This is a genomic window from Rahnella sp. ChDrAdgB13, assembly GCF_017655185.1.
GTDB classification, from domain to species: Bacteria; Pseudomonadota; Gammaproteobacteria; order Enterobacterales; family Enterobacteriaceae; genus Rahnella; species Rahnella contaminans.
Genome location: NZ_JAEMGT010000031.1, coordinates 56,450 through 171,792, shown reverse-complemented (window position 1 = coordinate 171,792; position 115,343 = coordinate 56,450). Strand labels below are relative to the sequence as shown.

108 protein-coding genes, 1 tRNA gene and 1 pseudogene (2 of these 110 running past the window's edge) are annotated in these 115,343 nt (G+C 53.9%); 29 read left to right on the top strand and 81 right to left on the bottom strand.

Translation table 11 applies throughout. From position 1 onward, the window contains the following. From nrdA to yfaE, 3 genes are all read left to right on the top strand, one after another. Positions 1–114, top strand: the final stretch of a protein-coding gene (gene nrdA, locus J8X26_RS11095) for a class 1a ribonucleoside-diphosphate reductase subunit alpha (RefSeq protein WP_165058269.1). The gene continues 2,169 nt to the left of window position 1, outside the view; the window shows 114 of its 2,283 coding nt (coding positions 2,170–2,283); its start codon lies off the left edge, out of view; it ends in the stop codon at positions 112–114. 71 nt (positions 115–185) lie between these two features. Next, complete coding sequence (nrdB, locus tag J8X26_RS11090) at positions 186–1,316, top strand: class Ia ribonucleoside-diphosphate reductase subunit beta (protein ID WP_013574613.1); 1,131 nt, start codon at positions 186–188, stop codon at positions 1,314–1,316. Beyond that, positions 1,317–1,577 (top strand): class I ribonucleotide reductase maintenance protein YfaE, encoded by a 261-nt coding sequence (gene yfaE / locus J8X26_RS11085; RefSeq protein ID WP_208950905.1) that lies wholly within the window; start codon positions 1,317–1,319, stop codon positions 1,575–1,577. A 586-nt stretch (positions 1,578–2,163) separates the two neighbouring features. Here yfaE and J8X26_RS11080 read toward each other — a convergent pair. Further along, the gene (locus J8X26_RS11080; RefSeq protein WP_208950904.1) at positions 2,164–3,369 is read right to left on the bottom strand and encodes a nicotinamide mononucleotide deamidase-related protein YfaY; all 1,206 of its coding nucleotides are present in this window, start codon (positions 3,367–3,369) and stop codon (positions 2,164–2,166) included. 156 nt (positions 3,370–3,525) lie between these two features. Then, entirely contained in the window at positions 3,526–4,071 is a 546-nt protein-coding gene (locus J8X26_RS11075) for a YfaZ family outer membrane protein (protein WP_152324353.1), read from the bottom strand. A 320-nt stretch (positions 4,072–4,391) separates the two neighbouring features. Between J8X26_RS11075 and J8X26_RS11070 the strand changes: the two genes are divergently transcribed. Next, complete coding sequence (locus J8X26_RS11070; protein ID WP_165058275.1) at positions 4,392–5,825, top strand: catalase; 1,434 nt, start codon at positions 4,392–4,394, stop codon at positions 5,823–5,825. 55 nt (positions 5,826–5,880) lie between these two features. Here J8X26_RS11070 and menE read toward each other — a convergent pair whose 3' ends face one another. The 22 genes from menE to lrhA all read right to left on the bottom strand — a co-directional run bounded on the left by menE (position 5,881) and on the right by lrhA (position 31,055). After that, positions 5,881–7,257: an o-succinylbenzoate--CoA ligase gene (gene menE / locus J8X26_RS11065; RefSeq protein ID WP_208950903.1), complete on the bottom strand. Its 1,377-nt coding sequence runs from the start codon at positions 7,255–7,257 to the stop codon at positions 5,881–5,883. Continuing rightward, positions 7,242–8,243, bottom strand: coding sequence for an o-succinylbenzoate synthase (gene menC, locus J8X26_RS11060; protein WP_152324356.1), 1,002 nt, complete (start codon positions 8,241–8,243; stop codon positions 7,242–7,244). Before menC ends, menE begins: the two co-directional genes overlap by 16 nt. Further along, entirely contained in the window at positions 8,243–9,100 is an 858-nt protein-coding gene (gene menB, locus J8X26_RS11055) for a 1,4-dihydroxy-2-naphthoyl-CoA synthase (RefSeq protein WP_152324357.1), read from the bottom strand. The genes menC and menB overlap by 1 nt, the downstream gene beginning before the upstream one ends. Then, the gene (menH, locus tag J8X26_RS11050; RefSeq protein ID WP_152324358.1) at positions 9,087–9,884 is read right to left on the bottom strand and encodes a 2-succinyl-6-hydroxy-2,4-cyclohexadiene-1-carboxylate synthase; all 798 of its coding nucleotides are present in this window, start codon (positions 9,882–9,884) and stop codon (positions 9,087–9,089) included. The genes menB and menH overlap by 14 nt, the downstream gene beginning before the upstream one ends. Further along, positions 9,881–11,554, bottom strand: coding sequence for a 2-succinyl-5-enolpyruvyl-6-hydroxy-3-cyclohexene-1-carboxylic-acid synthase (gene menD / locus J8X26_RS11045; protein WP_208950902.1), 1,674 nt, complete (start codon positions 11,552–11,554; stop codon positions 9,881–9,883). Before menD ends, menH begins: the two co-directional genes overlap by 4 nt. 23 nt (positions 11,555–11,577) lie before the next feature. Further along, positions 11,578–12,918, bottom strand: a complete 1,341-nt coding sequence (menF, locus tag J8X26_RS11040) for an isochorismate synthase MenF (protein WP_208950901.1) — start codon at positions 12,916–12,918, stop codon at positions 11,578–11,580. Positions 12,919–13,148: 230 nt separating this feature from the next. Then, positions 13,149–13,457: a DUF883 family protein gene (locus tag J8X26_RS11035; RefSeq protein WP_152324361.1), complete on the bottom strand. Its 309-nt coding sequence runs from the start codon at positions 13,455–13,457 to the stop codon at positions 13,149–13,151. Positions 13,458–13,560: 103 nt separating this feature from the next. Further along, entirely contained in the window at positions 13,561–14,076 is a 516-nt protein-coding gene (locus J8X26_RS11030; RefSeq protein WP_208950900.1) for a DUF1097 domain-containing protein, read from the bottom strand. Between the two features lie 204 nt (positions 14,077–14,280). Beyond that, the gene (nuoN, locus tag J8X26_RS11025; RefSeq protein WP_015696468.1) at positions 14,281–15,741 is read right to left on the bottom strand and encodes an NADH-quinone oxidoreductase subunit NuoN; all 1,461 of its coding nucleotides are present in this window, start codon (positions 15,739–15,741) and stop codon (positions 14,281–14,283) included. A gap of 6 nt (positions 15,742–15,747) precedes the next feature. Next, positions 15,748–17,277 carry an NADH-quinone oxidoreductase subunit M gene (gene nuoM, locus J8X26_RS11020; RefSeq protein ID WP_152324363.1) on the bottom strand — a complete coding sequence of 510 codons (1,530 nt, stop codon included), beginning with the start codon at positions 17,275–17,277 and terminating at the stop codon, positions 15,748–15,750. Between the two features lie 97 nt (positions 17,278–17,374). Beyond that, positions 17,375–19,222 (bottom strand): NADH-quinone oxidoreductase subunit L, encoded by a 1,848-nt coding sequence (nuoL, locus tag J8X26_RS11015; RefSeq protein WP_208950899.1) that lies wholly within the window; start codon positions 19,220–19,222, stop codon positions 17,375–17,377. Further along, on the bottom strand, positions 19,219–19,521 hold the full coding sequence (gene nuoK / locus J8X26_RS11010; protein ID WP_004936014.1) for an NADH-quinone oxidoreductase subunit NuoK: 303 nt from the start codon (positions 19,519–19,521) through the stop codon (positions 19,219–19,221). The genes nuoL and nuoK overlap by 4 nt, the downstream gene beginning before the upstream one ends. After that, positions 19,518–20,078: an NADH-quinone oxidoreductase subunit J gene (gene nuoJ, locus J8X26_RS11005; RefSeq protein WP_165058292.1), complete on the bottom strand. Its 561-nt coding sequence runs from the start codon at positions 20,076–20,078 to the stop codon at positions 19,518–19,520. Before nuoJ ends, nuoK begins: the two co-directional genes overlap by 4 nt. 12 nt (positions 20,079–20,090) lie before the next feature. Continuing rightward, entirely contained in the window at positions 20,091–20,633 is a 543-nt protein-coding gene (gene nuoI / locus J8X26_RS11000) for an NADH-quinone oxidoreductase subunit NuoI (RefSeq protein WP_112289933.1), read from the bottom strand. Between the two features lie 14 nt (positions 20,634–20,647). Further along, complete coding sequence (gene nuoH, locus J8X26_RS10995; protein ID WP_013574595.1) at positions 20,648–21,625, bottom strand: NADH-quinone oxidoreductase subunit NuoH; 978 nt, start codon at positions 21,623–21,625, stop codon at positions 20,648–20,650. Beyond that, the gene (gene nuoG, locus J8X26_RS10990; protein WP_208950898.1) at positions 21,622–24,348 is read right to left on the bottom strand and encodes an NADH-quinone oxidoreductase subunit NuoG; all 2,727 of its coding nucleotides are present in this window, start codon (positions 24,346–24,348) and stop codon (positions 21,622–21,624) included. The genes nuoH and nuoG overlap by 4 nt, the downstream gene beginning before the upstream one ends. A gap of 141 nt (positions 24,349–24,489) precedes the next feature. After that, positions 24,490–25,851 carry an NADH-quinone oxidoreductase subunit NuoF gene (nuoF, locus tag J8X26_RS10985; protein WP_152324367.1) on the bottom strand — a complete coding sequence of 454 codons (1,362 nt, stop codon included), beginning with the start codon at positions 25,849–25,851 and terminating at the stop codon, positions 24,490–24,492. Further along, positions 25,848–26,384 (bottom strand): NADH-quinone oxidoreductase subunit NuoE, encoded by a 537-nt coding sequence (nuoE, locus tag J8X26_RS10980; protein WP_226790007.1) that lies wholly within the window; start codon positions 26,382–26,384, stop codon positions 25,848–25,850. The genes nuoF and nuoE overlap by 4 nt, the downstream gene beginning before the upstream one ends. Before the next feature lie 2 nt (positions 26,385–26,386). Then, positions 26,387–28,186, bottom strand: coding sequence for an NADH-quinone oxidoreductase subunit C/D (gene nuoC, locus J8X26_RS10975; protein ID WP_208950897.1), 1,800 nt, complete (start codon positions 28,184–28,186; stop codon positions 26,387–26,389). An 81-nt stretch (positions 28,187–28,267) separates the two neighbouring features. Further along, positions 28,268–28,942 (bottom strand): NADH-quinone oxidoreductase subunit B family protein, encoded by a 675-nt coding sequence (locus tag J8X26_RS10970; protein ID WP_101076105.1) that lies wholly within the window; start codon positions 28,940–28,942, stop codon positions 28,268–28,270. 22 nt (positions 28,943–28,964) lie between these two features. Then, positions 28,965–29,408: an NADH-quinone oxidoreductase subunit A gene (locus J8X26_RS10965; RefSeq protein ID WP_104921271.1), complete on the bottom strand. Its 444-nt coding sequence runs from the start codon at positions 29,406–29,408 to the stop codon at positions 28,965–28,967. Positions 29,409–30,110: 702 nt separating this feature from the next. Further along, positions 30,111–31,055, bottom strand: a complete 945-nt coding sequence (gene lrhA, locus J8X26_RS10960; RefSeq protein WP_152324369.1) for a transcriptional regulator LrhA — start codon at positions 31,053–31,055, stop codon at positions 30,111–30,113. 985 nt (positions 31,056–32,040) lie between these two features. Between lrhA and J8X26_RS10955 the strand changes: the two genes are divergently transcribed. Together J8X26_RS10955 and yfbR are read left to right on the top strand one after the other, a co-directional pair. After that, a complete protein-coding gene (locus J8X26_RS10955) occupies positions 32,041–33,255 on the top strand; it encodes a pyridoxal phosphate-dependent aminotransferase (protein ID WP_165058296.1) in 1,215 nt (404 codons plus the stop codon). Positions 33,256–33,369: 114 nt separating this feature from the next. Next, positions 33,370–33,969 (top strand): 5'-deoxynucleotidase, encoded by a 600-nt coding sequence (yfbR, locus tag J8X26_RS10950; RefSeq protein ID WP_152324371.1) that lies wholly within the window; start codon positions 33,370–33,372, stop codon positions 33,967–33,969. A 14-nt stretch (positions 33,970–33,983) separates the two neighbouring features. Here yfbR and J8X26_RS10945 read toward each other — a convergent pair whose 3' ends face one another. The 4 genes from J8X26_RS10945 to yfbV all read right to left on the bottom strand — a co-directional run bounded on the left by J8X26_RS10945 (position 33,984) and on the right by yfbV (position 37,769). Beyond that, the gene (locus J8X26_RS10945) at positions 33,984–35,816 is read right to left on the bottom strand and encodes an SLC13 family permease (RefSeq protein WP_152324372.1); all 1,833 of its coding nucleotides are present in this window, start codon (positions 35,814–35,816) and stop codon (positions 33,984–33,986) included. A 143-nt stretch (positions 35,817–35,959) separates the two neighbouring features. Then, positions 35,960–36,613 carry a sugar phosphatase gene (locus J8X26_RS10940; protein ID WP_208950896.1) on the bottom strand — a complete coding sequence of 218 codons (654 nt, stop codon included), beginning with the start codon at positions 36,611–36,613 and terminating at the stop codon, positions 35,960–35,962. A 27-nt stretch (positions 36,614–36,640) separates the two neighbouring features. Further along, positions 36,641–37,135, bottom strand: coding sequence for a YfbU family protein (locus J8X26_RS10935; protein ID WP_165058299.1), 495 nt, complete (start codon positions 37,133–37,135; stop codon positions 36,641–36,643). Between the two features lie 178 nt (positions 37,136–37,313). After that, the gene (gene yfbV, locus J8X26_RS10930; RefSeq protein WP_104921265.1) at positions 37,314–37,769 is read right to left on the bottom strand and encodes a terminus macrodomain insulation protein YfbV; all 456 of its coding nucleotides are present in this window, start codon (positions 37,767–37,769) and stop codon (positions 37,314–37,316) included. 519 nt (positions 37,770–38,288) lie between these two features. On the opposite strand from yfbV, the gene ackA reads away from it, so the two are divergent. Both ackA and pta read left to right on the top strand, forming a co-directional pair. Continuing rightward, positions 38,289–39,491 carry an acetate kinase gene (ackA, locus tag J8X26_RS10925; protein WP_152324375.1) on the top strand — a complete coding sequence of 401 codons (1,203 nt, stop codon included), beginning with the start codon at positions 38,289–38,291 and terminating at the stop codon, positions 39,489–39,491. Between the two features lie 189 nt (positions 39,492–39,680). Next, the gene (gene pta / locus J8X26_RS10920; RefSeq protein WP_208950930.1) at positions 39,681–41,825 is read left to right on the top strand and encodes a phosphate acetyltransferase; all 2,145 of its coding nucleotides are present in this window, start codon (positions 39,681–39,683) and stop codon (positions 41,823–41,825) included. Between the two features lie 63 nt (positions 41,826–41,888). Here pta and J8X26_RS10915 read toward each other — a convergent pair whose 3' ends face one another. The 5 genes from J8X26_RS10915 to J8X26_RS10895 all read right to left on the bottom strand — a co-directional run bounded on the left by J8X26_RS10915 (position 41,889) and on the right by J8X26_RS10895 (position 46,064). Continuing rightward, positions 41,889–42,842: a transketolase family protein gene (locus tag J8X26_RS10915; RefSeq protein WP_165058303.1), complete on the bottom strand. Its 954-nt coding sequence runs from the start codon at positions 42,840–42,842 to the stop codon at positions 41,889–41,891. Then, positions 42,835–43,668, bottom strand: coding sequence for a transketolase (locus J8X26_RS10910; protein ID WP_208950895.1), 834 nt, complete (start codon positions 43,666–43,668; stop codon positions 42,835–42,837). Before J8X26_RS10910 ends, J8X26_RS10915 begins: the two co-directional genes overlap by 8 nt. Before the next feature lie 104 nt (positions 43,669–43,772). Then, positions 43,773–45,149 (bottom strand): PTS ascorbate transporter subunit IIC, encoded by a 1,377-nt coding sequence (locus J8X26_RS10905; RefSeq protein WP_165058307.1) that lies wholly within the window; start codon positions 45,147–45,149, stop codon positions 43,773–43,775. A 50-nt stretch (positions 45,150–45,199) separates the two neighbouring features. Then, entirely contained in the window at positions 45,200–45,481 is a 282-nt protein-coding gene (locus J8X26_RS10900; RefSeq protein WP_013574575.1) for a PTS sugar transporter subunit IIB, read from the bottom strand. Positions 45,482–45,620: 139 nt separating this feature from the next. Next, entirely contained in the window at positions 45,621–46,064 is a 444-nt protein-coding gene (locus tag J8X26_RS10895) for a PTS sugar transporter subunit IIA (protein ID WP_152324380.1), read from the bottom strand. Positions 46,065–46,415: 351 nt separating this feature from the next. Here J8X26_RS10895 and J8X26_RS10890 point away from each other — a divergent pair, with 351 nt between their 5' ends. After that, a complete protein-coding gene (locus J8X26_RS10890) occupies positions 46,416–47,432 on the top strand; it encodes a LacI family DNA-binding transcriptional regulator (RefSeq protein ID WP_208950894.1) in 1,017 nt (338 codons plus the stop codon). Positions 47,433–47,470: 38 nt separating this feature from the next. Here the strand turns inward: J8X26_RS10890 and yfcD are convergent, their stop codons facing one another. Further along, the gene (gene yfcD, locus J8X26_RS10885) at positions 47,471–48,088 is read right to left on the bottom strand and encodes an NUDIX hydrolase YfcD (protein ID WP_152324382.1); all 618 of its coding nucleotides are present in this window, start codon (positions 48,086–48,088) and stop codon (positions 47,471–47,473) included. 315 nt (positions 48,089–48,403) lie between these two features. Between yfcD and yfcG the strand changes: the two genes are divergently transcribed. Beyond that, a complete protein-coding gene (gene yfcG / locus J8X26_RS10880; RefSeq protein ID WP_152324383.1) occupies positions 48,404–49,033 on the top strand; it encodes a GSH-dependent disulfide bond oxidoreductase in 630 nt (209 codons plus the stop codon). A 150-nt stretch (positions 49,034–49,183) separates the two neighbouring features. Then, the gene (locus J8X26_RS10875) at positions 49,184–50,080 is read left to right on the top strand and encodes a TIGR01777 family oxidoreductase (protein ID WP_208950893.1); all 897 of its coding nucleotides are present in this window, start codon (positions 49,184–49,186) and stop codon (positions 50,078–50,080) included. A 92-nt stretch (positions 50,081–50,172) separates the two neighbouring features. Here J8X26_RS10875 and J8X26_RS10870 read toward each other — a convergent pair whose 3' ends face one another. Further along, complete coding sequence (locus J8X26_RS10870) at positions 50,173–51,768, bottom strand: ABC transporter substrate-binding protein (protein ID WP_152324385.1); 1,596 nt, start codon at positions 51,766–51,768, stop codon at positions 50,173–50,175. Positions 51,769–51,927: 159 nt separating this feature from the next. Here J8X26_RS10870 and pepT point away from each other — a divergent pair, with 159 nt between their 5' ends. Next, the gene (pepT, locus tag J8X26_RS10865; protein ID WP_208950892.1) at positions 51,928–53,160 is read left to right on the top strand and encodes a peptidase T; all 1,233 of its coding nucleotides are present in this window, start codon (positions 51,928–51,930) and stop codon (positions 53,158–53,160) included. A 72-nt stretch (positions 53,161–53,232) separates the two neighbouring features. Here pepT and hisP read toward each other — a convergent pair whose 3' ends face one another. The 15 genes from hisP to J8X26_RS10790 all read right to left on the bottom strand — a co-directional run bounded on the left by hisP (position 53,233) and on the right by J8X26_RS10790 (position 67,805). Beyond that, a complete protein-coding gene (hisP, locus tag J8X26_RS10860) occupies positions 53,233–54,006 on the bottom strand; it encodes a histidine ABC transporter ATP-binding protein HisP (protein WP_152324387.1) in 774 nt (257 codons plus the stop codon). Positions 54,007–54,035: 29 nt separating this feature from the next. After that, positions 54,036–54,752, bottom strand: coding sequence for an ABC transporter permease (locus tag J8X26_RS10855; protein ID WP_152324388.1), 717 nt, complete (start codon positions 54,750–54,752; stop codon positions 54,036–54,038). Further along, positions 54,749–55,435: a histidine ABC transporter permease HisQ gene (locus tag J8X26_RS10850; RefSeq protein ID WP_152324389.1), complete on the bottom strand. Its 687-nt coding sequence runs from the start codon at positions 55,433–55,435 to the stop codon at positions 54,749–54,751. Before J8X26_RS10850 ends, J8X26_RS10855 begins: the two co-directional genes overlap by 4 nt. 105 nt (positions 55,436–55,540) lie before the next feature. Next, complete coding sequence (gene argT / locus J8X26_RS10845) at positions 55,541–56,323, bottom strand: lysine/arginine/ornithine ABC transporter substrate-binding protein ArgT (protein WP_101076128.1); 783 nt, start codon at positions 56,321–56,323, stop codon at positions 55,541–55,543. 322 nt (positions 56,324–56,645) lie between these two features. Next, positions 56,646–57,218 carry a UbiX family flavin prenyltransferase gene (locus tag J8X26_RS10840; protein ID WP_152324390.1) on the bottom strand — a complete coding sequence of 191 codons (573 nt, stop codon included), beginning with the start codon at positions 57,216–57,218 and terminating at the stop codon, positions 56,646–56,648. Between the two features lie 129 nt (positions 57,219–57,347). Next, on the bottom strand, positions 57,348–58,865 hold the full coding sequence (purF, locus tag J8X26_RS10835; protein WP_152324391.1) for an amidophosphoribosyltransferase: 1,518 nt from the start codon (positions 58,863–58,865) through the stop codon (positions 57,348–57,350). 30 nt (positions 58,866–58,895) lie between these two features. Beyond that, on the bottom strand, positions 58,896–59,387 hold the full coding sequence (cvpA, locus tag J8X26_RS10830; protein WP_104921249.1) for a colicin V production protein: 492 nt from the start codon (positions 59,385–59,387) through the stop codon (positions 58,896–58,898). 271 nt (positions 59,388–59,658) lie between these two features. Further along, positions 59,659–60,465 (bottom strand): cell division protein DedD, encoded by an 807-nt coding sequence (dedD, locus tag J8X26_RS10825; RefSeq protein WP_208950891.1) that lies wholly within the window; start codon positions 60,463–60,465, stop codon positions 59,659–59,661. After that, positions 60,455–61,741 (bottom strand): bifunctional tetrahydrofolate synthase/dihydrofolate synthase, encoded by a 1,287-nt coding sequence (folC, locus tag J8X26_RS10820; RefSeq protein ID WP_208950890.1) that lies wholly within the window; start codon positions 61,739–61,741, stop codon positions 60,455–60,457. The genes dedD and folC overlap by 11 nt, the downstream gene beginning before the upstream one ends. Positions 61,742–61,912: 171 nt before the next feature. Beyond that, positions 61,913–62,830 (bottom strand): acetyl-CoA carboxylase, carboxyltransferase subunit beta, encoded by a 918-nt coding sequence (gene accD / locus J8X26_RS10815; RefSeq protein WP_152324394.1) that lies wholly within the window; start codon positions 62,828–62,830, stop codon positions 61,913–61,915. Positions 62,831–63,092: 262 nt separating this feature from the next. Next, the gene (locus J8X26_RS10810) at positions 63,093–63,761 is read right to left on the bottom strand and encodes a DedA family protein (protein ID WP_152324395.1); all 669 of its coding nucleotides are present in this window, start codon (positions 63,759–63,761) and stop codon (positions 63,093–63,095) included. 59 nt (positions 63,762–63,820) lie between these two features. Then, complete coding sequence (gene truA, locus J8X26_RS10805; RefSeq protein ID WP_208950889.1) at positions 63,821–64,651, bottom strand: tRNA pseudouridine(38-40) synthase TruA; 831 nt, start codon at positions 64,649–64,651, stop codon at positions 63,821–63,823. Positions 64,652–64,653: 2 nt separating this feature from the next. Continuing rightward, positions 64,654–65,664 (bottom strand): aspartate-semialdehyde dehydrogenase, encoded by a 1,011-nt coding sequence (locus J8X26_RS10800; protein WP_208950888.1) that lies wholly within the window; start codon positions 65,662–65,664, stop codon positions 64,654–64,656. Positions 65,665–65,781: 117 nt separating this feature from the next. Next, positions 65,782–66,909, bottom strand: a complete 1,128-nt coding sequence (gene pdxB / locus J8X26_RS10795) for a 4-phosphoerythronate dehydrogenase PdxB (protein ID WP_152324398.1) — start codon at positions 66,907–66,909, stop codon at positions 65,782–65,784. 89 nt (positions 66,910–66,998) lie between these two features. After that, a complete protein-coding gene (locus J8X26_RS10790) occupies positions 66,999–67,805 on the bottom strand; it encodes a helix-turn-helix domain-containing protein (protein ID WP_208950887.1) in 807 nt (268 codons plus the stop codon). Between the two features lie 128 nt (positions 67,806–67,933). Here J8X26_RS10790 and J8X26_RS10785 point away from each other — a divergent pair, with 128 nt between their 5' ends. Next, positions 67,934–68,839, top strand: a complete 906-nt coding sequence (locus J8X26_RS10785) for a DMT family transporter (RefSeq protein WP_208950886.1) — start codon at positions 67,934–67,936, stop codon at positions 68,837–68,839. A gap of 231 nt (positions 68,840–69,070) precedes the next feature. Continuing rightward, positions 69,071–70,120 carry a flagella biosynthesis regulator Flk gene (gene flk / locus J8X26_RS10780; RefSeq protein WP_165058323.1) on the top strand — a complete coding sequence of 350 codons (1,050 nt, stop codon included), beginning with the start codon at positions 69,071–69,073 and terminating at the stop codon, positions 70,118–70,120. A gap of 8 nt (positions 70,121–70,128) precedes the next feature. Here flk and J8X26_RS10775 read toward each other — a convergent pair whose 3' ends face one another. Next, positions 70,129–70,584, bottom strand: coding sequence for a rhodanese-like domain-containing protein (locus J8X26_RS10775; RefSeq protein ID WP_208950885.1), 456 nt, complete (start codon positions 70,582–70,584; stop codon positions 70,129–70,131). Between the two features lie 100 nt (positions 70,585–70,684). Between J8X26_RS10775 and J8X26_RS10770 the strand changes: the two genes are divergently transcribed. Then, positions 70,685–72,160, top strand: coding sequence for a PLP-dependent aminotransferase family protein (locus tag J8X26_RS10770; RefSeq protein WP_244370477.1), 1,476 nt, complete (start codon positions 70,685–70,687; stop codon positions 72,158–72,160). On the opposite strand, the gene J8X26_RS10765 is transcribed toward J8X26_RS10770, so the two are convergent. The 4 genes from J8X26_RS10765 to fabB form a co-directional block, all read right to left on the bottom strand. Next, positions 72,153–73,277, bottom strand: coding sequence for an SLC13 family permease (locus J8X26_RS10765; protein ID WP_152324404.1), 1,125 nt, complete (start codon positions 73,275–73,277; stop codon positions 72,153–72,155). The genes J8X26_RS10770 and J8X26_RS10765 overlap by 8 nt on opposite strands. A 164-nt stretch (positions 73,278–73,441) precedes the next feature. Next, a complete protein-coding gene (locus tag J8X26_RS10760; RefSeq protein WP_208950883.1) occupies positions 73,442–74,920 on the bottom strand; it encodes a PepSY domain-containing protein in 1,479 nt (492 codons plus the stop codon). Positions 74,921–75,008: 88 nt separating this feature from the next. Further along, positions 75,009–75,482: a DUF2946 domain-containing protein gene (locus tag J8X26_RS10755; protein WP_152324406.1), complete on the bottom strand. Its 474-nt coding sequence runs from the start codon at positions 75,480–75,482 to the stop codon at positions 75,009–75,011. Positions 75,483–75,613: 131 nt separating this feature from the next. Next, a complete protein-coding gene (gene fabB / locus J8X26_RS10750) occupies positions 75,614–76,834 on the bottom strand; it encodes a beta-ketoacyl-ACP synthase I (protein WP_101076146.1) in 1,221 nt (406 codons plus the stop codon). Positions 76,835–77,003: 169 nt separating this feature from the next. On the opposite strand from fabB, the gene mnmC reads away from it, so the two are divergent. After that, positions 77,004–79,034: a bifunctional tRNA (5-methylaminomethyl-2-thiouridine)(34)-methyltransferase MnmD/FAD-dependent 5-carboxymethylaminomethyl-2-thiouridine(34) oxidoreductase MnmC gene (mnmC, locus tag J8X26_RS10745; RefSeq protein WP_208950882.1), complete on the top strand. Its 2,031-nt coding sequence runs from the start codon at positions 77,004–77,006 to the stop codon at positions 79,032–79,034. 74 nt (positions 79,035–79,108) lie between these two features. Here mnmC and J8X26_RS10740 read toward each other — a convergent pair whose 3' ends face one another. The 6 genes from J8X26_RS10740 to prmB form a co-directional block, all read right to left on the bottom strand. Next, positions 79,109–79,387, bottom strand: a complete 279-nt coding sequence (locus J8X26_RS10740) for a YfcL family protein (RefSeq protein ID WP_152324408.1) — start codon at positions 79,385–79,387, stop codon at positions 79,109–79,111. A gap of 24 nt (positions 79,388–79,411) precedes the next feature. After that, positions 79,412–79,969 carry an elongation factor P hydroxylase gene (locus tag J8X26_RS10735; RefSeq protein WP_208950881.1) on the bottom strand — a complete coding sequence of 186 codons (558 nt, stop codon included), beginning with the start codon at positions 79,967–79,969 and terminating at the stop codon, positions 79,412–79,414. Between the two features lie 102 nt (positions 79,970–80,071). Then, positions 80,072–80,872, bottom strand: a complete 801-nt coding sequence (locus J8X26_RS10730; protein WP_152324410.1) for a sulfite exporter TauE/SafE family protein — start codon at positions 80,870–80,872, stop codon at positions 80,072–80,074. 47 nt (positions 80,873–80,919) lie between these two features. Then, a complete protein-coding gene (gene mepA / locus J8X26_RS10725; protein WP_101076466.1) occupies positions 80,920–81,693 on the bottom strand; it encodes a penicillin-insensitive murein endopeptidase in 774 nt (257 codons plus the stop codon). An 85-nt stretch (positions 81,694–81,778) separates the two neighbouring features. Then, positions 81,779–82,864, bottom strand: a complete 1,086-nt coding sequence (gene aroC, locus J8X26_RS10720; RefSeq protein WP_152324411.1) for a chorismate synthase — start codon at positions 82,862–82,864, stop codon at positions 81,779–81,781. A gap of 74 nt (positions 82,865–82,938) precedes the next feature. Then, positions 82,939–83,871, bottom strand: coding sequence for a 50S ribosomal protein L3 N(5)-glutamine methyltransferase (gene prmB / locus J8X26_RS10715; protein WP_152324412.1), 933 nt, complete (start codon positions 83,869–83,871; stop codon positions 82,939–82,941). 202 nt (positions 83,872–84,073) lie between these two features. On the opposite strand from prmB, the gene smrB reads away from it, so the two are divergent. Then, on the top strand, positions 84,074–84,613 hold the full coding sequence (gene smrB, locus J8X26_RS10710) for an endonuclease SmrB (RefSeq protein WP_104924666.1): 540 nt from the start codon (positions 84,074–84,076) through the stop codon (positions 84,611–84,613). An 84-nt stretch (positions 84,614–84,697) separates the two neighbouring features. Here the strand turns inward: smrB and sixA are convergent, their stop codons facing one another. The 4 genes from sixA to J8X26_RS10690 all read right to left on the bottom strand — a co-directional run bounded on the left by sixA (position 84,698) and on the right by J8X26_RS10690 (position 89,651). Then, complete coding sequence (sixA, locus tag J8X26_RS10705) at positions 84,698–85,186, bottom strand: phosphohistidine phosphatase SixA (RefSeq protein ID WP_152324413.1); 489 nt, start codon at positions 85,184–85,186, stop codon at positions 84,698–84,700. A gap of 415 nt (positions 85,187–85,601) precedes the next feature. Next, positions 85,602–87,803: a fatty acid oxidation complex subunit alpha FadJ gene (gene fadJ, locus J8X26_RS10700; RefSeq protein ID WP_208950880.1), complete on the bottom strand. Its 2,202-nt coding sequence runs from the start codon at positions 87,801–87,803 to the stop codon at positions 85,602–85,604. Then, complete coding sequence (fadI, locus tag J8X26_RS10695) at positions 87,800–89,113, bottom strand: acetyl-CoA C-acyltransferase FadI (protein WP_165058342.1); 1,314 nt, start codon at positions 89,111–89,113, stop codon at positions 87,800–87,802. The genes fadJ and fadI overlap by 4 nt, the downstream gene beginning before the upstream one ends. Positions 89,114–89,318: 205 nt before the next feature. Beyond that, a complete protein-coding gene (locus J8X26_RS10690) occupies positions 89,319–89,651 on the bottom strand; it encodes a YfcZ/YiiS family protein (protein WP_101076468.1) in 333 nt (110 codons plus the stop codon). Positions 89,652–90,068: 417 nt separating this feature from the next. Here J8X26_RS10690 and fadL point away from each other — a divergent pair, with 417 nt between their 5' ends. Next, complete coding sequence (fadL, locus tag J8X26_RS10685; protein ID WP_152324416.1) at positions 90,069–91,346, top strand: long-chain fatty acid transporter FadL; 1,278 nt, start codon at positions 90,069–90,071, stop codon at positions 91,344–91,346. A 92-nt stretch (positions 91,347–91,438) separates the two neighbouring features. Here the strand turns inward: fadL and mlaA are convergent, their stop codons facing one another. The 10 genes from mlaA to ccmA all read right to left on the bottom strand — a co-directional run bounded on the left by mlaA (position 91,439) and on the right by ccmA (position 99,473). Next, positions 91,439–92,206 (bottom strand): phospholipid-binding lipoprotein MlaA, encoded by a 768-nt coding sequence (mlaA, locus tag J8X26_RS10680; RefSeq protein WP_152324417.1) that lies wholly within the window; start codon positions 92,204–92,206, stop codon positions 91,439–91,441. Positions 92,207–92,240: 34 nt separating this feature from the next. Then, complete coding sequence (gene ccmI / locus J8X26_RS10675; protein ID WP_208950879.1) at positions 92,241–93,455, bottom strand: c-type cytochrome biogenesis protein CcmI; 1,215 nt, start codon at positions 93,453–93,455, stop codon at positions 92,241–92,243. Further along, entirely contained in the window at positions 93,452–93,937 is a 486-nt protein-coding gene (locus J8X26_RS10670; protein WP_152324419.1) for a cytochrome c-type biogenesis protein, read from the bottom strand. The genes ccmI and J8X26_RS10670 overlap by 4 nt, the downstream gene beginning before the upstream one ends. Next, on the bottom strand, positions 93,934–94,485 hold the full coding sequence (locus J8X26_RS10665; RefSeq protein ID WP_152324420.1) for a DsbE family thiol:disulfide interchange protein: 552 nt from the start codon (positions 94,483–94,485) through the stop codon (positions 93,934–93,936). Before J8X26_RS10665 ends, J8X26_RS10670 begins: the two co-directional genes overlap by 4 nt. After that, on the bottom strand, positions 94,482–96,452 hold the full coding sequence (locus tag J8X26_RS10660) for a heme lyase CcmF/NrfE family subunit (RefSeq protein ID WP_152324421.1): 1,971 nt from the start codon (positions 96,450–96,452) through the stop codon (positions 94,482–94,484). Before J8X26_RS10660 ends, J8X26_RS10665 begins: the two co-directional genes overlap by 4 nt. Continuing rightward, entirely contained in the window at positions 96,449–96,943 is a 495-nt protein-coding gene (gene ccmE, locus J8X26_RS10655) for a cytochrome c maturation protein CcmE (protein WP_101076162.1), read from the bottom strand. The genes J8X26_RS10660 and ccmE overlap by 4 nt, the downstream gene beginning before the upstream one ends. Continuing rightward, on the bottom strand, positions 96,940–97,200 hold the full coding sequence (gene ccmD, locus J8X26_RS10650; protein WP_208950878.1) for a heme exporter protein CcmD: 261 nt from the start codon (positions 97,198–97,200) through the stop codon (positions 96,940–96,942). Before ccmD ends, ccmE begins: the two co-directional genes overlap by 4 nt. Then, positions 97,197–97,934: a heme ABC transporter permease gene (locus tag J8X26_RS10645; RefSeq protein WP_152324423.1), complete on the bottom strand. Its 738-nt coding sequence runs from the start codon at positions 97,932–97,934 to the stop codon at positions 97,197–97,199. The genes ccmD and J8X26_RS10645 overlap by 4 nt, the downstream gene beginning before the upstream one ends. A 216-nt stretch (positions 97,935–98,150) precedes the next feature. Continuing rightward, positions 98,151–98,810, bottom strand: a complete 660-nt coding sequence (gene ccmB, locus J8X26_RS10640) for a heme exporter protein CcmB (protein ID WP_152324424.1) — start codon at positions 98,808–98,810, stop codon at positions 98,151–98,153. A gap of 21 nt (positions 98,811–98,831) precedes the next feature. After that, a complete protein-coding gene (gene ccmA, locus J8X26_RS10635) occupies positions 98,832–99,473 on the bottom strand; it encodes a cytochrome c biogenesis heme-transporting ATPase CcmA (RefSeq protein ID WP_152324425.1) in 642 nt (213 codons plus the stop codon). A 261-nt stretch (positions 99,474–99,734) separates the two neighbouring features. On the opposite strand from ccmA, the gene J8X26_RS10630 reads away from it, so the two are divergent. From J8X26_RS10630 to phoC, 3 genes are all read left to right on the top strand, one after another. Beyond that, positions 99,735–100,652 (top strand): formate/nitrite transporter family protein, encoded by a 918-nt coding sequence (locus J8X26_RS10630; RefSeq protein WP_152324426.1) that lies wholly within the window; start codon positions 99,735–99,737, stop codon positions 100,650–100,652. A 110-nt stretch (positions 100,653–100,762) separates the two neighbouring features. Continuing rightward, positions 100,763–100,837 (top strand) — tRNA-Arg (locus tag J8X26_RS10625). 184 nt (positions 100,838–101,021) lie between these two features. Beyond that, positions 101,022–101,762: an acid phosphatase PhoC gene (gene phoC, locus J8X26_RS10620; protein WP_208950877.1), complete on the top strand. Its 741-nt coding sequence runs from the start codon at positions 101,022–101,024 to the stop codon at positions 101,760–101,762. Between the two features lie 91 nt (positions 101,763–101,853). Here phoC and nlpA read toward each other — a convergent pair whose 3' ends face one another. Further along, positions 101,854–102,672 (bottom strand): lipoprotein NlpA, encoded by an 819-nt coding sequence (gene nlpA, locus J8X26_RS10615; protein WP_152324439.1) that lies wholly within the window; start codon positions 102,670–102,672, stop codon positions 101,854–101,856. Positions 102,673–102,867: 195 nt separating this feature from the next. Between nlpA and J8X26_RS10610 the strand changes: the two genes are divergently transcribed. Beyond that, positions 102,868–103,386, top strand: a complete 519-nt coding sequence (locus J8X26_RS10610) for a GNAT family N-acetyltransferase (RefSeq protein ID WP_152324440.1) — start codon at positions 102,868–102,870, stop codon at positions 103,384–103,386. A gap of 6 nt (positions 103,387–103,392) precedes the next feature. Here J8X26_RS10610 and J8X26_RS10605 read toward each other — a convergent pair whose 3' ends face one another. From J8X26_RS10605 to J8X26_RS10590, 4 genes are read right to left on the bottom strand one after another with little or no spacing between them, the layout of a single operon-like run. Then, the gene (locus J8X26_RS10605) at positions 103,393–104,952 is read right to left on the bottom strand and encodes an MFS transporter (RefSeq protein ID WP_208950876.1); all 1,560 of its coding nucleotides are present in this window, start codon (positions 104,950–104,952) and stop codon (positions 103,393–103,395) included. A 40-nt stretch (positions 104,953–104,992) separates the two neighbouring features. Then, on the bottom strand, positions 104,993–106,033 hold the full coding sequence (locus tag J8X26_RS10600) for a Gfo/Idh/MocA family protein (RefSeq protein WP_208950929.1): 1,041 nt from the start codon (positions 106,031–106,033) through the stop codon (positions 104,993–104,995). A 13-nt stretch (positions 106,034–106,046) separates the two neighbouring features. After that, complete coding sequence (locus J8X26_RS10595) at positions 106,047–107,114, bottom strand: Gfo/Idh/MocA family protein (protein WP_208950875.1); 1,068 nt, start codon at positions 107,112–107,114, stop codon at positions 106,047–106,049. Between the two features lie 2 nt (positions 107,115–107,116). Next, the gene (locus tag J8X26_RS10590) at positions 107,117–108,292 is read right to left on the bottom strand and encodes a Gfo/Idh/MocA family protein (RefSeq protein WP_165058357.1); all 1,176 of its coding nucleotides are present in this window, start codon (positions 108,290–108,292) and stop codon (positions 107,117–107,119) included. A 259-nt stretch (positions 108,293–108,551) separates the two neighbouring features. Here J8X26_RS10590 and J8X26_RS10585 point away from each other — a divergent pair, with 259 nt between their 5' ends. Beyond that, on the top strand, positions 108,552–109,619 hold the full coding sequence (locus J8X26_RS10585) for a LacI family DNA-binding transcriptional regulator (protein ID WP_152324444.1): 1,068 nt from the start codon (positions 108,552–108,554) through the stop codon (positions 109,617–109,619). Between the two features lie 14 nt (positions 109,620–109,633). Here J8X26_RS10585 and J8X26_RS10580 read toward each other — a convergent pair. Continuing rightward, a pseudogene (locus tag J8X26_RS10580) lies at positions 109,634–110,396 on the bottom strand (SDR family NAD(P)-dependent oxidoreductase). Positions 110,397–110,585: 189 nt separating this feature from the next. On the opposite strand from J8X26_RS10580, the gene J8X26_RS10575 reads away from it, so the two are divergent. From J8X26_RS10575 to J8X26_RS10550, 6 genes are all read left to right on the top strand, one after another. Beyond that, positions 110,586–111,488: a LysR substrate-binding domain-containing protein gene (locus J8X26_RS10575; RefSeq protein WP_208950874.1), complete on the top strand. Its 903-nt coding sequence runs from the start codon at positions 110,586–110,588 to the stop codon at positions 111,486–111,488. Between the two features lie 53 nt (positions 111,489–111,541). After that, positions 111,542–112,273: a FadR/GntR family transcriptional regulator gene (locus J8X26_RS10570; protein ID WP_152324446.1), complete on the top strand. Its 732-nt coding sequence runs from the start codon at positions 111,542–111,544 to the stop codon at positions 112,271–112,273. Positions 112,274–112,381: 108 nt separating this feature from the next. Continuing rightward, positions 112,382–113,287 (top strand): 2-dehydro-3-deoxygalactonokinase, encoded by a 906-nt coding sequence (locus tag J8X26_RS10565; protein ID WP_208950873.1) that lies wholly within the window; start codon positions 112,382–112,384, stop codon positions 113,285–113,287. Continuing rightward, the gene (locus J8X26_RS10560) at positions 113,284–113,934 is read left to right on the top strand and encodes a 2-dehydro-3-deoxy-6-phosphogalactonate aldolase (RefSeq protein WP_208950872.1); all 651 of its coding nucleotides are present in this window, start codon (positions 113,284–113,286) and stop codon (positions 113,932–113,934) included. Before J8X26_RS10565 ends, J8X26_RS10560 begins: the two co-directional genes overlap by 4 nt. Continuing rightward, positions 113,931–114,818 carry an SMP-30/gluconolactonase/LRE family protein gene (locus J8X26_RS10555; RefSeq protein ID WP_208950871.1) on the top strand — a complete coding sequence of 296 codons (888 nt, stop codon included), beginning with the start codon at positions 113,931–113,933 and terminating at the stop codon, positions 114,816–114,818. Before J8X26_RS10560 ends, J8X26_RS10555 begins: the two co-directional genes overlap by 4 nt. A 36-nt stretch (positions 114,819–114,854) precedes the next feature. Next, positions 114,855–115,343, top strand: partial view of a sugar porter family MFS transporter gene (locus J8X26_RS10550; RefSeq protein ID WP_165058364.1) — the 5' end (the start) only. It continues 912 nt past the right edge of the window; 489 of the gene's 1,401 nt are visible here — the first part of the coding sequence; the start codon lies at positions 114,855–114,857; its stop codon lies off the right edge, out of view.

Below are 115,343 nucleotides of genomic sequence, written 5' to 3'. Positions count from 1 at the left end.
TTTGGCGTGAAAACGCTGTACTATCAGAACACTCGCGACGGTGCTGACGATGTGCAGGAAGACATGAAAGCTGAAGTGGCTGATGACTGCGAAAGCGGCGCCTGCAAAATCTAATCGTCTGTTTTAACTCAATTATTATTCAAAACCCCCGTCAGGGGGTTTTTGCCGAGAATTTCGAGGAAGTTATGGCCTACAGTACTTTTTCCCAGAATAAAAACGATCAGCTTCTTGAGCCAATGTTCTTTGGCCAGTCGGTTAACGTTGCCCGTTTCGACCAGCAGAAGCATGAAATCTTTGAAAAACTGATCGAAAAGCAGCTGTCCTTCTTCTGGCGTCCGGAAGAGATTGATGTTTCCCGTGACCGTATCGATTTCCAGGCACTGCCGGATCACGAAAAGCACATCTTCCTCAGCAACCTGAAATACCAGACGCTGCTCGATTCCATTCAGGGCCGCAGCCCGAACGTCGCGCTGTTGCCGCTGATTTCTATCCCGGAGCTGGAAACCTGGGTCGAAACCTGGGCGTTCTCAGAAACTATTCACTCGCGTTCTTACACGCACATTATCCGCAACATCGTTAACGATCCGGCGATTGTGTTTGACGATATCGTGACCAACGAAGAAATCCTCAAGCGCGCGAAAGATATCTCCGGCTATTACGATACGCTGATTGAGATGACCAGCTACTACCACCTGCTGGGCGAAGGCACGCATCAGGTTAACGGCAAAACTGTCGTGGTAAACCTGCGTGAACTGAAGAAAAAACTCTACATCTGTCTGATGAGTGTCAACGCCCTGGAAGCCGTGCGTTTCTACGTCAGCTTCGCCTGTTCGTTTGCGTTCGCAGAACGTGAACTGATGGAAGGCAACGCGAAAATCATCAAGATGATCGCCCGTGACGAAGCCCTGCATCTGACCGGCACGCAGCACGCGCTGAACCTGCTTCGCTCAGGTCAGGACGATCCGGAAATGGCTGAGATCGCGCTGGAATGTCAGCAGGAATGCCATGATTTGTTCGTGCTCGCCGCGCAGCAGGAAAAAGACTGGGCTGAATATCTGTTCAAAGACGGCTCGATGATCGGCCTGAACAAAGACATTCTGTGCCAGTACGTCGAGTACATCACCAACATCCGTATGCAGGCTGTGGGTCTGGATGCGCCCTTTAAAACCCGCTCTAACCCAATTCCGTGGATCAACGCCTGGCTGGTGTCCGACAACGTGCAGGTTGCACCGCAGGAAGTGGAAGTCAGCTCCTATCTGGTCGGTCAGATTGACTCTGAAGTGCATGCGGATGATCTTAGTGATTTCGAGCTGTAAATGACGGACAGAACCATCACACTTTCAGCAAACGGCCAGCAACTGGTCTGTAACGCAGAGCACCGGAACTTGCTGGAAGTGTTTGAACATCATCAGGTTGAAGTGGAATACCAGTGCCGGGAAGGTTATTGCGGTTCATGTCGCATAAAGCTCGTTCGCGGGACGGTTGAGTACAGTGAGAAACCTCTGGCGTTTGTGGCAGAAGGAGATGTCCTTCCATGCTGCTGCCTGCCGGTGGGGGATATTGAAGTTGAATTTTAGCGGGCTGCTGCCCGTGCCCGCTGTTGAGATTGGCTTCCGGTTTAAATTCTAAATCAAAATCAAAATCAAGGTCGTGGGCGTCGGCCCACACCGACTTGGGGGACGGCTTATCGCCGCCGCCCCCCAAGACCCCCCGGGCTCTTTCACTGCGCGCTATCGCGGGCACGACGGACATGTTTCTGACGCAATTGTGAGTGGCGCAAAATGCCATCGCTGCGCGATTCCCGAATTTCAGGTGTCGAGCCTCAGGTCTCGAACCATTCATTCGGTGCCATTTTTGAGCACGCCAATCAACTTATCTAAAGATGAAAAATAGTCTGTCTTTGAATTTAAGATCGTGCGGGCGATTCAGGAATCTTGCTGAACGGAGCGGCTTCGAGACCTATGGCTCGAAGACCGAGAGAAGGCACCGCGCAGCGGCAAGATTTCGCGCCACACGCCGATGTACCAGAACATGTCCATCGGCCCAGCGATAGCGCGCAGTGAAAAAACGCGGGAGTCCAGAGGGAGAAGGTTTATTCTCCCTCTGGTCGGTGTGGGCCGACGCCCACGACCTTGAACTTAAAGTTTCACTAGCTTTACAAAGCTAAACCTTCGCCACCCGATCCAACCACGGATAATCCGCCACCGGATCCCATCCGTTCAGATACCTGCGCAGCATATCCATTGCCACCATCGCCATCGTCTCCTGCCGTAACGTAAGACCGTGTCGCGTCGCGGTGTAACGAATCGTTAATCCGCTGGTGCCGGACGGCGTATGCAGTGCCAGACTCAGGTGTTCGCCGGACAGTGCGCCGACAGCCAGTGCGAGTTGTGCGCCGGTTTTTTCCGCCAGCCCCTGAGCCCGCGCCAGCAGGCATTCGAGGGATTTTTCCGGTGACGCTTCTTCGCTGTGCGCCAGCAGCTCTCCTCCTGCCAGCGGAACACCTGCGCTTTGCAGCCGCCAGTTCAGCAGACCACCGGTGAAACTTTCACTCACCGCAAGACGCAGATTTTGTGCCAGCAGACGCTCAGCCAGACGATCTGGCAGACTGCCCAGCCCTTCGAAAATCGTGCTCTCCCCCGCCACTTCCCGTACACGCTCAAACGCTTTGTGCATCGCGGCTTCCTGCGAACGCGGGCCGGTGACTTTCAGCTCGATAATCGGCGATGACGAACGGTAACCCATCACCACACCTTCCGGCAGTTCAAGTTTATCCAGTTCGGTGGCGAGATCGCTTTCGCCGCGTCCGAACGTGGTCAGACGCAGACACAACGGCGCTTCAAGTGCGGGAAATTGTTTGTGAAGTCGCGGAACGATTTGCTGCTCCACCATCACTTTAAATTCAGAAGGTACGCCCGGCGTGAAGAAGATTTGACAGCGGTTGAGCCTGACGCTAAACCCGCAGGCGGTGCCGACCGGGTTATCCAGCAGTTCGGCATTGGCCGGAATTTGTGCCTGTTTACGGTTAGATTCGGCCATCGGACGGCCACGTTCATTAAAGAATGCCTGCATGGTTTCAATCCAGCCGGCATTCTCCACCAGTTCTACGCCGCAGGCTTTAGCCGCGGCCAGCGCACTTAAATCATCCGTTGTTGGCCCTAAACCGCCGTTTACAATCAGCACATCCGCGATATGGCTGCGTTCTTCGAGAACGGCCACCAGCGCGTCGAGACTGTCACCCACGGTTTCGCGGCTGGTCATCGGTAAACCCTGTTCGAACAGATAATTCGCCAGCCACGCAGAATTGGTATCCACAATCTGGCCGTGCAGCACTTCGTCACCCGTACTCAGCATCTCAACCCTAAGCATCCCGTTCTCCTTCTGTTTTTGTCACTCCACTGTAGAAAGGCTCGGGCCGAAACACAATTGCAAAAGCACAAAGTGAGAGTGCGGAAGTGAACATTCAGGCGAAAAAAAAGCCTGCTAAGCAGGCTTATCAGGAGATTTCCCGAAAGAGGACGGGGATCAGAAGTTGATGGCGCCGCCGAGGTATGCGCCATCAGCCACGATGTTGTCACGGTTGCCATCTTTGCCGTCCAGCGCCATGTACCGGTAACCCACGCTCACGGTCACTAACGGAATCGCGGTCAGACGCACGCCTGCATTAGCTTCTTTATAGTTGCCAATGCCGCTGGACAGTGAATCCGGGGAATAATAGTAATCACCGTACAGGGTGAACAGTTTAGCGATTGGCAATTGCAGGCCGCCACCAACTGCTGCCGCGTAACCTTCGTCGCCGTCTTTCGGGTTGGTGTAAAGCCCTTTACCGCCGACGGTGGCCATGAACGGACCCAGCGGGATGTTGTAGCCCAGACCCAGACCGGCAACATCGCCGTCGTCATCGTTATGTGTCCAGTCACCGCTTAAAGCCAGACCCGGAGAAGTGGTGCCGAAGCCCACGCCTAAGTGAGTGTAATGCTCGCCAACTTCACCATTCACGCTGATTGCATTTGCAGAAGCAGCCGCGAACATCAGGCTGGCAGCAACACCAGCGACAAGAAACTTTTTCATTATTTATCCTAAATAATTGCTAAACGACAATGATTCTTCCGCGTGAAGTCTAAAGCAATTCACTCTGTTGTAACAACTTTTTGGAACTTTAAAACATTCGCGAAAAGGCGGTAAATTGTAAGAAACATCGATTTCATTGATGAAACGACGATTTCTAATCGGAATGATAACTCCAGCCTATTTGCCCCTGATCAATATAGGGTTTATTACTTGTGGGTAGAGTGAATTTTGCTTAGGAAAGCAACCCTCAGACAAGGAATGTAAAAAGGCTTCCACAGCCCCTTTTACCCCACACCCGTTTCAAACTGAAAGGAATTGTCATGACGAAGAAAGGATTAACAACAGCCTCTGGCGCACCCGTCGTCGATAATAACAATGTCATCACCGCTGGCCGCCGTGGCCCGCTGCTTCTGCAGGATGTCTGGTTTCTTGAGAAATTAGCGCACTTCGACCGCGAAGTGATCCCTGAGCGTCGAATGCACGCGAAAGGTTCCGGCGCGCACGGTACCTTCACCGTGACGCACGATATTACGCAGTACACCCGCGCGAAGATCTTCTCTGAAATCGGCAAGCAAACCGACATGTTTATCCGTTTCTCTACCGTGGCCGGTGAGCGCGGCGCGGCGGATGCAGAACGTGATATCCGCGGCTTCTCCATGAAGTTTTACACCGAAGAAGGCAACTGGGATTTGGTCGGTAATAACACGCCGGTATTTTACCTGCGTGACCCGCTGAAGTTCCCGGATCTGAACCACGTCGTGAAACGCGACCCGCGCACTAACCTGCGTAACCCGGCGTATAAATGGGATTTCTTCTCGCATCTGCCGGAAGCGTTGCATCAGCTGACCATCGACGTCAGTGACCGTGGCCTGCCAACGTCTTACCGCCACATTCACGGTTTCGGCAGCCACACCTTTAGCTTTATCAACGCAGAAAATGAGCGTTTCTGGGTGAAATTCCATTTCCGCTGCCAGCAGGGTATTGAAAACCTGATGGACGATGAAGCCGAAAAACTGGTCGGCACCGACCGCGAAAGTTCACAGCGCGACCTGTATGACGCCATCGAACGCGGCGATTTCCCGCGCTGGAAACTGTTCGTGCAAATCATGCCGGAAGCGGAAGCCTCCCAACTGCCGTACAACCCGTTTGACCTGACCAAAGTCTGGTTGCACAGCGATTATCCGCTGATTGAGGTCGGTGAATTCGAGCTGAACCGTAATCCGGAAAACTACTTTGCCGAAGTTGAGCAGGTGGCGATGAGCCCGGCGAACGTGGTGCCGGGCATCGGCTTCTCCCCGGACAAAATGTTGCAGGGGCGCCTGTTCTCTTACGGCGACGCGCACCGTTACCGTCTGGGCGTGAACCATCATCAGATCCCGGTGAACGCACCAAAATGCCCGTTCCATAATTATCACCGCGACGGCGCGATGCGCGTTGACGGCAACAGCGGTAACGGCGTGACGTACGAGCCGAACAGCGCAGGTTTATTCCAGGAACAGCCCGATTTCAGCGAACCGCCGCTGAGCATTGAGGGCGCAGCCGATCACTGGAATCATCGTGAAGATGATGATTATTTCACTCAGCCGCGTTTGCTGTTTAACCTGCTGTCTGAAGCCGAACATCAGCGTATGTTTGCGCGCATTGCCGGTGAACTGAAGCATGCGTCACCTGAAACGCAACTACGCCAGCTCGACCTGTTCTACAAAGTCGATCCGGCGTATGGCGCGGGCGTAGAAGAAGCACTGAAAGCCTGATCAGGTTTACACCGTAAGCAATGATAAGGGCCGCGCAATGCGGCCCTTTTTTCGTCTACGCGGTCAGCGTTTCAATCCACTGCCGGATGCGCAGCCGGGAGATTTTGATACCGCCCTGCGCCAGCGTTTCGGGCAACGCGTGATACGCCACCGGCAACTGGAAATGCGGTAATTTCCGGCTAAGCCAGAGATTCAGTTCCGCATAAACCAGCCCGGCCTGTGCGTCGAGCACCGCCACCGGACGATGTCCGAACTGTTCATCAGCAACGGGAACCACAAAAGCCTGCGAAACCTGAGGATGGCTGACCAGCACTTTTTCGATATCTTCCGGCTGAATGCCTTCGCCGCCGCTGAAAAACAGATTATCCAGACGCCCGGCGATAAACAGTTCTCCTGCATGCCACCCGCCGCGATCGCGGGTATGCAACCAGCCATCGGCATCCGTCAGCGGCATCAGACTACCGTTTTTCCAGTAACCGGCCGCCAGACTGTCGGCACGGATCAGGATTTCTTCGTCAGAAATACGGACGTCTTTTCCGGCCAGCGGCATGCCCACACCCGCCGACGCATCAGCGCGTTTGGCCGTCACCGTGGACGCCGTTTCCGTCATCCCGTAACCGCACCAGCACTGCACACCAGCCTTTTCGGCCTGCGTGGTCAGCTCCAGCGGGATCTGCGCACCGCCGAGCAGAACGTGTCGCAGGGACGCCGGGAATGCCGTTTGTTGCAACAAACGCCAGAGCTGCGTCGGCACCAGCGACGCATGGCTGCATTCCGCCAGCGCGGTCTCGATATTTTTATCCCCAGCCAGCACCAGCGTGGCACCGGCGGTAAGCCATCGCCAGATAATCCCCTGCCCCGATACATGAAACTGCGGCAGCGAAAGCAGCCAGCTGTCGTTGTGTGTAAACGGAATCAAACCCAGAACGCCGCGCGCACTGGCAAGATGAGCGGAAAGGGTATGCGCTGCGGCTTTCGGCAACCCGCTGGAGCCGGAAGTGAGCGTCATTGTTGCAATACGCTCCGGCTGCCATGAAACGCAGCTGACGGAAAACGCGTTACGCAAATGCAGCGGCGTCTGGCTCAGGGACAGCGGCTGTCCGGTCAGATCCAGCACAAAACTGATGTCCAGCTGGGGTAATAATTTTTCGCAAAGACCTTGCGGCAACTGCGGATTCAGCGGCAGTAAACGCGCGCCAGTCTGCAACAGCGCCAGATAACTGAGCAGCGCATCCAGACTGTTTTTACTGCGCAGCACAACACCCGCGCCTTTACTGACGCCCTGCTGAATAAATCCGGCGGCCAGTGAATCAACACGATGTTGCAAATCACGCCAGCACCAGGTGATATCCCCGGCTTTCAGCGCCATGGCAAACGGCGAACGGTTCGCCCGTTCACGCCACGGCCAGTCATTGATCATTTGCTCTGCCATACCTTTTCCAGTTGAGAAACATCCGTCAGCGGGAGTGTGGAACCCGGCCATTGCCGGATCAACTGCGCCTGCATCAGATCCAGTGTATCGAGCCCCGGCACGGCGTCGGGCGTCAGCCATTGCGCGATACGCGCCAGCTGCGTCAGCCCGAGGCTGGATTCAATCGATGAACTGATGACTGCTTCCAGCCCCGCCGCGTGGGCCTGCGCAATCAGCTGGCGGCAGCGTAACAGGCTTCCCGTCAGCGTAGGTTTGATGATGATTGCCGCCAGACCCGGCTCGGCCTGAACGGTAAAACCGGGCTCGCGCACGCTTTCGTCCCAGGCAATCTTAATGCCGGTGGTACGGGAAAAATCGCGGGATTGTTCACGCGTCAGGCAGGGTTCTTCGATAAAAGCGATGCGGGAACGCAGCTCAGGGGCGACGTGACGGGCAAACCCCTCGGCTTTGACCGGCGTCCAGCTGCGGTTAGCGTCGAGGCGTAAACGCAGCTCCGGCAACGCCTCCAGCAACATGCTGACATTCAGCCCGTCGCCTACCGATTCGTACAAACCGACTTTCACTTTGGCGACTTTCTGGCCAAATAAATCACCCGGCAATTCACCCAGACGCGCATACAGTTCGTTCGGATCGCCATGACACAGCGGCGCACAGCGCAAACTCATGACTTCAGGCAATTCGCCGCGCAATTCCGCATCGGCACAACTGAGGCCGAACGCCACAGAAGGCAAACTGCTGAACGCCGACGCAACCGCCGTCAGCGATGCGCCCTGCACCCACTGGCTCAGCCCGTGCTGAACGGCATCCTGCGCCTGCGGCAACGCCTCCTGACTAAAACCGGGCAGCGGCGCAATTTCGCCCCAGCCGGTTTTATCGTCCTGCCACAGTGATACCAGCAAACCGTCACGCGTTTTCAGACGCTGATTGCGCAGCACCACGCCCGCCTCCATCGGCAGGCTATACCGGTACACCGTGGCGCGGCGCATTACGGATTACGCTTAAATTTGCTGAAGTCCGGCTGGCGTTTTTCGTTAAACGCGTTGCGCCCTTCCTGACCTTCGTCGGTCATGTAGAACAGCATCGTGGCGTTACCCGCCAGTTCCTGCAACCCGGCCTGACCGTCGCAGTCAGCATTGAGTGCAGCTTTCAGGCAACGCAGCGCCATCGGGCTGTTTTCCAGCATTTCGCGGCACCAGCGCACCGTTTCCTTTTCCAGATCGGCCAGCGGAACTACAGTGTTAACCAGGCCCATTTCCAGCGCGGCTTTCGCGTCGTACTGACGGCACAAGAACCAGATTTCGCGGGCTTTTTTCTGGCCGACGATGCGCGCCATATAAGAAGCGCCCCAGCCGCCGTCGAAGGAACCGACTTTCGGGCCGGTCTGGCCAAAGATGGCGTTATCCGCGGCAATCGTCAGGTCGCACATCATATGCAGAACGTGTCCGCCGCCGATGGAGAAACCGGCTACCATCGCCACAACAGGTTTCGGGCAGGTACGGATCTGACGCTGAAAATCCAGCACGTTCAGGTGGTGCACGCCGCTGGCGTCCTGATAGCCGCCGTAATCGCCGCGGACTTTCTGATCACCGCCGGCGCAGAAGGCTTTTTCGCCTTCGCCGGTCAGCACGATCACGCCAATACCTTCGTCGTTACGGGCATCGTCGAGCGCACGGATCATTTCTTTGACGGTCAGCGGGCGAAACGCATTACGCACCTGCGGACGGTTGATGGTGATTTTAGCGATGCCATCTGCAGATTTGTGATAACGGATATCTTCGAATTCGCCGGTGCAATCACGCCATTCAACCGGCGCATACAGTTCTTTTTCATCAGGATAAATCATGCTCAACTTCCTTTAAGACAGGTGAATTAATGAACGCCAGCGCCTGACGGGCAAATTCCGCCGGATTGTCACGATGGGCGTTATGCCCGGCATTGGCGACGGTACGCAGTTCGAAACCGGACTGCTGTGCAAGATGGATAAATTTGGTGTCGGCACTGCCACACAGCCACGCCAGTGGACGTGAAAGCAGACGCAGTTCAGGCCGCAAATCCGGCTGCACCGACAGCGACGTGGAGGCCAGCATCGCGGCAACGGCGCGGGGATTATTGCCCTCACGCAATAAAACCAGCCCGGCGCGCTGTTCGTCCGTCAGGCTGGAAAACACCGGCTGCTGATACCAGCTGGCGAGTGTCTGCGGCCAGGATGCTTGCGTGAAACGCGCAGCCCATTGCTGATCGTGATGACGGCGCTGCGCGCGTTCCGCCGGACAGGTCAGCCCGGGATGTGCACCTTCCACCAGCACACCCTGCAAGCCGGACGTGTCGCCGTGACAGGCGTGATACAGGCTGATGCGCCCGCCCAGCGAATAACCGATCAGCCAGTAAGAAGTTATGCCCTGCCCGTTCAGCGTGTCGGTCAGCAACTGACTGACGTCGGCAAAACCAGCGGCGGTAATCGCGGTGGAACGCCCGTGCCCCGGCAAATCCACCCGTAAGCACGGCCATCCGGTCAGCGAAGGCAAAAGCGGCTGCCAGTCTTCCGCACTGCCCAGCAAACCGTGGAGAAAGACCAGCCACGGACGCCCTTCGGCGTCGCCACTGAGCCGCGTGCAGGCCAGCGTCATGATGCGCTGACCTCTCTGACTAAATCACGCAGACACTCAGCGCCTTCCGTTTCACTGACTTTCAGCTCGATAAGTTTTACGCCGCCGTGCTGCCAGCACTGGCTGACGGCGTCGCGTAACGTGCTCATGGAATCCGGGCAGGCGTAATCCAGACCAAACATCGCTGCCGCATGGCTGAATTCAACGTTTTGCGGCATGCAGTAAAAACGCTGACGCTCAGCCTCCGGCGTCGGTAACAAAGAGAAAATCTGCCCGCCGTTATTGTTCACCACGATGATGACCGTCGGGGCGGAACACTGGCGCATCAGCGCCAACGCGTTTAAATCGTAAAGTGCGGAGATATCGCCGAGAAGCACCAGTGTGGGTTTGCAGGTTGCGCGCTGAACACCGGCGGCTGTTGAAAGCAGGCCGTCAATTCCGCTGGCGCCGCGGTTGGCGAAAACCGGATAACCTGCAGGCAACTGCGCGAAAGCATCCACGAGCCGGACAATCAGGCTGTTGCCAAGAAAAAGCTGACCGTGCTCCGGCAATAAAGCGGGAAGACAGCACGCCACCGCGGCCTCGCCAAAGGTGCCTTCAAGACGATTTTCCACGGCGTTTAGCGCGCGTTGGGAACACTGTTCCAGCTCTTCTGCCCAGTCCGGCTGAGGCTGCGCAGGGTGCGCCAGAAGCCACTCAGCGACATCGGCCTGAATACGGTGGCCACGATGCTGCGCCGGATCCTGCCTGCCCGGTAAGGTGTCGATCAGCCAGTATTCCTCCGGCTGGCACGCGGCCTGCCATTGCAGCAAACGCTTACCGGTTAAACCGCCGCCAAACTGAATGACCAGCTGAGTTTTCGACAGCACAGCCTGCGCCTGCGGGGAGGCAAGCCATAAATCGGCACAGGGAAGCGGATTACCGGTTGATGCCTGAACGTCGGTTATCAGCGGCCAGCCAAGCAGTTCTGCCCAGCGGGCGACCAGCTCACTTTCCTGCGCTGAAATACGACCGGCGATAATCACGCCGCGCTTTTGCCGCCATGAAAACCAGTCAGACGGTGCCACCGGATGCTGCACCGGCGAATAAGACAGCCACGGCTGATCTCCCTGCCACCAGTCGCCCAGCGTTTGCAGCCAGACCTGATGTTCACCGTTATCTTCACCATAAAGCGGCTCAGCAAACGGGCAATTTATATGTACCGCGCCATGCGTCTGCTGCGCCAGCGCGTTATCGAGCGCCGACACCAGCCAGCGGGCACTGATTTCCGGCGTCGGACGCGGCAAATCCAGCGTCTGAACCGGATGGCTGGCAAAAATACCGGTCTGGCGGATGGCCTGATTGGCGCCACAGTCAATGAGTTCCGGCGGGCGATCGGCGGTGAGCAGCACCAGTTTTTCGCCGGTCAGCCCGGCTTCGATCAGTGCCGGATAAAGATTGGCGACCGCCGTGCCGGAAGTGACAATGACAGCCACGCGCTGCCCGCTGGCTTTTGCCAGCCCGAGCGCCAGATGGCCGAGGCCGCGTTCGTCAAAATGGGTGTGACAGATCAGATACGGATGTGCCGCGGCTGCAAGGGTCAGCGGCGTGGAACGGGAACCGGGAGCAATACAGACATGCTGCACATTATGGCGGGTCAGTGCTTCAAGGATCAGCGTCGCCCAGCGACGGTTAAAGACGGCAACAGACATGATGAACTCACTCCGGCAAAGGATTATCCGGCCTGAACGGCAGGCGTGTAGTGCTCTTCCAGCAAAGTACGCAAACCGGCGGCTTTGTTTTCGATTTCCTGCCATTCCTGTGCAGCGTCAGAACCGGCGACAATCCCCGCCCCGGCGTAAAGTTCCAGCTGTTGCCCTTTTACCGCCGCAGAGCGCAATGCCACGGTAAATTCACTTTGTTCGGAACTGAGATACCCGGCAGAACCGGCGTACCACTGGCGGTCAAATGGCTCATAACGGGCGATAAATTCACGCGCGGCCTGACGCGGTAATCCGGCCACCGCCGCCGTCGGTTGCAGACGTTGCAGGCATCCGGCGTCATCGGCCTCGGCGAGCTCGCCGTGGATGCTGCGGCGCAGATGCTGCACTTTGCGTAACCGCAGAATCTCAGCGGGCATCACGTCCAGAGAATGCGCCCCGCCCTGCAAACGCTGGCAAATATCATCAACCACCAGCAAATTTTCGCGCTGGTTTTTGCCGTCATTCAGCAGCCATTCACCCAGCATTTGTGCTTCATCATCATCAGGATGATTAGCGACAGTGCCCGCCAGCGCTTCGGTGAATAACTCAGTATGGTCGCGCAGGAACAGACGTTCCGGGCTGGATCCCAGAAAAGCCTGTTGCGGCGTGAACGCCAGCATAAAGTGATAACAGCGATGATTGACTTCGCGGCTGGCGGCGAGGAAAGCGCAGGCGTTCAGCGGCTGGCTGAGCGTTAGGGTAGTTTTACGGGCGAGAACGACTTTGTCGAATTGCTGCTGTTCGATACAGGTCAGCGCCTGTGAAATCAGTTCGTTCCACTGCGGCTGAGCGGGCAAATGCTGGTGCTGGATAACGCGGGAAGTGATCGGCGGCAAATCCCGGCTGGCGACCAGCGAACGCAGGAACAACCGGGTCCGGCGCGCTTCATCACATAACGAAAGGGTGCTGAAAACGGTACAGCGCAGCCAATAAGTGGTGCCTTTGCGGCAGAGTTCAATGCGTGGCAGGAAGAGAGCGTTGGCAGCAAATGCGGCGTCATCGTTGTCCGCATTAAAGGCGTTCAGGCCCCAGATATGCAGATCGGAAATGTCCTGGTACTCGCGGATAAAATCCTGCGCCTGCGACAGGTTGCCAAACGCATAGGCATCGCCACACACGGCGGCTTCTTCATCGCCATCGCGCTGCTGCCAGTAGAATTTTGGATAGCAAGGTTGTGCGGATAACCATTCAAGCAGGCCGGTGTCAGGCTGTTTTTGCAGAGAATAACTGAACTGTCGGATACCCGCGGTATCAGGCCATTCGCCTGCCAGGGCTGTATCAAGCTGTTCAATGATTGCTGATATTTGTTTCACCGCTACCTCGGGCCATACCGGATGTTTTGTGACGGGCAGAAATACCCTTCTGGATCAAAAAACGGGTTGGATCAATTACGGATGAATTATGCGGCGATACGAAAAATGAAAATATGCGACAGATCAAGCTGAAGTGAGTGACGTTAGCTAAGAAGGAGTATAGGAGGAGAGAAAGGAGTAATCAAACGTGAGGTAGCAGGAGCAGCGAAAACCGCTCCTGCTCAGCGGGATTAGCGACGCAGAAGGAGGCCAACCACCAGACCGACGGCCGCGCCTACACCAACGCCGTGCCATGGGTTTTCGCGCACATAGCTGTCAGTTTGTTCTGCAACTTTGCGGGCTTTTTTGCAGTAAGAGCGAGCCTGCGGATCAATGCGCGATTTGATATCTTTCAGTGCATTTTCCGCACGCGCTTTGATTTGGACATACTTCTCATCGGCTTTATCACCGGAAGATTTCAGCACTTCTTCCAGAGTTTCAGTCAGCATACGCAAATCGTCATCTAACGAGTTCTGCTGTGTCTCAAATTGGTCAGCCATATTTATCTCCTTATGATGTGAAAGTTCACACTGCCTATAACCCTAGCGCAGAACGGGAGTAAATGCCCGCCGGATCCCATAAACTGCCGTAAATTCGGGAGTTTTAAGAACCTTCTGACCCTTTGGTTTTCACAAAAACGGCGGATTTTTCCAGCTGCGCACGCGGTTTTTCACGCTGTTTCGCCAGCCATAATCCGCTGTTTTTCATCGCGTAACCGAATACCAGTCCGACCAGCAATGACACCACCACCTGACGCCAGTCGCCCTGCGCGGCAAAAGTCGCACAGGCACCGATAAATGTTCCCGGCACAAAAGCCAGCCACTGTTGCCGGGCCTGAATGCACATCAGGAAAGCGACTACGCCGGTCAGCATGTAACCGAGAATGCTCCATTCGGGGCGCATGGCGCTGCCCGCGATAATGACGACCGCCCAAAAGACACCGCTCATGCAGGTCAGCGTACTGATCAGTAATCCGCGTAGTCCACCCTGCGGACAGGCGAAATATGCCGTGCATCCGAGGAATCCCGCCCAGCTTATCAGCCCAAGGCTGATGGCCACCCAGCCCCAGACACCGGAGAGGATGCCGGTGGTTATGGCAATCATCACTAAAACATTCATGGTGTAAATCCATACGAATCTGAACAAGCGCGCAGTGTACGCATTGGCGGGAATAATGGAATGGGCAAGATCACAAAACGAATGTAATTTTTGAATGAACGTACATATAAATGTGATTTATATCACAAAAATGCATCGATAGGATTAAAAAAGCCGCTCATGAGAGCGGCTTTGTCAGCTTTCAGACTGCGTGTACAGGCTTTATCAGAGCAGCGGTTGCGCCATCTGCACCAGCGAGATCAGCGGTTGCGGGAAGATACCCAGCAGCAGCACCAGAATCGCGGAAATCAGTACAACCACCCCGCCTGCCGTGAGCGCCCAGTTATTAGGCGTATCACGAACCAGCGTTTCAGGCGCGCTCAGATACAGGCTCACCGTTACGCGCAGATAGTAGTAAAGACCAATCGCAGAACCGACAACCACAGCACCGGTCAGCCACCACAGATGCGCGGTCACACCGGTCGCAATCACGTAGAACTTACCGATAAAGCCCAGCGTCATCGGAATGCCGGCGAGTGACAGCATCATCACGGTCATTACAGCAGACAGGATTGGCTTATGCCAGAACAGACCACGGTAGGAGAACAGCGATTCCGCGTCCGGACCTTTGTACGGGCTGGACATCAGGCTGACCACACCGAAAGCACCGAGGCTGCTGAACAGATAACCGGCCAGGTAAACGCCGACAGTTTCCATCGACAACTGATGCGTTTGTACCGCAATCAGCGCCACCAGCAGATAACCAAGGTGAGCGATGGAGGAGTAACCCAGCAGACGTTTGATATTGCTCTGGCTGATTGCCATCAGGTTACCGACCAGAATTGAGCAGAACGCAATAATGCTCAGCACAATCCGGATCGATTCGCTGTCAGCCACCGGCGCGTAGAGGAACAAACGCATCACTACCGCGAAGATTGCGATTTTGCTGGCGGTTGCCAGGAAAGTCGAAACCGGTGCAGGTGCGCCCTGATAAACGTCTGGCGTCCACAGGTGGAACGGAACCAGCGACAGTTTGAACCCGAGACCGACAATCATCATGCCCAGACCGGCCATCAGCAGTGGCTGATGCAGCATCACGCCGTCACCCAGATTTTTGCCCAGAGATGCGAAGGACAAATCACCGGACTGTGCGTACAGCAGTGCCATACCGAACAGCAGGAAAGAAGACGCAGCAGCCGACAGCAGCATGTATTTGATAGCCGCTTCCAGAGAACGTTTCTGGCGGTAGGCGTAACCAATCAGGCCGAACAATGGCAGGGAAATCAGTTCGATCCCGAGGAACATTGACGCCAGATGGTTTGAACATGCCAGCAGAATGCCGCCCATGGCCGCGATGAGAACTAACAGGTAGAACTCTTCACGGTTGTCCGGATAACCGGCCAGCCACGGGTAAGCAAACGTACTGGTGGCCAGACTCGCCAGCAGCACCAGCCCGATGTAGAACATCGAGTAGCCGTCAACGCGCAGCAACGGTGTGACGTCCTGCGGCCCGACCTGTCCGACGTAGTAAAGGGAAAGTAAGGCAACGTTCAGCCCGATGACTGTCAGAGTGGCATTAAGAAAATGGTCGCGTCGCCACGCAATGGACAGCATCACCACCACCACCGTCAATCCGACGATCATCAGCGGTAATAGTGCGATCAGATTTTGAAGTGTAAATGTCATGGCGAATTACGGCCTTGTCGTTGAAATAGTGGAAACTGAAGACCCGAACCAGTGCTGAATGTTGCTCATCGCGGCGCTTGAAGTATCCAGAATTGGCTGCGGGTAGAAGCCCAGCGCCACCAGCAATACAACAAGTAACAGGATGATCGACAGTTCGCGTGAGGTCATGCCCGGCAGCGGTTCGTCAGATTTTGCTTTGCCATAGTAAGCGCGCTGCATCATCACCAGTGAGTAAACCGAAGCGAACACCAGACCAAAGGTTGAGATGACAGTGATCACCGGCACAACCGGGTAGCTGCCGAACAGGATCTGGAATTCACCGACGAAGTTACCGGTACCCGGCATCCCCAAGGTGGCGACGGCGAAGAACAGCGACAACGCTGGCAGGTATTTAATCCGGCCCCACAATCCGCCCATCTGGCGCATATCACGGGTATGCAGACGTTCGTAAAGCTGACCACAGATGATGAACATACCGGCTGCGGACAGGCCGTGTGCAATCATCTGAATCACTGCGCCCTGGTACGCCAGCTGGCTGCCCGTGTAGATGGCAATCAGTACGAAGCCCATATGCGATACGGAGGTGTATGCAATCAGACGTTTAATGTCGGTCTGACAGAACGCCATCCACGCGCCGTAGAAGATACCAATCACACCCAGCCACATGGCAATCGGGGCAAACTGGTGAGACGCTTCCGGGAACAGCGGCAGACAGAAACGCAACATCCCGTAGGCTGCGGTTTTCAGCAAGATACCGGCTAAGTCGACGGAACCGGCGGTCGGTGCCTGACTGTGTGCATCGGGTAACCAGCCGTGCAATGGCACAACCGGCATTTTCACCGCGAACGCGATGAAGAAACCGAGCATCAGCAGATATTCTACACCGTGCGACATTGGCGTTTTCAGCAGGTCAGCGTAATTGAACGTCCATACACCGGTGGCGTTGTAATGCACAAACACCAGACCGAGTATGGCAATCAACATCACCAGACCGCTGGACTGCGTATAGATGAAGAATTTGGTTGCTGCGCTGATACGCGTTTTACCGTCTGACGCTTTGTGTCCCCACAAGGCAATCAGGAAGTACATCGGCACCAGCATCATTTCCCAGAAGAAGAAGAACAGGAACATGTCGATGGCGAGGAACACGCCGATTACGCCGCCGAGGATCCACAGTAAGTTCAGGTGGAAGAAGCCCTGATACTTCTGGATTTCACGCCACGAACAGAGGATCGCCAGAACACCCAGCAGACCGGTCAGAACCACCATCAGCAGGGACAAACCGTCCAGCGCCAGATGGAAGCTGATGCCAAAACGAGGGATCCACGGCACCGAAAATTCGGATTGCCACTGTGGAATACCCGCAGGCGTCGTTAATGAATATCCTCCCTGCAACCACAATTGCACGGAAAGAGCCAGCGTCAGCCCCATCGCAATCAACGCGATCCAGCGCGGTACTTTGCTCCCAAAGCGCTCAGTCTGCCAGCACAGCAGCCCGCCGATAAAGGGGATAAATATTAGCCAAGGTAATAGCATGGCGTGTCGTTCCCTTCTTTTATGCCCGAAGGCTATTTCACTTGCCGGTCAGTTACACCAACAGACCGGCATTGATAACTACACCCGTAATGCAGGCTTAAATCACCAGCAGCAGCGCCAGAACGACGACCGCACCGAGCCCCATTGACGCGACGTACCAACGTACCTGACCGTTTTCGCTCAGAGTCAGACCACGGTTACCCAGACGGGCAAACAGCGCAGGCAGATTCATCATCGAGTTCAGCGGATCACGTTGCAGGAGTTTCGCGACCAGCAGATAAGGTTTCACGAAAATCATGTCGTACAGCCAGTCGAAGCCCCAGGCATGGAACCACCAGGTCGTGAAGAAACGACCCGGTGCGCTTTTCGCAATGCTGTTGACCAGCGAGCGTTTACCCAGATACAGGGCCGCCGCCAGCAGAATGCCAGCAATTGCAATCACGCCTGATGTGATTTCCAGCGTCAGCACGCTGCCATGCGCCAGCTCAGTGGTATCCGGCAGTACGCCTTTCAGTGGCGGAACAATCATCGCGCCAATGAAGGTGGACAGAACCAGTAACACCAGCAGCGGCAGGTGGTGAGTGATGCCTTTACCCGCATGCGCTTTGATTTTCTCTTCGCCATGGAACACGATGAAGATCATGCGGAAGGTGTACAGCGAGGTCATAAACGCACCGACCAGACCGGCAACCATCAGATTCAGGTGTCCGTTAGCCAGCGCACCCGCGAGGATTTCATCTTTACTGAAGAAGCCCGCAGTGATGATTGGCAAGGCCGACAGCGCCGCACCACCGACCAGGAAGCAGAGATAGACAAGAGGAATGGATTTACGTAATCCACCCATTTTGAAAATGTTCTGTTCGTGGTGGCAGGCCAAAATGACCGAACCGGAAGAAAGGAACAACAGTGCTTTGAAGAATGCGTGCGTCATCAGGTGGAAGATAGCGGCATCCCACGCCTGAACGCCCAGCGCCAGGAACATGTAACCAATCTGGCTCATGGTCGAGTACGCAAGAACGCGTTTGATGTCGGTCTGTACCAGCGCAGCAAAACCTGCCAGAACCAGCGTTACCGCACCAATAATGCCCACCAGATGTAGGATCTCCGGCGCCATCAGGAACAGGCCATGAGTACGTGCAATCAGATAAACACCGGCGGTTACCATGGTCGCGGCGTGGATCAGCGCAGAAACCGGCGTCGGACCAGCCATCGCATCTGCCAGCCAGGTCTGCAAAGGAAGCTGCGCGGATTTACCCACGGCGCCACCCAGTAACATCAGGGTTGCCCAGGTGATTGCCGTGTCGCCCACTGCCAGTTTTTGCGGTGCCAGGATCATCAGTTCGCGGAAGTTCAGCGTACCCAGTTCGCGGTAAAGAATGAACAACGCGAAAGCCAGGAACACGTCACCAACACGGGTCACGATAAAGGCTTTCATCGCCGCCGCACCGTTGGCCGGATGGGTGTAGTAGAAACCGATCAGCAGGTAGCTGCACAGACCCACGCCTTCCCAGCCGAGGTACATCAGCAGCAAGTTGTCAGCCAGTACCAGAACCACCATGCTGGCGATAAACAGGTTGGTGTACGCAAAGAAGCGTGAGTAGCCTTCTTCACCGCGCATGTACCAGGAAGCGAACATGTGGATGAAGAAACCGACGCCAGTGACCACAGACAGCATGGTCATTGACAAACCATCGAGCGTCAGTGTGACTGGAATATTGAAGTCACCCACCTGCATCCAGTTCCACAGATGCTGGTTGAAGACTTCAACGCCCGCCGCTTTCTGGCTGAAGAAGTTGATGCCCACATAAACGGTGGTCAGTGCTGCCAGACCAATGGAACCCACGCCAATGGTAGCGGAGGTATTTTCAGACCAGCGACCGCGAGAAAAGGCCAGTAACAGGAAGCCAATCAGCGGGAACAGAATAGTTAAATAGAGTAAGTTCATCCGCGCATCTCACTGACAGTATCAATATTGAGAGTGTGGCGACGGCGATACAGTTGCAACAGCAACGCCAGACCAATACTGGCCTCCGCCGCAGCCAGGCTGATGGCCAGAATGTACATCACCTGCCCGTCTGCTTGACCCCAGTAGCTTCCCGCCACAATAAACGCCAGCGCTGCCGCGTTAATCATCACTTCAAGACTGATTAGCATAAACAACAGATTACGACGAACCAGCAGCCCGGTAAGCCCCAAAACAAAGAGGATCGCGGCCAGAATAAGACCATGTTGTAGAGGGATCATGCTCTCTCCTCCGGTTTTCTTTTTGTAGCCATTTCGGTCGTGGCCGGTGCGTCACCGAAGACTTCACCCGGTTTGTGTTCACGACCAACATGGAATGCCACGACCAGACCGGCCAGCAGCAACATTGACGCCAGCTCAACCGCCAGAACGTAAGGCCCGAACAGCGCGATACCCACCGCTTTCGCGTCAATCATGTCGCCTTTGATGCCATGGTCATGCACACCGAGAATAGACAGGATCATCACCACCAGCAGGATGACTGACAAAACTGAAGGCCCGATCCAGGTGGCAGGTTTGAGCCAGGCACGTTCCTGTTCTTCGACATTGCCGAGGTTGAGCATCATCACGACGAAGACGAAGAGCACCATAATGGCGCCCGCGTAAACGATGATCTCCAGTGCACCGGCGAAGTACGCGCCGAGCGAGAAGAAGACCGCAGCAATCGCCAGTAAAGAGACGATCAGATACAGCAGTGCATGCACCGGGTTGGTGTGCGTGATAACACGCAATGTCGCCAACACGGCCACCAGGGCTGCAATATAAAATGCAAATTCCATGCTTGCGGCTCCTTAAGGCAACAGACCTTTGACGTTGATCGGTTTGGCTTCGTTTTCAGCTTCGCCTTTCGACTTGCCGTCAATCGCCATACCGGCCATCCGGTAGAAATTGTATTCCGGATATTTACCCGGCCCAGAAATCAACAGATCTTCTTTTTCGTACACCAGATCCTGGCGTTTGAATTCGCCCAGCTCGAAGTCCGGCGTCAGCTGAATCGCTGTTGTCGGGCAGGCTTCTTCACACAAACCGCAGAAAATGCAGCGTGAGAAGTTGATGCGGAAGAACTCCGGATACCAGCGGCCATCTTTCATTTCTGCTTTTTGCAGAGAAATACAGCCTACCGGACAGGCTACTGCACACAGGTTACAGGCAACGCAGCGCTCTTCGCCGTCCGGGTCGCGCGTCAGCACGATACGGCCACGGTAGCGCGGAGGCGGATTGACCGGAACTTCAGGGTACATCTGGGTTTCGCGCTTGGCGAAGGCGTGCATGCCTATCATCCACAAGCTGCGAACCTGGGTACCGAACCCGACCACTATGTCTTTCAATGTCATGGTTTCATTACCCCTTATTGCGCGTTGTACAAGATGACCGCAGCGGTCGCCAGCAGATTAAGCAAGGTCAGTGGCAGGCAAACTTTCCAGCCAAATGACATCACCTGGTCGTAGCGGGGACGCGGCAAAGCAGCACGGATCAAAATGAACATCACCATGAAGAAAGCGGTTTTCAGCGCAAACCAGATAAACGGCGGCAGGAACGGCCCCTGCCAGCCACCGAAGAACAAGGTGACGATCAGCGCAGAGACAGTCACGATACCGATGTATTCCCCGACAAAGAACAGACCGAATTTCATACCGGAATATTCAATGTGGTAACCGTCGGCCAGTTCCTGCTCGGCTTCCGGCTGGTCAAACGGGTGGCGGTGACACACAGCCACACCGGCAATCGCAAAGGTCACGAAGCCAAAGAACTGCGGGATGATGTTCCACACATGTGCCTGAGAATTGACGATGTCTTGCAGATTGAAAGAACCCGCCTGCGCCACGACGCCCATCAGCGATAAGCCGAGGAACACTTCGTAGCTCAGCGTCTGAGCGGATGCACGCATCGCCCCCAGCAGCGAGTATTTGTTGTTACTGGACCAGCCAGCAAACAACACCGCATAGACGGTCAGACCGGCCATCATCAGGAAGAACAAAATACCGATGTTCAGGTCTGCGGCGAACCAGGTCGGGCTGACCGGAACAATCGCAAAGGAGATCAACAGGGATGTAAACGCAATCATCGGCGCCAGCGTAAAGATGGCTTTGTCGGTGAATTTAGGTACCCAGTCTTCCTTGAAGAACATTTTGATCATGTCAGCGACCAGTTGCAGGGAACCGCCCCAGCCGACACGGTTTGGTCCGTATCGGTTCTGGAACAGGCCCAGCAAACGGCGCTCGCCGAAGCTCATGAAGGCCCCGCAGGTCACAACAACCAGCAGGATCACCACCGCCTTCAGAATGGCGATCAACGAATCGATGACTACAGGTGTAAACCAGCTCATTGTGCTGCCTCCCGCAGATTTTCAACCGTTGCGCCAACCAGCACCGGAGGAATGCCCGGCAAGCCCAGCGGCAGGCCAACCTGGCCCTGACTCAATGTTTCACTCAGACGAACGGGCAATCTGAGGGTCTGACCGGCACAGGTGAATTCCACCTGAGAACCTGCATTCACCCCTAACTGCGCGGCATCTGCCGGGTTAACCATCACGTAGGCTTCTGGCATACGTTGCTGGATAACTTTCGAGCGCTGTGTCATTTCTTCACTGCCGAACAGGTGATAATAAGGCGCTACACGCCAGTTATCGCTCTGCGCAGTAAAGGCCGCCGGAATCGTGGTGAAGTAATCGAGTGTTCCCTCACCGGCTTCAATCAGACGCACACCCGGATCACCGTGGCGCAGACTGCCGCCCACTTCACTCTGGAATTTGTTCCAGGCTTGCGGTGAGTTCCAGCCCGGCGCCCAGGCGAATGGCACCTGGTTGCGGTTGGCTGTCGGGCTGTTGTTCCCTTCCATCGAGAAGGCAAACATGGTGTCTTTATCTTGTGGCTGACGCGGTTCATGAACGCTGATGTTCGCGCGCATAGCGGTACGACCACTTGAACGTGCCGGAGAACGCGCCAGCTTCTGACCACGAATACGGAAGCTGGCGTTTGGCGCCGCTTCTACCATGCCTTTCAGCTGTGGCAGAGCTTCAACACAGGCTTCAATCACGTGATCAAGCTGAGTCCAGTCAACATGACGGCTGTTGATAGTGGAATGCAGCGAGTGCATCCAGCGCCAGCTTTCGAGCATGGCAACCGTTGTGTCGTAGTAAGCCGGGTCATAAACCTGGAAGAAGCGCTGTGCGCGACCTTCCTGATTTACCAGCGTACCGTCGCTTTCGGCAAAACTCGCCGCAGGCAGGATCAGGCTGGCTTTATCCATGATGCGGGTACGCTGATGGTCAACGACCAGCAGGTTCTGCACATTAGCTAATGCTGCATCGACTTTCGCCTCAGGCGCCTGACGGTAAAGGTCATTTTCCATCACAATCGCGCTGTCTGCTTCGCCACGGGTCAGCAACTCAAGTGCTTCATCGAGTGTGCCACCGCCAATCATCGAAAGACCGATACTGTTAGCCGCAGAAGCCACGAACGTAATGCCGACATCACTGCCCGCAATTTTCAGCGCTTTGGCGATATTGGCCGCTGCTTCGATAATGGCGTCAGAGCCGGCGTTAGAACCGGTGATGATCAATGGCTTGCGGGCACCGGTCAGCGCCTGCACGATCACGTCGATTTTCTTGCTCAGGCCATCAGCCAGATCGGTGACCGCTGGCGCAGAATTATCCAGTGCATGAGCGATAGCAAAGCCGAAACGCGCCTGCTCATCGACCGGTGCACGGTAATTGTAGGCCGCGATATCGTCGAGTTTGGTGTTGTCTACGTTGGTCATAAACAGCGGGTGTTTGGCGTGCTGACCGATGTTCTGAACAGCGGCGATTTGCCAGTCGGCAACGCGCTGAGCCGCAGCCATCGCGCGGGCTTTACCTTTAACAGCCTGACGCACAGACAATGCGATACGCGCACCGGTCTGGGTTAAATCTTCGCCCAGCACCAGAACGGCATCGTAATCTTCAATTTCACGCAGCGCCGGTGTGTGAACACCGCTGTTGCGCAGAATGTTCAGCATCAGTTGCAGACGCCCCTGCTCTGCCGCGTTAATTCCGGTATAAAAGTTTTCAGCACCGACCAGTTCACGCAACGCAAAGTTGCTTTCCAGGCTGGCACGCGGAGAACCGATACCGATGGTTTTCTTCGCCTGACGGATAATGTCTGCCGCGCCCTGCATCGCCTGTTCTGCGTTAAGTTCGATCCAGTCATTACCACGCAGCTGCAAAGGTTTCTTCGGACGATCTTTCAGGTTCACATAGCCATAACCGAAACGACCACGGTCGCATAGGAAGTAGTGGTTTACGGTACCGTTATAACGGTTTTCGATACGACGCAGTTCGCCGTAACGCTCACCCGGGCTGGTATTGCAGCCAACAGAACATTGCTGACAGATGCTTGGTGCAAACTGCATGTCCCATTTACGGTTATAGCGTTCGGAGTGCGTTTTATCGGTGAATACGCCGGTCGGACACACTTCTACCAGGTTACCGGAGAACTCGCTTTCCAGCGGGCCATCTTCCGGGCGGCCGAAATAGACGTTGTCGTGTGCGCCATAAACGCCCAGATCAGTGCCGTCCGCGTAATCCTTGTAGTAACGGACACAGCGATAACAGGCGATACAGCGGTTCATTTCATGAGAGATGAACGGACCGAGATCCTGGTTGTTATGCGTACGTTTGGTGAAGCGGTAACGGCGCATACTGTGGCCGGTCATCACTGTCATATCCTGCAGGTGACAGTTACCGCCTTCCTCACACACCGGACAATCGTGCGGGTGGTTGGTCATCAGCCATTCCACGACGCTTTCACGGAATTCTTTCGCTTCAGAGTCGTCGATGGAAATGAAGGTGCCATCAGACGCTGGTGTCATACATGACATCACCAGACGACCGCGCGTGTCTTCCGCATTTTGGTATTGCTTAACCGCACATTGGCGGCAAGCGCCGACGCTTCCCAGCGCCGGATGCCAGCAAAAATAAGGAATATCGAGGCCGAGAGAGAGGCAAGCCTGTAACAGGTTGTCCGCTCCGTCTACATCGTATTCTTTGCCGTCTACATGAATCGTAGCCATAGTCAGCATGCTTCCACGTGGCCCGCCTGAGCGGGCGTTAATCAAAAATTCTTGCCGGGTTGGCGTATATCATTCGACAGCGCGTCCCTTGTTCCGGAAATTCGCGCACAGCGGGCTCACGTCCGCTGCCTGTTGCCTTCACTACCAGCGCTCTTTCAGCAGATTGTTTGGCTGAATGCCCGCAATCGCATGTGCGTTGTTGTAATGCTGTTTGGCGATACCCGCCTCAAATTCTTCCCGGAAATATTTAATCGCACTCTGCAATGGCTCCACGGCACCCGGCGCGTGTGCGCAGAAGGTTTTGCCCGGGCCAAGCTGGCGGCAAAGTTGCAGGAGAGTTTCGATATCCCCCGGCTGACCTTCACCCCGTTCCAGCGCACGAAGAATTTTCACACTCCACGGCAGGCCATCGCGGCACGGTGTACACCAGCCACAAGATTCGCGGGCGAAGAACTCTTCCAGGTTGCGTACCAGCGGAACCATGCCGATTTCGTGATCCACGGCCATCGCCAGCGCAGTCCCCAGACGGCTGCCGGCTTTACCAATGCTGGCAAAGTCCATCGGCAGGTCCAGATGATCGGCGGTCAGGAAGTCAGTCCCTGCCCCGCCCGGCTGCCAGGCTTTGAATTTCAGACCATCGCGCATGCCACCGGCATAGTCTTCAAGAATTTCACGTGCGGTAGTCCCAAACGGCAGCTCCCAGACGCCCGGATTTTTAACCCGGCCGGAGAAACCCATCAGTTTGGTGCCGGCATCTTCACTTTTGCCCGCAGACATACCTTTGTACCAGTCCACGCCGTGCTCAAGGATCGCTGGCACGTTGCACAGGGTTTCGACGTTATTAACGCAGGTCGGTTTACCCCATGCACCGGCAGATGCCGGGAACGGTGGCTTGGAACGCGGGTTAGCACGACGGCCTTCCAGCGAGTTAATCAGCGCAGTTTCTTCACCGCAGATGTAACGCCCTGCGCCGGTGTGAACAATCAGTTCAAAATCAAAACCGGTGCCGAGGATGTTTTTACCCAGCAGGCCCGCTTCGGTAGCTTCGGCAATCGCACGACGTAAGTTAACAGCCGCTTCAATGTATTCGCCGCGCAGGAAGATATAACCACGGTAAGATTTCAGCGCGAATGCCGAGATCAACATGCCTTCCACCAGCAGGTGCGGCATTTGCTCCATCAGCATGCGGTCTTTATACGTACCCGGCTCCATCTCATCGGCGTTACACAGCAGATAGCGGATGTTCATGCTTTCGTCTTTCGGCATCAGACTCCACTTCAGACCGGTGGAGAAACCTGCGCCGCCGCGCCCTTTCAGGCCCGCGTCTTTAACCAGATTGACGATTTCTTCCTGAGCCATGCCTTTGAGGGCTTTTTCTGCACCGACGTAACCGTTTTTGCTGCGGTATTCGTCGAACCAGACAGGCTGTTTATCCTCACGCATACGCCAGGTCAGCGGATGCATCTCCGGTGTGCGTTCGATATGTCTTGGAATGTAGGTCATGCGTAGCGCTCCAGTAGCGAGCCGATCGCTTCCGGCGTCAGGTGGCTGTGCGTGTCCTCGTCAATCATCATTGACGGGCCTTTGTCACAGTTACCGAGGCAGCAGGTCGGCAGCAGGGTAAAGCGTCCGTCTTCGGTCGTTTCGCCCGGCTTGATGTGCAACTGTTGTTCCAGAGCAGCCTGGATCCCCTGATAACCGGTGATGTGGCACACCACGCTGTCACAGTAACGGATCACATGGCGCCCCACCGGCTGACGGAAGATCTGGCTGTAGAATGTCGCCACACCTTCGACGTCGCTGGCAGGAATGCCCAGAACATCGGAGATCGCGTAGATAGCGCCATCAGGCACCCAGCCACGCGCCTTTTGCACGATCTTCAGCGCTTCGATAGAGGCCGCGCGGGCATCTTCGTAGTGATGTTTTTCGTGCTCAATCGCTTCACGTTCAGCGTCGCTCAGCACAAACACCGGCGGCGCGACGGGCTCGCTGACGTTGATGTACTGAACTTCTGAGTCTTTATTGATATCTGTCATCGTTAGCGGTCCACATCTGACATTACAAAATCGATACTGCCCAGATACACGATCAGGTCGGATACCAGGCTGCCACGGATTACGGACGGGATCTGCTGCAAATGCGGGAAGCTTGGCGTACGGACACGGGTGCGGTAGCTCATGGTGCTGCCGTCACTGGTCAGGTAGTAGCTGTTGATCCCTTTGGTTGCTTCAACCATCTGGAAAGATTCTTGCGCAGGCATGACCGGCCCCCACGACACTTGCAGGAAGTGGGTGATCAGGGTTTCGATGTGTTGCAGCGTGCGCTCTTTCGGTGGCGGCGTGGTCAGCGGGTGATCCGCCTTGAACGGGCCTTCCGGCATGTTTTTGTAGCACTGTTCCAGAATGCGCAGACTCTGACGCAGTTCTTCTACTTTGAGCATGACGCGGGAATAGCAGTCACTGACGCCATCACCTGTCGGAACTTCAAAGTCAAAGTTTTCATAGCCAGAATAGGGACGCCATTTACGCACGTCGAACGGGATACCCGTTGCGCGCAGGCCAGCACCGGTGGTGCCCCAGGCCAGAGCGTCATCTGCGTTATACGCAGCCACGCCTTTGGAACGGCCAATCAGAATGGTGTTTTTCAGCGCCGCTTTGACGTAGGAATCCAGACGCGCTGGCATCCAGTCAAGGAACTCACGCAGCAGGCGATCCCAGCCTTTCGGCAGGTCATGTGCAACGCCACCAATACGGAACCAGGCCGGGTGCATACGGAAACCGGTGATCGCTTCCACCAGATCGTAGATTTTCTGACGATCGGTGAAGGCAAAGAACACCGGCGTCATCGCGCCCACATCCTGAATAAACGTAGAGATGTACAGCAGATGGCTGTTGATACGGAACAGTTCAGACAGCATCACGCGGATGGTGTTAACGCGATCCGGCGTTACGATACCGGCCAGTTTTTCAACCGCCAGCACGTAAGGCATTTCGTTAACACAACCGCCAAGATATTCGATACGGTCGGTATACGGGATGTAGCTATGCCAGGACTGACGTTCGCCCATTTTTTCAGCACCACGGTGGTGGTAACCGACGTCCGGAACGCAGTCGACAATTTCTTCGCCATCAAGCTGCAATACGATACGGAACGCACCGTGCGCGGACGGATGGTTTGGCCCGAGGTTGAGGAACATGAAGTCCTCGTTGTCGGTACCGCGCTTCATGCCCCAGTCCTCCGGCTTGAAGGTCAGCGATTCCATCTCAAGTTCTTCTTTTTGCTTAGTCAGCTCATAAGGGTCGAACTCGGTGGCGCGCGCCGGATAATCTTTACGTAGCGGGTGACCTTCCCAGGTCTGCGGCATCATGATGCGCGTCAGGTGCGGGTGACCATCAAAGGTAATACCGAACATTTCCCAGGTTTCGCGCTCGTACCAGTTGGCGTTCGGGAAAACCTTGGTAACGGTCGGAACATAGAGATCGTTTTCTGACAACGCCACCTTGATCATGATGTCGCGGTTACGCTCGACCGAGATCAGGTGGTAGAAAACGGAAAAATCCGCAGCCGGTAAACCGTCGCGGTGAGTACGTAAACGCTCATCAAAGCCATGCAAATCGAAAAGCATGACATAAGGTTTTGGCTGTTTTCGTAAAAAGGTAATCGCTTCCAGTACCTGTTCGCGCTTGAACCATACCACGGGAATTCCGGTACGGGTTGCCTGAACAGTAAAGGCCTCTGGCCCAAAACGGTTACGCAATTCGCCAATAACCGGATCATCGAGATGATCACGGGTATGCCATGCTGGCAGGGCGGAATCTTGCGTCGTCAAATCTGTCATATTTTTTTCACCACACTAAATGGTCATTTATGCCGTAAGGGGGACACCTCACCCCTCAGGGTTGACTCTCAGACCGCAGTGTTAAATCTCGTCCGGCGAACGCAGATTTGTCACGGCAATACGCTCAGCACGTTTACGCTCTTTTTCAGACTGCATATTCGCGCGGTAAACACCCTGATCGCCGACAACCCATGACAATGGGCGACGTTCTTTACCGATAGACTCCTGCAGCAGCAGTAATGCCTGCATATACGCTTCCGGACGCGGCGGGCAACCCGGGATATACACGTCGACAGGCAGGAATTTATCCACACCCTGCACAACTGAGTAAATATCGTACATGCCGCCGGAATTCGCACAGGCGCCCATCGAAATCACCCATTTTGGTTCCAGCATCTGGTCGTACAGGCGCTGAATAACCGGGGCCATTTTGGTGAAGCAGGTACCTGCAACCACCATGAAGTCAGCCTGACGGGGTGATGCACGCAGAACTTCTGCCCCAAAACGCGCAACGTCATGCACCGCAGTGAATGACGTCACCATTTCGACGTAGCAGCAGGAAAGGCCGAAGTTGTAGGGCCAGAGGGAGTTTTTGCGTCCCCAGTTCACCATGCCGTGCAATGATTCCTGGAGATTCCCCATGAAAACGCTGCGCTTAACCTGCTCCTGAAGAGGATCGCCGACGACCTCCTGGTTTTGCAGGGGGTAACGGTCGTTCTCACCGTCCGGGTCTATGCGGGTGAGCGTATAGTCCATCTTAATGCCTCGCTATGACTGCTTACTGAGGGTGATTGTTGGTATTAATTGCCGGGCTCGGTTTAACAGGTCCTTTCGAACGTGTTGGGGTCCAGTCGAGTGCGCCAATTCGCACCAGATAGAACAAACCGGCCAGCAGTACCAAAATGAAAATGGTGGCTTCAACGAATCCCGTCCAGCCGCTTTCGCGGATTGACGTCGACCATGCATAGAGATACAGGGCTTCAACGTCGAAAATGACGAAAAACATTGCAACCAGATAGAACTTTGCGGAAAGGCGCAGACGGGCAGTGCCCACCGAGGCGATACCTGATTCAAAAGGCGTGTTTTTGTAGCGTGCTCTGGCTCTCCCGCCAAGGAACGCGGCGCCCAGTAACATCAGGCAGCACAGCCCAACGGCAACGATAAGAAAAACGGCGAACGCCCAATGTTGAGCGATGACTTCAGTGGCTGTTGACATACTCATTGCTTACTCATCAAAAGTGGCACTTTGGCATCTGCTCTTAGGGCCGGCAGTTTGCGTACCACATCGATTCAAGGGAAGGATTAATAACCACACAGTTCACGGCTCAACAAGGCATTAAGCCAGTGATTTGTTGTGGGCTTTTTACCCTTTTCTATAACCTTTTGTCAACTTTGACAAAAGTATCTCCACATTAGTTTACATGCTTAGCATTTAATTAACATATCATGCGACGGAACTTAAGCTAAATCGTGTCAGTTAAATACCGTGATAAAGCATGGGCCTGGGATGGGAGTTATTACATCTTTCGGGCTTTCCTATTGTCGCAGGAATAGTCGGCTCTTCCACTCTCTTAATAGGGGTATTTTTTTGATCCATGTCAGAGTTCTGTCAATTTTGAGACAGAAATGGCCACACATTTAACAAGTTTTATTGATTTTCAAAAAATGACAAGCGAATTACGGAGAAATTTGATGCATTCTTTTAACCTAAAAAAGTTCAGGATTTTGCGTCGTTTAGTGAAGTGATAGTCAACGGGAATGACAGTCGTAGCGGGAAAGAAACGGGGTTAATGCAGAAAAAGTCAGGTTTGAGTGGAGTTATTAAATTAAACCGCTAAAAATACAACTTTTGCACCTCTAAAGAGGTAGGAACCTTTACCCCCGCCCCGCGGATCGGAGGCGGAAGGTAAAGCCGGGTTTATTTTTAACTTTGAGAGTCTGCCAGGAACTCATGATCGTCATCCACAACCGGACGCGGACCATAGGCACTGAGAGAATAAGGATCATTCCCTTGCTCAACAGCGTTGAAAATCGCCATCGCCAGTTCATTTTCGCAACGGGCATTTTTGTACAGCACGTACTGAGTGTCCGGCAAGCGTGGCAGACCATCCTGCTCACCCAAAACACGCAGTTCCGGGCTCATCATTTCAATCGGCCGCGCAGTCACGCCCAAACCGGCACGAACCGCAGCACGAATGGCAGACAATGTTGATGCCACATACGCAATGCGCCACGGGATCCCCGCCTGGTTGAGATGCTCTATCGCCATCATGCGATACGGGCTGGGTTCATCCAGCACCACCAGCGGCACACTGTCTCCTGACGGATAGGCAAAATCAGCCGAGCAATACCATAATGTTGGCGAAGTCCGCAGGACGATATGCGGATGATCGGTGTTGGTCATCGTCGTGATGGCCAAATCGACTTCCTCACTTTCCAGCATCGACAACATAAACGGGCTGCGTTTCACGCGAACATCAATAGACAATTTTGGATATACCGAAGTCACGCGGCTGAGCAGGAAAGGTAAGATGGTGTCAGCCGTATCGTCTGACGCACCAATCGTTATCCCGCCCTGGACGTTGCTGTACATCAAAGAGGTGCACGCTTCGTCGTTAAAACGAAGAATTTTCCGTGCGTACCCCAATAACTGAATACCATGTTCAGTTAATAATTTATTGCGTCCATGTCTGGCAAACAGTTCTTTTCCAACGAGTTGTTCTAGACGTTGCATCTGTTGGCTGACCGCCGACTGAGTACGACACACGGCAGCAGCTGCCGCAGCGAACGTATTTAAATCGGCAACAGCGACAAATGTCCTCAACAGGTCAAGGTCGAGATTGAGGATTGGACGATTTGCTATTGTCATAGTTTTTCTTCACTTTATAGAATCTAATAACAAGCTACCCTGATGGTGCGTCAAAGTACCCGCAAAAAGCAGAATACCAGATATGGCAGATACTCACTCATTTGATAAGTGAAATTGAGAAATATTTGTGCACGAAAGTTTTCCACTTTGTGAGCATCGAACCTTTTAAAGCACGCACAGTAATTCCGCACAAAGCAGGAATGATTAGAGCGTCTTAATTAATATAGTCCGTCCCGTGAAACCCTTCCACATACCTACATACCGGCCTGCGGCTGACAAAACCCTGACAATCGTTAATCATCTGGAGAAAAAACATAAGTTAAATTAACGAATAAAAGTAAGATATGGAAATATAACCTATTAAATTCATCGGCTCAAACGAATAACCATTTAATGCCACTGGTCATTAGTTAAATGATCATTAAGATTTTTCTTGTTTTATCAAATTTTGTTTATAGCGATTTTTATTATATATATGCCAGTAAAGCATTCACTTATTCAAAAAAGAATAGGTTTCAGATATTGCCCCGACATGATCATTCATCCAGCATTTACTATTAATCATTAGATAAATAAAACTAATTCTCATCAGACATTTTTCCTTGTTAATCATCCGCACCCGATTTTTTTTCAGAATTTGTCGAGCTTTGGTAAGTTTTCATGATGTTCTGCCCAAAAAGATCACAGCCGCTAAGCCGGAACGAAGATCGTAGTGCAGCAAAAACAGTGGAATTACCGGTTATAGAATCAGCTATTGCAAAATAAAAAATTACACAAACACAAATTATAAGAATTAAAAACCATTCACCGTCATGCAAGCCATGGGAAAGAACCACCTCCGGTCGCATTACTGCTGTTTTTCACCAAAACGGTGCACAGCCCTTCTCACACCCGCTTCGGGGGAGTAAATTGACCCCTTCGCACTGTTCTACGGTCGCCTGGCGCCAGGGAAGAACAGGCTTTACTGCAAAAGGCTCCTATTTACATGTCCCCGATTGAAAAATCCCACAAACTGGACAACGTCTGCTATGACATTCGCGGCCCGGTGCTCAAAGAAGCAAAACGTCTTGAAGAAGAAGGCAACAAAGTCCTCAAACTGAACATCGGCAACCCTGCCCCGTTCGGTTTCGACGCGCCTGATGAAATCCTGATCGACGTAATCCGCAATTTGCCGACGTCACAGGGTTACTGTGATTCAAAAGGCCTGTTTTCTGCACGTAAAGCGATCATGCAGCACTATCAGGCGCGCGATATGCGCGACATCACGGTTGAAGACATTTACATCGGTAACGGTGTTTCTGAGCTGATTGTTCAGTCAATGCAGGCATTGCTGAACACGGGCGATGAAATGCTGGTGCCTGCGCCCGATTATCCGTTGTGGACCGCCGCAGTTTCCCTGTCTGGCGGTAACGCGGTGCATTACCTGTGTGATGAGGGCGCTGACTGGTTCCCGGATATCGCCGATATTCGTGACAAAATCACGCCGCGTACCCGTGGCATTGTGATCATCAACCCGAACAACCCGACCGGCGCGGTGTACAGCAAGGAATTGCTGATGCAGATCGTCGAGATTGCGCGTGAACACAATCTGATCATTTTTGCCGATGAAATCTACGACAAGATCCTGTACGACGACGCTCAGCACATTTCCATTGCGTCGCTGGCGCCGGATCTTCTGACCGTAACCTTCAATGGTCTGTCAAAAACTTACCGCGTTGCCGGTTTCCGTCAGGGCTGGATGGTACTGAACGGCCCGAAAAAGCACGCCAAAGGCTATATTGAAGGTCTGGAAATGCTGGCCTCGATGCGTTTGTGTGCCAACGTTCCGATGCAGCACGCCATTCAGACGGCGCTGGGCGGTTACCAGAGTATCAGCGAATTCATTCAGCCGGGCGGGCGCCTGGTCGAACAGCGTGACCGCGCGTGGGAACTGATTAATCAGATCCCGGGTGTGTCCTGCGTGAAGCCGAAAGGCGCGCTGTATATGTTCCCGCGAATTGATGCCAAGCGTTTCAATATTCAGGATGACCAGAAAATGGTGCTCGATTTGCTGTTACAGCAAAAAGTCCTGCTGGTTCAGGGTTCCGCCTTTAACTGGCCTTATCCGGACCACGTTCGAATCGTGACGCTTCCGCGCGTAGACGAACTGGAAATGGCAGTGAACAAGTTCGGTCGTTTCCTCGAAACTTACCGTCAGTAATGATCAGGGCGCAGGCATCTGCGCCCTTTTTTCTTTCTGCGCATTTCCACATTTGCATAACGGTTTCGCACTGCTCACAATGGACTCTCATTCACCGTTGTTATTGAGAGTGCTATGAGTCAGAGCCATTTTTTCGCCCACCTTTCCCGTCTAAAACTGATCAGCCGCTGGCCGCTGATGCGCAACGTCCGCACCGAGAATGTGTCCGAACACAGTCTCCAGGTCGCCTTTGTGGCTCATGCTTTAGCCGTGATTAAAAACCGCAAATTTAACGGCAATCTGAGCGCCGAACGCGTTGCCCTTCTGGCGATGTATCATGACGCCAGTGAAGTACTGACCGGCGATATGCCCACACCAATTAAGTATTACAATCCGCAAATTGCTCATGAATACAAAAAGATCGAGAAAATTGCTCAGCAAAAACTGATCGAAATGCTGCCGAAAGAACTGCAGGAAGATTTCCGTCCGCTGATTGACGAGCATTACTATACGGAAGATGAAAAACTGACAGTAAAACAGGCGGATGCCTTATGCGCATACCTGAAATGCCTGGAAGAATTGTCTGCGGGGAATAACGAGTTTACGCTGGCAAAAGCGCGTCTGGAGAAGACGCTGGCCGACAGAAAAAGCCCGGAAATGGACTACTTCATGGAAGTCTTTATCCCGAGCTTCAGTCTGTCACTGGATGAAATCAGCCTCGATTCTCCGCTCTGATCGCCTCCCGCGCGTCAGAACGGGAAAAGTACCGGCACCAGAAAAATGCTGACGACCATCACCAGCAGCGTAAAAGGCACGCCGATACGGATGAAATCGCCGAACTTGTAGTTACCGGGCACCATCACCAGCGTATTCACCGGTGATGAAACCGGCGTCATAAACGCCGCTGAGGCCGCAATCGCGATAATCATGGTAAACGGGTAAGGCGAAACACCCATCTGATGCGCCGCCGCAATGGCGATCGGCGCCATCAGTACAGCCGTTGCAGTATTGGAAATAAATAACCCGATACCGGCGCAGAGCACAAACAAACTCAGCAGCATCATATACGGACCGTATCCCCCGCTCACTTCCATCAGGCCTTTCACAATCAGCGCCACGCCGCCGGTTTTTTGCAGCGCCAGCGCGAAAGGCATCATCCCGACGATCAGCAGCAGACTCGGCCAGTGAATGGCTTTATATGCGCCTTCCATCGTGATGCAGCGGAACTTGCCCATCAGCATGCAGGCAATAATGGCCGCGATGGCATTCGGCACGTCGTCGGTAAGCATTAACGCGACCATCAGCGCCAGGCAAAACAGCGCATGGGGTGCCTGGCTGAGCGCAGGCGCGACTTCATCCACTTCTGCGGGCAGATTCAGCACAATGAAATCATGCATTTGCTGTTGTAGCTGGCGGATGAGTTTCCAGTCGCCAATCACCAGCAACATATCGCCCAGCTGTAAAACCTCATCAACCAGTTTGCCGTCGAGCGCTTCGCCCTGCCGGCGAATGCCGACCACGTTCAGACCGTAAGTTGAGCGGAAAGCCACGTCGCGCAGCGTTTTACCCAGTAACTCGGAGTCGGGGATCAGAGACACTTCCGCCATTCCGACATCCCGTGACTGCTCGGAAAAATACTCACCGCGTAAAACCATTGGCTCAAGCATTTCATCGGTACAAAACTGGCGGACAGAAACGTCAGGATCAGCCATATCCAGCAGCAGCACATCGCGGGCACACAGCTCGGTGCTCCCGGTTGCACTGACCATCACGCGACGAAATTTGCGCCAGCGTTCAATCCCCACCACGTTTGCGCCATAGCGGGAACGCAGATGCACGTCGTCCAGCGTACGGCCGACCAGCGGAGATCCGGGACGTACCGTCATCCGCCGCGCACGACCGGTCAGATGGTAATCGCGGATAAGATCACGAAAAGTACGACGCTTCCAGCGCTGTTTATCCTGTAAGGCGTCATCGGAAGACAGCCAGCGGCGGGCAAGCAGCATATATCCTACGCCCATTACCAGCACGACCAGCCCCACCGGTGTCACGCCGAAGAAACCAAAACCATCAAATCCTTCACGCAGTAACTCGCTGTTAACCACCATATTGGGCGGGGTCGCGACCAGTGTCATCATGCCGCTGATAAGCCCCGCAAAACTCAGCGGCATCATCAGGCGGGCGGGAGACGTTTTCATGCGGGCAGAGACACTGATAACAACGGGAATGAAAATCGCGACTACGCCGGTCGAACTCATGAACGCGCCCAGCCCGGCGACGGTCAGCATCAGTAAAACCAGCATACGGGTTTCGCTGTTACCCGCGACTTTCATCAGCCAGTCGCCCACCTGATAAGCCACGCCGGTCCTGACCAGCCCGTGCCCGACAACAAAAAGCGCCGCAATCAGAATCACGTTCGGGTCGCTGAATCCGGCCAGCGCTTCATTGATGGTCAGCGTTCCGCTCAGCACGAAAGCAATGATGACGAGTAACGCAACGATATCCATCCGCAGCGTATTGCGCGCGAACAGCACCATGGCGATCACAAGCAGTATCACTACCCAGATTAATTCACCGGTCAAAACAAACTCCTTTTGCGTTGAGATGGCAGAAATAAGCTCAATGAGGTTATTTGAAGAATAACGGGGTTCAGGATGGCATAAAAAAACCCCGTGGCTGCGGGGTTTATATCAATTAAAAGGCGTTAATTGTACTTTTTATGCGCTTATCGCAGACTGACGGTCACGCCGTTATCGGAAGGATTAAGCAGTAAATCTTTCAGCGAGGAAAGGTCGAAATCTACGTCTTCGATTCCCGGAGTGTCAGACGGCGCGTTAACCGCAATCACTTTACAACCGGCAGCAAGACCGGCCATTACGCCCGCCGCAGCATCTTCCACCACGACACAATCTTCCGGCGCCAGGCCCAGACGTTCTGCACCCAGCAGATACGCATCTGGCTTAGGCTTGCCATGTTTAACCTGTTCTGCCGTGATGAACACTTCCGGCTCAGGCAAATTCGCGGCTTTATGACGCGCACTGGCCACCGGCATAGAACCCGAGGTCACAATCGCCCACGGAATATTCATACGGCTGAGTTCACTCAGAATAAGATGAGCGCCCGGCAGCGCCGTAACCCCTTCAGTATCAGTGGCTTCGATCTTTTCCAGTTTATCGAACTCTTCCTGAATCTTTTCTTCGCTTGCGCCTGCCATGAAATGACGTAAAGAAGTGATTGCCTGTTTGCCATGAATAAAGGCCAGAACATCCTGCGGGTTGGCCCCCCAGCTGAGTGCCCAGTTAATCCATGAGCGTTCTACGGCGGGCAGTGAATCCACTAACGTTCCATCAAGGTCGAACAAAAAACCTTTGCACTCCACAGGCAATTCCTCTTTAGTTATCTCAATTTAGGCATTAATGATTTGCGCTATCTCGACGGCGCTCAAATGGTACTGACGAGGACAAGATTGCCAGACGGCCAGCATGCGCTGGTATTTATCCCACATTTTGGTCTGTGCGTTAAAGCCGTGCGTCCCCGCATCAAAATCAGTGTAACGTCCTTCGGTGTTCACCATAAAGCGGACATAGCTTAAATAGCGGGATTCTGTTGCAGCATCAAAACCGAGGAAATCAATACGGCGGCGATCCAAATCCTGGGTGTCTTTCAGATTGGTCCATGAAACCTGCATCGCATGATGCATCTCCATAATGTTAATTACGGTGCGGCAGGTTTCTTCCGGCAATTCGCCAAAGTCCCTGTCCAGCTCGCGCATTTGCAAACCAAAACCACGTTCGATCACCGTTTGTAACCGGCGATAACGCTCCGCGTTATCAGGGTCCAGCATGGTCATCATTTTATATTGATTCGACAAAATCAGGCGTTGAGCGTTCGTCATTTCCATCGTGAAAATCCTCATGTCTGCATAATGAGCAAAGCATGGCATAGCGCAAAGTTCTGCGAAATCGCAAGCACACCATTCTTTGATTTGGGTCTGGATCTCATCTGAAATAATCACCGGAGGAGACGTTCCTCCGGTCAAAATGCGGCGTAAAACGATGTTAATGACGGGACGGGCAGAATTACAGATCGTCTAAAAAGGTTTTATCAAGCTGCTTGAAAGCCCGCTTCAGGACATCGGCCAGCGACTGATATGTCGGCGTGCCTTCAATCGGGGCTAATGCCTGCCCGGCTTCGACGAGTTTATTGCGCACATCGTGGAACCAGCTCATCAGCGTCGGCGGCAGCGGCGTCAGGGAACGACGGCCAAGCCACCACAACCCTTGCATCGGCAGGCTACAGGCAAAAATAGCGGTCGCCACGGCCGGGCCCAGTTGTCCGCCCATGGCAATTTGCCAGCTCAGCGTGAAAACGGCCACGGCGGGCATAACGCGTACGGCAAATCGGGTGGCACTGGAAATCCGGTTCTCAGGGAATACCGGAGCCAGACGCTTATCTGACGGCCATGTCTTCATGTAGTGCTGCCCGCGCTGGAAAACCTGGAACCAGCCTACGGAGCCTGTTGGCTTACTCGTCATAGATGCACCTCAACTTCACGTATAAAATTTAAAAAATATTTGTAAAACACAAACTGGAGTTTACCACGATAAAATATATTTTGTTTTTGCTGGCACCTGTCGGTATTCTATCGCAGCCTTGCATACCTCTCAGCCGACAAGGTTAATATAAAGTTGGGGCGGAAACGCGAAATTGCAATGTTTTCTCCCTACATTAAGCATAGTGCCTTGCGTCGGGTGGTTTTGTAATTAGTTATTGTATTTTTTGTTAGTGTTTTTACTTATTAGCAACATTCTGAAGAGGCATAACAGGAACGTTTTCGTCTGCAGGACGGACGTTTCACCGTTATCCGGGAGATTAAAAAATCTGCTCCCAACGATTCTTCAGCTTTTTCATCGTCATGCCTGTTATGGCTCTCTGGCATGATGTTAATCATAATTGTCGCCGCCATTATGCGCTACGCTTGATGTCAGACTGACGATTTATTAACCACGTGTATTGTTTTTTTTAAACAGCACCAACAATAAATAGGTACTTCCATGTCGAGTAAGCTTGTACTGGTTCTTAACTGTGGTAGTTCTTCCCTTAAGTTTGCCATCATTGATGCTGCAAACGGTGAAGAACACATTTCAGGTTTAGCCGAATGTTTCCATCTGCCAGAAGCACGCATTAAATGGAAAATGGACGGTGGCAAAGAAGAAGCCGCTTTAGGTGCGGGTGCCGCACACAGCGAAGCGCTGAAATTCATCGTTAACAATATTCTGAGCAAAAAACCTGAACTGTCTGCTGAGCTGGTAGCAATCGGCCACCGCATCGTTCATGGCGGCGAGAAGCTGACTAAATCCATGCTGATCAACGACGCTGTAATCGAGGGTATCAAAGAATCTATCCCGTTTGCACCGCTGCATAACCCGGCCCACCTGATCGGTATTGATGAAGCACTGAAATCTTTCCCTAAACTGGCTGACAAAAACGTTGCTGTCTTCGACACCGCGTTCCATCAGACCATGCCTGAAGAATCTTACCTCTACGCGCTGCCGTACAGCCTGTATAAAGATCACCACATCCGTCGTTACGGCGCACACGGCACCAGCCACTTTTATGTGACTCAGGAAGCCGCGAAAATGCTGAACAAACCAGTGGAAGAAGTGAACCTGATCACTTGCCACCTGGGTAACGGCGGTTCTGTCAGCGCAATCCGTAACGGTAAATGCGTTGATACTTCTATGGGTCTGACCCCGCTGGAAGGTCTGGTCATGGGTACCCGCAGCGGTGACATCGACCCGGCAATCATCTTCCACCTGCATGATTCTCTTGGCATGAGCGTTGATCAAATCAACAAAATGCTGACCAAAGAATCCGGCCTGCTGGGCCTGACTGAAGTCACCAGCGACTGCCGTTATGTTGAAGACAACTACGCCACCAAAGCTGATGCTAAACGTGCAATGGACGTGTTCTGCCACCGTCTGGCGAAATACATCGGTGCATATACTTCACTGATGGAAGGCCGTCTGGACGCTGTCGTGTTCACTGGTGGTATCGGCGAAAACGCGGCAATGGTCCGCGAACTGTCTCTGGACAAACTGGCTCTGCTGGGCTTTGAAGTTGACCACGAGCGTAACCTTGCTGCACGTTTTGGCAAATCCGGTGCTATCAACAAAGAGGGCACCCGTACCGCGCTGGTTATTCCAACCAATGAAGAGCTGGTCATTGCACAAGACGCCGCGCGCCTGACCGCATAAAACGACCCTAAACTGCCAGCGAAAGCTGGCAGTCATTTTTCTATTATCATTAAAGGCAAACGCCGCCCGTTTGGACGCACCGCGCAGGATAATCGTCGCGCTTATGCTGATCATTATCCCCTCTGCACAAACCTGCGAATGTTCTTGCCTGGCAACCGTTAAAGAGGTTTAGCCGTGTCCCGTACAATTATGTTGATCCCCACAGGCACCAGCGTAGGTCTGACCAGCGTCAGCCTGGGTGTGATCCGTGCCATGGAACAAAAAGGCGTCAGCCTGAGCATCTTCAAGCCTATCGCGCAACCGCGCACCGGCGGTGATGCTCCGGACCAGACCACCACCATCATTCGTGCTAACTCCACCGTGACCGCAGCGGAACCGCTGAAAATGAGCCACGTTGAAACCTTGCTGAGTTCAAACCAGCAAGACGTGCTGATGGAAGAAATCATCGCGCGTTACCACGAAAACACCAAAGACGCTGAAGTCGTTCTGGTTGAAGGCCTGGTTCCTACGCGTAAGCACCAGTTCGCGAACGCCCTGAACTATGAAATCGCCAAAACCCTGAACGCAGAAATCGTCTTCGTTCTGGCGCTGGGTAACGATTCTCCGGCACAGCTGAAAGAGCGCATCGAACTGGCGCGCAGCAGCTTCGGCGGCAGCAAAAACAAAAACATCACCGGCGTTATCATCAACAAACTGAACGCACCGGTTGACGATCAGGGTCGTACACGTCCTGACCTGTCTGAAATCTTCGATGATTCCACCAAAGCCAGCGTTGCCAACATTGATCCGACTCAGCTGTTTGCCAACAGCCCGCTGCCGGTTCTGGGTTGCATTCCTTGGAGCTTCGAGCTGATTGCCACCCGCGCAATCGACATGGCGAAACACCTGAATGCCCGCATCATCAACGAAGGTGATGTCAAAACCCGCCGCGTGAAGTCCGTGACGTTCTGCGCACGCAGCATTCCTCATATGCTGGAACATTTCCGTCCGGGTTCCCTGCTGGTGACGTCCGCAGACCGTCCTGACGTGCTGGTTTCCGCGTGTCTGGCCGCAATGAACGGCGTTGAGATCGGCGCAATCCTGCTGACCGGCGGTTATGAAATTGATGACCGTATCAACCAGTTGTGCGAACGTGCCTTCCAGACTGGCCTGCCGGTCTTCATGGTAGATACCAACACCTGGCAGACTTCCCTGAGCCTCCAAAGCTTCAATCTGGAAGTGCCTGCGGACGACCATCAGCGCGTTGAGAAACTGCAACAATACGTGGCTTCTCACATCAACGCTGACTGGATTAACTCCCTGAGCGCGCACTCCGAGCGTTCACGTCGTCTGTCTCCTCCGGCCTTCCGTTATCAGCTGACCGAACTGGCCCGCAAAGCCGGCAAACGTATCGTTCTGCCAGAAGGCGACGAGCCGCGTACCGTGAAAGCCGCAGCGCTGTGTGCTGAACGTGGTATCGCGGAATGCGTTTTGTTGGGTAACCCTGACGAAATCAAACGCGTTGCAGCCGCTCAGGGCGTAACGCTGGGTAAAGGCATCGAAATCGTTGATCCGGTTGCTGTGCGTGAAGAATACGTTGCCCGTCTGGTTGAGCTGCGTAAAAGCAAAGGGATGACCGAAGTGGTTGCCCGCGAACAGCTGGAAGACAACGTGGTTCTGGGCACACTGATGCTCGAACAGGGTAACGTTGACGGCCTGGTTTCCGGAGCTGTTCACACTACCGCAAACACCATCCGTCCTCCGTTGCAGCTGATCAAAACCGCACCGGGCAGCTCACTGGTTTCTTCCGTGTTCTTCATGCTGTTGCCTGACCAGGTTCTGGTTTACGGTGACTGCGCGATCAACCCGGACCCAACGGCTGAACAGCTGTCAGAAATCGCAATCCAGTCTGCGGATTCCGCGGCTGCATTCGGTATCGAACCGCGCGTTGCGATGATCTCCTACTCTACCGGCAACTCCGGTGCAGGCAGCGACGTTGAGAAAGTGCGTGAAGCGACCCGTCTGGCGCAGGAAAAACGTCCTGACCTGATCATCGATGGTCCGCTGCAATACGACGCCGCGATTATGGCTGACGTAGCGAAATCCAAAGCACCAAACTCACCGGTTGCAGGTAAAGCTACCGTGTTCATCTTCCCTGACCTGAACACCGGTAACACCACGTATAAAGCGGTACAGCGTTCTGCGGATCTGGTCTCTATCGGGCCGATGTTGCAGGGCATGCGCAAACCGGTTAACGACCTGTCCCGTGGCGCACTGGTTGACGATATCGTCTACACCGTAGCCCTGACTGCGATTCAGTCTGCTCAGGCAGAAGCGGCGGTTCCGGCTAAATAAGCTGACCCCTCTGAACGCAAAACGCCGGTCTTGATGACCGGCGTTTTTTTGGCGCAAAGGAAATTACAGCAACGCTTTTGCGGCTTCCAGAATATGCTCTGCCGTCAGGCCATACTCCTGCTGTAAAAATTCCTGTGTTCCCACCTGACCGTAACGCTCTTTCACACCGACACGGCGCATCGGTACAGGGTGATTCTCTACCAGCACTTCAGCTACCGCCGATCCCAGACCGTTATGAATACTGTGGTTCTCACAGGTCACGATTTTGCCCGTTTTCGCGGCGTACTTAATGATGATGTCTTTATCGATAGGTTTGAGTGTAAACATGTCGATCACGGCGGCGCTGACGCCTTCACGCTCCAGCATTTCTGCCGCCTTCAGCGCTTCCGCCACCATAATACCGTTGGCAATCAGCGTCACATCGCTGCCGTCGCGCAGCAGATTCGCCTTGCCGATGGTGAACGTCGAACCTTCCTTATAAACCTGCGTGGCCTGTTTGCGGATAGTCCGCACCCAGTAAAACCCTTTCAGATCCATCAGCTGCAACAGGATATTGCGGAACATCACCGCGTCGGTCACTTCCATCACCACCGAGCTTGCCAGCCCGCGCACAATGCCCATATCTTCAAAAGACATGTGAGTCCCGCCATTGTGGCAGGCGCTGACGCCCGCATCCGAGGCAATGATTTTGACGTTATTCTTCTGGTAATCCAGCGACATAAAAAGCTGGTCGAAACAGCGGCGGCTGGCAAAAGCGGTAAACGTATGCACAAACGGCACGCGTCCGGTCAGCGATAAACCGGCCGCCACGCCAATCACGTTGGCTTCCATGATGCCGCAGTTAATCACGTGATCCGGGTGGTCTTTATGCACGCCGTCCATTGCCATTGAGCTCATCAGATCCGCTTCCAGCGCGATAATCGGCGTGTTCTCGACAATCTTCTCGCGAACGGTATTGGCATAGACTTTACGCATCTCAACCGCATCTTTCTGCAATTCCAGCGTGACTTCAAACATGGGCGGCCTCCAGCTCAGCAATAGCGTTTTCAATTTCCAGTTTTACATCCGGCGTTAAGCGCAGGTGATGGGAGTTCGCCAGTTGTTCGAGATACTTCACGCCCTGCCCTTTTATGCTGTCGAGGATCACCACCAGCGGACGCTGCTCTGCATGACGAACCGGCGTAACGGCTTCACTGATAGCCACCACGTCATCGCCTTTAATGGTCTGAACATCAAACCCGAACGCACTGAATTTTCCTGCCAGATCAAACGGCTTAATCACTTCGTCCAGCGTGCCGTCGAGTTGCTGTTTGTTGTAATCGATGAACAGCGTCAGGTTGTGCAGATTGTGGTGAGCGATGAACTGGAAGGCTTCCCAGCACTGGCCTTCGTTGAGTTCGCCATCGCCAAGGATGCAGAAAACGCGGTTGGAACGGCCTGCCAGTTTATGGGAAAGCGCCATGCCCGCCGCGATGGAAACGCCCTGCCCAAGTGATCCGGTTGTGGCATCCACACCCGTGGTGCGCAGACGATCCGGATGGCTCGGCAAACGGGTGCCGTTTTGGTTCAGCGTTTGCAACTCACTGACCGGGAAATAACCTTTCAGCGCCAGTGTGGCGTAAAGCGCCGGGCCCGCGTGGCCTTTGGAAAGCACGAAATAATCGCGCTCCGGCCAGTCCGGTTTATTCGGGTCGATACGCATCACATCACCGTACAAAACAGCCAGCGTTTCCACCACTGACATACTGCCGCCGTAGTGCCCGAACCCCAGACCGGTCAGCATTTTCAGCGTCTCGATGCGGATATGGCGGGCCAGTTCACGAACCTCCTGGACATCTTTCATCTTGATGGGTCCTTATTTTAGTGAGCACTAATCCTGGCCTGTTATTGCTAACAGGCAGGACAGTGTTTCCCGGATGGATTTAAGAAACGTATTGATGCTGGGAATTACTTCTCAGTGACTTCTTTATCAGCCACTGGTTTTTTGCCGAGATAGTTCCAGGCAACCAGTACCGCGAAGATGCCGACAATCAGCGCCATGATGCCTTCCTTCGACATGAAACGGGCCAGATTACCCAGCAGGATGCCGATGACGCCGAAGTCCGCATCTGAGAATGTCGCGTTGGCAAAGCCCAGCGCGCCAAGCACCGGCAACAGCAGAACCGGCAGGAAGGTAATCAGCACGCCGTTGGCAAAAGCACCGACCATCGCGCCGCGGCGACCACCGGTTGCGTTACCAAACACGCCCGCCGTTGCTCCGGTGAAGAAGTGCGGTACAACACCCGGCAGGATCAGCACCAGATGCATCTGGCCTAGCAGGAACAGTCCGACCAGCCCCCCAAGGAAACTGAACAGGAAACCAATCAGCACAGCATTTGGCGCGTACGGATACACAACCGGACAATCCAGCGCCGGGCGGGCATTCGGCACCAGTTTTTCGGAGAAGCCGACGAACGCCGGAACGATTTCAGCCAGAATCAGACGCACACCTTGCAAGATGATGAACACACCGGCCGCAAAGGTAATCGCCATGATGATGGAGTACACCAGATAGTTCTGGCCAGCGCTGTAGGTTTGCTCGACGAAAATCTGCCCGGCAAACACCGCCATAATCAGGTAAATGATGATCATGGTCAGCGAGATGGAGATTGAGCTGTCACGCAGGAAACTGAGGTTTTTAGGCAAGTTCATTTCTTCGGTTGAGCGTGAGCCCTTGCCGACTTTGCTGCCGATCCAGCCCGATAAAACATAACCGATGGTGCCGAAATGGCCGAATGCCACATCGTCGCTGCCGGTGATTTTACGCATATAACGTTGCGCGAGTGCCGGGAAGAACGCCATGATCAGGCCCAGCGTCAGGGAACCGGTGAAAACCAGTGCAACCCCTTCAAAACCGGCAACGGTCAGGATAACGCTGATCATACAGGCCATATAAAACGTGTGATGTCCGGTCAGAAACACATATTTTAGACGGGTAAAGCGCGCCACAACCAGGTTTGCCACCATACCGAACGCCATAATTAATGCCGTCGGTGCACCAAACTTCTCAAGTGCGATGGAAACAATGGCTTCGTTGTTTGGAATAATACCCTGGATATTAAAAGCATGTTCAAACATGCCGCCGAGTGGATTTAATGCGCCCACTAATACGGTGGCACCGCCAGCCAATACTAAAAAGCCCAGTATTGTTTTAACGGTTCCCTTGACGACATCTGAAAAGTTTTTCTTTTGCGCAACCAGGCCAATTAATGCAATAAGCCCGACCAGTACAGAAGGCACTTTTAATATATCAACCACAAACTTGAGCGTTTCCTGGATAAACATATCCACCTCGTTTGTCTATTCGTTTTATTTGTAGGGTTATTCAGTGCCGGTCAGGACACTGGGTGTTTTTCAAAATGCGCAATCAGTTTGGTTTCAAGTTCATTAATATCAATTATATTCGTAATGACTACCAGCTGGTTTTCCGGAATACTGGCACTGGCGGCAATGTCCTTCGCCATGACAAAGAGATCCGCTTCACCCGGGATAGCTGATGACAAATCGGAGTGCTGAACATCGGCCTGAATGTTTAATTTCTTCAGGACTTTCTTGATATTCATTTCTACCATAAAGCTGCTGCCTAAACCGGAACCGCAAATCGCCATAATCTTCATAAATTCACCTGATTTTTATCTGTTTTGAAAGGCGTAGGGTACACGTATCCGCTACGCAGGATAATGCATATGAAAAACACTATTTTTCTGAGAGTGAAATCGTCGGCCTGTTAATAATTAAAACAACTCTTAACCTAAATTAATAACGGGCGATGACTTCCTGTATTTCATGTAAGGCTTTGGCATGGAATATTTTCTGCATATCTTCTTCACTGGAGAACAATTCCGCCAGTTCGGAAATAAGCTCAATATGGCTGTGCTTATCGGGTGCAGATAACATCACGACCGTATACACCGGGTCGTTATCTGCCGAATTAAACTTCACCCCGTGCGGCAATGTCAGTAAAGACAATCCTAATCCGTTAGCGCCCTCTTCCGGCCTGGCATGTGGCATCGCAATGCCGGGTGCCAGAACAAAATACGGTCCCAGTTTTTCACGCTGAGCAAAAATTGCCGTCAGATAGTCGGGCGTAATCGTCCCTTCTTTCAGCAACGGTTCAGCGCTCACTTCCACAGCCTGACGCCAGTCAGTGATATCTGTTCTGATCTGAATCCTCTCAGAAGTCAGCCAATCATTCAGCATAGTTATGGCTCCGGTTTATTTTTTTAAGATGGCGGGTCGAATTTCCCCCAGACACCACCAACGATCCAGACTCTACTTCAGCGGTAGCGTTAACATCTGTGATACAACTCACAAAGATAGCGCTACCAAACTTCTATCATTGAGATCTGTGATAGCGCTATCAAAAATAGTCCCATTGCGGAACCATCAGCCCGCTGGCCGCACAAATAACGGTATACTTTGTCTGGAAATTGCCGATAATTTACCGAATTCTGCCGTGGTTGCTGTTCGATACCGGTCCTGCTGCGGCCTGTTTTTTTCGCTATGCCTGCGGGTATAATTTGTGCGCAAGATGCGCAGCCAGGATCGTGAATGTCCATTAACAAAAAAAGACGCAGTACCGGAAGAGTGACGCTGGCCGATGTCGCGCAGCTTGCGGGCGTGGGAAGCATGACCGTTTCCCGCGCACTGCGAACGCCGGAACAGGTCTCCGATAAGCTGCGGGAAAAGATTGAAGAAGCGGTCAGTCAGCTGGGATATCTGCCCAATCAGGCCGCGAGTTCGCTGGCCTCAGCGTCCTCCAATACTATTGCGATGATTGTGCCGAGCCTTTCTGAATCCGGTTGCGCCGAGATGTTCGCCGGTCTGCAAAAAGTGCTGCAACCCGCCGGATATCAGATCATGCTCGCCGAGTCCCAGCACCGGATCGAGCGTGAAGAAAAGCTGCTGGAAACCCTGCTCTCTTATAATCTGGCTGCCGCTATTTTGTTGTCGGTCGAACACTCCGCTAGCGTGCGTCAGTGGCTGGATAATCTGACCATTCCGGTTCTTGAAATTGGTGCGCTGACTGACTCCCCGATAGACATGAATATTGGGATTGATTACGTTGAAGCCATGTTTCAGCTCACGCAAACCGTGGTGGCAAAGGGTTATCAGAACATCGGTATGCTGTGTGCCAATCAGGAACAGTGGATTTTCCAGCAACACCTGCAAGGCTGGCGCAAGGCGATGCTCAAGGCGCACATGTCACCGCATCGCGTGATTAACGCCGCTGAACCGGCCTGCTTCTCAACTGGTGCACAGCAGTTACCGGAATTCCTGCTCGCCTGGCCGGAAATTGACGCACTGGTGTGTGTTTCTGACGATCTGGCCTGCGGCGCACTGTACGAATGTCAGCGACGTCGCATCAAAGTGCCGGACGATCTGGCCGTTGTCGGGTTTGGTAACGCAGATGTGAGCAAAGTCTGCCAGCCGCCGCTGACGACGATAGCGATCCCGCATAAAGAAATTGGAATACGCGCCGCGCAGGCACTGCTGGCGAGGATTAACGACGAAGAATGGGAAGAAGTGACGATCGCCTCGTCATTGTGTAAGCGGGACAGTTGCTAGAAAAGCGGCGGACAACTTTACATCGTCCGCCGGCGGCCTTACTCCGCGTCACCTTCAGAGCGCGCGCTGTCTTCATCCTGCACGCTTTCCGGGGCTAACACAGACGGTTCGCGCGTCAGCGGTTTACCGTGTTCTTTTTCGTTGTTGCGCGTCATCCACAGGGACAATGCCTTCAGGGAATCCGGGGTGAATTCGTCACAACGTGCCGTAATTTCTTCCGGCGTCATCCAGCGGACGGCATCAATCTCTTCTTCCTGCAAAGCGAAAGGCCCGTGTGAAACGCAGCTAAATAGTGCGCCCCAGACGCGGCATTTATTCTCTTCCTCGAAGTAGAACTGCCCGTGTTCAGCAAACGGAACACCGGCAATGCCCAGCTCTTCTTCCGCTTCACGGCGGGCAGAATCAAGGATATTTTCACCGCTTTGTACCACTCCTCCGGCCGTGGCATCGAGCCAGCCCGGGTAGAAGTCTTTAATTTCAGTTCGGCGCTGAACCAAAATATTGCCCATGCCGTCATGAACCACAATATAGCTGGCACGGTGACGCAGGACCTGAGCGCGCATTTGTTGTCGGCTGGCCTGGGCAATGACCTCGTTTTCTTCGTTGACGATATCTACCCATTCATCCGTACTGATGTTTTGCTCTTGTTCTGACATCCGATGAACCTTCTCTTTTAAGCGCTGGTCTGTGCGCAATAAGTCTGTGCGCAGTGATTTTGCAACACGTCGATAATGTTCGGAGATTCTATCTGGGTCTGCGGGGTTGCTTCAATAGCCATGGATGCATTGGTGCATGGTAAAAGCTAAGTTATGGCGCAAAGTTCGCCATCAGACAACTCTGACATAGACTCCTATTTACCCACGTTATGTTACCCTATTAAATCTGATAATAAGCTTGTGATTAGCAGTAACACATAGGCGCATTTCGCCCCGCAAATCGCCAAGAGTGATTAAAACAACGCAGGAGGCAATATGATCGATCTTTATTATGCACCAACACCTAATGGCCATAAAATTTCTCTTTTTCTTGAAGAGAGTGGCCTGCAATACCGGCTCCACCGCATTGATATCAGCGCCGGAGACCAGTTCAAACCTGAATTCCTCGCCCTATCCCCGAACAACAAAATCCCGGCCATTGTCGACAGCCAGCCTGTTGACGGCGGCGCGCCCGTCAGCGTTTTTGAATCCGGCGCCATTTTGCAGTATCTGGCAGAAAAAACCGGGAAATTCCTGAGCAAAGAGCTGCGCGAGCGCACATCCACGCTGGAATGGCTCTACTGGCAGGTGGCCGGATTTGGTCCGATGCTTGGCCAGAACCATCACTTCACGCATTACGCCCCGCAGCCGGTGCCTTACGCCATCGAACGTTTCCTTCAGGAAACCCGACGTCTGTACGGCGTTCTGAACCGCCAGCTGGAAAAAAACGCCTATATCGCCGGTGACCATTACAGCATTGCGGATATCGCCACGTATCCGTGGGTGGTGGCGCACGAGCGTCAGCGCGTTGATCTGGCTGAATACCCGGCCGTCCGCAACTGGTTTGAACGAGTTAAAGCGCGTCCGGCCACCCAAAAAGCCTACGCGCTGGCCTCTGTGCAATAAGCCCTCCCGCCTCCGGTATCTGCCGGAGGCGTTCTGATTTCCGCTGAATAAATAATTCCTAATTGTGCTCCATATCGCGCGTTAATGGTGATGACTCATCTATGATTAGAGACAGTTCATCCGCGTATTCAGACAGTTAAGGATCACGATATGAAGATCTTGATTACCGGCGCTACCGGGCTTATTGGCCGTAAACTCACGGAACGGCTTCTCGGGCAATCTCATCAGATTACTGCGCTAAGCCGTGCACCTGAACGTGCGGCAAAACTGCTGGGGCCACAGGTTCAGATCTGGGAAACCCTCGACGGCAAAACATCGCTGGACGGTTTTGACGCGGTAATTAATCTGGCGGGCGAGCCGATCGCCGACAAACGCTGGACGAAAGAGCATAAAGCCTTGCTGTGCGAAAGCCGCTGGCAGTTAACGGAAAAGCTGGCGACGCTGATCAACGCCAGCCAGACGCCGCCTTCGGTCTTCATTTCCGGCTCCGCCGTGGGTTATTACGGCGATCAGGGTCAGGCGCTGGTGCCGGAGGATGAACCGCCGAATAAGCAATTTACCTGGCAACTGTGCGCCCGCTGGGAAGCGCTCGCGCTGACTGCCGAAAGCCCGCGAACCCGCGTTTGTCTGCTGCGTACGGGTATCGTTCTGGCTGAAAAAGGCGGCGCGCTGGCCAAAATGGTGCTGCCTTTCCGCGCCGGTCTGGGCGGTCCGCTGGGCGATGGCCAGCAATATATGCCGTGGATCCATATCGATGACATGATTGATGGCATCATTTTCCTGCTGACGCACGAAACGCTCTCCGGCCCGTTCAATATGGCTTCGCCTTATCCTGCCCGCAATGAACAGTTCAGCGCCCTGCTCGGTGAAGTCCTGCACCGCCCGGCGTTTATGCGCGCGCCTGCGCCGGTAGTGCGCCTGCTGATGGGGGAATCCGCCGTACTGGTGCTGGGAGGCCAGCGGGCCGTGCCGCGCAGGCTGGAAGCAGCTGGATTTGTGTTTAAGCATCAGGAATTGAAAGAAGCCCTGGAGGATTTGCTGGGGTGATTGGGCAAGTCTTGCTCATGCATGTGAAGAAAAACCGTTTTGGCGTTGCTCCTCCCCCTGCAAAGGGGGAGGAGCAGACTACACGGATCGTTTTACTCCTTCACATCCACCTGATAAAAAACATGTTTCCCAAACGGGTCAATCTCATACCCACTCACTTCTTTCCTCACAGGTTCGAAAATCGTCGAGTGCGCGATCATCACCGCAGGAGCCTGATCATGCATCATCTGCTGAGCCTGCTCGTAGAGCGCGACACGCTTCGCATGGTCGGTGGTTTCCTTGGCTTCGGTAATCAGCTGGTCGAACGGCGGATAACACCATTTCGCGGAGTTTGAACCGCCTTTTGCTGCATTACAGGTAAACAGCGGGCCGAAGAAGTTATCCGGGTCGCCGTTGGCCGTTGTCCAGCCCATCAGCGCAGCCATATGTTCGCCGTTACGGATACGGGTCTGATATTCGCCCCACTCATAGCTGATGATGTGCGCTTTCACGCCAATCTTCGCCCAGTCAGCCTGAATCATCTCCGCCATGCGGCGCGCGTTCGGGTTGTACGGACGCTGAACCGGCATCGCCCACAGATCGATATCAAAACCGTTCGGCATCCCGGCTTCTGCCAGCAAGGCTTTGGCTTTCTCCGGCGAATAATCGTAATCCACCAGCTTATCGTTATAACTCCAGACACCCGTTGGCAGCAGCGTTTTGGCGACAGTTCCGGTGCCGTGGAAAACAGCGTCGATGATTTGCGGCTTATTGATCGCCATGCTCAGCGCCTGACGCACTTTCACATTATCAAGCGGTGGCTTCTGGGTGTTGAACGACAGGAAACCGGTGTTCAGGCCGGATTTGCTCATCAGATTAATATCTTTGTTGGCACGCAGACGATCAAGATCGGCCGGATTCGGGAACGGCATCACCTGACATTCGTTTTTCTCAAGCTTGGCCATGCGCATCGAGGCGTCCGGCGTGATGGTGTACACCAGACGATCGATTTTAGATTTGCCCTGCCAGTAATCCGGGAACGCTTTGTACAGCAGGCGCGTGTCTTTCTGATACTGCACCAGCTCAAACGGACCGGTGCCGATCGGGTTCTGATCCACCTTCTCCGGCGTACCGGCTTTCAGCATCTGATCGGCATATTCTGCCGAGAGGATAGACGCAAAATACCAGGCCAGATCGGCGACAAATGGCGCTTCCGGGCGGGTCAGATTGAAGCGCACGGTGTAATCATCCACCCTGTCAATACTGCCAATCAGATCACCCAATTTCAGGCTGTCGAAGTTCAGATACGTGCCGCCGGAGATTTTATGGTAAGGATTATTTTCGTCTTTCTGACGCATGAACGAGAAGATAACATCGTCAGCATTAAAGTCGCGGGTCGGCGTGAACAGTTTGCTGCTCTGGAATTTCACGCCTTTGCGCAGATGGAACGTGTAGGTTTTGCCGTCCGGGCTGACATCCCAGCTTTCCGCCAGGCTTGGCACCAGCTCCGTCGTGCCGGTTTTGAAATCCACCAGACGGTTGTAAATCGGCACGGCGCTGGCATCCACCGAGGTGCCCGAGGTGTAAAGTTGCGGGTTGAATTGCTCCGGCGAACCCTCAGAGCAGTAAACCAGCGTTTTCGCCGAAGCGCCGCCGGTGAGGGCTAATGCCAGTAAACCTGTGCTTATTTTTAAGATGTTGTGTTTCATTCTTTTCCCTATTTTCCCTGTCCGGAGAGTGTTTAGATCTTCTTCATCGTGGAACATAAAGCAAAAACAGATTAACATCTGGATAACACCTAGTAATGCTTTGTTATATATGAAAATCTTATAACAACACACCTTATTGGCGATCATTCAGAGGTCAAGATGTCGACACAAATCGCAAAACAGCTTACCGAACGTTTCTACCGCTATCTCTCCGTGACGTCACAAAGTGATGCCAGTGCGACTACGCTGCCGAGTACGCCGGGGCAGCATGATATGGCGCGTTTACTGGCCGATGAGCTGCACCAGCTCGGTCTGGAAAACATTCAGATTGACGAACACGCGACCGTTACTGCCGTTAAACCGGGCACGAAAAAAGGTGGCCCGCGCATCGGTTTCATTACGCATATTGATACCGTGGATGTCGGCCTGCGCCCTGACATTCACCCGCAAACGCTGCGTTTCACCGGCGATGATTTGTGTCTCAATAAAGAACAGGATATCTGGCTGCGACCTGCGGAAAGGCCTGAGATTTTACCGTATCTGGGCGAGGAGATTATTTTCAGTGATGGCACCAGCGTACTCGGCGCGGACAATAAAGCGGCCGTCACCGTGGTGATGACGCTGCTGGAAAACCTCGGCGCAGAGCAGGAATACGGCGATATCGTGGTAGCGTTTGTCCCTGATGAAGAGATCGGCCTGCGCGGCGCAAAAGCGCTGGATCTCGCCCGTTTTGACGTGGATTTCGCTTACACCATAGACTGCTGCGAGCTTGGCGAAGTGGTATACGAAAACTTCAACGCTGCTGCTGCTGAAATTACCTTTACCGGCGTCACCGCGCATCCGATGTCCGCCAAAGGCGTGCTGGTGAATCCGCTGCTGATGGCACAGGACTTCATCAGTCATTTCGACCGCGCTGAGACGCCGGAAAACACCGAAGGCCGCGAAGGTTATGTGTGGTTTAACGGCATGAGCGCCTCGCAGCAAGGGGCTAAGCTGAACGCGTCAATCCGCGACTTTGACAGCGCCAGTTTTGCTGCACGTAAGCAGAAAATTCACGACGTCGCGAAAGACATTGCCGCGCAATATCCGGCGGCAAAAGTGTCAGTTGAAATCAGCGATACCTACAGCAATATCAGCAGCGCCATCGGCGAAGACCGTCGTGCGATTGATTTGATTTTTGCGGGTCTTAAAGAGATTGGCGTTGAGCCGAAAGTGATCCCGATGCGCGGCGGTACCGACGGCGCAGCGCTGTCAGCGAAAGGTTTGCTGACGCCAAACTACTTCACCGGCGCGCATAATTTCCACTCGAAATATGAGTTCCTGCCGGTGAATTCGTTTGTGAAATCCTATGAACTGACCGTACAGCTTTGCCTGCTGGCTGCGAAAGGCTGATCCTGCTTTAGTTGAGAAAAACCCACACGCCATCCCAGCCTTCCCCTCGTAAGAGGGGAAGGAGCACGGATATCACTTCAATGCACCTGAAAGGAACTGTTGCAGACGGGCACTTTTCGGGTTGCCAAAGACTTCATCAGGATCACCCTGCTCTTCGATAACGCCCTGATGCAGGAAAATCACATGGCTGGAAACGTGACGGGCAAATTCCATTTCGTGTGTGACCACCACCATGGTTTTCCCCTCTTCCGCCAGTTTTTGCATGATGCGCAAGACTTCGCCTACCAGTTCAGGGTCAAGTGCTGACGTCGGTTCATCGAACAGCAGCACTTCCGGTTCCATCGCCAGTGCACGCGCGATAGACACGCGCTGTTGCTGTCCGCCTGACAGGTTTACCGGATATTTCCCCTGCGCACGGGCATCGATGCCCACTTTATCGAGGTATTTCACCGCACGTTCGCGCGCTTCGGCTTTGCTTAATCCCAGCACCTGAACCGGCGCTTCCATCACGTTTTCCAGCACCGTCATGTGGCTCCACAGGTTGAAATGCTGGAAGACCATCGTCAGTTTAGTACGCAGCAGTTGCAGCTGTTTTTTGTCGAAAACTTTCAGTTGCCCGTCGGTGTCGCGCACCATACGGATATCCTGATTATTGACGCTGATCGAACCTTCGCTCGGTTTTTCCAGGAAGTTAATGCAGCGCAAAAAGGTACTTTTCCCGGAACCGGACGAACCGATAATGCTGATGACATCGCCCGCATTCGCAGACAAAGACACGCCTTTCAGCACTTCGTGGTCACCGTAGCGTTTGTGTAAGTCGAGAACCGCTAATTTGTTTTCTGGCATAATATTTATATCCGCAATGGTTATTTTTATCAGTGGCTTGACTGAGGCTTCACGTGCGCCAGCCAGCGTTTTTCCGCCTTGCGGAACAGACCAATCAGGACAAAAGAAACACAAAGATAAATCACCGCCGCAATCCCGAATGCGTAAAAAGGCTGATAGGTCGCGGAGTTAATATCACGGGCGATTTTCAGCACATCCGGCACCGTGGCGGTAAAGGCCAGCGCGGTGGAATGCAGCATCAGAATCACTTCGTTACTGTACGCAGGCAGCGCGGTGCGCAGAGCCGACGGCAAAATAATGCAGGTATACAGTTTAAAGCGTGAGAAACCGTAAGCATTAGCCGCTTCAATTTCACCGTGCGGAACGGAGCGGATCGCGCCGGCAAAAATCTCGGTGGTGTACGCGCAGGTATTGAGCGTCAGCGCCAAAATCGTACAGTTCAGCCCGCTGCGGAAGAAAGCATTGAGGAAGTCTGTGCCACGCACAATTTCCAGGCTGTACATGCCGGAGTAAAACACCAGCAGCTGCACGTAAAGCGGTGTACCGCGAAAAACGTAGGTATAAAGCCAGATTGGATAGCGCAGGAATTTGTTGGAGGAAACGCGGCCAACCGCCATCGGCACCGCCAGTAATCCGCCCATCACGACGGAGCTTATTAACAGCCACAGCGTGATCGCCAGTCCGGTAAAACGGTAACCGTCGCTGTACAGCAAGGACATGCCGTATTGTTGTAAAATTTCGATCATAGGTCCGCCCTCTTCACACCCAGCGAATAACGGCGATCAAGCCAGACCAGCACGCCGTTCGACAGCGTGGTGAAAATCAGATAAACCACACCCGCGACAATCGCGAAGTAGAAAGGCTGATACGTGCCTTTGCCTGCCAGCTGCGTCGCTTTCACCACGTCATTCAGGCCAAGCAGGGACACCAGCGCGGTGGCTTTCAAAATAACCTGCCAGTTGTTGGCAATGCCGGGCAGCGCAAAACGCATCATGGCCGGGAATAAAATACGACGAAAAATCTGCGAGCCGCTGAAACCAAACGCCGTCGCGGCTTCAATCTGACCGCGGGGAACCGCCATAAAAGCACCGCGGAACGTCTCGGTAAAATAAGCGCCGTAAATAAAACCCAGGGTAATAATACCCGCGCTCATAGGATCGATATCAATCTGAGAAAAACCTAAGGATTCAGTCAGGCTGTTAAGCGCAATCTGCAATCCGTAGAAAATAAGCAACATTAAAACCAGGTCAGGGACGCCGCGAATAAGCGTGGTGTAACAACCAAAAATACCCGAAATAACCCGGCTTTTTGACAGTTTCCCGCCCGCCCCGATAAGCCCGATCACCAACGCTAAAATCACTGACGAAATCGCCAGCTCCAGTGTCACCAATGTGCCCTGGATAATTACCTGGGAATACCCATACAGCATGTATTTGTCCTGTCTTCAGTGGATCCCGGCGCAGGTTACGCTAACCCTGCGTCAGAACCGCAGGGAGCGGCGAACCGCTCCCTTTGGCACATCTCACAGCGCAAATCAGCCGCCGTAAACGTCAAAATCGAAGTATTTTTTGGCCAGTTTGTCGTAAGTGCCGTCTTTACGCATGCTGTCGAATGCTTTGTTTAGCGCAGCCTGCAAATCGGTTTCGTTCTTACGCAGACCCATGCCTGTGCCCACACCGAAGAATTTATCGTCTTTCACGGAAGGACCCGCGAACGCGTAATCTTTACCGGCAGCCTGTTTCAGGAAGCCTTCGCTGCCTGCCACTTCATCCTGGAAAGCCACATCCAGACGACCTGAGGCCAGATCAGCGTAGATCAGATCCTGGTTCTGGTAAGCCACCACGTTGATGCCTTTTGGCTGCCACATTGCGTTGGCATAGGCTTCCTGAGTAGAACCTTGCAGAACACCGACGTTTTTGCCTTTCAGCGCGTCCAGCGTTGGCAGAATTTTAGAACCTTTTGGCGCGATCAGACGGGCGTTAGCCGCGTACAGTTTTTCCGTGAAATCAATTTCCTGCTGACGTTTTTCAGTGATCGACAGGGAAGAGATAATCGCATCAATTTTCTTCGCTTTCAGAGAAGGGATCAGCGCATCAAAGTCACTTTCAACGTAAGTACATTTGATGGCTGCGCGTTTACACATCTCGTTAGCCAGGTCGATATCAAAACCTACCAGCTTGCCGCTGGAGTCTTTTGATTCAAATGGGGCGTAAGTCGGATCAGTACCGATATTAATTGCTTTAGGCGCGGCAGCAAATGCACTACCTGCACTGGCTAAGACCAGAACCAGCGGAAGAACCTTGAACAACTTTTTCATACATTAGCCTCAGTGATTATTCATCTGTTGTGGTTGTGTGTGCGTGAATGAACGTCTTTTTATAGTTTGCTGAACGGCGCAAATGGCTTTTTGCCAGGTTTTCTCATGCACGTTCCGTGCCGTTTCTCCGTAAGGTCATTTTCATCTCATGAAGAACGAAAACCGTTCAAAAAAGCATCGGGATAATGAAAGTTTTCAAAGGTCTGAAGGAAGAATAGCTGAAGCGCCCGTGAACACTGCACCTTAATGAATCAAATTGTGATCATTGTTGGTGCAATGTAACGGTATTGCGCAAAAGAGGTGCGTAACGCGGTGAGAAAGTTTAGTGACTGCCCTGCCATCGAACAAATAAGTCTTGCGGAAGCTCGATATCAAACTGGTCGATCACCCGGTTGACGGTCTGATCGATAATATCTTCCACGGTTGCCGGCCGGTGATAAAACGCCGGAACCGGCGGCATAATAATCGCGCCCAGCTCGGCGGCCTGCGTCATCAGCCGTAAATGCCCCAGATGCAGCGGGGTTTCACGCACGCAAAGTACAAGGCGTCGCCTTTCCTTGAGCACAACATCCGCCGCGCGCGTCAGTAAACCGTCGGTATAACTGTTCACAATGCCGGAAAGGGTTTTGACCGAACAAGGCAAAATCACCATGCCCGTGGTTTTAAATGAGCCGGAGGAGATACTGGCGGCGATATCGCGGGAATCATGCACGACGTCGGCCAGCGCCTGAACATCGCGCAGTGTCAGATCCGTTTCCAGCGTCAGCGTCTGGCGGGCGGCATTGCTCATCACCAGATGGGTTTCAATATCCGGTACGCTCTGCAAAACCTGCAAAAGCCTGACACCATAAATTGCGCCGCTGGCGCCGGAAATACCGACAATAAGTCGTTTCATGAACACTGCCTTAGAAAATGTTACCGGACCTGATGCCGCCAATACTGACATAAATTCAGACATAAAAAAACGCGCCCGCCCGGAGTTCACCGGAGGAGCGCGTTTAAGCGGATGTCAGCAACCGGCTAATCAGCCTTCGTTGTGCATCTCAAGGTTTTCCGCTTCCTGCTGACCACGCAACGCCTGAGCGTCGTCGTTGCGCAGCGCTTCGAGGTATTCCAGATAGTTCTGGTCAACGTCTTTGGTGACGTATACACCGTCGAACACGGAACATTCGAATTTCTCGATGTCGGTATTGTCTTCTTTCACTGCGGCGATAAGGTCGCTCAGGTCCTGGAAGATTAACGCATCGGCACCAATGATCTGGTTGATTTCGCTGACTTCGCGACCATGAGCAATCAGTTCATTTGCGCTTGGCATATCGATGCCGTAAACGTTCGGGAAACGAATTTCCGGCGCCGCAGAGGCCAGATAAACACGTCGTGCACCGGCTTCACGCGCCATCTCAACAATTTGCTGAGAGGTAGTGCCGCGCACGATGGAGTCATCGACCAGCAGCACATTTTTATCACGGAACTCAGCGCGGTTAGCGTTCAGTTTACGACGTACAGATTTACGGCGTTCCTGCTGGCCCGGCATGATAAAGGTACGGCCTACATAGCGGTTTTTCACAAAACCCTGACGGTACGGTTTATCCAGAATACGCGCGATTTCCAGCGCGATATCGCAGGAGGTTTCCGGGATCGGAATGACCACATCGATATCCAGATCTTCCCATTCACGGGCAATTTTTGCGCCCAGCTTTTCACCCATACGGACACGGGCGCTGTAGACGGAAATTTTGTCGATGAAGGAGTCCGGACGCGCGAAATACACATACTCGAACAGGCACGGATTGTACTGAGGATTCTCAGCACACATGCGGGTAAACAGCTGGCCTTTCTCGGTGATGTACACCGCTTCGCCCGGCGCGACGTCACGCAGGAACTCGAAGCCCAGCGTATCAAGCGCTACGCTTTCAGATGCGACCATATACTCGTTGCGGCCATCTTCCAGCGTACGTTTACCGATAACCAGCGGACGGATACCGTGCGGGTCGCGGAACGCCAGCATACCATGGCCGATGATCATCGCCACGCAGGCATAAGCACCACGAATTTTCAGGTTCACGGCAGCCACAGCGGCGAAAATGTTGTCGGCTTCCAGCGGGTAATGCTGGAAACGGTCCAGTTCACTCGCCAGGATATTGAGCAAGATTTCAGAATCGGAAGTCGTGTTCACATGACGGCGCTGGCCTTCGAACAGGTTGCTTCTTAATTCGTGAGCATTGGTCAGGTTACCGTTGTGGGCGAGTGTGATGCCGAACGGAGAGTTGACGTAAAAAGGTTGAGCTTCTGAGGCACTGGAACTGCCAGCCGTTGGATAGCGAACATGGCCGATACCCATGTTGCCTTGTAAGCGTTGCATATGGCGGGCTTCAAAAACATCTTTCACCAGGCCATTGGCTTTCCGTAAACGGAAATTGTTATTGGCATCGATGGTGGTGATGCCAGCAGCATCCTGCCCACGGTGTTGTAGCACCGTTAACGCGTCATAAATCGACTGGTTTACCGGCATGAAACCGGCGATACCGACAATACCGCACATGTTGTCTTTTCCTCTTCAGCGCTGCCAGAACTAAATATGTTTTGGCAAGAAACTCGACGTGCTCTGCAGGTAGTCAAAGAACCACCTGATGATATAACTGAACTGTGGGATCAACTGGGATTGTTTCCAGTCGTCACTTTGCGAAAAACTGGTGAAGGTATCCAGGAAGAACAGCATCGCGGAGACGATAAGTACGCCGCGCAGTGCGCCGAAGCACACACCTAACACCCTGTCAGTGCCGGACAACCCGGTTTTTTCAACCAGTGAACTGATCACATAGTTGACAATTGCACCTACGATCAACGTCGCGATGAACAAGATGGCAATTGCGATCCCGTTTCGAACTAACTCATCTTCGAAACGCGTGAAGTAGATGGCGAGATACGGGTAATAATGACTGGCTACAAAGAAGGCGCAAGCCCAGGTAACCAGTGATAAAGCCTCGCGAACAAAGCCACGGATTAAACTGACTAAAGCAGAAAATCCGATAACCGCAATGATGACGTAATCAATCCAGACCATTAACAATTCCAGTGTCTAATCCAGTCGCGTCTACCCCGGCATCCAAATCGCTGCGAATTCTAACAGAAAAAGAAAACGTTTGCGTAGCGGAAATCAGCCGGTCAGACAAATTAATAATAGCGATTAAAAAAACCTCAACCGCAGCATAAACCTATAAAATCCCAACCCGGCGATCTTATAGAAAAAGGGCACAAATCGCTTGTGCCCTCCCTGGTATTTTTTGTGTTTTTAGTGCCTTCCGGCCTCCCCGCTCTCACGGGGAACCGCAAGATTAGTGCGCCGAATAAGCGCGCACCTGTCCGCCTAACCCGCTGAGCTGTTGCAGCTGAGGGAGTGAAGCTTCCAGTTTTTGTTTTGACGCATCCGGGCCCACATAAAGCCGCGTGATTTGTCCCTGCACCGGCGTCGCCGGAACAGAATAAGCACGGAACCCGGAAAGCCGCAGAGTCGCAACAATCTCGGTCGCTTTCGCCGCATTTTTCAATGCGCCGAGCTGCACAACATAAGACTGACCCGCCGGCGCTTTTTCTTCCGGCGCAGGCTTAGGCTGTTCCACGGCTTTCGGTTGTTCAACCGGTTTCGGCTGTTCAGCGACGACCTTCGGTTGCTCGACCGGCTTCGGCTGTTCGACCGGTTTTGGTTTCACCACCGGTTTGGCTTCCGCCAGCGGTTTAGGTTCAATCGTTTTTGGCTTCTGCTGAACAGGTTTTGCTGGCGCCGTTTGCACCGGTTTCTTCTGCTCAGGCAGCGTCGTGACCGGCGGTGCTTCGACCGTCGTATTCCCCGGCGCTACGTTGCCATGATTTGCGGCATTGGTATTGGTTGCCGCACTGTCGATGTCCTGCGCACCGTTCATAGCCTGATTTGCGCCTTCCGGCGGCTGAGCGGGCAATGACTGCGTGACAGGCGGTACAGAATCCTGTTCCTCAACATCACCCGGTTTTGGCACCAATGGAATAGACGCAAATTCGTCTTCATAATGCTTTTTCTTGCCGTCGAGTAAACCGGGCAAAATGATAACGCCCAGCGCCACCAGAATGACCGTCCCGACCAGACGATTTTGAAACTTACTTGCCACTGTTTTTCCCCGTGTCGATAGCATCCATTACGTGAGCTACGGTGTGGAACGAACCGCAGACAATCACAATATCCTGAGGAGCCGCCTCCTGCATAGCCTGTCTCCAGGCAGACTCCACATCATCAAACCGGCGCGCCTGATTCAGGTGCGAGGCCAGTTCTTCAACGCTGGCGCCACGTGGCCCTTCCAGCGGTGCGCAATACCATTCATCCACCTGAGGCGAAAGACAAGCCAGCGTACCGGCAATATCTTTGTCTTTCAACATTCCCACCACCGCACGCACTTTCCCGCCATGGCGCGGCTGTTCAGCCAGGCGTCCGGCCAGATAAGCCGCGGCGTGCGGGTTGTGCGCGACGTCAAGGATCAGGCGTGGCGATTCACTGACCGTCTGGAAACGCCCCGGCAGCGCAGCACGCTGTAAGCCGCTGCGTAACGCCTCTTCAGGAATATCCAGCGCCGAATAATGCAACGCGGCCAGTGCCGTCGCGGCATTCGGCAGCGGAACATTCGGCAGCGGCAATCCGTCCAGTATGGTGACTTCTTCGCCATCCTGCAAAGCCGCCCAGCGCCAGTTTCCGGCGTTTGCCGCGAAATTCCAGCTCTCACCCCGGCGGTATAAATCTGCATGTTTCTCTTTTGCCACATTGGCAATAGATAGCGGCATATCCGGCTCACCGACTACGGCTGGTTTGCCTGAACGGAAAATACCGGCTTTCTCGCGGCCAATGCTCTCGCGATCTGAGCCGAGCCAGTCAGTATGATCCAGCGCGATGCTGGTGACGACCGATACGTCCGCATCAACGATATTGGTCGCATCCAGACGCCCGCCCAGCCCGACTTCGAGGATAACAATATCCAGCTTCGCCTGTTTGAACAGCTGTAACGCCGACAGCGTGCCGTACTCGAAATAGGTCAGGGAAATATCGCCCCGCCCGGCTTCCAGCAGCGCAAAAGAGGCACAGTGCGCAGACTCAGGCAACTCTGCGCCCTGAATACGGACGCGCTCGGTATAGCGGACAAGGTGCGGGGAACTGTAAACGCCCACACGGTAACCCGCGGCCATCAGAATGGCTTCCAGCGTCGCACAGGTGGTGCCTTTGCCGTTGGTTCCTGCGACGGTAAAGACGCGTGGCGCAGGTGTCAGCAAATCAAGTTTTGTCGCCACCGCTTTGACCCGGTCAAGGCCAAGCTCGATAGCCTGAGAATGGAGGTTTTCAAGATAATAAAGCCACGTGGCCAAAGGCGACGTGGCTTGAGGGATAAGTTGATTTTGCATGAGTCCCGTTCAACCTGAGTTAGGTTCACTTCGACACTACATCACCAGACTGTGATAGCAGGCAATGCCCTCTTTGTCAGAACTGACGAAGAGTAAAAGCACAGCCAGGAGGTGCCGGGCGGCATAAAACAGGTTACCGCCCGAAAACTGACCGGCTTTTACCTCGTCCGATCAGGCATCCTGATGATGGTCAGCGGCAGAACCGTTGACAGGAACATGGACGTCAACCACATTCGGCTCCGGGTGCCCGGTCAGTTTCGCCAGAACGCTGCCGAGTTTGGCGCGCATGTCCGGACGACGCACGATCATATCAATCGCGCCTTTCTCAATCAGGAATTCACTGCGCTGGAAGCCCGGCGGCAGCTTTTCACGAACTGTTTGCTCGATAACACGTGGACCGGCGAAACCGATCAGCGCTTTCGGCTCAGCGACGTTGATGTCGCCCAGCATTGCCAGGCTGGCAGAAACGCCACCCATGGTCGGGTCAGTCAGTACAGAAATGTACGGCAGACCGCGTTCCTGCAATTTCGCCAATGCGGCGCTGGTTTTCGCCATCTGCATCAGCGACATCAGCGCTTCCTGCATACGCGCACCGCCACTGGCAGAGAAGCATACCAGCGGGCAGTTATCTTCCATCGCCTGTTCAACGGCACGCACAAAGCGAGCCCCCACCACCGACGCCATTGAACCGCCCATGAAGGCAAATTCAAAAGAAGCTACCACGATTGGCATACCGAACAGCGTGCCTTTCATGACGATCAGGGCGTCTTTTTCGTTGGTTTCTTTCTGTGCAGCAACCAGACGATCTTTGTATTTTTTGGAATCTTTAAACTTCAGAACATCTTTAGGCTCAAGCTCGCTGCCTAATTCAACCTCACTACCCTCGTCCATGAAAGTGGACAGACGCATACGCGCGGTAAGACGCATATGGTGGTCACACTTAGGGCAAACCATGAGGTTGCGCTCAAGCTCGGCGCGGTAAAGAACCTGCCCGCAGCTGTCACATTTAGTCCAGACGCCCTCAGGAATACTTGCCTTACGGGTTTGCGAGTCAGTGCTCTTACTAAGAATTCGTTCAATCCAGCTCATCGATAACCTTTCTGTTTGAACCCGGCCGAAGCCAGTCCGCTGTTCATGCTGTAACAAGTCCCCTGAAACCTACCCAAATACGCCTGCGCACGGAGTGTCAAAAAACCTCACACACCGCATTGCAGAAGGGTTGTTCGCAGGAACAGACCATAAATTGTCGCTCATTAAACCATAACGGCCAGACACTGTGGATAAAAAACTGGTCCACCCTCTGGTTTAATGTCTTAAATTTTAAAGCGCTTGCGCAAAAAATCGCCGCAGATTAATCCTGCTGACGCTTTTCTTTCGCCGCTGCGCGTTTGTGCCGCCAGACTTCTACCACACCCGGCAGAATAGAAACCACGATGATGGCAACAATCAGTAATTTCAGATTTTCCTGAACAATTGGCAGATCGCCAAACAGGTAGCCCGCGTAGGTAAACAGCAGCACCCAAATCAGCGCACCAATCACGTTATAGGCCGCAAAGTGTCGGTAGGACATATGCCCCATACCCGCTACAAACGGCGCAAAAGTCCGGACGATTGGCACGAAGCGCGCAAGAATAATCGTTTTGCCGCCATGTTTCTCGTAAAACTTGTGCGTTTTGTCTAAATAACTGCGACGGAAAATTTTCGAATCCGGATTGCTGAACAGCCGCTCACCAAACACCCGTCCGATAGTGTAGTTCACCGCATCGCCGAGGATCGCCGCAATTGCCATCAGCAACACCATCACATGTACGTTAATGTCATTACCCGGCAATGCCGCCAGCGCGCCAGCCACAAACAGCAGCGAGTCGCCCGGTAAAAACGGCGTCACCACCAGACCCGTTTCACAAAACAGGATCAGGAACAAAATCCCGTAAACCCAGATGCCATACTGCGCAACCAGCTCCGCTAAATGCACATCAATATGAAGAATAAAATCAATAATAAAGTGGATAAAACTCATTTGATTTACCGTCCCATGTATTCTTAAAAACGTGGCGTAAAAATCACGTGTACTGTTCCCTAATCTTCCAGGAACAAGGGGCCCATATTGACCTGAGGTAATGCAAATTTCTCAGGATAATCAACAGATACCAGATACAACCCTTCCGGTTTTCCGGTCGCCGCAGCCAGATTGCGATCTTTCGCTGCCAGCAATTCTGCCATCCAGCCTACCGGCTGATTTCCTGCACCGATTTCGACCAGGCTGCCAACAATATTTCTCACCATATGATGTACAAAGGCGTTCGCCTTGATATCGACCACCACATAATTACCGTGGCGGCTGACATTCAGATGCATCACATAACGCCAGGGCGTGCGCGACTGGCACTGGGACGCACGGAACGACGTAAAATCGTTTTCCCCGAGCAATGCCTGCCCGGCGAGTTGCATTTTTTCCACATCAAGCGGCATGTGGACGTGCGTCACACCGGTATGCAAAATCGCCGAACGGTAGCGATTATTGTAAATTACGTAGCGATAACGGCGTGCCGTGGCGCTGAAGCGTGCATGAAAATCTTCAGGAACACTGGCACACCAGCGCACGGCAATATCTTTCGGCAGATGGGTATTGACGCCCATCGTCCATGCGGCATCTTTGCGCAAAACCGGCGTATCGAAATGCACCACCTGCCCGGTGGCACTGACACCCGCGTCGGTACGCCCGGCGCAGAGCACCACAATTGACGCATCCGCCACGCGGCTCAGGGCTTTTTCCAGACATTCCTGGACGCTCGCCGCGCCCTGCTGTCTCTGCCAGCCATAATATTCACTGCCGTTGTACTCAATGCCTAACGCTACGCGACCCGCAACAACCGGAGCCGCGACGTCAGCAATTACATCATCGGACATTATCAGTACCAGTATTCGTTAATCAGTTTTTCTGCGGTCTCAACCGCCATCAGGGCACCGCCGAAACGCACGTTGTCAGCCACTGACCAGAATTGCAGTAATTCAGGCACGCCGTAGTCATTGCGGATACAACCGATGCTCAGATTCGCGTTACCGGAAGCGTCGCTGACCTGTGTCGGGAAATCATCTTCTTCGCTGAGGCTGATATCATCGATACGTTCGAGTTCAGTACGCGCCTCGTCCGCAGACAGCGGACGCAAACCTTCAAGATGCACAACCTGCGCATGGCCATAAAATACCGGTGACTGCACACAGCTGACGGAAATTGGCAGACCGTCATTTTGCAGAACTTTGCGAACCTGATCGACCAGACGACGTTCCTGAAGAACGCTGCCCTCTTCGTCACTCACCAGCGGCAACAGGTTAAACGCCAGCTGCTTAGTGAAAATACCTTCTTCTGCCGGGATACCGTTGAGCAGACGGGCGCTTTGCCCGGCCAGTTCGTCCACGGCGGCTTTGCCCAGCGCGGAAACAGAGAGCAGAGAAGTGACGTGCAGGCGGGCAAGACCGGCCTGTTCGGTCAGCGGCTTGATCGCCGTCAGAAGCTGGCTGGTCAGGCTGTCAGCAACCGCCACGATATTACGGTTACGATAATGGGACAGCGCGTCCGGGTTCACGCCCGGCACCACCAGCGGAATATCGTTTTCGAGTGAGAACAGACCGCTGCTGTCAATCACCAGACACCCCTGATTGGCGGCTTCTTCGGCATACAACGTCGAGGCTTCGGTACCGGCAACAAAGAACGCCAGCTGAACCTGGGACCAGTCAAACCCGGATGCCAGCTGCACGCGCAGGCTTTTGCCATTAAAGCGCACGGTCTGACCCGCACTGCGGTCGCTGGCCAGCGGGAAGAGCTCACCAACCGGGAACTGACGATCAGCCAATAATTCCAGTAACGCATCACCGACTGCACCCGTCGCGCCAAGCAGCGCAATATTCCAGCCATCAGACATGTTGGTATTCTCCAGAAATAAAAGTACAAAATACAAGGGGCGATGAATAATCACCGCCCTGCTTTCAAATAGTTATCGCGTCACTGTAGGCTAAAAAGCTTAAGGGCGCGTTAAGGCTTAGCCCGTAACGCTGTTAAAACCCAGTTTTTTCAGCACATCAGCAGTTGCTGCATCGTCGCAAATCACCCGCAAAGATGACCACTCGCGACGTTCTTCATAGAACTTGCGCAGCTTATCGAATTCGCCCGGTTTCCCGGCCACACGGCGCAAAGGCCGGTCATCGCGGCGCACATCATACACTAAGTGGATAAGCCGCAGCAGTTTGGCTTCGCTGAGCGCGCCACTGAGCATCACTTCGGCAAATTCCGGAGCAGGAAGTAAGGATTCCAGCGGCACGGTTTGCGGTTGTCCGATGAACTGGCTGAACGCTTCGAAAACCTGCGTGGTGCCACGTGCTTTGCCTTCCAGACTGTAACCGGCAATGTGCGCCGTCCCGATGGCGACTTTATCCAGCAGCGCCAGCGATAAATCAGGTTCCGGTTCCCAGACATCCAGCACGGCGGTCAGTTTTTTGCTGCCGTTAAGTGCTTCAAGCAGCGCGGCGTTGTCGACAACTTCACCACGGCAGGCGTTAATCAGAATACGGTCACCCGGCAGACGCGCCAGTAAATCCGCGTCGACCAGATGATGCGTGGCATAAGGGCCTGACATGTTCAGCGGAGTATGGAACGTCAGAATATCGGCTTCGGCGACCAGTTTTTCCAGCGGCCAGAATTCACCGGCATCGCCACGATCGGCGCGCGGCGGATCGCAAAGCAGCGTACGGACACCCAGCGCTTCCAGACGGGCGTTCAGGCGCGAACCCACATTACCGACGCCTATGATCCCGACCGTTTTGTCGCGCAGCTGAAAACCATCGCGCTGCGCAAGGATCAGGAGCGAAGAAAAGACATATTCCACTACCGCAATCGCATTGCAACCCGGCGCCGCCGAGAAGCCAATACCCTGCGTGGCAAGCCATGCGTCATCAACGTGATCGGTACCCGCTGTTGCGGTACCTACAAATTTCACCGGTTTTCCCGCCAGCAAACTTTCGTTCACTTTCGTCACGGACCGCACCATCAGCGCGTCAGCATCATTGAGCGCATCTTGTGGAATTGGGCGGCCAGGCACGGCCTGCACGTTCCCCAGCCGGCTAAAAAGCTCGACGGCATACGGCATATTTTCATCAACCAGGATTTTCACGTTTGTCTCCGGCAGCAAGGCCTAAGAAAGAATAGAAAATAAAGAGGACACTGATTTTGCCACGATATGAAATGAGATCCCAACCGGGTTTACCTGTCGTTACGAAAACGTTGTGGCGTGGTGCCGGAAATGTGCTGGAACATGGCAATAAACGCCGACGCCGAGCTATATCCTACATCCAGCGCAATCTCATGTACGGTTTTACCCTGCTCTAACAACGAGATGGCATGCAGAAAGCGCAACCGCTGACGCCACTGCGCAAATCCCATGCCTAACTCCTGCTGGCAGCGGCGCGAAAGCGTCCGTTCGGTGGTATAAACCTGCGTCGCCCATTGCGCCAGCGGCGTATTATCCGCCGGATTTTTTTCCAGCGCACTCAGCACCGGCGAGAGCAATTTATCTTCGGAAGTGGGCAGATAGGTATTCTGACGCGGTGCCAGACTGATTTGATCCAGCAGCACGCGACACATGCGCAGGTCCGCTTCAGTGACCGGCTCCGACATATTGCGCGAAAAGCAGTCATCAGCGATTGCATTGAAAATGGCCGTCGGCGTCAGCAAACACGGCGTGGAAGGCAGATCTTGATTCAGCGCCGGAGCGATATCAATCGCACAAAATCGCGTCGTTTTGCGGTTATAACTGGAATGCTCCACGCCGGCGGGCACCCAGATCGCAAACTCGCGTGGTGCCAGATAGCGCTTCCCCCCGACCAGCATCGCCAGAACGCCGGACTTCACGCAGATAATCTGGCTCCACGGATGTGAATGCTGAACATACTCGGAATTCCCTTCAACAATCTCGCCGCGAAACAACAGTGTCACCGGCACTTTTTCCGGCAACGGCGGATAATAGCGGGGAGACGACGGATGCTGAGATGAAGCACGTGGAGTTGGCATAAAACCCTATTGTCTGTGAGCGATACTGCAATTGTCTTAATTGCTTGAACAGTTGTCTGATTATCGTTATCTCTAACAAATAAGACAATCGTACACTTGCGTTACGATTTACTCAGAGACAATTTCCAATGAATGTACTTTTTCCGCTGCTGGCCGTGCTGATCTGGTCACTGAATGCGGTCGTCAGCAAGGCAGCCTCAGGTACGATAGACCCGGCTGCTATCTCTTTCTACCGCTGGCTTCTGGCGCTAGTGACGCTAACGCCTTTTGTCCTGCCCGGCGTTCTGCGTAACCTGCAAGCCGTCAGACAATACTGGTGGAAACTGCTGATCCTTGGCCTGCTTGGAATGGTGCTTTATCAGAGCCTGGCGTATTACGCCGCGCACAGCGTCAGCGCCCTGTTTATGGGGATCCTTAACTCCCTGATCCCGCTGCTGACCGTTCTGATTAGCTTGTTTATGTTGAGCGTGGTACCGACGGTCGGTGTGGCCGTGGGCAGCATTGTTTCTCTCAGCGGATTAATCTGGCTGGTCAGTGCGGGGGATCCGGCGCAGTTGCTGCAACACGGTATCGGCACCGGTGAGCTGATGATGTTTGCCGCATCGGCGTCCTACGCGCTGTATGGCGTCCTGACCAAACGATGGGCGATCCCGCTGCCGAACTGGCAGTCGTTGTATGTGCAGATAATTTTCGGCGTCTTACTGTTGCTGCCTAACTTCCTGATGGCGAAAGATGTCAGCCTGACCGTACACAATATTCCGCTGGTGGTTTTCGCGGGGATCCCCGCATCAATCATTGCGCCTTTTTTATGGATACAGGGCGTTATCCGCCTCGGCGCGAACAAAGCCTCTATTTTCATGAACCTGTCACCCATTTTCACAGCAATAATTGCGGTGTTGTTCCTGCATGAACACCTGCAAAGCTACCATCTGATCGGCGGCGGCATCACGCTGGTCGGGGTTATCCTTGCACAGCGTCTGCGTAAGCCTTTGTTTGGCCGCACATCCGGCGAACGGCACAAAGAAACGCGTTAAACCTCTCTGCCATCCCCCGTTCAGGGGGATGGCACCTTCCCCTTTTACGCTTTTGCGTACAGTAAGATGTTTTTACCCGCCGTTTTCAGAAACAATATCCTCATGAATGTTCACCGGGCTGCTATTCACGGTGTCGGTTAAAACACTTTGCAGGTATGATGAGGCGCTTCTGCGCTTTGCGCCGCGCTTACTCATCAAGCGACGTTTAAATTTCCAGCGAAGGACGGTGATATGCAACCTTTGAGCGGCCCGGGCATGCCGGTTGGCGACAACAGAACACAGCCCCAGGGTCAGACCGTTCCGGTTAAACCGGGAGGCGAATTACCGCTCACACCGGCACAGCGCACCACGCTGGAAAAGCTGATTGTGAAACTGATGGCGCTGACTCCCATAAAATCTGCTGAGATCTGGGCCAACCTGCGCCACGATCTTTCGCTGCCTCATGGTGCGGAAATCACCTCATCACAATTTCCTCAGGCGCAGACGTTGTTGCAGGGGAAACTGACTCAGGCGCAGGACAGCCACGCGACCCGCCAGCTGATGTTGCAGCTGACCGAGCTGTTGCCGCAGGGCAATAATCGTCAGGCCGTCAGTGATTTTATTCGCCAGAACTTTGGTCATACTGTTCTGAGCCAGCTGACGCATCCGCAGCTTCAGCAAGTGCTGGATCTGATCCAGACACGCCAGATGAATATTCCACAACCTCAGCAGACGCCGGTCACCGATCGCCCCCTGCTGCCTGCGGAACATAACAGCCTGCAACAACTGGTCACACGTCTCAGCGCGGCTACCGGTGAAGCGCCGGTCAAAGTCTGGCAGGAACTGTTCAATCTGGTGGGCGTAAAAGTCGGCGATTCGATCCCGGCTAAGCATTTTCAGCTGTTAAGCCAGTTCATGCAGGTAAAAGCGTCACTCAGCCAGCAAACCACTGCGCCGACGCTGACAACACTGCTGAGCGTACTGAAACAACCGGCCAGCACGCATGAAATACGTCAGCTCACCGAGTATGTCGAAAACCGTTTCAGCGCGACGTTATCCACGCCGCTGACGCCGGTTCAGGTCAGTGACCTGATTGGCGTATTGTTCAGCCAGCGCGTTGACCGCTCCCCGCACGCGGAAGACATCGATGACAGCTTTACCACCGTCTCACGTACCGATCCGCAGCCGATCATGAATCCTTTCGTGGCCATGTTGCCGCCTTCCATGCAAGCGCTCGGCGGCAAACCGTTAGTGTTTATCGCTTTTGTGGTCGTCGTATTGCTACTGTGGGCGGTCTTTTAAGGCGCTGCTCACGCACAGCCGCAATCTTCAGGGGCGGAGTCCGCCGGATAAACTCCGCGCGCTTCGCCCTTCTCGACCGGATGCCGGTCACGAGTCCAGAAATCCAGCCCGCCGATCATTTCTTTCACGCGAAACCCCAGCTTCGCCAGTTTGTACGCGCCCTGCGTAGAACCGTTACAGCCAATCCCGTCGCAATACGTCACATACACGACGTCTTTATTTAGGCCGAGGGTGCTTTCTGCCGTCATATTTTTATGCGGAAAACTGACCGCACCGGGCACATGACCGCGCGCATAATGTTCAGCAGAACGGGTATCAATAACCACAATGCCGGTCACGCCATTTTGTAAATCGGCTGCCACATCCACGGCATCGGTATAAAAGCTCAGTTTTGACTGTAAATAGGCCGCGCTGACTTCGGGAGAAGGCGGTTCGTAAGCCAGAACATAAGACGTCTGTGACATAAAATTTTCCTCTGCAATTTACTGTGTTGAAAACAGGTCCATCATCTCTTGTTTTGGCCTTATGATTAATACCAATTTACGTGCATCAATAAGACCCATTATGACTATCCTGCCTCAACCGTCAGCACTGATTACTCTTTTTGAAAACGCGGGCGAAATGCCCGGTCTGCGCGACCGGCTTTGCACGGTTCTGCGGCAGGCCATTAATACCGGTGCGCTGGCTGTCGGGCAGCGGCTTCCTTCTTCACGAATGCTGGCTGCCGATTTAAAACTCTCACGCATTACAGTGGAAGCAGCCTATGCGCAGATTGAGGCCGAAGGGTATTTGCAGCGCCAGACCGGAAAAGGCACGTTCGTCAGCCAGTCGCTTCCCCGCCCTTCCGCACCGCGTGCGAACGGCAGCGCACCAGCGAAATTTTCCACGCTTTCAGCACGTGGCCGGAATATTGTGGCAACCGGCGGCTGCAACGACCCGCTGTTCCCCAAGGCTTTTGCAGCGGGCTCCCCGGATTTACGCGCGTTTCCCCTGAAAGTCTGGAAGCAAATCACCGCTAAACAGCTGCGCACGCACGGCGAACGTTTGCTGGGTTATGGCGATCCGCAGGGATATTCGCCCCTTCGCCAGGCGATTGCCGGTTATCTGCAACAGTCACGCGGTGTGCTGTGTTCCGCTGATCACATCATGATCACCACCAGTTCCCAGCAGGCGCTGCAACTGCTGTCGATGTTGCTGATTGATCCCAACGATACGGTCTGGCTTGAGGAACCCGGTTATCCGGGAGCGCGTAATGCGTTTACCAGCGCCGGCGCGCGACTTTGTGCAATACCGGTGGATGAACAGGGCATCAATCCTGCTGCCGACTCTCCTTCGCCGCGCCTGATCTATCTCACGCCTTCTCACCATTACCCCACGGGTGTGAGCCTGAGTCTGCCCCGCCGCCTGCATTTGCTGGACTACGCCAGACGTCACGAAAGCTGGATCATCGAGGATGATTACGACAGCGAACTGCATTACGACGGACGCCCGCTTCCGGCCATGCAGGGGCTGGATAAGCATCAGCAGGTTATTTATCTGGGCACCTTCTCGAAGGTTTTATTCCCGTCGCTGCGTCTGGCTTATATCGTGCTGCCTCCCTCACTTGTCGCACCGATGGTGACGCTGCGCACCGTCAGTGACGGCCATTCTTCACAACTCATGCAGGCGGTGACGGCTGAATTTATGCAAAGCGGCCATTTCGCCTCGCACCTGCGTCTTTCCCGTCAGCTTTATCACAGCCGCCGCGATCATCTGCTGGAGCAAATCCGGCAAAAAATTGACTGGCTGACCCCGCAGGTTGCAGCCGGAGGCTTACAGCTTGCGGCGCATTTGCCCGCAGGACAAGAGCAGCGCCTCAGCGCACTGGCCGCAAAAGCGGGGGTTGAAACACCGCGGCTTTCACCGCTGTTTCTCAATCAGAGCGAACCGCACGCGCTGCATCGTGATGGCTGGCTTCTGGGCTTTTCTGCCCTCACTCCCGCTGAAATCACCTTCGCCGTTAACCGGCTGGCCGCTCTCGATACCGGCGCGATCAGCTGACTAACGGAAGCAGGAACCAGCCGGTAAGACCGCTGAAGAGCAGAAACGGGAAAGAGTAAAAGTGAAATTTCAGCCAGATTTTTCGGTCATTCGCCATGCGCAGCGCAATCAGATTAGCCAGCGATCCCATCGCCAGACCAAAGCCACCGGCGTTCACAGCGTAAGCGAGTAACGGGCCGGAAGGCAGATAGTTGATCATCAGGATTGTCGCCGGAACGTTGCTGATCACCTGAGATAAACCGATGCTCAGCAGATAATGTCCGTAATCCGGCAGCCCGTTAATTCGCGCGAAGACCGGCTGTAAAACGTCTAATCCGACAATCAGGCGTACATCGATAAACATCACGATAAACACCAGGATCAGCGGCCAGTCGATCCGCAGCAGGACTTTTCGCGCCAGCAGCAGAAAACACAAAATCACCGCCAGTAAGCCGTACAGCGCCAGCCCCAGATCCACGCAGGCAATAAACACGACATACAGCACGCCGCAGCTGGCTAAAAGGCGTTTCTGAAACGGATAGCCCTGATTGTTCGCCGTTTTTTTAAGGCTGCGCGACGGGAAACAAAAGCCGGTGACAATCAGCAATGCAACCAGCGTTACCAGCGCCAGTGGAGCCATTTGCCCGATAAAATGCAGGAATGACTGGCCGGATTTATTCCATAAGAGGATATTTTGCGGATTGCCAATCGGCGTGAGTAAGGATCCGGCATTCACCGCCAGCGCTTCAAAGATAATCAGCCGCGTAACCGGCAGCGACGTCAGTTTTTTCAACGTAATCGTCAGCGGGATCACGATAAACAGTGCCACATCGTTGGTCATAAACGTGGAAAGCACCGCCGCCGCCATCACCAGAAACAGTGCCAGCCGGCGTTCATTGTCGATGGCATTGATCATCTTGCGGCCAACAAAATCAAAGTAGCCGCTGACTTCCACGCCTTTGGTCAGCATCAGCAGGCCGAGCAAGGTGATGATGGTGTCCCAGTCCACGAACAGCGGAAACTGCATGATTTTCTCAGTCTGGAACAGCGTCAGGGCGACGCCCAGCAACACCAGAAGATGCAAGAATCTGTCGCGTAGAAAGGGTTTAAAAACTGTGCTGAAAGCCGTTATAAGCATGGTTTTTCTTAATTAAAAAGCCGGTTATCCGATGCGCTGACGTTACCCGAAGAAATTAATCGCTGCCACTCCAAAAATGATTTCCCCGAGGCATCGCGCAAATAAAAAACCGGCGCTGCAAATATTGCAGCGCCGGAAGAGAATTCGGCTTAAAAAGCCCGAATTCAGCTCAGGGCTGAAGCCGTTTTCAGCGCCTTTTTCTGATGCTGCCAGCGCACGATATCAATCAGCAGGAATATCAGCAGGCTGCCGCCCATGACCGGCAAGGAAATTGCTAAACCCAGAGTGACCAGCGCTATCGGGCATTGCAAGGCAAAAGGCACCCGTTTCCAGGTTTGCAACAAGGTGATGGCCGGGCTGCTGCTGCTGACGTCGCCCTGACGGCGCAGCCACCACAACCGGTATCCCCAGGCAATCATCGTGCAAAGCCCGGTGCCAAAAGCAACCAGAATGACCTGATTCCAGATGCCAAACAGGATGCCCATGTGAGCATCAACGCCCCAGCGCGTGAGTTTCGCCAGCAGAGGGAAGTCCGCAAAACGCACGTGGTCGGTAATCTGTAATGAAACCGGATCGACCGAAACCGCATCAACCTGTGTCGGCCAGCTGCGGTCAACTTCCGTCACCGTCCACGCTTTATCGGCAGTATAAGCCGGGCGGATTTCTATCCGGTGCGCCTCAATACCTGACGCCCTTGCCGCCTGAACAACGCCATCGAAAGTGAGTGCGGAAACCGCCACGGCAGCCGGTAAGGCGGGCATCTTGTCTCCTGACATATTCATGCCAGGCATATCCGGCATCTCATCCATATGCGCATGATGCTCTGCATGTTCATTTGCAGGAGCAGCCACTGACTCAGGAGATAAACTGGTTTTGACCGCCGGTGTCATCCAGCCCATATAGGCACGCAAGACACCAATATTGTCCCCTGCCCACTGCGACCACGTCAGCCCCGTTGCGGAAAAGAACAACAGTCCTGCCAGCAGAATCACGCCCAGCGTGCTGTGCCAGTGGCGGCTGCGCTGCTGCTTTTCAATTTTTTCGCTCAGTTTGCGTGACGTACGGAGTTTTCGGCGTCCGGTGAACCAGAGCGCGACACCGCCCAGCGCGGCTACCCATAACCATGAGGCGGCCAGTTCACTGTACACGCGGCCAATATCGCCCAGTAACAGCCCGCGATGTAAATCATCCAGCCAGGTGCGGAATGGCAGAATCCCGCTGGTTCCGTAAACTGTCATGTCGCCTTTTACCGCCAGCGTCACCGGGTCGATGAATATTGCCCGGCTTTTGGATGCGCCCAGTTGCGGATCAGAAAACATCACCCGCGTGGTATCTCCGCGTTCCGGCGCAGGTCTGACGGCATAAATTTTTGGATTTACCCCTGCCACTTTTGTCGCCGACGCGATCTGACGTGAAAGCGGCTGTGATGCGCCCTGTGAATCGGTGAATAGCGCGTCCGAGTACAGGTAATTTTCGAGCTGCGGCGTCAGCACATACAGCGTGCCGGTCAGCGCAGCGACGAAAATAAACGGCCCGACAAAGAGGCCTATATAAAAATGCAGACGCCGCAACAGGGCGAGAAACGCGGTTTGCGCAGACAGTTTTTCCCCTGCGTTTGCACGCAGGTTTGCAGGCTGGTTCATAAATCTGATTTCCTGAATTTCAAATAGCACATCGCTAACGCCGAAAAATCGTCGTTAACCTGAAAAGAAATGGCTTAAAAAGGGAAGATCAGAAAACAGGCGGAGCGCGGGCTTGTGAATCGGTAAAGAACAGCGAAGGTACATAACGTTGTTTGAGAGAACGCGGAGGCGCACGGCTGGAAAGCTCCAGCGACCAGAGCATCGGCATGGCCTGCAAACCGAACAGCGGTAAATGCGCCAGCAGCACACAATAACCGCAGGCAGCATCGCTCATGTCGCCGGAAATCAGCCCTTTCACGGTGTCATGTTGCGCCGTTTTACAGGCTTGCGGATGGCAATGTTCACCTGATGTTTCGGTGTCTGACCACCCCATATCAGCCATTTCCCCCTCCGGCATGTCCATATCGGACATCACCATTCCGGGCATCATCATGTGCTGCGCACCCTCAGCCACCCGTGATTTAGAAACCACCGGTGCGATAAACAACATCAAAATCGCCACAATACCCAGCCAGGCCGGGAAGTGCCGATGTCGGTGATGAAGGCGTTGGAGTGAGAGCATTATGTCAACAAGGTGAAAATAATAAGCGGCGAAATTGTACCTGAATTGTTGAAATATAACAGAAGGGATAAACAACGGACGTAAAAAAGCCCGCTCGAAAGCAGGCTTTATTTTTAGCTTAACGACAGGAATTATTTGTCGTTTTTCAGCTTACGCATCACCAGAGTGGCGTTGGTGCCACCGAAGCCGAAGCTGTTGGACATCACAGTCGTCAGCTCGCGCTGAGTCGGTTTAGTGATGATGTCCATGCCTTCTGCCTGCTCATCGAGGTTTTCGATGTTGATGCTTGGCGCGATGAAACCGTGTTCAGCCATCAGCAAGGTGTAGATAGCTTCCTGCACGCCCGCGGCACCCAGAGAGTGACCTGTCATGGCTTTAGTGGAAGACAGTGCCGGAGTTTTGGAACCGAACACTTCACGGATTGCACCCAGTTCTTTTACGTCGCCGACAGGGGTAGAAGTCCCGTGAACGTTAACGTAATCGATTGGGGTATCCACGCCGTTCATTGCCATTTTCATGCAACGCACTGCGCCTTCGCCAGATGGAGCTACCATGTCTGCGCCGTCAGACGTTGCGCCGTAGCCAACGATTTCTGCGTAGATGTGTGCGCCACGTGCCAGAGCGTGTTCCAGCTCTTCAACCACGACCATACCGCCGCCGCCTGCAATGACGAAACCGTCACGCGCTTTGTCGTAGGTACGGGAAGCTTTTTCGGGGGTTTCGTTGTAGCTGGTGGACAATGCGCCCATCGCGTCAAACTCACACGCCATTTCCCAGCACAGTTCTTCACCGCCACCGGCAAAGACAACGTCCTGTTTGCCGAGCTGAATCATTTCTACCGCGTTACCGATGCAGTGAGCAGAGGTTGCACAGGCAGAGCTGATGGAATAGTTAACGCCACGAATTTTGAACGGAGTTGCCAGGCAGGCAGAAACGCCGGAAGCCATCGCTTTGGTCACCATGTAAGGGCCAACGCCGCGCAGGCCTTTGGCACGCATGCCGTCAGAACCCGCAACCTGGTTGCGTGGAGAACCGCCGCCGGAACCTGCAATCAGGCCGGTACGTTCGTTGGAGACCATTTCAGGTGTCAGACCGGAGTCTTCAATCGCCTGTTGCATGGACAGGTAAGCGTAGATCGAGGCATCACTCATGAAACGCACAATCTTACGATCGATAAGGCCTGCGGTGTCTAATTTGACATCACCCCAGACGTGACTACGCATCCCGGCATCTTTCAGCTCTTGCGAGAAGGTGATCCCAGAGCGACCTTCCTGCAGAGATGCAAGAACTTCCTGCTTGTTGTTACCGATGCTCGAGATGATACCCAGGCCAGTAATCACTGCACGTTTCATTTAATACCTCTTGTACTATTCACCATTTGGGATTTCGTCACGCACTCTAGCGTACAGTTGTACGCCGAACAAGTCCGATCAGCAATTCCTTGTGTAAATCGCGGTAAATTTGCGCGAGGTCAAACGCAGCGTTAAACTCCGGCATCGCCTTGAACTGAGAGAGTTTCACGTGAGCCACAGCCCGATCACGCCCGCTGAATTAAGCTGGAACGAACAGGGTACACCTGTTTCCCGACATTTTGATGACGTCTATTTTTCCAATCAGAGCGGCCTGCTGGAAACACGTCATGTTTTTCTCAACGGCAACCATTTTCCGGCGCGTTTTTCCGCCCATCCTCGCCCGCTTTGCATCATTGCCGAAACTGGTTTTGGCACTGGCCTGAACTTTCTGTCACTGTGGCAGGCCTTCGACGCTTTTGGCGAGGAACATCCCGACGCCACCCTGCAACGCCTGCATTTCATCAGCTACGAGAAATTCCCGCTGTCTGCCCGTGATCTGGCGACAGCGCATAGGCAATGGCCGGAACTCGCCGCGTATTCAGCACAACTTTGCGAACAATGGCCGATGGCTTTTTCCGGCTGCCATCGCCTTCTGCTGGCGGACGGACGTATCACCCTCGACCTGTGGTTCGGCGATGTGACTACCCTGCTGCCCGCATGTGACACCAGTATGAATCAGCAGGTCGATGCCTGGTTTCTTGACGGCTTCGCGCCTTCCAAAAACCCCGATATGTGGACTGAAGACTTGTTCCGTTCGATGGCCAAAATGACCCGCCCGCAGGGAACGTTCGCCACTTTCACCGTCGCCGGTTTTGTGCGTCGCGGCTTGCAGGACGCGGGTTTTGACATCGCTAAAGTGCCCGGATTCGGTGAAAAGCGGCATATGTTATCCGGCGTTCTGCCTGCAGGAATTGATATTCCTCATCCTGCGCCGTGGTATTTCCGCCCGCCCGCTAAAAATGCCACTGAATTTGCGATTCTTGGCGGCGGCGTCGCCAGCGCCGTACTTTCGCTGGCGCTTTTGCGTCGTGGTTATGCCGTAACGCTGTACTGCGCCGATGAAAAACCTGCGCTTGGCGCATCCGGTAACCGTCAGGGCGCTGTTTATCCGCTGCTCAATGGCCGTGGCGACACACTGGAAAATTTCTTTGCGCACGCCTTCACCTTCGCCCGCCGTCAGTATGCGCAGCTGGAAAAGCAGGATGTACCTTTTGACCACGGCTGGAGCGGCGTGACGCAGCTCGGTTATGACGAAAAAAGTCAGGGCAAAATTGACGGCATACTTAAAGGTGGCTGGCCGGAAGAACTGGCAAAGGGGCTGAGCGAAGAAAATGTAGAAGCGTTATGCGGATTGCCGTGCGGCAGCGGCGGCATCACGTATCCGCTCGGTGCATGGTTGTGTCCGGCGGAACTGACCGCCTCGCTGCTCGCACTGGCGCAAACGCAGGGATTAGCGGTGCATTATCGTCAGCGGGTCACGGCGTTAAGCCGCGATGCAAACGAAAACTGGACGCTGAAGTTTGCTGACGGACATGAAACCCGTCATCAGGCCGTGGTGCTGGCAAACGGCGCGGATATCACTGATTTCACCCAGAGTGAAAAACTCCCGGTTTACGCGGTCAGCGGTCAGGTTTCACATATTCCGACCACACCGGCGCTGAGCAAGCTGAAGCAGGTGCTGTGTTACGACGGTTATATGACGCCAGTCAGCCCGCAGAACCAGCATCATTGCATCGGTGCCAGCTATCATCGCGCCGATAAATGTACGGATTACCGCGAAGACGATCAGCAGGAAAACCGTCAGCGCCTGATTAACTGTCTGCCACAACAGCAATGGCCGCATGACGTGGATGTCCGTGAAGGTCAAGCCCGCAACGGCGTACGCTGTGCAACACGCGATCACCTGCCGATGATTGGTTCCGTGTCTGATTACGACGCGCTGCTGGAAAGCTATCAAAAGCTCGATCTGGATGTTAAGCGCAACCGTCCGGTTGCGCCTGCACCGGTATACGAAAATCTGTTCCTGTTTGGCGCGCTCGGCTCACGCGGACTGAGTTCCGCGCCGCTTGGAGCAGAAATTCTGGCCGCGCAAATCGCCGGTGAGCCCATACCTCTGGACAGCGAAACGCTGGCAGCTCTCAATCCAAACCGTATGTGGGTCAGAAAATTGCTGAAAGGCCGTCCGGTCGAATCGCATTAATTTGCTCTTTCTCAGGCAATAAAAAAGCGCAGCCGGTTAATCCGCTACTGCGCTTATTTTTACTGAAAAGAAGATTAGTTTGGCAGGGAAGCCTGATAGAGATTTTCCCACATCCCCTGCACGAGAAGCTGATCGCGCGGCGAAAGTTCTCCGGCTTTAATGGCTTTATCCAGCCCATCCTGAACACGAATTTTCAGCGCTTCGGCGGTATGTTCGCCATTCTCTTCCGCCTCGGCAACCGCGACGGTCAGATGGCCTCGCAGATAGCCACTGGCAAATAATTCATCGTCGCTGGCGCTTTCGACCATGTCGTCGATCAGCGTTAAAATCCGCGTTTCAAATTCTGCGATCATCACTCTTCCTCTCGTATTCAGTTCTTATTCGACCGGCTGCAATGCAGGGAAATCTGCAGGCGTCAAAGGGGCCGTATTGTAAAACGATTGTAACGCTTTAATAAAGCGCGCCGGTCTTTCAGGAATGCCCTGCTCCAGCATGCGCAGCACTTCTTCGCGGACTTTATTCTGGAAGCCCACGCGATCCGGCTCGCAATCGCCGCTCAGATTGTCACAGCTGACGTTGAAATTAAAACCCGCCGCAGCGCAAAACAGCCATTCATAAGATTGCGGTTTGATTTCCACTTTTTCAAATTCGCTTTGCGTTTGTGCGTCACGACCGTCGGGGCAGTACCAGTAGCCAAAATCGACCAGCTTGCGGCGCTCAGCACCGGCCACGCACCAGTGCGAAATTTCATGCATGCCACTGGCGTAATAACCGTGTGCGAACACAATGCGGTTAAACGGTTCTTGTTCATCAGCAGGCAGATAGATCGGTTCGTCGTCGCCTTTTACTAAGCGAACGTTAAATTCCTCAAAGAAGCAGGAATCAAAAATGTCGATCAATTGATGATAGTTATGTGTTGCAGTCGAATCAGACATAATTGCAGTGAAACTCATTAAAGTAAGATCAGGGGCGACAATATACCCTTGTTTAAACGCGTATTTTCATGACTTCAGGCAAGCATTTTGCTGCTGCTGACATTATAAATGCAGGCTTAACCACTGGTGGATTTCTGCACCATGATTGTCATAAATCAGTTTGCAGCTCATCACCACCGAAACGACCACCACCATCGGGCGGATCATCTTCTGGCCTTTGGTGAGCACCATGCGTGCGCCGAGACGCGCGCCGATAAACTGCCCTGCCATCATCACAAATCCTAATCCCCAGACAACTTTGCCGCCCAGAATGAAGAACAGCAGACCACCAAAGTTTGAGGTGAAGTTCAAAACTTTGGCGTGCGCCGTAGCTTTAGCGAGGTTAAAACCGCATAACGTCACAAAGCCTAATGCGTAGAACGAACCGGCTCCGGGGCCGAAAAAGCCATCATAAAACCCGACGCAGCCGCCACCGACCAGTGCATAAGGGAGCGCAGAAAGACGTCGCTGGCGATCGCTTTCGCCCAGCTTCGGGGTCAGCAGGAAATACAGCCCGATGCAGATGATCAGCAGCGGCAGGATCTGACGCAGCATATCGGCCTGTAAGCGCTGGATCAGGATCGCTCCCAGCACAGACCCCACAAACGTGCAGGCAATGTTGAGCTTCTGATCGTTAAGATCCACCACTTTCCGGCGCACGAAATACAGGCTGGCGGAGAAAGAACCGCCTACCGCCGAAAGCTTGTTGGTTGCAATCGCCTGGGCCGGAGATACCCCGGCTGCCAGCAATGCAGGCAGGCTGATAAGGCCGCCCCCGCCTGCGATTGAGTCAATAAATCCCGCCACTAACGCTACTAAAAACAGAACACCTACTACCCAGGGGGCAACAATCAACCAGTCCATTTTTCTATCAGTCCCGCTTTACGTGGCGAAGAGGTATTGAAACGTTATTAAAGAACGTGTTTATCCAGCAGCGCCTGACAAGTTGGCGGCAGCGGAGGTGGCTCAGATTTCACCGGTTTACCTGTCGAAGGTTTCGGTGGCAGGAACCAGCTTTGCAGCTCGGCACCACATCCGTCACCCGGAGGCGGCGGAGCCTGATTTTCACATTCGGTGCTCCCCGCAGGGCAACGCAGACGCACATGCATATGCGCACGATGGCCAAACCACGGACGCACTTTGTGCAGCCATTCACGGTCTGCACCCGCATCCTGACAAAGCTGCTGTTTGATCGCCGCATTCACAAAAATGCGCACCACGTCTTTATCCTGCGCTGCCATTTTGATCAGCGTTTCGATACGCGGTTGCCACTGGCTCGGCACAATAGATTTGCCATTAGCACTGACCAGATCGATAGGCTGGGGTTTGAGCAGCATCTGCTCGCTCCAGCGCTGACGCGGCAGTTGCAGCCAGATATCCACATCCAGACCGGACTGATGGCTGGCATGGCCGCTGCTGAAACGCCCGCCCGCAGGCATCGCCATATCGCCGACCAGCATGGTACCCAGCCCTTTTTGCTGTGCCTGAGTACCGAGTCGCGTGATGAACGCCAGTAAATCTGGCTGGCCGAAATAACGACGCTGATCGGTACGCATTACCTGATAATCCGGTGAATTCAGCGGCAAAGGTTGTGCGCCAATCTGACATCCGTTGGCGTAACTTCCCACTGCCTGCGGCGCGCCGGAAATCGGTTGAGTAATTTTCTGCCAGGGCGTTGCCGCCATGGCCGGTGCGCAAAGCGCAAGCGCCAGAAGACTGGCGCAGGCGGTTTTAAACGCAGGAACGTTACGTAAGAATTTCATCGAAGGCTTACCAGCGTGGCACGGTGGAATGAACGTCGCCGTTCTGGGCACGCTGACGCAGCAGGTGATCCATCAGCACAATCGCCATCATGGCTTCGGCGATCGGCACAGCGCGGATCCCCACGCACGGATCGTGACGGCCTTTGGTGATCATCTCAACCTGCTCGCCTTCACGGTTAATAGTGCGTCCCGGAACGGTGATGCTGGACGTCGGTTTCAACGCCAGATGCGCAACCACCGGCTGGCCGCTGCTGATCCCGCCGAGAATGCCACCTGCATGGTTGCTTTCAAAACCGTTTGGCGTAATTTCGTCACGGTTTTCGCTGCCACGTTTGCTGACTACGGCAAAACCGTCACCGATTTCCACGCCTTTCACGGCGTTAATGCTCATCAGCGCATGCGCCAGATCTGCATCAAGACGGTCGAATACCGGCTCGCCAAGGCCAACCGGCACATGCTCGGCAACCACGGTGATTTTGGCACCTATCGAGTCGCCTTCTTTTTTCAGCGCGCGCATCAGTTCGTCCAGCGCTTCCAGCTTGCTTTCATCCGGGCAGAAGAACGGGTTGGTTTCGACCAGATCCCAGTCTTTCAGTTCACAGTGAATGTCGCCCATCTGGGACATATAGCCGCGCACTTTAACGCCGAATTTTTCGAGCAGGTATTTCTTCGCTACCGCGCCTGCGGCCACACGCATTGCGGTTTCACGGGCAGAAGAACGCCCGCCGCCGCGATAGTCACGTACGCCATATTTTTGTTCGTAGGTGTAATCGGCATGGCCAGGACGGAATACGTCTTTGATCGCGCTGTAATCCTGCGAGCGCTGATCGGTATTCTGGATAATCAGGCCGATGCTGGTGCCCGTCGTCACGCCTTCAAATACGCCGGACAGGATTTTGACTTCATCCGCTTCACGGCGCTGCGTGGTGTAACGCGAGGTTCCCGGACGACGACGGTCGAGGTCGTGTTGAAGATCTGCTTCTGTCAGCGAGATGCCCGGCGGTACGCCGTCAATGATGCAGCCGAGTGCCACACCGTGAGATTCGCCGAAGGTGGTGACGCGGAAAAACTGCCCAATACTGTTCCCTGCCATCACGGCTCCTTAACCATTAATAAGTTGTTTATTTGCAAAATGACCGGCTGACGAACAGCCGGTCAACAGGGTGTTTAGTCGCGGTAAGCGCGGAACTCTTCTGCGCAATCAAGCAGTTGCTGTTTAGTCAGCATGAAGACACCGTCACCGCCGTTTTCAAACTCCAGCCAGGTGAACGGGATCTCAGGGTATTGATCCATCAGATGTACCATGCTGTTGCCCACTTCACAAATCAGCACGCCGTCATCGGTCAGGTAATCCGGCGCGCAGGCCAGAATGCGGCGGGTCAGTTTCAGGCCATCGCTGCCGGAGGCCAGACCGAGCACCGGTTCGTGGCGGTATTCCTGCGGCAAATCGGACATGTCTTCTTCGTCAACGTACGGCGGGTTCGTGACGATCAGGTCGTATTGCAGCGGCGGCAGTTCACGGAACAGGTCAGAACGGATTGGTGTAACCCAGTTCTCGATACCGTGCGTGTCGATATTGCGCTCGGCCACGGCCAGCGCGTCTGCAGAAATATCCACGGCGTCCACTTCCGTTTCCGGGAAAGCATAAGCACAGGCAATCGCAATACAGCCGCTGCCGGTACACATGTCGAGGATGTGCTGAGGCTTGTCGTGCAAAATGCCGGAGAAGCGGTGGCTAATCAGTTCACCAATCGGTGAACGCGGCACCAGAACGCGCTCATCGACATAAAATTCCATGTCGCAGAACCAGGCTTTGTTGGTCAGATAGGCGACCGGAATGCGCTCGTTGACGCGGCGGATCACGCGCTCAACAATACGATGACGCTCACTGGAGGTCAGACGCGCCGTGTGCATGTCTTCAGGAATGTCGAGCGGTAAAAACACGCTTGGCAAAACCAGCTGCACGGCTTCGTCCCACGGATTATCGGTGCCGTGACCGTAATAAACATTGGCCGCATTGAGGCGGCTGACGGTCCAGCGCAGCATGTCCTGAATGGTATGCAGTTCACTGACGGCTTCGTCGACGAAAATTTTGTCCAATTTTGTTCTCCAGGCAGTACAGGGTTTTTAACAGACGTTTAACCCGTAATTTTCCGCATAGTTTGCCACGAAGCCCGCCACAAATCAGTAGCTAGTCAACGCACTTGCGCGACGCCTCGAAGAATTTAACCCTGAGTTTTCTTTAAACCGCAGGGTGACGGAAGGTACACTGTCGGAATTGAGCGAAAATGACGATAAAAAAATGAAGAAAAAACACCGACTGAGCCCGGAGGAAGCGGCCCTGTTTCGTGAAGCCGTTCCGGGCGTCAAGCGCCTGAAAAACGATACAATTACTCACCGTCCGCTGCGAAAAAAAGTGTCAGAGTTGTCACCAAAAAAGCTGATTCAGGAGCAGGTGGACGCCAGTTATTATTTTTCTGATGAATTCCAGCCGATGTTGCAGGAAGAAGGCCCGGTTCGTCACATCCGGCCAGACGTCAGCCATTTTGAATTGAAGAAATTGCGCCGCGGAGATTATTCCCCCGAGCTGTTTCTTGATTTGCACGGTTTAACGCAGAAAGAAGCCAAGCAGGAATTAGGGGCGCTGATCGCCGCCTGCCGCCGCGAACATGTTCACTGCGCCTGTGTGATGCACGGTCACGGCAAACATATTCTCAAACAACAAACCCCGCTTTGGCTGGCGCAACATCCGGACGTCGAAGCGTTCCATCAGGCCCCGAAAGAACTGGGTGGCACCGCCGCCCTGCTGGTGCTGGTGGAACTGGACGACAAAATAAGCTGACCCCGTACAAACATCGATTTCAGGAAACGAGAAAGGCACAGCCGAAGCTGTGCCTTTCTTTGTTTAGCTTTCCGTCCCGGAAAACTAAACCTTAGCCATGACCTGGCACGGACTAAACTGCCAGTCAAAGCTGCCCTGCCCGGTTTGCGCATTCAACTCCACGCTTGCCATGGCAGAGGTGGCGAACATCGGCGGGCAAACTCCCGGGCACAATTCTGCGACCAGATAGCCGACCAGCGGCAGGTGGGAAACGACCAGCACAGCGCTGACGCCGGTCAGCGCCAGATGTTGCAGTTCACTGGCGACCAGAGCAGGATCACCGCCCGGCGTCAGCTCTTTGAGAATATCAATTTCTACGTTTTCAGGCAGAGAAAGACACTGGCGAACTTTTTCAAGCGTCTGCTGCGCACGCAGGTACGGACTGACCAGGACGCGATCAATTTTGACGCCACGACCATTCAGCCAGGCCGCCATATGGACTGATTCGTCACATCCGCATTCGCTTAACGGGCGAACTGAATCGCTGGCAGCTTCGAGAACTGCATCACCGTGACGCATAATTACAACTTGCATATTGCACCGCTTTTGTTAACAAAAATAGCGCTATACAGAAACGCCGTGCGTGCTGTATTACCCATTGCCCAGCTGTTTTTCATCATGTTTAAAATGACCTTTCTCATTACAAGATAGCTGTAAGGCAGTACATCCACTTAACCGGCTGTGCCCACATGCTTTGCATGGTAAGTATCAGCGGTCGGGCATTTTGCCTGAAAGTTCACGTAAAGAAAACGCTGTTTTTTACACCAACACTTACCGCTTGTAAACTATTCAGGCGATTATTTAACCACTCCGGTTGTAGATCAATCGGTTGGGATCGTTTCTGTACAAAGTCAGTCTCACTATAAAAAAGATCCCGCAGGCCTTGTCTGGCCACAAGCAGGATCCATTCCAGATTCCCGCGAAACTCAGTAATAAGCAGTGACCACAGTCACACTTTGCTGACCTTTTCGCTGGTGCCCTCCGCTGGATAAAAACGTTCGCCCTGCTCCGCCCTGCGTACCAGAGCGTCGCACGGCGTGAAATGCTCACCGTAACGCTGTGCCAGTTGTTCCAGCGTTTTCACCACGGTGGCAGCACCGAGCGTGTCGATGTAACGGAACGGCCCGCCACGAAACGGCGGAAAACCAATACCAAAGACTGCCCCGAGATCACCATCACGCGCACTGCGGATAACATTTTCATCCAGGCAGCGGACGGCTTCATTCAGCATCAGCATGACGCAGCGCTGTGCGATCTCTTCGCCTGACTGCTGAGCTTTTGGCGTGACATTCAGTAAACGATAGACCGACGGATCGACCTGTTTTTTCTTCGCCCCACGCCCTTTCTGGCCGTAGAGATAAAAACCTTTGCCATTTTTACGGCCTTTGCGGTCGTCTTGCAGGACTGCATCGAAGCCGGATGGGGCGGCAAAACGATCGCCAAACGCCTCCACCAGAATCGGGCCAATTTTAGTGCCGACATCAATGCCCACTTCGTCGAGAAGCTGAACTGGCCCGACCGGAAAACCAAAGTTCACCAGCGCATTATCGATGTGATCGACAGGCTCACCAGCCAGCAGGCAGCGTGCCGCTTCGTTGATATAAGGAGCAAGAATGCGGTTTACGTAGAACCCGGCGCTGTCACCGACCACAATTGCCGTTTTCCCCTGTTTCTTCGCCAGCGAGACCGTGGTCGAAATCGTCTGCGCACTGGTACCCGCATGGGGAATAACTTCCACCAGCGGCATTTTGTCTACCGGGCTAAAATAATGCAGGCCGATAACCTGATCAGGCCTTGTGGCCTTTTCCGCAATCAGATGAATCGGCAAAGAAGAGGTGTTTGAAGCAAATATGGTACGCGGTGCCGCATTTTTCTCGATCTCCGCTACCATGGATTGCTTGAGCGCAAGGTCTTCAAATACCGCTTCCACCACAATATCAATCTGCGAAAAACCGCTGAAATCCGTAGTCCCCGAAATCAGCATCATCTGCCGCTGCTGTTCGTTACGGGTGAGCCTGCGGCTGCGGACTTTTTTCTCCAGCAGATCCCAGCTGTATTTCAGCGCATGGCGGATGCCTTCCTGATTAATATCTTTAATCCGCACCGGCAGCCCGGCGCGGGTCGCGGTGACATTCGCAATACCGCCGCCCATCAGCCCGCCACCCAGGATACCGACGCGGTGGACCGGCAACGGCTCAGCGTGAGCGCCTTTTTCTTTTTTCAGCGCCGTCGAGGCAAAGAATAAACCGCGAAGCGCGGCAGATTGCGGCGTCATCACCAGTTCGCCAAACGCCTTGGCTTCGGCCTGATAGCCGTTTCCGCTGCCCTGATCGAGACCGGTTTTCACCACATCAATGATTTTTTCCGTGGCCGGATAATTACCGTGCGTTTTTGCGCGGGTCTGTTTACGCACAAAAGAGAACAACAGGCTTTTTCCCAGCGGACCGCCAGCCAGCCGCGCCTGCCACGGCAAAGGTGGCCGGGATTTACGACCTTTGGCGACACGTTCCAGCGCAGTTTTCAGCAAAATAGAATAAGGCACGGCGTCGTCCACCAGCCCCATTCTCAGCGCCTGTTTCGCGCGAATGCTGCGCCCGGTGAGCATCATATCCAGCGCTTTCGGCGCACCGATTAACCGGGGCAAACGCTGCGTGCCGCCCGAACCGGGTAACAGCCCGAGCTGAACTTCCGGCAGGCCGAGCTGGGTTTTATCATCAAGGGAGCAGACGCGGGAATGGCACGCCAGCGCCAGTTCGAGTCCGCCACCCAGGCAGGCACCGTGAATAGCCGCCACAACCGGCACGGAAAACGAGGCTATCTGCGACATCACCGTCTGGCCTTTTTGCGCCAGTTCGCTGGCTTCAGCCGCCGTTTTGCAGCCGGAAATCATCGTGATGTCGGCACCGGCAATAAATGAATCGCTTTTACCGGAAACCAGCACCAGACCTTTCAGATTCGGATATTGCTGCGCTTTTTGCAAAATAGCGCAGATTTGCTGAGCAAATTCAGCCTTCAGGGTATTCACTTTTTCACCGGGAACATCAATGGTGATAATGCCCACATGTTCTGCCGTAAACATCAGCGAGAATGCAGAAACCGGCTCTGCGGATGACTGTTCTGCCAGCACGGAATTGTCCATATTGTCCCTCATTGCGCTGCCTCCAGAATCATTGCGGCACCCAGGCCCCCGGCGGCGCAGGCGGTGGTCAGCCCGTATTTTCCGCCGCGACGGCGTAATTCATGCAGCGTTTGCGTGATCATCCGTGCGCCGGTTGCGGCAAACGGATGGCCGTAGGCCAGCGAACCGCCTAAAACGTTGAATTTATCCCAGTCGATTTCGCCAACTGCCTGACTGCGACCGAGTTTCTCGCGTGCAAATTCATCACTGGCCAGCATTTTGATATTTGCCAGCGTCTGCGCGGCAAAGGCTTCATGCATATCAATCAGATCCAGATCCGCCAGCGTCAGCCCGGCGCGATCTAACGCCAGCGGCGTGGCGTATGCCGGGCCGAGAAGCATGTCTTCCCAGACGTCAATAGCGGAAAACGCAAAGCTCTTCAGATAGCCCAGCGGCTCAAGCCCTAATTCACGGGCGCGGGATTCGCTCATCATCAGAACGGCGGCGGCACCGTCGGTGAGCGGCGTACTGGTTGCCGCCGTCACGGTTCCGTGTTTACGGTCAAATGCCGGACGCAGTTTCGCGTACTGCCCGATTTCTGAATTCAGGCGGATGTTGTTGTCTTTTTGCAGCACTTCACGATAAGGCGGAACCTGCGCCGCCATTACCTGTGAGCTCAGATAACCCTGTTCCCAGGCCAGCGCGGCCAGCGTGTGCGAACGGTGCGCCAGCTCATCCTGCTGTTCGCGGGAAATACCGTGGCTTTTTGCCATTTGTTCAGCGGTATCACCCATGCGCAGGCCAGTGGAATATTCCGCCACCGCCGGAGGAACCGGCAGCAGATCGCGTAATTTCAGTTTGCTGAAAATCGCAAGACGCTGCGACAGCGTACGCGCTTTATTGACATCAACCAGTGCTCTGGCGAGGCGTTTACTGACACCAATCGGCAGCACCGATGAGGAATCAGCCCCGCCCGCAATCCCGACGCGCACTGTGCCGCTGAGAATACTTTCGGCAACGTTCGCCACCGCCTGAAAACTGGTCGCGCAGGCGCGGGAAACGCTGTAGGCGTCGGTCGAAACATTCATTCCGGTGCCGAGCACAATTTCGCGCGCAATATTCGGCGCTTCGGGCATCTGGACAACCTGTCCGAACACCAGCTGATCAATGTCTTTCGGATCGATTCCACTTTTCGCCAGCAGCTCGCTGACCACGGTTTTACCTAAATCCACAGCGGGGATCCCGTGATAGGCGGTGGCCTGCTTGGCAAACGGCGTGCGCAAACCATCAACAATCGCAATGCGATCTCCTTCACGCGTAACCAGTGGAATGACTTTGTTCATACAAGCTCCTGAGTAAATAGGGTCTTAAGAGGTCAGACCTGATAACTCAGTGTTAACTATGTATTTACATTTGGCAAAGTGAATGGGTTTGAAGTGCGAGCAACAGCAAATTTTTCTGAAATGAGAGTGAGAAGAAAGAGGCTGTAAAAAAATAGCAGACAAAAAATACCGCTGTCTGGCAGCGGCATTTTAAAAGCAGAATTAATTAACGTAATCCGAGCTGGAAGATCATGGTCTCTGCCTGGCAGGAGAAAGTGAAATCCACTTTCAGCTCAACGCCACCGTCAACTTTTTCAATCTTACTGTTAATTTCGCACGGCTCCGATTCAACGCCGCGTGCGCGTTCGGTCAGAGTTTGCAGCATTTCTTTGGCCTGCGCTTCGGTTTCGAAAACGTGCAGGTAAGAAGCGGTGCAATCGGTGTTGTCCATGATGGTACCCACATCAACACAGCAGCAGGCCGCAGTTTCTTCTGCGCCGCATTTGTTAATGGAGTGCAGAGGTTGAGTGGATTTAGAGGACATGGTTACGTCAGACATAATTTTCTCCCCGGCATCAACGGCAACGTCCACCGTCTGGCCTGTTTGCGAATAAAGTTTTATTTCCAGCCTGTATTTTACGCCGCCGTTCTGACAACACACTAGCACTTACTTATTATGTGCCTTTGAAGTGATCCAGATCACGTATATGTAAGTAATCGATTAAAACTACGTCATCGTTATCACTTTAACGTTTCTTAATTGAACTTTTATTGTTGGTTTTTTGTTAAGTGGATCCAATTTCTTGCATCATTTTATAAATATCAATGAAACATTATTGCAACTACACCACAGGTCAGACCTATACTTCGCTCACTGGTCTGATTTGTCAGACTGATAACGAACCCTACAATCCCGCGCTCATTGTTACTTCATGTAACATTGTTTGATAAAAAACATAAAATTGAGGTTTTGGTCATGAACCAGAAAAACCTGTTTAAAAGATCAGCTCTGGCAGCTGCAGTGGCAATTGTTTCCTCCAACGTATACGCAGCAGGTTTTCAGTTAAATGAATATACTGCTGCGGGTTTAGGTCGTTCTTTCTCAGGCGAAGGTGCTATCGCTGACACCGCCGCATCCGGCAGCCGTAACCCGGCAACCATGACCATGTTTAACCGCCCGGCGTTTTCTATGGGCGCGGTTTACGTCGATCCGGACGTCAGTGTGACGGGCAAATCCCCGGTCACCGGTGCCAGTACTGATGCAGGTAACATTGCGCCTAATCAGTGGGTGCCAAATATCCACTTTATTATGCCGCTGGATGACCAGTGGGCGGTCGGCGCATCTGCGACGTCTAACTACGGTCTGGCGACAGAATTTAACGATAGTTATCCGGCAGGCCCGATCGGTGGTGAAACAGACCTCACCACCGTTAACACTAACTTAAGTGTTGCTTACCGTTTGAACCAGAATTTCAGCTTCGGTGTGGGCTTTGATGCCGTCTACGCGAAAGCGAAAATCCGCCGTACTGCGGGCGAACTGGTACCGCTTAAAACCGGCGGTTTGCTGCCGGCAGATACCGAAGCCGCTAAGCTGAAAGGCAACGAATGGGGCTATGGCTGGAACGCCGGTATCTTGTATGAAGTGGATGATAATAACCGCTACGGTTTCACCTACCGCTCTGAAGTCAAAATCGATTTCGACGGCGAATACCGCAACGGCATTCCGCAAGCGTTAGGCGGCACGGGCGGCCATACCGTTCCGGGTTCCCTGACCCTGAACCTGCCAGAAATGTGGGAACTGTCCGGTTATAACAAAGTGGCACCGAAATGGGCAATTCACTACAGCCTGGCTTACACCAGCTGGAGCCAGTTCCAGGAGCTGAAAGCCACCGGTTCTAACGGCCAGACCCTGTTCCAGAAAGACGAAGGTTACCATGATGCTTACCGCATCGCGCTGGGTACCACCTATTACTACGATGATAACTGGACATTCCGCACCGGTATCGCCTTCGATGACAGCCCGGTTCCGGCAGATAACCGCACCATTTCTATCCCGGATCAGGACCGCTTCTGGATTTCAGCCGGTACCACTTATGCCTTCAATAAAGATGCTTCCGTCGATGTCGGTGTGTCTTACATGCATGGCCAGACTGTGAATATCAGCGAGAAAGTGGCTGACGGCGTACCTAACTATGAGTTCCAGGCTAAAGGTACCGCGATGTTGTACGGTGCGAACTTTAACTACAGCTTCTAACCGGTTTTCACGACAGAGCACATAAATGAAAAAAGCGCCGAAAGGCGCTTTTTTTGGCACTGAATCTGAAACGGATAAACTTGATCAGAAGATTACTCTGAATCTATATCCTTCAGATCACCCTGAATCAGTGCAGCATTCGGGTTCACCTGCGGCGTCAGCTGACCGCCTCTCGCCAGGAAGTCATGGCGCTGGAAGTACGCTTCGCGGATCATCAGGTAAGGGTCGGAAGAGTTTCGGATCAGGCCGTCAGAATCGAGCAATTCAGCACGGGTTTCTACGCCCTGCAATACCCACTTACCGGCTGACATCCAGAAGGTCAGATAGCTGAGCATCGGATACAGGTCATCGACCAGATCGCCACCTTCATCACGAATTGTCGCACTGCCGTAAGCTGGCAACATCACGTACGGGCCGTAACCCACCCCGTAATGTCCCAGCGTACTGCCGAATCCTTGCGCTTCTTCGCGTGCCAGTTTCGGGTTCGCCATCGACGCCACATCAATCAGACCGCCCATCCCCAGAAGGGTATTAAGGAAGAAACGGTTGAAGTGGATCGCCGCACGGTACGGATCGCCTTTCAGCAAGGAGTTCACCATGCTGGCCGGTTCATCAAGGTTACTCAGGAAATTACTGGTGCCGTTACGCGCCGGTTGGGGCACGTAATCACGCCAGGCAACAGCCACAGGACGCAGTACATACGGGTCCATGTAGTTAAAGTTGAAGTTAAACATCGCGCGGTTGAAACCTTCCAGCGGATCAGATCGTCCCTGCTGTTCGCTGTCCGATGATCCGGACGTGCCGGCACAACCGACCAGCAAAACTGTCGCAAACGCCAGCCCAGTCAGGCGTAAGTTCATGGATATCTCCCTGTTTTTGATCGTCGGTTCCTGATTAAGGAACCTGCTGATTAATTTCAATGCTGACCTGGCCGTTACCGGCAAAATGGGTCAGCGGACTGTCGCCGTACCAGTCACCTGTGGCCGGTGTTGCCAGGCCATTTTGTGAAATACGAACGCGTACTTTTAATTGATGCAGCGAAGAAAGCAAGCGTTCCGGCATCATCGCGTTGCTGTCATCCACGGTAATCGCCAGCGGGAAGCGGCTCATCGGCAACTTTTTCACTGCAACCGGCACCGGACTGCTGCCATCAGTCACCGAGATAAAGACCGTGCCATCCTGCGGAAGTTTCTGCTGAGCATCCGCAGAAAGCGTTACGTTTACCGCCAGTTTAACCTGATCGATTCCCGCTTTCTGCTTTGCCTGTTCAATGCTTGCCTGAACCATCTCAAGCCGTTTATCACCCGCAGGCAGAATTTTCAGCATAACTTCCCACGCGCCAATAGCTTGCGGATAGTGACCTTGTTCATATTCATTATAGGCCAGCAAGCTTAATACACGCAGATCACCCTGAGATTTTTCCAGCATACTGCGTAAAAGATTGCCGCCGGTAAGGTTATCTTGCGGATCAGACGAACGGGTTAACACTTCGGCATAACCGAGTTTTACTGACATATCATTCGGAGCCAGTTCATACGCATGGCCGTAAGCCTGCGTGGCCGTAGCGGCGTTATTGAGCGCCATCCCCACGCGGCCAAGCATCACCCAATCCTGCACATTTTTCGGATCGGCCTGCAAATCGGTCCGTAATCCCAGCCCTAAATCCTGCACATCTCTTGCGGTCAGCGGCGTACCGTGGTCATCCGCGATACGATGACGCAAATCAGGCATGTGCTGCATCACCTGATTCCACGCACTCACCGGCCCTAATCCGCCCGCATATAAATAGAGGCCCAGCGTGATGATCACCAGCAAAATCGCACCCGGTACCAGCGTCCAGCGGCCGATCGGTTGTGATGCAGCCGGTGCGTAGCCGTCAGGGATATCAGTCAGCAAGTTTTCCTGCAATTCCTGAATATGCGCCGGACGTTCATCCACCACGCCCTGCGCTTCGTCTTCTTCAAGCTCACTCAAACGGTGATGATAAAACGCTTTGTTCAGCGCATCGCGCGATGTATGTTCCGCGCGATCGCCACGGATCACCGGCACGATAAACAGCGCCAGCGCGATCACCAGCATCACTAAAATACACAGCCAAAAAATACTCATGATCCTGTCCTGTCGCTGTCTTTAAGTAACTGTGCCAGGCGCTGTCTCTCTTGTTCTGACATTTCTTCGGTCATATTTTTCAAACGCACTTCGCCACGGCGGGAACGCATAAAAATCATCACCGCGCCGATAATGACCACCAGCACCGGTCCGAGCCACAATATAAAGGTGGATGGCGTTACCGGCGGTTCGTAGGTCACAAAATTGCCATAACGCGCGACCATGTAAGCCACGATTTGCTGTTTGTTCTGGCCCTGCTCAAGCAACTGGAAAACTTTGGTACGCATATCCGCCGCGATAATTGAATCGGACGCCGCAATATTGGTGTTCTGGCATTTCGGGCAGCGCAGTTGCGCGGTGATCTCGCGGTAATCCTGCTCCTGCTGTGGCGATTTAAACTGATAGGTATCGATGGCGGCGAAAGCGCTGAAGCTCAGTGCCACACCGAGCATTAACGCAGGCAATGCACGTAAGATTTTCATGCGTTGCCACCGTATTTTTTGTACAACGGCAACACTTCGCTCTGCCAGACTTTCTCATTCAAATCACCCGCATGGCGATAGCGGATAATGCCCTGTCCGTCGATCAGGAAAGTTTCCGGCGCACCGTACACCCCGAGATCTAACCCCAGCATTCCGTCGCCGTCGTACAGACTCAGCATGTACGGATTGCCCAGCGTATTCAGCCAGTTCACCGCTTTCTGCCGGTCATCTTTGTAGTTCAGCCCCACCACACGTACGCCTTTCGCCGCCAGGGTATTGAGATAATCATGTTCGGCGCGGCAGGTCGGGCACCACGTCGCCCAGACGTTCAGCAATATCGGTTTGCCGTCACGCAACACTGACTGATCGTAAGTTTTTCCGGCCTGCGCCAGCGATTCCAGCTTGAATACCGGCACCGGTTTGCCGATCAGGGCAGATTCCAGCAACGTAGGATCATCGCCGTTGGCGTTGCGCGTCAGCTGGACTAAAAATGCCGCCGCCAGCGCCAGAAACAGAACCAGCGGAATAAAAAGAAGTTTACGGTTCATGCTTCAGCCTCCGCCTTGCCTTGTTTCTTCAGTTTTTTGCTCATGCGGTATCGCGGATCGAGAATACACAACACGCCGCCGGCAGCCATAAAGAGCCCGCCCAGCCAGATCCAGCGGACAAACGGTTTGTAGTACAAGCGCACCGCCCACGAGCCGTCATCCAGCTCTTCGCCCAGCGCGGCGTACAAGTCGCGCGCCAGATTACCGTCGATGGCAGCTTCGGTCATCATGCTGCGCGCCACGCTGTAAAAGCGTTTTTCCGCGTGCAGCGTGGTGACTTTTTTGCCGTTCTGCGTGACGTCGATGTTCGCTTCACCGCCGGTATAGTTCGGGCCGGTAATGTCGCGAACGTCACGAAAGACAAAGTGATAATTATGAATATCCACGGTATCACCGGCTTTCATGCGCACATCGCGCTCAACGCTGTAATTCTGGCTGAACGCAATACCAATCACCGTGACTGCCACGCCCAGATGACCGAGCACCATGCCCCAGTGGCTGCGGGAAAGTTTGGTCAGGCCGCGCCAGAACGAATGACGGTGCGTGGCGCGTTCATGCAGCTCCATCAGCGTCAGCACAATCACCCACACCGACATCAGCAGGCCGACAACGGTCATGCCAACAATTTTGTCCTGCAACAACCACGGCAGAAGAATCGACAGAATCAGCGTCACCACCAGCGCAACGCCCAGACGACGCCACATTTTGCTCGGTTCGTCACGACGCCAGCGCACCAGCGGACCGATGCCTAACAACAGCGCCAGCGGCGCCATCAGCCAGGTAAACATCGTATTAAAGAACGGTTCGCCGATGGAAATGCTGCCCAGCCCGAGCTGTTTATGAATCAGCGGTAACAGCGTGCCGAGCAAAACCACCAGCATGGCGGCGACCAGCAAAACATTATTGCCAAGCAGATAACTTTCGCGCGAATGCAGTTCATGACGGCTCGGTGCGCGCACCGAGTTGCCTTTAAAGGCGTACAGCAGCAAGGAGCCGCCGATAACAATCACTAAGTACGCGAGGATAAACATGCCGCGCGCCGGATCTGAGGCGAACGAGTGAACCGATACCAGCACACCGGAACGCACCAGGAAAGTCCCGAGCAGACACAGCGAGAACGCGGTGATCGCCAGCAGAACCGTCCAGGCTTTGAATGTCCCGCGTTTTTCAGTCACGGCGAGCGAGTGGATAAGCGCGGTTCCCGCCAGCCACGGCATAAATGAGGCGTTCTCGACCGGATCCCAGAACCACCAGCCGCCCCAACCTAATTCGTAATATGCCCACGCAGAACCGAGCACGATGCCGATGGTCAGAAACACCCACGCCGCCGTGGTCCACGGACGCGACCAGCGCGCCCACGCGGTATCAAGCCGCCCAGCCATCAGCGAAGCAATCGCAAACGCGAATGCCACCGAGAAACCAACGTAACCCATGTACAGCAATGGCGGATGGAAAATCAGCCCGATATCCTGCAACACCGGATTCAGGTCACTGCCATCCACCGGGAAATTCGGTAAAGAGCGGATAAACGGATTCGACGTCAGCAGAATAAACAGCAGGAAACCACCGGTGATCATGCCCATCACGGCGAGCACGCGCGCCACGGCATCTTGCGGCATCTGACGGCTGAACAACGCAACGGCCAGCGTCCAGCAACTCAGCAGCAACACCCATAACAGCAGCGATCCTTCGTGCGCGCCCCAGGTGGCCGCCACGCGGTAATACACCGGCAAATGGGTATTGGAATTGTTAGCGACATACGCGACGGTGAAATCATTCACCACAAACGCGTGGACCAGAATCGCAAACGCCAGCACGATGCAGGCGAACATGCCGTACGACAGCGGACGCGCCATCGCCATCATCCGGTTATCCTGTCGCGCCGCGCCCCATTGCGGGTAAATACTCAGTAAAACCGCCAGCCCTAACGCCAGACAGAGTGCAAATGTTCCCAGTTCCGGCATCATGAGCGGTTATTTCCTTTATCGTTACCCACGTAGGCAGAAGCGGGCCCTTTGTGGTTTTCTTTCATGGCGTCGGCAACTTCCGGCGGCACATATTTTTCATCGTGTTTGGCCAGAACCTGAATCGCATTCACGACATTCCCCGGCTCCATCACACCCTGCGCCACCACACCCTGTCCTTCACGGAACAGGTCCGGGAGAATGCCGTTGTACGTCACCGCAATCGCGCCGCGTGCATCATAAATCTTGAAGCTCACCTGAAGGCTTTTCGGATCCCGTTTTACCGAACCGGGCATCACCATGCCGCCGATGCGCAGGCGCTGGCCGACTTCCGGCATTTCGTGGTTTTCGCCTTTGCCCTGCAAGATTTCACTCGGTGTATAGAACAAATCAATGTTGGAACGCAGCGCATACATCACCAGTGAAATACTCAGGCCGAGGCCGATCAGCACCACCAGCGCCAGCGACAGGCGCTTCTTACGACGTGGATTCACAATAACTTCTCCCCGGATGTGTCCGGTTCCAGCGGTGACGTCTGTGCGCCTAGCTGTTTTTTAGACGTGGACTGATTAATGCGTTTTTCGCGAGCCTGACGGCGTTTCACATCGTCCAGAATCTGACGATGCTGCACGAGGGTATGCACCACCAGCGCAATCAGGGTAATCAGGGTTGCCGCCACCGACAGCCAGACATAAAAGGCATATCCGCCCATGGCGAAAAAATCGTGCCAGCTTGAGAATGCAGGGCTCATCCGCGAGGCTCCTTTTTCAGCAGGCCAGCCACCCACGGACGCAGGCGCTCCTGATTCAGGATCAGGTTGCGTAAACGCATCAGCGTGAGAGTAATAAAGAAGAACAGATAACCGAAAATCGCCCAGCGCAGCGGATAACGCATACTCGGGTCGATAGTTTGCTGCATGTTGGTGGAACCCTGATGCAGCGTGTTCCACCACTGAACGGAGTAATGAATGATAGGAATATTGACCACGCCGACCAGCACCAGAATCCCCGCAGCGCGCCCCGCCAGACGGCGATCGTCAAAGGCGTTATATAATGCAATCACCCCGAGATAGAGGAACAGCAGCACAAGTTCGGACGTCAGACGCGCATCCCAGACCCACCAGGTGCCCCACATCGGTTTGCCCCAGGCCGAGCCGGTAACCAGCGCGATAAACGTGAAAACGGCACCGACCGGCGCCATCGCAGCAACGGCCAGATCTGACATTTTCATCTGCCACACCAGGCCGATGAATGCCGCAATGGCCATTGCGCTGTAAATCCCCATCGACCAGATCGCCGCCGGGACGTGAATGTACATAATCCGGTAGCTGTTACCTTGCTGATAGTCGGGCGGCGCATAGCCAAAACCCCAAACCCAGCCGATCACCAGACAGGCAATACCGATAAGCCCGAGCCACGGAATGAACCGGCCACAGACGTGGTAAAGCCGTTCAGGCCGCGCAAGTTGATGTAACCATTTCCACATTGTTATCGTTGCTCACTTTAAAATGTCACTGTGTGGGTTGCCGTGGAACCTCGGTGGGCTCTTGTGCGGTCGGAAGGAAATTCCCCGCACTTATTGTTGGCATGTCTATTGTTCACTATAGAGAAGTGTGATGTTAGTCAAAGGTTGCGTTTTTTCTTCTCTATTGTAACGGCACGTAAAATAAATCCGCGCCAGCGCACTTACAGACACAAACGGTTAGTGAACGCTGACTCTTAATGCGGCTGCGGTAGCAAACGGCGTAAGCGTCGCACTGCCCGCTAACATCGCACCGAGGATCGCCAGATACCCGCCAATGGGCATCGACATCGACGCGGCATCAATGGCACCGGTGGCAAAAATCAGCACCGGAATATACAACGGCAGAACCAGCAGACTCAGCAACACACCACCCTTGCGCAGCCCGACGGTGAGCGCCACGCCGATGGCGCCGATAAAACTCAGCGTCGGCGTCCCCAGTAAAATCGTCAGCGCGACGGCTTTCCAGGTCTCAAAATCCAGCGAAAGTAACAGGGCAATCAGCGGAGACAGGATCAGTAACGGCAAACCGGTCACCACCCAGTGAGCACATACTTTCCCCAGAACCGTGAGTGCCAGCGGCGAGGGCAATAACAAAAGTTGCTCAAGCGTGCCGTCGAGATAGTCATCGCGAAACAACCTTTCCAGCGCCAGCAGGGACGATAACAGCGCTGCAACCCAGACAATACCGGGGGCGATCCGCGCCAGCAGTTTTGGCTCCGGGCCAATTCCTAACGGAAACAGCGTAATAACAATCAGGAAAAACCACAGCGGGTTGATAATTTCTGCGCTTTTTCGAAAAGCAATTTTCAGTTCGCGGCTCAGAACCTTAGTAAACATTCCGTCTCTTTCCCTTTCGCGTCACGCCAGCTCTGCGCCGGTCAGACGGATTTTCCGCACGTCGCGGTTAACGCCCTGCAAATCCTGATGCGTGGTCAGCAGCACCATTCCGCCCTGCTCCGCATGCTGTTCGAACAGCGCAATCAGCGTCGCAACACCCTGCTTATCAATGGCAGTCAGCGGTTCATCGAGGATCCACAGCGGCGCATTGCTCAGCCATAAACGCGCCAGCGCCACGCGCCGTTGCTGCCCGGCGGACATCTGCGCGACCGTGACATCTTCGTAACCCAGCAGGCCGACATTTTCGAGTGCCTGATAAATAGCTTCCGATGCGGCGTCACCGCGAACAGACGGACTGCTGACAGACAGATAGAAGGCAAGGTTTTCAAACGCAGTAAGCACTGACTTTATGCCGGGCTGATGACCGAGATACAGAAGTTCCTGATGAAAAACATCGCGCTGACGGCGGGTATTGACGCCCTGCCAGCGGACTTCACCGGCGTCCGGAGAGGACAGCCCGGCCAGAATACGCAGCAAACTGGTTTTACCGGCACCGTTCCTGCCTTCAATCTGCACCATTTCGCCCGGTAAAACCGTGAAACTCAAGCCACTAAACAAGGTCCGCTCATCGCGAACGCAGCTCAGGTTAAGGGCTTCAAACATGGAGATGTCTCTTATTTTTCACAAGTCCGCATCATATCACAGGCGTCCGGCACGACGCAGCTTAGGGAGCGGTACGTTATTACATATAAACGCCCGCCAGAAAAGTCTGATATCGCAGACATTGCCCCAAAAATGACCCATAAGGTTCATGGGTTAACGATTTGTAACTTATTTGTATATCTGCTCATAAATTCCCGGCCTCGCCTATGCTTATGCATGACGTACTTTTTTATCACTTTGATTTTTTTTCGGGGGAGAACGATGAGCGACGATAAAAAGCATGAGAGCAGCACCGATGTTGACAGCGAGGAGCATTCGCAGGGCAAGAAAATCGAAACTGGTGAAGAGAATCTGCCCTCCAAAGCGGCCGCCGTGCATGAAGTTATCCGTATGGAAGGCGAGAAAGAGCTGGAACGTGACGGACAGGCGTTGCTCTGGTCAGCGATTGCCGCCGGGCTTTCGATCAGTGCTTCGCTGATGGCGAAAGGCATTCTTCACGCCCGGCTGCCCGATTCGCCCGAACGGTTTTTTATCGAAAACATCGGTTATACCGTCGGGTTCATTATCGTCATCATGGCGCGCCAGCAGCTGTTCACCGAAAACACCGTCACCGCCGTATTGCCCGTCATGCAAAAACTGACCGGCAAAAACGTCGCGCTCTTGCTGCGTTTGTGGGGGCTGGTGCTGATCGGAAATATCATCGGCGGCGGCTTTGCAGCGCTGGCATTTCATCTGGTGCCATTTTTTGATCCGGAGACCGACAAAGCGTTTCACGAGATCAGCATGGAAATTATGGAAAAAGGCCCTGGCGCGATGTTTGTCGGCGGCATGGTTTCCGGCTGGCTGATTGCCACCATGGTCTGGATGATCCCTTCCGCAGGTGCCGCCAAACTGTGGGTGATTATGCTGATGACCTACATGGTGGCGATCGGCGACCTGACACACATCGTGGTCGGCTCAGTGGAAGTCCTCTATCTGGTCTTCTCCGGCGCAATCCCGTGGACTGACTTCATCTGGCCTTTCGCCCTGCCGACGCTGGCCGGAAACATCGCGGGCGGTACCTTTATCTTTGCGCTGATCAGCCACGCACAAATCCGTAACGACATGAGTAATCAGAAGAAAGCCAAAGTTAAAAAGGCAGAACAGGAAGCCGCGAAGAAGGAAGCGGCGAAACCGTGAAGAGAGATAAAAGCGCAGAACTGGCGACGAAACGACCAAACGACAGGCTAACGCCTTATTATTGAGAGAAAAACGGGTATACTACGCGGGCGCTTTCCACTGGCGTCCGTGTCTCCTTAGTTAAACGGATATAACAAGCCCCTCCTAAGGGCTAGTTACAGGTTCGATTCCTGTAGGGGACACCAAGCATCTCCAACAAAATCCTGTGAATTTACCTGCCTTACTGAAAATCCCCCCATACCCACAAATTCCCAATTTTGAGATCTCGCGCATTTTTTTTGATGAAGAATTTGTTTTACTTACACATGTTAACAAATGTTACGAAAATGAGTTCGTAATGAAAATTCTAATGTCCGTAAGGAAACCTTCATGAAAATTGTAGCTACTTTTTGTCTCGCGGGACTTTTCTCTGTCAATGCTTTTGCCCTGACCGGCAATGATGCGACCACCAAACCAGACTTGTACTATCTGAAAAACGACCAGGCAATCAACAGCCTGGCGCTGCTTCCGCCGCCACCGGCTGTGGGCAGCATTGCGTTTCTCAACGATCAGGCGATGTACGAACAAGGGCGTCTTCTGCGCTCGACGGAACGCGGCAAGCAGGCGGCTGAAGATGCCAACCTGAGTGCGGGCGGCGTTGCGAATGCCTTCTCCACGGCGTTTGGTTCACCGATTACGGCAAAAGACACACCGGAGCTGCATAAGCTGCTGACCAATATGATTGAAGATGCGGGCGATCTTGCGACCCGTTCGGCGAAAGAGAAGTACATGCGCATTCGTCCGTTCGCGTTCTACGGCGTACCGACGTGCAACACGACCGAGCAGGATAAGCTGTCTAAGAATGGATCTTACCCGTCGGGTCACACCTCCATCGGCTGGGCAACGGCGCTGGTATTGACGGAAATTAACCCGCAGCGTCAGGATCAAATCCTTCAGCGCGGTTTCGATTTAGGCCAGAGCCGCGTAATTTGCGGATATCACTGGCAAAGCGATGTCGATGCGGCGCGTATTGTCGGCTCGGCGGTCGTCGCCACGTTGCACACCAACACCGCTTTCCAGCAGCAATTGCAGAAAGCCAAAGACGAGTTTGCGAAACAGCATAAGTCGTAAAATCGTTATCTTGTAAAATACAGAAACGCTTTTGCCTGACGTTGGACTTTCAGGCAAAAGCGTCAAATTTTATTCATCCCTTTAGAGCCTTTTACCAGCCCGGAACTGCGCCACCGTTGAAGATTTTTTCTGCGGCTTTTGCCACTTCCGGCGACTGATAAGATTTCAGAAACTCCTTCACGTTCTCCGCGTCTTTATTGTCTTCGCGCGTCACCAGCAGGTTCACGTAAGGCGAGTTTTTGTCTTCGATAAACACGCTGTCGTGCACCGGCGATAACCCGGTTTGCTGAATGTAAGTGGTGCTGATGATCGCCACATCGACTTTCGGGTCGTCGAGCACACGCGGTAACTGCGCGCCTTCTAGCTCCATAATGTTCAGATGATGCGGGTTCTCAACGATATCCGGCGCCGTCGGCAACAGACCTTTACCCTCTTTCAGAGTGATCAGTTTCTCTTTTTGCAGCAGCAAAAGCGCGCGGCCCAGATTAGTCGGATCGTTCGGGATCGCCACCGTCGCGCCGTCTTTCAGCTGACCGACAGTTTTGATTTTTTTCGAATAACCGGCCATCGGGAACACAAACGTATTACCGACGGCGACGAGATTGTAGCCATGCGCTTTATTGTCCTGATCGAGGAACGGGCGATGCTGGAAAACGTTGGCATCCAGCTCACCGTGCTGCGTGGCGTCGTTCGGCAACAATGAACCGCTGAACCCGACCAGCTCGACATCCAGCCCGTATTTCTCTTTCGCGACTTTTTTGGCGACTTCGGCGACATCCTGCTCCGCGCCGTTAATCACACCGACCTTGATGTGCTTCGCATCGCTGCCCTTTTGATCACAACCCGCCAGCACCAATCCTGCGAGTAATATGAAAGCGCCTGTCCGAAAATGAGGCATTGTCAGTTTCACGGTTTTTCCTTAAAAAATAAGCCCTAATCCAAAGTGAAGCTGACTATAGCAGGGTCAGGGTAGCGGCTTAAAAAACGAAAAAAGCATCAATAAGAAGAAAAAAGCATAACCCGTAAATAATGCGCAGCACTCCCCTGCCCGATTCTTTCCGAAACGTGTAGGCTGGAGGAAACTGACTGACGAGAGCCCGGAAGAATGGAAATTATTGAAGCGGACGAACAGCACGTTCCCGAAATGCAGAAAATTTATGCCTGGCATGTTAAACACGGCACCGCGTCCTTTGAAACGGAGCCGCCTTCTGTGGATGAAATGGCCGCGCGCCTGAAGAAAATCAAAGACGCCGGGCTGCTCTGGCTGGTGGTTCTGCATGAAGGGGAAGTGAAAGGCTATTGCTACCTCGGGCGATATCGCGAGCGTTACGCCTACCGGCATACGCTGGAGGATTCTATTTATATTGATCCCGGTTTTCAGAAACGCGGGGCGGGAAAAGCCTTGCTGCGCCGGGCGGTGGACTGGGCGGAAATGCAGGGGTATCGCCAGCTGATTGGTAACGTCGGCGACAGCCAGAATCAGGCGTCCATTCACCTTCATCTGGCGGCCGGTTTTAGTGTTACCGGCACCCTGAAATCCGTCGGTTTTAAACACGGGCGCTGGCTGGATACCGTATTTATGCAGCGCCCGTTAGGCGGCGGCGACCAGACGCCGCCGGAATAACGCCTTTCAGAGCCCGACCGCGTCACCGGGCGCGGGGGCTAATTTTCCTCCGGCGGTTTTGCGCGTCGCACTGCCGCCCCACACTTCCTGATAGTCGTAACCGGTCAGATCCTTGATCACTTTCTGACACTCCGGCGTGCAGTCATTCAGTTCGCCGCCGAGTTTCAGGCGCGCGACTTCTTTGATCAGCGTTCTGTGCGTATCCCGCGTCAGCTTAAATTTAAATGTCATATAGAAACTGACGGCCAGCAGGATGCCGGTAGCAAAAACCATCAGCCCGATAATCGCGTGCAGCGCGCTTTCCGGCTGAATACCCTGGCCTTTAACGAAACCGCTTTCTTCCAGCACCACACCAATCAGCATAATCGCCAGCGCGACCGTGCTTTTTCGCGTTAATACCATTACACCGGCAAATATCCCTTCGCGGCGTTTTTTGGTGACGATTTCATCCACGTCCGGAATAAAGCTGTAGATATTCCACGGAATATAATAAAGACCGGCGCGTGCGAAACCGAATATGGCAAAGACCGCGGAGAACAGCAGCAGGGAAACCGCCATTTCGGTGATATAGACATAGAACAGGAAAGCCAGTACGCAGAATATAATGCCGTACGCCAGCCGCAGTGCACCCGAAGGCGACATATTTAATTTTTCAAGCAACATCATAAATATAAACGTCGAAGGTACGGAAGCCAGCGCCGCCACACTTAAATACCCTGAAACCAACGAAGCACTTTGATGCAATCCGTAAACCACATAATAGGTGAATACGGCACCAAAAACGTCCAGTGCGGTAAACGAGAAGATATAGATAATAATATGCTGGCGGAACATGCGTATTCTGAACGAGGAAAAAAGGTCTAATACCAGGCTTTTAAAATGGTGCCACAAACTGCCGCCACCGGCGGTGACCGGCTCCGGTTCAAACTCTTCACGCACGTCTTTCGCTTCCCACGTACACATCCAGGTGGTGAATACCGCCACGCAGAAGATGCAGGCAAAAATGATACCGGTGTAGGTGTACGTCAGGGAATTATCTTTGCCGGTGAACTGCATCAGTATGCCCGGAATCGACACCGCCAGCAGACCGCCGAGCTGGGAACAAATCATGCGTACGCCCGAAAGACGGGTGCGTTCGCTGAACCGGTTGGTCATTTCCGCCGACAGTGTTTCCCACGGCACCAGCACCATCGCGGACAGCAATTCAATAGAAAGATAGGTACCGAGGTAGTACCAGTAGCTCATATCTGTGACCCAGACCAGCGCGTAAAGGAACATCAAAGGAGCGCTGATCAGCACGAAAAAGCGGCGGCGGCCAAATTTTTTCCCCAGCCAGGTGTTGCCGAAATTATCGGTGATATAGCCCATAATCGGGCTTAATATCGCATCGATAACGCGGGCAATAGCGAAAATAGAACCGGCTTCAAAAACAGATAATCCGCAATAAGTGGTATAGAAGAATAATAGCCAGGTACCAATAACGGCAAAAGCGCCGCCACCAAATAAATCGGTCACGCCATACCCGATGGCCGTGCCATAACCGACTCTGCGCTCAGTTGGTTTCATTTTTATTATCCTGTCAGTGTAGGGTTGTTATTAAAATTATTTAATCGGTAAGCGTTATCCATTTCCGCAACTGAGATGACCGGTAAATAGCCCCGACAATATTCAGGGAGATTTCGGCGTCATAAATATCGGTATAGTTTTTGTTTTGGTTATAAAGAGTATTCCCTGAATGACAAACTGACAGGTAGAAATTAAATACCGCCTGTCGATGGCTGTCACCCCAGTAGCTTTTAGCATTGCCCGACGGATTTTCATCGCTGATTAACAGCGTTTTGTTTTCCCCGTCAATCAGCCAGAGCGTGTTGTGATGCAGCTGCAACAGCCCTTTTTCGCAATGAATTTCCAGCAGCAACGGAGAATCCGTGCTGTGGCAGTTGGTCGCATAGAACAGCCCGCGCGCGCCGTTACCGAGTTTAAAACTGGCCATCGCGGTATCTTCATTTTCGGTGAGTTCGCTGAGAAAACTGCTCTCCACCACGCCTTTCACCGCCAGCACGCCGCCGCCAAACCACTGCATAAGATCCAGCGTATGAATGGCCTGGTTGATCAGCAAACTGCCACCTTCTGTTTCGAAACGACCGCGCCACGGGCTTTCGGTGTAATACGTGCCGCTGCGCGACCATGTCAGCACGGCTTTAATACTGAGCATTTTGCCGAGCTGCCCGCTTTCGAGCAGCGCTTTAATTTCACGGCTCGTCGGGTTTAGCCGGTTCTGATAACAGACACCCAGCCGGGCGTCTGTTTCCGTCAAGGCCTGCCTGATGGCGGCGACTTCCCCGGAATTCAGTGCCACCGGTTTTTCGGTGAACACATGTTTTCCGGCGGCCAGTGCGGCAAGAATGGCTTCCTGATGCAGATGATGCGGCAGACAAATATGCACAACATCAATCTGCGGGTCGCGCAGCATTTCATGATAATCGGCATAAAAATCGCAGTTATACCGCTGCGCCAGCGCACGCCCTTTTTCAACATCAATTTCTGCAATCGCCCGCAGCGTGCTCGCAGGTTCCTGTTCTATCGCAGCCACGTGACAGGAATGGATGGCACCACAGCCAATGACGGCGGCATTAATCATATTCATCATGCCTCCCGTTTCAGCGTGTCACGTTCGCCAGCATCTGCGCCCGCACGCAAAGCTCTGCGGCTTTAAACGCATGCTCCTGCGTCATGGCGTTTTCAGTGCGGTTCAGACAATCGAGGATCAGTTGGCCGAAGAACGGGAATCCGACCTGTCCGGAAACCGGATAACGGAATTCGCCTTCCTTATTCACCAGGTACACCACGTCCTGTTCGCCACGTGTGATATCGACATATTTGCGCACCTCAATGTAACCTTCAGTGCCCAGCAGCGTCAGACGCCCGTCGCCCCAGGTGCTGAGCCCTTCCGGCGTAAACCAATCGCAGCGAAAATATCCACGTGCGCCGTTTTCACCTTCCAGCATCGTATCGCCAAAATCTTCAAAGTTCGGGTATTGCGGATGGTTGAAATTCAGCGCCTGCGCCGCGACCACGCGGGCATTGCCGTTGCCGGTATAAAACAGAAACTGCTCAATCTGATGACTGCCGATGTCGCACAGGATCCCGCCAAATTTCTCCCTTTCGTAAAACCAGTCAGGCCGCCCTTCACCCTCGCGGTGCGGGCCGGTACCGAGCGTCTGAACCACGCGACCAATCGCCCCTTCCTGCACCAGTTGCCCGGCAAATACTGCGCTTTCCACATGCAGACGTTCGCTGTAATACACCGCATATTTACGCCCGGTTTTCGCCGCCTTTTCTTTTGCTGCCGCCAGCTGTTGCAGCGTGGTGAGCGGCGCTTTGTCGGTGAAATAATCCTTTCCGGCGTCCATCACTTTCAGCCCGAGCGCGCAGCGTTCCGACGGAATTCCCGCGCCAGCCACCAGTTGCACCTCTTTATCATCGAGAATCGCGCTCAGCGATGGAGCGGCCGTCACCTGCGGATACTGGCTGACGAACTTCGCCACTTTTGCCGGATCCGGATCGTAAACCCATTTCAGGCTGGCACCGGCTTCAATCAGCCCGTTGCACATGCCGTAAATATGCCCGTGATCGAGCGCGGCGGCGGCAATCACGAATTCGCCCGGTTTCACCACCGGCTGCGGTTTCCCGACAGGTGCATAGTTCATTCCGTCTTTGATGCTCATATTTACGCTCCTGTATCCATGTTTTTACCCAGCGGGATCGCCTCTTCATTGGCGAAGTTTTCCACGGAAGCCGATTTCTCGTAAAAGTGCGGGGCCAGCGAAACCAGCCCGCCGGTCTGATAGAAAGGATCAGTCTGAACCAGCGGCAGCGTCACAATGCTGCGCGTAATGGCCGATTTATAAATCGCGGCAATCAGTTCCAGCGAACGCTTGCCCTGAACGCCGTCGATCAGCGGGGCGCTTTTCGTTTCCAGCGCGGTGAGGAAGTTGTCTATCTGGCCGGTGTGCAGGGTATAAGTCAGTTTGGGAATGGACTGATACACATCCTCGAGGCGGTTTTCACGCGCGGTATCACGCTCTTCCACCGGAAAACCGTTCGGGGCAGAAATGCTGGCGAATTTATCCCATGGTGCAGAAACCCGGGCTTTTTCGCCCTGAATGACAATTTTCTGATCTTCACCGTGATGCACTACGGAAGCCGTCAGCTGCGTCAGCGCACCAGTGTCATATTTGAAAATCGCCGCCGAAAGGTCTTCCACTTCGGCATTATCGTGAGCGGCGTTGGTGATCATCGACACCACTTCGGAAGGGAAACCGAGCATCCACTGAATGGCGTCAATATGGTGCACCGCGTGATTGAGGGTGCAGCCGCCCGCCTCTTTTTCCCAGGTTCCGCGCCACCACAAATCGTAATAGGAATGGCCGCGCCACCAGAACGAATCCACCTGCGCGTGGCAAACTTTTCCCGCCTCGCCGGAATCGAGCACCTGTTTCAGCCGCCAGAACGCATCGGTAAAACGGTTTTGCGCAATGATGGAAAGCGTTTTACCGCTTTCCTGCGCGGCGCGGATCATCGCGTCACACTCCTGCAAGGAAGCGGCCATCGGTTTTTCACAGAGCACATGCTTTCCGGCGTTCAGCGCGTCAACAGAGATTTCGGCATGCACATACGGCGGCGTGCAGACGTCAAAAACGTCAATGTCCGAATCATTAAGAATATCCTGATGACTGGCGTAAACCTTCGCGTCAGTGAGCCCGTAATGCCGTTTTTTCTCTTCCGCTTTCTCCGGATAAATATCCACCAGCGCGACCACCTGGCAGCGATCGGCAAACTGCAAATATCCCTGAATATGGTTATGTGAAATATTACCCGTACCAATAATGGCTATTTTAAGCATTATCCTACTCCCGATAAAAACCTAAGGGCGATCGTCACCTTGCTGAATTTATTAATAATTCAGGGCAGGCAAATACGATATTTTTTCTCTGACGTTGTTATTCAGGAGAGTAGTAACGACTTTTTTTTCCAACAACCGCTATTTGTGACAGGAATTGCAGTGCGGCAGAATGGTTTTGCTATGATTGCGAATAGCTTAAGAATTACAACCAGTTAACCGTGGTAATAAGTCCATACTCTAATGAGGCGTTGATCACACAATGACGGGAAAATTAAAAATCAGGCAAATTGCGGAGCTCACCGGGCTTTCTCCGAGCACTGTTTCCCGTGTCCTTGCTGGTAAAGCGAATGTCAGCCCGCGGGCAAAAGAAAAGGTATTTACCCATGCAAGAACCATGGGTATTTTGCGCGACATTCCCGCCAGCCGTTTGTTAATGAATACCCTGTTAATTTGCGCGCCGCCTGCGGCATTTTCCCAGCGTGAAGATCTCTATTATTACGAAGCCATTCAGGAAATTACCGCTGAAGTGGCGCGCTTTGATATTCATATCCGTAAATGCGCGTTGTCGGTAAATGACCCTGATATCGCGGTTTTTATGCAGGCGCTGAATCTGTCCGACGTGGACGGCGTCGTTATCATCGGAATTGATGACGTGATGCTTTATCGTCTGGCGGCGGAATCGAATAAACCGGTGGTGATGCTGAATGCGAAAGACAGCGAAATGCGCCTTGATTGCGTGTCAGCGGATCACTATTCGATCGGTTATTGCGCGGCGAATTTCCTTTTCCAGAAAGGCCACCGGCCGGTATTGCTCTTCACTGACCTGCGCCGCGAAACCATGATGCAAAGGCTGGACGGCTTCAAACGCGCCTGTCTTGAGCATCACGTCATTTTTGACGAAGCGACACATCTGCTGATCAATCACGGCAACGGCAAAGAGCAGGCGCGCAAATGCTTCGATAAATACCTGAAAGAGCGCAACCGCGAATGCCTGCCGTCAGCCATTATCTGCGGCAGCACGCCGATTGCGCACGCCACCGTGGAAGCGTTGCGGGATCAGGGCATCCAGGTGCCGGAAGACATTTCCGTCATGAGCATGGATTTCGAGCATGACATGAAACTCACCTCGCCGATGAATTTCACCTCCGTCCTTCTGCCCTGCCGCGAGCTGGGCAGCGAGGCCGTGTACATCCTGCAAAGCCGCCTGACGCGGCCATCAGGCGCGAAATTTAACCTGCTGTTGCAGGGCAAAATCCACACCGGACAATCAGTTGCGGATGTGAAATGGAAGCGCAAAGGGTTATATCCGCAGCCTTCCGGTTTATAATCAGACGATGATGATCAGTTGCGACCGGCCATCACACCGCCGTCAATATCCCAGATTGCGCCGGTGACCCAGCCCGCTTTTTCGCTCAGCAGAAACGCGACGGTTTCAGCGATATCACGCGGCTTACCGACGCGGCCAATCGGGTGGAAACTGTTGAAGCTGTTCATCACACCTTCCACTTCATCTTTCGCGATAAAACCCTCATAAATTGGCGTCTGCACCACCGCCGGAGACACGGATGCCGTGACCGCCCAGCTCAATCGCCATGTTTTTGGTCAGTGCATGCAGCCCGGCTTTAGCCATTGAATAGGCGGAAAAAGGCGTGGCACCGATGGCCTGCTGCGCCCACATCGACCCGATATTCACCACCGAACCGCGCGTTCCGGCTGCCAGCATATTTTTCACCACATCACGGGTGATAAAAAACGTCGCGCGGTTAATGTTCATATACATGTCGTAATCGGCTTCTTCATGCTCCGCAAAAGGTTTCGGGAAAAACACACCCGCGGCATTCACCAGCAGACTGATATCCTGATGCTCCGCGTTAATCGCGTAACGGATGTGATTCATGCCCTGCTCCGTCATCAGATCCCCCACCAGCACGAAAACCGGACCGAGTGCGGAAAGCTCACGCTGCGCGGCGTCGGCTTTTTCCTGACGGTTACCGACCAGCACCACACTGCCGCCCTGCTCCAGCATCAGACGCGCGGTTTCCAGCCCCATGCCACTTGTACCACCAACAACCAGTAATTTTTTACCGCTGAATGTGTTGCTCATCATTTTTATCTCCGCAATATTTTCTTTGTCTGTGTAACCGGAGCAGTTCCTCGATCCGGCTGATGAGGTCATCATGCCAGCCATGCGCACCGCCAGCGACGCATAAGAAATAAGTCATCGACAAAGAAAAACTATCTCATTACTGTGCGCTGGTACTTTGCAAAAAATTTCCCCGACGATGAGAACATCATGCGAACCCTCAACAGACTGAAATGGTTGCAGGCTTTTGAAGCCACCGCGCGACACGGCAGTTTTACCGGCGCGGCGAATGAGCTGGGCGTAACACCCGCTGCGGTCGGCCAGCTGGTGCGGGCGCTGGAAGAATGGGTCGGACATCCGCTGCTTACGCGCAGCCGCTCCGGCAGTGAACGCCTCACGCTGCTCAGCGATGTGCATGATGCGCTCGATGACATCTCGCTCGGGCTGGATAAACTGGAAAGCGGCCTGACAAAACTTCGCGGGCGCAGTGCGCGCTCAGTGGTGGTGGTCACCGCCTCGCAGGTGCTGGTGATGAACTGGCTGATGCCGCGGCTTAATCGTTTTTCAGAACGCCATCAGAATATTGATATCCGTCTGGACGTCGCAGACCGGCTCACCGATCTTGCGCACGGTGAAGCCGATATTGGTATCCGCTGCGGGCCGGGAAACTGGTCAGGTTTACACGCTACCTGGCTGATGGATGAAGAAGTGGTGATGGTGTGCAGCCCGTCTCTGCTGCCCGCAGATAAGAACATCAGCCACAACTGGCTTTATGAACAAAAGCTTATCCACGACGACACGCCGCACTCCGGCGCGAATTTCCCGCTGTGGGAAAGCGTACTGAAAAAATGCGGGCTGGACGGCGTGCGTCAGTCTCATCAGCATATCAATTCCACCGCCGCGGTGATCCAGGCCGTGCTCAGTGGTCAGGGCATCACGCTGGTACGCAAAGCGCTGGTGCAGCAGGATTTAGATATTCACCGGCTGGTACAGTTATTCCCGCAAATGACGCTGCCAATCACCTGGTCTTATTATCTCGTCAGGTCTGCAAAATCCTTACAACGCCCGGAAGTGAAGGCATTTCACGACTGGATGGTGGAGGAAATTCAGTAAGATGTTACGATTATCGCGCCAGCCCTCCCCTGAAACTCACTGCTGAGACTCCGATGAACAAACTCACTTCTTCCGTTTCTGAATCCATTACCCGTGATCTGGCGCTGCGCATTATTCGCGGCGAACTGGCTGTCGGGTTACCGATCCCGGGGGAAAACGAGCTGGCGCAGCAGTATGAGGCATCGCGTACGTCGGTACGAAATGCGCTTCAGGTGCTCGGGGCGAAAGGCATGTTACTGATCCAGGCCAAGAGACGCAGTATCGTTACGCCGCGCGAGCAGTGGAGTTTTCTGGATGCAGAAGTGTTGTCGTGGCTCGAAGATGTCGGTATCGAATCGGAACTGGTAGAACAACTGATGCTCACGCGCCTGATTTTTGAGCCAGACGTCGCGGCCATGGCGGCGCTCAATGCTACCGGTCATGATCTCGCCGCGATTGAAGATGCGCTTGCGACCATGCAGTCCGGCCAGAAAAACAATTCTGCCGCAGAATTCGAACAAGGCGATCTGGCATTTCACACCGCCGTTTTGCAGTCGTGCCATAACCCTTTTCTGGCGTCAGTCGGTAACGCGCTGTCGGCAGCAATGCTTCTGTCTTTCAAGCAAACCCTCGAAGCTGACCTGCAACTCACGCAGGAAGCCGTACAGCAGCACCGCGACTTACTGGAAGCGATCCGCCTTAAACAAGCTGATTCCGCACGCAAATGTATGCGCCACATCCTATTGAGCGCCGCCCACAAACACATCTGGCGCGAAATCCCCGAAAAGTATCAGCACTTCTTTTAACGATCTTTTTTATCCCCGTTAGCTAACTTTCGATCTCCATCACAGTTATAAGGTTATTTTTTCCTCATCATTCTTGTCATACAAGATTTTACTGGTTGTAACTCAAGAATGAAAAATTACTGGATTGCCATCGACTGGGGAACCTCGAATTTTCGGGCGTTCCTGATGAAAGAACATCAATGCCTCGACACTGTCAGCGCGCAGTGCGGCTTGCTGCATGTGCCCGACCGCCAGTTTGCCGCTGCGCTTAAACCGCTGATTGCCCGCTGGCTGGCGCTGCATCCACAACTGCCTCTGCTGATGGCGGGCATGGTCGGCTCGCAGCAGGGCTGGCAGGAAGTGCCGTATGTCGCGCTGCCCGCCAGTTCGCGGCAGCTGGCGCAATGTACCGCCTCGCTGAAAACACCGTGGGGAAGCCCGTGCCAGATTGTCGCGGGTGTCAGCGGGAAGAATGAATTCGGTTTACCGGACGTCATGCGCGGCGAAGAAATTCAGCTGCTCGGGCTGGCGGCACTGCATCCCGATCCGCAAAACAGCCAGTACGTGATCCTGCCCGACACGCACAGCAAACACGCCGAACTGCATAACGGTGAGATCCTGCGGTTCAGCACATTCATGACCGGTGAGATTTATTCGGTAATGCTCAGCCATTCATTGCTGGGGCGTGATGTACCGGAATCGCCAGAAGATCCCCGGGCTTTTGCTCTTGGCGTCACCAACGCACTGCACGCGCCACACCTGAGCAATGCGCTGTTTTCAGCCCGCACTTTGCGGCTGAACGGCGAACTCACTCCCGCGCAGGTCGCCAGCTATCTTTCCGGTTTACTGATTGGCGCGGAATTATATGCCGTTGCGGGCAAAGAAGCGTGGATCGTCGGTTCGCCCGCCTTAACGGAACGCTATACCCGCGCCGCAAAACAGCTCGGGATCACCCTCACTTCTGCCGACGGCAATGCGTGCTTCATTCAGGGCATGACGCAGATTTATCAGTGTCTTCACGGAGAGTCGTCATGAATTACCTGAATTTTTCCCGCCGCTGGCAGGAATGCACGTTGCCGCTGATTGCTATTTTGCGCGGCATCACGCCGGAGGAAGCGCAGGGCGTGGCGCAAACGCTGCTCGAATGCGGCTTTACCTATCTGGAAGTGCCGCTCAACAGCCCGCGTCCGCTGGAATCCATCACCATCATGGCGAACAGTGTCGGCGACAAAGGTTATGTCGGCGCAGGAACCGTGCTGACAGAACATCAGGTGCATCAGGTCGCAGAGGCTGGCGGACAGCTGATTATCTCCCCGAACATGGAGCCGTCGGTGATCCGCGCCACTCTTGAACTCGGGCTGCTGAGTTTGCCGGGCATCGCCACGCCGGGTGAAGCTTTTACGGCGCTGCGGTCGGGTGCCAGCGCGCTGAAATTTTTCCCTGCCGAGTTAATGACACCTGCCGTCACCAGGGCAATGCGTGCGGTTTTACCGGCGGAAGTGGTTTGCCTGCCGGTTGGCGGCGTGAATGCCGATGCCGGGCAAATGCGCGCCTATCTGCAAGCGGGCGCAAACGGATTTGGTCTGGGCGGCGGGCTGTATCAGCCGGGCATTACACTGTCTGCCCTTCGCGAACGGGCGCTGGCGTATCAGGCGACATGGCAGCTGGCAGCGCAAAAATGAAAAATCCTCTGCCGAAAAGCTCTGCGCTGAAAAATTTATCAGTTATCGGTGATTACCGTGCCGAGCTGGGCGAGACGCCGGTCTGGTGTTTCAGCTCACAGTCGCTGATTTGGGTCGATATTGTGCAGCGGCGGTTACTGCGTTACTGGCCGGAGCAGGACGATCGTTTTGAAATCCACACCTTACCTTCTGTGTGCAGCGCGGTATTACTGACCGACCGACCGGAGCATTTTTTGCTCGTCACCGGCGAAGGCATCCTGCTGTATGACTATCACAGCATGACCCGTTATCCGCTGTGCGGCTGGCCGGAAACCGCCGCCACGCGCCCGAACGAAGCGGCCGTCGCGCCGGACGGTTCCGTGTGGTTCAGCACAATGGACGCCACCGCCACAAACGCCCTCGGCAGCTGGTATCGCTTCGCCACTGGCGACGCGCAGCCGGTGAAAATGCTCGGCGATCAGCATGTGCCTAACACGCTGGTATGGCACGGCGGCCACGCCTGGTTTATCGATACTTTTGCGCACTGCTTTTACCAAAGCCCGGCCAGCCTTATCACACATCCGACGCTGCGCACCTGGCCGCTGCCGGACGATGTTTTTGCCGACGGTTCTGCCGTAACCAATACAGGCCTGTTGCTTAATGCCCGCTGGGGCGGGGCTTGTCTGGCGGCTTATCAGCTTAATGATTATGCCCCGCAATTTCTCACGACGTTGCCTTTGCCCGTCATGCAGCCATCGAGCTGCGCTTTCGGCGGCAGGAATTTTCAGGATTTGTACATCACTTCGGCGCGCGATGGGCTCAGAATGCCGTCCGCCACGGACGGCGCTTTGCTGCGCTACGAAACGCCCTACACAGGACAGCGGGCCTCCCTGTTCACCCTGTAAAACCCCATAAAATCAAAATAATCTCAAAGGTGACTTATGACGACGAATATCATTCCCCGGGCGGTGCCGCACACCAACCGGCAGACCCTGCTGGTCTGTTTATTGGCCGCGCTGGCGGGCCTGCTGTTCGGGCTGGATATGGGCGTGATTGCGGGCGCGTTACCGTTTCTGGCGCAGGAATTCGGCCTGAGCAGCCATCAGCAGGAAATGGTGGTCAGCGTGATGATGCTCGGCGCGGCGCTCGGTGCGCTATGCAGCGGGCCACTGTGCTCTCGCATCGGACGTAAAAAAACGCTTCTGATTGGCGCAGCACTTTTTGTTGCAGGCTCCATCGGCTGTGCCTTTGCGCCTGATTTGCAGATCCTTATCGTCTCGCGTTTCCTGCTGGGCGCAGCGGTCGGCGTGGCCTCATTTGTGGCACCGCTTTATCTCTCCGAAATCGCGCCCGAACACATCCGTGGCAGCATGATTTCCCTGTATCAGCTGATGATCACCATCGGGATCCTGGCGGCATTTCTGTCTGAT

Excerpts from the sequence above, each read along its gene's own strand:
- nrdB (WP_013574613.1), top strand. The coding sequence starts at position 186 with ATGGCCTACAGTACTTTTTCCCAGAATAAAAACGATCAGCTTCTTGAG.
- yfaE (WP_208950905.1), top strand. The coding sequence starts at position 1,317 with ATGACGGACAGAACCATCACACTTTCAGCAAACGGCCAGCAACTGGTC.
- J8X26_RS11080 (WP_208950904.1), bottom strand. The coding sequence starts at position 3,369 with ATGCTTAGGGTTGAGATGCTGAGTACGGGTGACGAAGTGCTGCACGGC.
- J8X26_RS11075 (WP_152324353.1), bottom strand. The coding sequence starts at position 4,071 with ATGAAAAAGTTTCTTGTCGCTGGTGTTGCTGCCAGCCTGATGTTCGCG.
- J8X26_RS11070 (WP_165058275.1), top strand. The coding sequence starts at position 4,392 with ATGACGAAGAAAGGATTAACAACAGCCTCTGGCGCACCCGTCGTCGAT.
- menE (WP_208950903.1), bottom strand. The coding sequence starts at position 7,257 with ATGGCAGAGCAAATGATCAATGACTGGCCGTGGCGTGAACGGGCGAAC.
- menC (WP_152324356.1), bottom strand. The coding sequence starts at position 8,243 with ATGCGCCGCGCCACGGTGTACCGGTATAGCCTGCCGATGGAGGCGGGC.
- menB (WP_152324357.1), bottom strand. The coding sequence starts at position 9,100 with ATGATTTATCCTGATGAAAAAGAACTGTATGCGCCGGTTGAATGGCGT.
- menH (WP_152324358.1), bottom strand. The coding sequence starts at position 9,884 with ATGACGCTGGCCTGCACGCGGCTCAGTGGCGACGCCGAAGGGCGTCCG.
- menD (WP_208950902.1), bottom strand. The coding sequence starts at position 11,554 with ATGTCTGTTGCCGTCTTTAACCGTCGCTGGGCGACGCTGATCCTTGAA.
- J8X26_RS11035 (WP_152324361.1), bottom strand. The coding sequence starts at position 13,457 with ATGGCTGACCAATTTGAGACACAGCAGAACTCGTTAGATGACGATTTG.
- J8X26_RS11030 (WP_208950900.1), bottom strand. The coding sequence starts at position 14,076 with ATGAATGTTTTAGTGATGATTGCCATAACCACCGGCATCCTCTCCGGT.
- nuoN (WP_015696468.1), bottom strand. The coding sequence starts at position 15,741 with ATGACATTTACACTTCAAAATCTGATCGCACTATTACCGCTGATGATC.
- nuoM (WP_152324363.1), bottom strand. The coding sequence starts at position 17,277 with ATGCTATTACCTTGGCTAATATTTATCCCCTTTATCGGCGGGCTGCTG.
- nuoL (WP_208950899.1), bottom strand. The coding sequence starts at position 19,222 with ATGAACTTACTCTATTTAACTATTCTGTTCCCGCTGATTGGCTTCCTG.
- nuoK (WP_004936014.1), bottom strand. The coding sequence starts at position 19,521 with ATGATCCCTCTACAACATGGTCTTATTCTGGCCGCGATCCTCTTTGTT.
- nuoJ (WP_165058292.1), bottom strand. The coding sequence starts at position 20,078 with ATGGAATTTGCATTTTATATTGCAGCCCTGGTGGCCGTGTTGGCGACA.
- nuoI (WP_112289933.1), bottom strand. The coding sequence starts at position 20,633 with ATGACATTGAAAGACATAGTGGTCGGGTTCGGTACCCAGGTTCGCAGC.
- nuoH (WP_013574595.1), bottom strand. The coding sequence starts at position 21,625 with ATGAGCTGGTTTACACCTGTAGTCATCGATTCGTTGATCGCCATTCTG.
- nuoG (WP_208950898.1), bottom strand. The coding sequence starts at position 24,348 with ATGGCTACGATTCATGTAGACGGCAAAGAATACGATGTAGACGGAGCG.
- nuoF (WP_152324367.1), bottom strand. The coding sequence starts at position 25,851 with ATGACCTACATTCCAAGACATATCGAACGCACACCGGAGATGCATCCG.
- nuoE (WP_226790007.1), bottom strand. The coding sequence starts at position 26,384 with ATGACAGATATCAATAAAGACTCAGAAGTTCAGTACATCAACGTCAGC.
- nuoC (WP_208950897.1), bottom strand. The coding sequence starts at position 28,186 with ATGACAGATTTGACGACGCAAGATTCCGCCCTGCCAGCATGGCATACC.
- J8X26_RS10970 (WP_101076105.1), bottom strand. The coding sequence starts at position 28,942 with ATGGACTATACGCTCACCCGCATAGACCCGGACGGTGAGAACGACCGT.
- J8X26_RS10965 (WP_104921271.1), bottom strand. The coding sequence starts at position 29,408 with ATGAGTATGTCAACAGCCACTGAAGTCATCGCTCAACATTGGGCGTTC.
- lrhA (WP_152324369.1), bottom strand. The coding sequence starts at position 31,055 with ATGACAATAGCAAATCGTCCAATCCTCAATCTCGACCTTGACCTGTTG.
- J8X26_RS10955 (WP_165058296.1), top strand. The coding sequence starts at position 32,041 with ATGTCCCCGATTGAAAAATCCCACAAACTGGACAACGTCTGCTATGAC.
- yfbR (WP_152324371.1), top strand. The coding sequence starts at position 33,370 with ATGAGTCAGAGCCATTTTTTCGCCCACCTTTCCCGTCTAAAACTGATC.
- J8X26_RS10935 (WP_165058299.1), bottom strand. The coding sequence starts at position 37,135 with ATGGAAATGACGAACGCTCAACGCCTGATTTTGTCGAATCAATATAAA.
- yfbV (WP_104921265.1), bottom strand. The coding sequence starts at position 37,769 with ATGACGAGTAAGCCAACAGGCTCCGTAGGCTGGTTCCAGGTTTTCCAG.
- ackA (WP_152324375.1), top strand. The coding sequence starts at position 38,289 with ATGTCGAGTAAGCTTGTACTGGTTCTTAACTGTGGTAGTTCTTCCCTT.
- pta (WP_208950930.1), top strand. The coding sequence starts at position 39,681 with ATGTTGATCCCCACAGGCACCAGCGTAGGTCTGACCAGCGTCAGCCTG.
- J8X26_RS10915 (WP_165058303.1), bottom strand. The coding sequence starts at position 42,842 with ATGTTTGAAGTCACGCTGGAATTGCAGAAAGATGCGGTTGAGATGCGT.
- J8X26_RS10910 (WP_208950895.1), bottom strand. The coding sequence starts at position 43,668 with ATGAAAGATGTCCAGGAGGTTCGTGAACTGGCCCGCCATATCCGCATC.
- J8X26_RS10905 (WP_165058307.1), bottom strand. The coding sequence starts at position 45,149 with ATGTTTATCCAGGAAACGCTCAAGTTTGTGGTTGATATATTAAAAGTG.
- J8X26_RS10900 (WP_013574575.1), bottom strand. The coding sequence starts at position 45,481 with ATGAAGATTATGGCGATTTGCGGTTCCGGTTTAGGCAGCAGCTTTATG.
- J8X26_RS10895 (WP_152324380.1), bottom strand. The coding sequence starts at position 46,064 with ATGCTGAATGATTGGCTGACTTCTGAGAGGATTCAGATCAGAACAGAT.
- J8X26_RS10890 (WP_208950894.1), top strand. The coding sequence starts at position 46,416 with ATGTCCATTAACAAAAAAAGACGCAGTACCGGAAGAGTGACGCTGGCC.
- yfcD (WP_152324382.1), bottom strand. The coding sequence starts at position 48,088 with ATGTCAGAACAAGAGCAAAACATCAGTACGGATGAATGGGTAGATATC.
- yfcG (WP_152324383.1), top strand. The coding sequence starts at position 48,404 with ATGATCGATCTTTATTATGCACCAACACCTAATGGCCATAAAATTTCT.
- J8X26_RS10875 (WP_208950893.1), top strand. The coding sequence starts at position 49,184 with ATGAAGATCTTGATTACCGGCGCTACCGGGCTTATTGGCCGTAAACTC.
- J8X26_RS10870 (WP_152324385.1), bottom strand. The coding sequence starts at position 51,768 with ATGAAACACAACATCTTAAAAATAAGCACAGGTTTACTGGCATTAGCC.
- pepT (WP_208950892.1), top strand. The coding sequence starts at position 51,928 with ATGTCGACACAAATCGCAAAACAGCTTACCGAACGTTTCTACCGCTAT.
- hisP (WP_152324387.1), bottom strand. The coding sequence starts at position 54,006 with ATGCCAGAAAACAAATTAGCGGTTCTCGACTTACACAAACGCTACGGT.
- J8X26_RS10855 (WP_152324388.1), bottom strand. The coding sequence starts at position 54,752 with ATGATCGAAATTTTACAACAATACGGCATGTCCTTGCTGTACAGCGAC.
- J8X26_RS10850 (WP_152324389.1), bottom strand. The coding sequence starts at position 55,435 with ATGCTGTATGGGTATTCCCAGGTAATTATCCAGGGCACATTGGTGACA.
- argT (WP_101076128.1), bottom strand. The coding sequence starts at position 56,323 with ATGAAAAAGTTGTTCAAGGTTCTTCCGCTGGTTCTGGTCTTAGCCAGT.
- J8X26_RS10840 (WP_152324390.1), bottom strand. The coding sequence starts at position 57,218 with ATGAAACGACTTATTGTCGGTATTTCCGGCGCCAGCGGCGCAATTTAT.
- purF (WP_152324391.1), bottom strand. The coding sequence starts at position 58,865 with ATGTGCGGTATTGTCGGTATCGCCGGTTTCATGCCGGTAAACCAGTCG.
- cvpA (WP_104921249.1), bottom strand. The coding sequence starts at position 59,387 with ATGGTCTGGATTGATTACGTCATCATTGCGGTTATCGGATTTTCTGCT.
- folC (WP_208950890.1), bottom strand. The coding sequence starts at position 61,741 with ATGCAAAATCAACTTATCCCTCAAGCCACGTCGCCTTTGGCCACGTGG.
- accD (WP_152324394.1), bottom strand. The coding sequence starts at position 62,830 with ATGAGCTGGATTGAACGAATTCTTAGTAAGAGCACTGACTCGCAAACC.
- J8X26_RS10810 (WP_152324395.1), bottom strand. The coding sequence starts at position 63,761 with ATGAGTTTTATCCACTTTATTATTGATTTTATTCTTCATATTGATGTG.
- truA (WP_208950889.1), bottom strand. The coding sequence starts at position 64,651 with ATGTCCGATGATGTAATTGCTGACGTCGCGGCTCCGGTTGTTGCGGGT.
- J8X26_RS10800 (WP_208950888.1), bottom strand. The coding sequence starts at position 65,664 with ATGTCTGATGGCTGGAATATTGCGCTGCTTGGCGCGACGGGTGCAGTC.
- J8X26_RS10790 (WP_208950887.1), bottom strand. The coding sequence starts at position 67,805 with ATGCCAACTCCACGTGCTTCATCTCAGCATCCGTCGTCTCCCCGCTAT.
- J8X26_RS10785 (WP_208950886.1), top strand. The coding sequence starts at position 67,934 with ATGAATGTACTTTTTCCGCTGCTGGCCGTGCTGATCTGGTCACTGAAT.
- flk (WP_165058323.1), top strand. The coding sequence starts at position 69,071 with ATGCAACCTTTGAGCGGCCCGGGCATGCCGGTTGGCGACAACAGAACA.
- J8X26_RS10775 (WP_208950885.1), bottom strand. The coding sequence starts at position 70,584 with ATGTCACAGACGTCTTATGTTCTGGCTTACGAACCGCCTTCTCCCGAA.
- J8X26_RS10770 (WP_244370477.1), top strand. The coding sequence starts at position 70,685 with ATGACTATCCTGCCTCAACCGTCAGCACTGATTACTCTTTTTGAAAAC.
- J8X26_RS10765 (WP_152324404.1), bottom strand. The coding sequence starts at position 73,277 with ATGCTTATAACGGCTTTCAGCACAGTTTTTAAACCCTTTCTACGCGAC.
- J8X26_RS10760 (WP_208950883.1), bottom strand. The coding sequence starts at position 74,920 with ATGAACCAGCCTGCAAACCTGCGTGCAAACGCAGGGGAAAAACTGTCT.
- J8X26_RS10755 (WP_152324406.1), bottom strand. The coding sequence starts at position 75,482 with ATGCTCTCACTCCAACGCCTTCATCACCGACATCGGCACTTCCCGGCC.
- fabB (WP_101076146.1), bottom strand. The coding sequence starts at position 76,834 with ATGAAACGTGCAGTGATTACTGGCCTGGGTATCATCTCGAGCATCGGT.
- J8X26_RS10740 (WP_152324408.1), bottom strand. The coding sequence starts at position 79,387 with ATGATCGCAGAATTTGAAACGCGGATTTTAACGCTGATCGACGACATG.
- J8X26_RS10735 (WP_208950881.1), bottom strand. The coding sequence starts at position 79,969 with ATGTCTGATTCGACTGCAACACATAACTATCATCAATTGATCGACATT.
- J8X26_RS10730 (WP_152324410.1), bottom strand. The coding sequence starts at position 80,872 with ATGGACTGGTTGATTGTTGCCCCCTGGGTAGTAGGTGTTCTGTTTTTA.
- mepA (WP_101076466.1), bottom strand. The coding sequence starts at position 81,693 with ATGGCGGCAACGCCCTGGCAGAAAATTACTCAACCGATTTCCGGCGCG.
- aroC (WP_152324411.1), bottom strand. The coding sequence starts at position 82,864 with ATGGCAGGGAACAGTATTGGGCAGTTTTTCCGCGTCACCACCTTCGGC.
- smrB (WP_104924666.1), top strand. The coding sequence starts at position 84,074 with ATGAAGAAAAAACACCGACTGAGCCCGGAGGAAGCGGCCCTGTTTCGT.
- sixA (WP_152324413.1), bottom strand. The coding sequence starts at position 85,186 with ATGCAAGTTGTAATTATGCGTCACGGTGATGCAGTTCTCGAAGCTGCC.
- fadJ (WP_208950880.1), bottom strand. The coding sequence starts at position 87,803 with ATGAGGGACAATATGGACAATTCCGTGCTGGCAGAACAGTCATCCGCA.
- fadI (WP_165058342.1), bottom strand. The coding sequence starts at position 89,113 with ATGAACAAAGTCATTCCACTGGTTACGCGTGAAGGAGATCGCATTGCG.
- J8X26_RS10690 (WP_101076468.1), bottom strand. The coding sequence starts at position 89,651 with ATGTCTGACGTAACCATGTCCTCTAAATCCACTCAACCTCTGCACTCC.
- fadL (WP_152324416.1), top strand. The coding sequence starts at position 90,069 with ATGAACCAGAAAAACCTGTTTAAAAGATCAGCTCTGGCAGCTGCAGTG.
- mlaA (WP_152324417.1), bottom strand. The coding sequence starts at position 92,206 with ATGAACTTACGCCTGACTGGGCTGGCGTTTGCGACAGTTTTGCTGGTC.
- ccmI (WP_208950879.1), bottom strand. The coding sequence starts at position 93,455 with ATGAGTATTTTTTGGCTGTGTATTTTAGTGATGCTGGTGATCGCGCTG.
- J8X26_RS10670 (WP_152324419.1), bottom strand. The coding sequence starts at position 93,937 with ATGAAAATCTTACGTGCATTGCCTGCGTTAATGCTCGGTGTGGCACTG.
- J8X26_RS10665 (WP_152324420.1), bottom strand. The coding sequence starts at position 94,485 with ATGAACCGTAAACTTCTTTTTATTCCGCTGGTTCTGTTTCTGGCGCTG.
- J8X26_RS10660 (WP_152324421.1), bottom strand. The coding sequence starts at position 96,452 with ATGATGCCGGAACTGGGAACATTTGCACTCTGTCTGGCGTTAGGGCTG.
- ccmD (WP_208950878.1), bottom strand. The coding sequence starts at position 97,200 with ATGAGCCCTGCATTCTCAAGCTGGCACGATTTTTTCGCCATGGGCGGA.
- J8X26_RS10645 (WP_152324423.1), bottom strand. The coding sequence starts at position 97,934 with ATGTGGAAATGGTTACATCAACTTGCGCGGCCTGAACGGCTTTACCAC.
- ccmB (WP_152324424.1), bottom strand. The coding sequence starts at position 98,810 with ATGTTTACTAAGGTTCTGAGCCGCGAACTGAAAATTGCTTTTCGAAAA.
- ccmA (WP_152324425.1), bottom strand. The coding sequence starts at position 99,473 with ATGTTTGAAGCCCTTAACCTGAGCTGCGTTCGCGATGAGCGGACCTTG.
- J8X26_RS10630 (WP_152324426.1), top strand. The coding sequence starts at position 99,735 with ATGAGCGACGATAAAAAGCATGAGAGCAGCACCGATGTTGACAGCGAG.
- phoC (WP_208950877.1), top strand. The coding sequence starts at position 101,022 with ATGAAAATTGTAGCTACTTTTTGTCTCGCGGGACTTTTCTCTGTCAAT.
- J8X26_RS10610 (WP_152324440.1), top strand. The coding sequence starts at position 102,868 with ATGGAAATTATTGAAGCGGACGAACAGCACGTTCCCGAAATGCAGAAA.
- J8X26_RS10605 (WP_208950876.1), bottom strand. The coding sequence starts at position 104,952 with ATGAAACCAACTGAGCGCAGAGTCGGTTATGGCACGGCCATCGGGTAT.
- J8X26_RS10600 (WP_208950929.1), bottom strand. The coding sequence starts at position 106,033 with ATGAATATGATTAATGCCGCCGTCATTGGCTGTGGTGCCATCCATTCC.
- J8X26_RS10595 (WP_208950875.1), bottom strand. The coding sequence starts at position 107,114 with ATGAGCATCAAAGACGGAATGAACTATGCACCTGTCGGGAAACCGCAG.
- J8X26_RS10590 (WP_165058357.1), bottom strand. The coding sequence starts at position 108,292 with ATGCTTAAAATAGCCATTATTGGTACGGGTAATATTTCACATAACCAT.
- J8X26_RS10585 (WP_152324444.1), top strand. The coding sequence starts at position 108,552 with ATGACGGGAAAATTAAAAATCAGGCAAATTGCGGAGCTCACCGGGCTT.
- J8X26_RS10575 (WP_208950874.1), top strand. The coding sequence starts at position 110,586 with ATGCGAACCCTCAACAGACTGAAATGGTTGCAGGCTTTTGAAGCCACC.
- J8X26_RS10570 (WP_152324446.1), top strand. The coding sequence starts at position 111,542 with ATGAACAAACTCACTTCTTCCGTTTCTGAATCCATTACCCGTGATCTG.
- J8X26_RS10565 (WP_208950873.1), top strand. The coding sequence starts at position 112,382 with ATGAAAAATTACTGGATTGCCATCGACTGGGGAACCTCGAATTTTCGG.
- J8X26_RS10560 (WP_208950872.1), top strand. The coding sequence starts at position 113,284 with ATGAATTACCTGAATTTTTCCCGCCGCTGGCAGGAATGCACGTTGCCG.
- J8X26_RS10555 (WP_208950871.1), top strand. The coding sequence starts at position 113,931 with ATGAAAAATCCTCTGCCGAAAAGCTCTGCGCTGAAAAATTTATCAGTT.